The following is a 114,883-nucleotide window of genomic DNA, read 5'->3' as shown; positions in this document are numbered from 1 at the left end:
TCCATGCGGAAGTGCGTGGTAGAGGCCGGGTGAATGACAAGCGAGCGGGCGTCGCCGACGTTCGCCAGATGCGAGAACAATTGCAGCGACTCAATGAAGCGCCTGCCGGCTTCCCGATCCCCTTTGAGATTGAAGCTGAACACCGCACCCGCCCCGCGCGGCAGCAGTCGTTTCGCCAACGCGTAATCGGGATGCGACGGCAGTTCGGGGTAAGCGACACTCGCCACGGCCTCGTGACCCGCGAGGAATTCCACCACCCGGCGCGCGTTGTCCACGTGCCGCGCCATGCGAAGCGGCAGCGTTTCGATACCTTGCAGCAGTTGCCACGCAGCTTGCGGATGCAAGCACGCGCCGAAGTCGCGTAATCCTTCGCGTCGCGCACGCAGCAGGAAGGGCGCGACGGAACTCTCCTCGGCAAACACCATGCCGTGGAAGCCGTCGTACGGCTCGGTCAGCTCGGGAAATTTGTCACGCTTTTCGAAATCGAACGTGCCGCCGTCGATCAGCACGCCGCCGATGGTCGTGCCGTGCCCGCCAAGGAATTTGGTCGCGGAGTGGTAGATGAAGTCCGCGCCGTGCTCGAACGGCTGGATGAGCCACGGCGTGGTGAACGTGCTGTCGACGAGCAGGGGCACGCCCGCCTCGTGCGCAATCTGCGAGACCGTCGCGATGTCGAGCACGTCGAGTCCGGGGTTGCCCAGTGTTTCGCCGAAGAACAGCCGGGTCTCGGGTCGCACGGCGGTGCGCCAGCCGTCGATGTCGCCGGGACGCACGAAGGTCGTTTCGATGCCGAAGCGACGCAACGTGTAGTGCAGCAGATTGTGCGAGCCGCCATAGAGCGCGCTCGATGCCACGATGTGCGAACCGGCGCCCATCAGCGTTGCGATGGCCAGATGCAGCGCGGCTTGCCCGCTTGCCGTGGCAATGGCGCCGACACCGTTTTCCAATGCGGCCATCCGCTCCTCGAAGACGGCGTTGGTCGGATTGGAAATGCGCGAGTACACGTGTCCGGCGCGTTCCATGTTGAACAGGGCGGCCGCCTGATCGGCATCGGAAAAGACGAACGACGTGGTCTGATAGATCGGGGTGGCGCGCGCCCCCGTGGCGGGATCGGGGGCGGCCCCGGCGTGCAGGGCGAGCGTGTCGAAATGCGGGACTGACATGGCGGAGAGGGCCTCGCAGATGGCGTGAAGTGGGCTCGGGCGTAACCCGGCGGACGCGTGATGTTGACTTTACGTATACGGCAATCCTAGCACCACCTTCGTGCGCTCCGACAGGCTTTGAGGGCGTCATCAGGGAAATTGCGGTGTTGTCCGATGTCAGAGGTAAGGCGATGTCTGATCGTCGATGCAGAATCGGCCGAAAACCCGCGCCGTACGGCCATGTGCGTGTCTTGCGCCTTTCCTTTTCGAGCGCTTTCCGATAGCATCCATCGAACAGGTTCCAATCATTATTTGACACGGAGACAGCGGGCGTACGCGTCAGCAATCCGTCCGCAGCCGAAGTGCGGCGACGTCTGGCGGCAGCGTTCCGCCACGATTTGCCCGAGCCATACAAAGAGGAGTGTGTGCCATGCGTGTGTCTGACATCCTGAAAGTAAAGGGCAACACCCTTTTCACCGTGACCCCGGAGACGTCGCTGGGCGAAGCCGTCGATACGATGGCGGAGCATGACATCGGTTCGCTGGTCGTCATGGAGTACGGCGATCTGGTGGGCATGCTCACGTTCCGCGAAATCATCAACACGATCAGCAAGAACGGCGGCACCGTCGGCGAATCGACGATTCGCAAGATCATGGACGACCACCCGCTCACGTGCACGCCGGAGACCGACGTGAACGAAGTGCGCCGCATGATGCTCGAGCGTCACGCGCGCTATTTGCCGGTCATGGAGAGCCGCACGCTCATGGGCGTGATTTCCTTCTACGATGTGGCTCGCGCGGTCGTGGAGGAGCAATCCTTCGAGAACCGCATGCTCAAGGCGTACATTCGCGACTGGCCGGCCGAGGAAGCGGAAGACGCAAAGTGAGTGAGGCCGGTCAGCGCGGGGCTCGCGACGACGGCCACCAATCGCGACTGCTGAGAGAGCGCCGTTTCGCGCCGTTCTTCTGGACGCAGTTCCTCGGCGCGATGAACGACAACGTGTTCAAAATCGCGTTTACGTCGCTCGTCACCTATCACGCATCGCTTTTTCAGGACGTCGACGGCAAGACCGCGGCGTTCCTGATTTCGGCCATCTTCATTGCGCCGTTTCTCCTATTTTCCGCGACCAGCGGTCAGATTGCCGACAAGTGGGACAAGGCGCGTCTGATCCGGCTCGTCAAAACGCTGGAGATCGCCATCATGGTCGTGGGCGCGGCCGGATTTATCTGGACCAGCGCGCCGTTGCTCTATGTCTGCACGTTCCTGATGGGACTGCATTCCACGCTGTTCGGGCCGGTGAAGTACGCTTATCTGCCGCAGCATCTCGCCGATCACGAATTGGTGGGTGGCAACGGTCTCGTCGAGATGGGGACGTTCGTCGCCATTCTGATCGGCACGATTGTCGGTGGCGAGATGGCGGGGGCGGGCGCAGGCGCGCTGCCATGGATCGGCGGTGTGTGCATCGGGCTCGCGCTGTTGGGGCGTCTCGTGTCGACGTGGGTGCCGCAAACGCCAGCCGCGCAGCCGGACCTGCGCATCAACTGGAATCCGTTCACCGAGACGTGGAGAAATCTGCGCATCGCGCGCACCGATCGAGCGGTCTTCCAGAGCCTGCTGGGCATCTCCTGGCTCTGGTTTCTCGGGGCGACGTTTCTCGCATCGTTCTTCAATTTCGCGCGGGACGTGCTCGGCGCGAACCCGGATGTCGTCACATTGCTGCTGGCGATGTTCTCCGTTGGCATCGGCGTCGGGTCATTGCTGTGCGAGCGGCTCTCAGGCGGCAAGGTGGAAATCGGGTTGGTGCCGTTCGGCTCGATCGGCATGACCGTGTTCGCCGTCGACCTGTATTTCGCGAGCCGGGGCGGCGCTGCCGGTGCGACCTTGCAGACGCTGGGGCAATTCGTCTCGCAGCCGGCCCATTGGCGCATTCTGGCGGATCTGTTCCTGCTGGCGATGTTCGGCGGTTTTTACAGCGTGCCGTTGTACGCGCTGATTCAGAGTCGTAGCGCGCCGTCGCATCGCGCGCGCATCATCGCCGCGAACAATATTCTCAACGCGCTGTTCATGGTGGTGTCCTCGCTCATGGCGATGATGCTCACGAAAGCCGGTTTCACTATCGACCAGTTGTATCTCGTTACCGGCATTCTGAATGCGCTGGTCGCCGTTTATCTCTACACGCTGCTCCCGGAATTCCTGATCCGCTTCGTCATGTGGCTGCTGCTCCACACTGTCTACCGAATCAAAGTGAGCGGGGCCGAGCAGATTCCCGACGAGGGACCGTGCGTGCTGGTGTGCAATCACGTGAGCTTCGCCGACGCCGTCGTCATCGGTGCCTCCATCCGGCGACCGGTGCGGTTCGTGATGGACCATCGGATTTTCCGGATTCCCGTGCTGTCGTGGTTCTTCCGCACCGTGGGGGCGATTCCGATTGCCCCGGCACATGAGGACGCCGCGGGTCTGGATCGCGCGTATGGGCTGATCGCCCAAGCGCTTGATGTGGGCGAAGTCGTCTGCATCTTCCCCGAGGGCAAGCTGACGGCATCGGGAGATCTCCAGGTCTTCCGGCAAGGCGTGCAGCGCATTATCGAGCGCTCGCCGGTGCCGGTCGTGCCGATGGCGCTGCGCGGGCTTTGGGGGAGCTTCTTCTCCCGGCTCGGCGGGGTGGCGATGACGCGTCCGTTCAAGCGCGGCATCCTGAATCGGCTGGAGCTTGTGATCGGTGAGCCTGTCGCCCCGGCGCAGGCCACGCCCGAGTCGCTGCGCGACAAGGTGCTCAAGCTTCGCGGCCCCTGGCCCGTCTGAAAGGCGTCTGGCCGATGGCCGCGCCCCGCGACCCGGTTCGGATTTTTCCGATGCCGGGTCCGGAAAGCGCTCAAAATGCGGCGTTCGGGCCGATTTGCGTCACGGTGTGCCGCTCCGGGCGGCGCGGCACGGTGGGATCGCTGGCATAATAGGGCCTTCCCGTCACACCCCAACCTGATCCCCGTATGTCTGGCAATACGCTTGGAACCCTGTTTACCGTCACCACTTTCGGCGAATCGCATGGCCCGGCCATCGGCTGTGTGATCGATGGCTGCCCGCCGGGAATGGCGCTTATGGAAGCCGACATTCAGGGGGAGCTGGATCGCCGCCGTCCCGGCACGTCGCGTCACGTCACGCAGCGTAATGAACCGGACGCCGTCGAAATCCTCTCGGGCGTGTTCGAGGGCGTGACAACGGGCACTCCCATCGCCTTGCTCATCCGCAACACGGATCAGCGCAGCAAGGACTACGGCAATATCGTCCAGACGTTCCGCCCTGGGCATGCCGATTACACCTATTTGCAGAAATACGGCGTGCGCGATTATCGGGGCGGCGGTCGCTCGTCGGCGCGGCTCACGGCGCCGGTCGTGGCCGCGGGCGCAGTTGCGAAGAAGTGGCTGGCCGAACGTTACGGCGTGCAGATCCATGGCTGTATGACGCAGCTCGGCGATATCGAGATTCCGCAGACCGACTGGTCGCAAGTGTCGCAGAACCCGTTTTTTGCGGCGAACGGGGAAGTCGTTCCCCAACTTGAAGCGTATATGGACGATCTGCGCAAGGCGGGCGACTCCGTGGGCGCCAAGCTTCGCGTGGTGGCGTCCGGTGTGCCGGTTGGCCTGGGCGAGCCGTTGTTCGACCGTCTGGATGCCGACATTGCCCATGCGATGATGGGCCTGAATGCGGTTAAAGGGGTGGAGATCGGCGCAGGCTTTCGCAGCGTTACCCAAAAGGGCTCCGAGCATGGCGACGAATTGACGCCGGAGGGTTTCGTCGGCAACAACGCTGGCGGCATTCTGGGGGGCATTTCCACCGGTCAGGACATCGATGTCTCGATTGCGATCAAGCCGACGTCCAGCATTCGCACGCCGCGTCGCTCGGTGGACGTAGCCGGGCAGGCGTCGACCGTCGAGACGTTCGGTCGCCACGATCCCTGCGTCGGCATTCGTGCGACGCCGATTGCCGAGGCGCTACTGGCCCTCGTGCTGATCGATCATGCGCTGCGCCATCGGGCGCAGTGCGGTGACGTCCAGGTGGATACGCCGGTGATTCCGGCACGTGCGCCAGAGTGATCGCGTCAGGCTGACGGTTGCGTCACCCCGTCGGAGCTAATGCCGACCTTGTGCCGCCAAAGGCCAGCGAAGGTCCTGCGATGGTTCCGCCAGGCGCGTCGACGGCCGAATAAATCGGCCGCGCAAAAACAAAAACGCCAGACAGATTGAACTGACCCCCAAGGGTTGGCGCTATGTCCAACTATGGGGGGGCAGTTCAATCAATCCCTGTCTGGCGTTTCTTGCTTGCACATCATGCGTCGTCATTCGCGGCACTGGGCGATGGCTTGTTCGTCCTTTGCGGTGTACAGCGTGCCTTCCGGCCCTTTGCTCCACCAGACGAGCGTTCGTCCAACGTGCTTTTCACCGCTCGCCGCGCGTGCCGGTTTGAGGACTTCGCGCTTACCCATCCAATACAGTGTGACGTTGCCGCCGAGGTTGTCGTCGTCGTAGACAACCACCGCGACATGCGTGTTATCGCACAAGTAGCTCACCGTCTTCGCCTGCACGGCGCCACCCGCAAGCGCGAGAGGGCCTGCCAGCGTCGCGCCTGCAAGCCATACGGAAGTTCTCGACATCATGCCTCCCTGCCATTGGCGTTGGGTTGGGGTTGAATCGAAATCGCAGAAACCTCTCGGACACGTCCATTGCAGGCGAGTTGCGTGCCTTGCGTCGTTGTGTCTGCGCAAACAAAAACCGCCGGACGAGCCGGCGGCAATACAGCATTACGGCATTACATATTCGGGTAGTTCGGCCCGCCGCCGCCCTCCGGCGTGATCCACACGATATTCTGCGTCGGGTCCTTGATGTCGCACGTCTTGCAGTGCACGCAGTTCTGCGCATTGATCTGGAGTCGCTCGGAGTCGTCATCGTTCTTCACGAATTCGTAGACGCCCGCCGGGCAATACCGCTGCTCAGGGCCTGCGTACTCGCTCAGGTTGATGCCGACCGGCACGCTCGGATCCTTAAGCGTCAGGTGCGCGGGCTGGTTCTCTTCGTGATTGGTGTTCGAGATGAACACCGACGACAGTCGATCGAACGTGAGCTTGCCGTCCGGCTTCGGATAGACGATCGGCTGGCATTGCGCCGCCGGCAGCAGGCATTCGTGATCGGCCTTCTTGCGATGGATCGTCCACGGCATCTTGCCGCCGAGCAGCTTTTGCTCGATGCCGGTCATCAGCGTGGCAACGGTCAGGCCCTTCTTGAACCACTGCTTGAAGTTCCGCGCCTTGTTCAGCTCTTCGTGCAGCCACGATTGTTCGAATGCCATCGGGTAAGCGGTGAGTTCGTCGCGCTGACGATCCGCGGCGAGTGCGTCGAACGCGGCGTCGGCGGCCATCATGCCGCTCTTGATCGCCGCGTGGCTGCCCTTGATGCGGCTCACGTTGAGGAAGCCGGCTTCGCAGCCGACCAGCGCGCCACCCTTGAAGACCAGCTTCGGCAACGCGAGCAGGCCGCCGGCCGTGATGGCGCGTGCGCCATACGAGACACGCTTGCCGCCTTCGAGGAAGTGACGAATCGACGGGTGCGTCTTGTAGCGTTGGAATTCTTCGAACGGCGACAGATACGGATTGCTGTAGTCGAGGCCGACAATGAAGCCCACGGCGACCTGATGGTTCGGCAGGTGATAGAGGAACGAGCCGCCGTAGGTCTGCGAATTGAGCGGCCAGCCGGCCGTGTGGATGACCAGACCTTCCTTATGCTTGGACGGATCGATCTCCCACAATTCCTTGATGCCCAGACCGTAAGCCTGCGGATCGCGCCCGTCATCGAGGTTGAACTTGCGCATCAACTGGCGGCCGAGATTGCCGCGCGCACCTTCCGAGAAGATCGTGTACTTGGCGTGCAGCTCCATGCCGAGCTGGAAGTTCTCCGTCGGCTCGCCGTCCTTGCCGACGCCCATGTTGCCGGTCGCCACGCCCATGACCGCGCCATTCTCGTCATAGAGAATTTCGGCCGCGGGGAAGCCAGGGAAAATTTCGACGCCCAGCGCTTCGGCCTGCTGGCCGAGCCAGCGCACGACGTTGCCCAGGCTGATGACGTAGTTGCCGTGATTCTGGAAGCAGGCGGGCAGCAGCCACGACGGCGTGGAGGTCGCGCCCGTCTCGTTCAGGAACAGGAAACGATCTTCGACGACGGGGGTGTCCAGCGGTGCGCCGAGTTCCTTCCAGTTGGGGATGAGTTCGGTAAGCGCTCGCGGATCCATGACCGCGCCGGAGAGGATGTGGGCGCCGATTTCCGAGCCTTTTTCCAGCACACAAACGGAAATGTCCTTGCCTGCTTCCTGCGCGCGCTGCTTCAAACGGATAGCCGTGGACAGGCCGGCCGGACCGCCGCCAACAACGACGACGTCATATTCCATCGACTCCCTTGGGCCGTACTGCTCAAGCAGCTTGGGATCCATTGATGCTCCTGTTATAAACGTTAGAATTCGTGGGTGCGGCCATTTTCCGGGAATGGGGAACACCTCGCAACCGCATATTAATAGCACGATCGTTCGGTTTGGTAGGTAGGAAGCTCTAGCGGCAAGCCGTCTGGCGAAGCCGTTGTTCAATGCGTGTCCGGGCTTGAGGGAGAAGAAGATGGGGCGTTCGCTGAATCTGGAAGGCAAAGTTGCAATGGTCACGGGAGCGTCGAGCGGACTTGGCATGCAGTTTGCCAAGGTGCTCGCTCAGGCTGGCGCGAAGGTGGTGCTGGCCAGCCGCCGCGTGGAGCGGCTCAAGGAGTTGCGGGCAGAAATCGAGTCACAAGGGGGGGCGGCTCATGTCATCCCGCTCGATGTCACGGATTACGACAGCATTCGTGCGGGCGTGGCCCATGCCGAGACCGAGGCGGGCGCCATCGATATTCTGATCAACAACTCAGGCGTTTCGACGCAGCAGAAGCTGGTCGACGTCACCCCGCAGGAATACGACTACGTCCTCAACACCAACACGCGCGGTGCATTTTTTGTGGCGCAGGAAGTCGCCAAGCGCATGATCCGGCGCAGCAAGGGCGATCCGCAGCGTCAGCATCGGATCATCAATGTGGCGTCGGTGGCCGGGCAGCGCGCGATCTCCATGCTCGGCGTGTATTGCGTGAGCAAGGCGGCGGTGATCCACATGACGCGCGCGATGGCGCTGGAATGGGGGCGCTACAACGTCAACGTGAACGCGTTGTGCCCAGGGTATATCGACACCGAAATCAACCACGATCACTGGAAGACGGATGCCGGACGCAAGCTGATCGAGATGTTGCCGCGTCAGCGAGTGGGGGAGCCGGGCGATCTCGACGGGCTGATTCTGCTTCTGGCGTCGGACGATTCTCGTTTTATCAACGGCTCGATCATGACCATCGACGATGGGCTGGCGGTTGGCTGACGCACGTCGGGCTGGCAAGAGAGTTCCCGATTGCGCAGGCTCGCTGCAATGCGGCAATCGGGGATTGTCCGAGGCAGTCAGCTTCGTGACGACGAGCGCATAATTTCCCGGCGTTTACGGGATCGTGAAGGACGTCGTGTTGACGTCGGAGCCCGAATCATCTCGAGGACATCATGCGTAATCAAGGCTGGCGGGGGCTCGTCGGAGTCGCGCTTGCCCTCGCCGTAATCACGCTGCCCGCGCGGCCGGTGGCGGCACAACCCTACAAGGCCGAATACACGCTGTCGATCGTGCCCGATGCCGAGACCCCCTGGGGCAAAGGCACCCGACTCTGGGCGGACATGGTGCGCGAGCGCACTCGCGGGCGTATCAACATCCGGCTGCATCCCAACGCCACGCTCATGGGCGGCGACCAGACGCGCGAATTCACGGCGTTGCGCCAGGGCGTGATCGACATGGCCGTTGGTTCGACGATCAACTGGTCTTCGGCCATCCCCGAGTTCAACGTTTTTTCGCTGCCGTTCCTGCTGCATGGCTATCGCTCTGTCGACGCGCTGACGCAAGGCGATGTCGGGCGCGAGCTGTTCCGTCGTGTGGAAGAGCAGGGCGTCGTGCCGCTCGCGTGGGGGGAGAACGGGTTCCGGCAATTGAGCAATTCGCGTCGCGCGATCCGGTCGCCGGAGGACATGCGCGGGCTGCGCATTCGCGTGGTCGGTTCGTTGCTGTTCAATGACATCTTCACGGCGTTGGGGGCAGTGCCGACACAGATGACGTGGGGCGAGGCTATTCGCGCCCTGCGCGCCCGCAAGATCGACGGTCAGGAAAATCCGATCACGATTTTCAACAACGCGCGGCTCGATACGGTGGGGCAGCGGTATATCACGCTGTGGGATTACGTGGCCGACCCGATCCTGTTCGTCGTCAATCGGCAGGTCTGGGACAGTTGGTCGCCACACGACCGTGACATCGTTCGCGATGCGGCTATGGAGGCGGCGCGCTTTGAAGTGACGTTGGCGCGCGAGGATCTGTTGAGCGCCGGGCGGGGAACGTGGGAAGAGCTGGATGCACGCGGGGTGAAGGTCACTCGACTCACGCCCGAGCAGCGCCAGCGCTTTATCGACGCAACGCGCCCCGTCTATATGAAATGGAAGACGCTCGTCGGGCGAGATCTGGTCGAGAAGGCCGAAGCGGCCGTCAAGGACGATACGGCGTCCGCCAGATCGGTGGCCATCGGCACTCGCAAGTGATGCGGTGACATTGGCGGTGCCGGTTCGGAATTGTCCGAGGCGGCGCTCTCACGTCATTCCGAAAAGCCGCCTGATCGAAGCAAATCACTGCGGTGTAACGGGCATCGAACGCCCCGAAGCGCTACACTTTATTCCCATGACGCCCTGTCATTTCACGGCAGGGCGTTGATTTTCATCATGGGGAAATCGCAGTGTCGTCAGAGTACAAAGAAGTCTTTCGCATGAGCATGCCCATTCGCTGGGGCGATATGGATGCCTTCGGGCATGTCAACAACACCGTGTACTTCCGTTACATGGAGCAGGTGCGTATTTCGTGGCTGGAGTCGCTGGACATTGCGTCCGAAGAGCGTGCGACGGGAGAGGGGCCGGTCATTGTCAACGCGAACATGACGTTCCTGCGTCAACTGCGCTATCCGGGCGATATCGAATGCCGCATGTTCGTCGGTGCGCCGGGGCGAAGCAGCGTCGATACGCGCTTCGAGTTGCGCCGCGCCGACACGCCTGAAGTGCTCGTGGCCGAGGGCGGCGCGAAGATCGTCTGGGTGAACTACGAGGCGGAGAAGTCCGTGCCACTGCCGGACGCGGTGCGCACGTTGGTGGCCTGAGGCGAATGTCCCGGCGGTGAGCGTGGTGTCGGGTGTGCCTGCGCACCAGGCTGACCGCCTGCGCGGCGGGGGGGGCGGCGGCTCAGTTGCCGAGCAGACGCTGGACGAGTTCGGTGGCCGTGCCTGCGCCGTACTTCTGCATTAGGCGCGCGCGATAGATATCCACGGTGCGCGGGCTGATGTCGAGAAATTTGCCGATCTGTTTGCTCGTCTTGCCTTGCACCAGTTGTGCGGCGATCTCGCGCTCGCGGGCCGTAAGTGCAACGGCGACGCGGCGTGTGGCAGACATGTCTTCGAATGTCCAGAGACCGGCGGCGTGTGGATTCTGCACGTCGAGCGAGCGGCCCGTGACGTGGCACCAGAACAATTCTCCGTTGGCGCGTCGCATGATGCGCTCGTCGGAATAAACGCCCTGGCTACTCATGATGGGCGGAATGCGCTCACCGATGCGCTCGAATTCCTTCGGTGACGGATACAGCACCTGGAACGATTGGCCGATGAGCGTTTCGTGCTCGTAGCCGAAGATTTTGCCGAGCTGGCGGTTGCAGTCCTCGATGATGCGCTGGCGTGAGATGACCAGACCGACTGGTGCGATGTGAAAAGCTGTCTGGTAGTCGAACGTCGGCATTGGCGCGGTGCAGATCCGGTCGGGTCACGTGCTGGTGTGCCGCGTGCAGCGGCCCGGCGCGCGGGAAGATATGTAATTTCACGTATTGTGCCCCATTTGCGTGCCACCGTAAGCTCTATGATTGCAAGAGGTGCGTGGGCTGCGGAGTATCGTGGGCCGACGTAAGCCTCGCAACGTGCGAGAGCGCGGCATAATTTCAATTCTCAACCGAGGGAAAGGGACAAACGATGAACAAGGTATTCGCCAGCGCCAAGGAGGCGCTTGCCGGTGTCGTCGCAGACGGGCAAACGCTCGCCGTCGGTGGCTTCGGCCTGTGTGGCATTCCTGAGGCCCTGATCGCCGCGCTGCGCGACTCGGGTGTCAAGGGGCTCACCTGTATCAGCAACAATGCCGGCGTGGACGGCTTCGGTCTCGGTCTGTTGCTTGAGACGCGCCAGATCAAGAAAATGATTTCGTCGTACGTGGGTGAGAACAAGGAGTTCGAGCGTCAGTACCTGGCGGGCGAGCTCGAGCTCGAATTCACGCCGCAGGGCACGCTGGCCGAGAAGCTGCGTGCCGGTGGCGCAGGGATTCCGGCGTTCTTCACGAAGACGGGCGTGGGCACCGTTGTCGCCGAAGGCAAGGAGACGCGCGAATTCGACGGCGAGACGTACGTCATGGAGCGTTCGCTGCGCGCGGATGTTGCGCTGGTGAAGGCCGCCAAGGCCGATCGTGCCGGCAACCTCGTGTTCAATCGCACCGCCCGCAACTTCAACCCGATGGCCGCCATGGCCGGCAAGATCACCATCGTCGAAGTCGAAGAACTGGTTGAAACTGGTTCCATCGATCCGGATGACGTACATCTGCCGGGGATCTTCGTTCAGCGTATCGTGCTGAACGCGCATCCGGAAAAACGCATCGAACAGCGCACGGTACGTGCCAAGTAAGCGCCGAGATCAAGGAGATAACCATGGCATGGAATCGTGACGAAATGGCTGCGCGCGCGGCGCGCGAGCTCGAAGACGGCTTCTACGTGAACCTCGGCATCGGTTTGCCCACGCTCGTGGCGAACCATGTGCCGGACGGTATGGAAGTGTGGCTGCAATCGGAAAACGGCCTGCTGGGCATCGGCCCGTTCCCGACGGAAGACGAAGTGGACGCCGACATGATCAACGCGGGCAAGCAGACGGTAACAACGCTGCCCGGCTCGTCGATTTTCTCGTCGGCCGATTCGTTCGCAATGATTCGCGGCGGTCACATCAATCTGGCAATTCTCGGTGCGATGCAGGTCAGCGAAAAAGGCGATCTCGCGAACTGGATGATTCCGGGCAAGATGATCAAGGGCATGGGCGGTGCGATGGATCTCGTCGCGGGTGTCGGGCGCGTGGTGGTGCTCATGGAGCACGTTGCCAAGGGCGACGCGCACAAGATCCTCGAAGCCTGCGATCTGCCGCTGACTGGCGTTGGCGTAGTCAACCGCATCATTACCGACCTCGGTGTGATCGATGTGACGCCGGATGGTCTGAAGGTCGTCGAGCTGGCAACCGGTGTGACGAAGGAAGAAATCTCCAAGAAGACCGGAGCCACGCTCGATACGAGCGCTGTCTGAGGCGTTAGCGAGGTGTCTGGGTGTGCCTGTGCCCGTGCCGATTTGTCGGGCGGGGCAGGACAGCCCGGCTTGCTGAGGGTTGCCTGGGCCGTTGAACCCGACAACCGCTGAAAGAGGGAAGTTGGAACATGAAAGGCAACACGGGCGGGGAAATCCCCGCCCGTCTTGTTTTGGTGACGCCCGCGTGTGCGAATGCGCGCGCCCTTGCGAGTCTTTGTACGTCTTGGCGAGTCGTCGCAGACGTGGGGCGCGTGCGGTCTGGAGGTGTTGCTTTACTGCGCGACCCAGCCGCCATCCATATTCCAGGCGGCACCGCGCACTTGCGCGGCGGCGTCGCTGCACAGGAAAACAGCAAGTGCGCCGAGCTGTTCAGGCGTGACGAATTCCCCCGACGGCTGCTTTTCGCCGAGCAGTGAGCGCTTCGCTTCATCGCCGGAGAGCCGGTCGCGCGCGGCGCGATCGTCGACCTGCTTCTGGACGAGCGGCGTGAGCACGAAGCCGGGGCAAATGGCATTGGCCGTCACCCCGGTCTGCGCATTTTCCAGCGCGGTGACTTTCGTCAGGCCGACAATGCCGTGCTTGGCTGCGACATATGCCGACTTGCCCGTCGAGCCGACAAGCCCGTGGACCGACGCGATGTTGATGATGCGTCCCCAGTTGCGCGCACGCATGCCGGGCAAGGCAAGTCGCGTGGTGTGAAAGGCCGACGTCAGGTTGATTGCGATGATCGCGTCCCATTTATCCGTCGGAAAATCCTGAATCTCGGCCACGTGCTGAATGCCCGCGTTGTTGACCAGAATGTCGACGCCACCGAACTCGGATTCGGCATATTGCATCATCGCCTCGATCTCGCTGGCGCGGCTCATGTCGGCGCCGTGATAGCCCACTTGCGTGGCCGTGTGGCCGGCCTGTGACGCTGCGTGGGCAATCGCCTTGCGTGCCGTCTCAGCGTCGCCGAAGCCGTTCGTGATGAGGGTGGCGCCTTGGGCCGCGAGCGCTTGTGCCATGCCCAGACCAATGCCGCTGGTCGAGCCGGTCACGAGGGCGATTTTTCCTTTCAGCATGCGTCGTCTCCGTGCAGGAGGAGGTGGGGGAGGAATCCGATATCGATGAGCGCAGCCGTAAACTGCGGTCGGATGCGGCCCATGAGTCGCCTCATTCTAGCTTACGGTTCGCGGCAAGCGCGGTAGAATTCGGGTCTGGAAACCCATCCGACGAGTTTGCCATGCCGAGCCACGCACCGCGTCTGTCGACCGTTCAGTGTCTGAGTCCCGCCGGGTTGCATCAAATGGCCTATGCGGAGTGGGGCGACCCGGAAAATCCTCGTGTACTGGTGTGCGCTCACGGCCTTACTCGGTGCGGACGCGATTTTGACGCGCTGGCGAATGCGATGGCAAACGACTACCGTGTCGTGTGTCCGGATGTCGTCGGGCGCGGGCAGTCGTCCTGGTTGAGCCATCCCGGGGGGTATGTCGTGCCGCAGTATGTCGCCGACATGGTGACGCTGATTGCGCGGCTCGGTGTTGCGTCGGTGGATTGGCTCGGTACATCGATGGGCGGGCTGATCGGCATGGGACTGGCGGGGTTGCCGGACACGCCGATACGTAACTTGTTGCTCAACGATATCGGGCCGCATATCGAGGCGCCGGCGCTGGAGCGCATCGGTCAATTTGTCGGTATTCCGAAGCGGTTCGCCTCGATCAGCGAGGGGGCCGATTACATCTGGTCGATCTCGACCGGATTCGGGCCGCACACGCGAGAGGAGTGGATTGCCTTGAGCGAGCCGCTACTCAAGGCTGACGGCGGGGGTTATGTGCTGCGTTACGATCCGTCCATCGGGGCAGCGTTTTCGACCGCGCCGCCCGAGGCCATCGTGGCGGGAGAGGCCATGCTCTGGGCGGCGCTTGCCGCGTTTGCAGGGCGCACCCTGATCGTGCGTGGCGAGCAGTCGGATCTGCTCTCGCGCACGACAGTCGAACAAATGCTGGCGCACGCGCAACACGCGCGCGCCGTCGAAATACCCGGCGTGGGACACGCGCCGACGTTTGTGCATGCGGATCAGATCGAGATCGCACGCCGATTTTTTGAAGGATACGCTGACTGACACACGCCTTTTGGGCACCGTGCAGCAGATCCGAAGTCAGAAGAACACGAGGAGTCTTACATCATGGCAGTACAACGTTTCTACGTAGAAAAGCGCTGGTCGGACATGGCCGTGCACAATGGCACCGTCTATCTGGCCGGTCAGACGCCGGACGACCGCTCGCAGGACATGGCCGGTCAGACGCGTCAGGTGCTCGCGCACATCGACCGTCTGCTCGGGGAAGCGAACAGCGACAAGTCGCTGATTCTGTCCTGCCAGATCTTCATCTCGGACATGAAGTATTTTGGTGAAATGAACCAGGTGTGGGATGAGTGGGTGCCGGCCGGTAATGCGCCCCCGCGTGCCACGGTGCAGGCGTTGCTCGCCGACCCTGCCATGCTCGTTGAAATCGTGGTCGTGGCGGCTCAGCGCGAAAGCTGAGTGCCGGACCCGCAACATCCGGGGCGCCGGTCGCCCCGTGTTCCGACATGAACCAACATCAAGCACCGACATCCGCCGAAACGAGTTCGACACCGGGTGTGGGTGAAGCACAATTGCCCGCCACGCTCGACGACGCGCTTGCGTTCGCCGCGGCGCTGTGCGGCGAGCACGTGCTCTCGTCCGGCGAACCGATCATGGCGCACGCGCGCGGCATGATCGCGATTCTCGATACGCTACGCGTGGACGAGGCGACACATCAGGCGGCGGCGCTCTTTTCGGCTGTCGAATTCCTTCCGGATCCGCAAACCACGTTGACTCAGAAGTTCGGTGCCGAAGTCGCCGCGCTAGTGATCGACGTGCGCAAGCTGCAGCGGCTCTCGGGGGCGGGCGCGCGCGCGGCGCAGGCGATGCCGTCCGACGGACGCGATCGTGACGCTTCGGCGGAGCGCAAGTCGCAGGTCGAAGGGCTGCGCAAGATGCTGCTGGCGTTCGCACAGGACATTCGTGTCGTGATGATCCGGCTGGCGTCGCGTCTGCAATCGCTGCGGTGGTACGCGGCCGAGAAGAAGGCGCCCCCGGAGGACATGCCGCACGAAGTGCTCGAGATCTACGCACCGCTGGCGAACCGTCTGGGCATCTGGCAACTGAAGTGGGAGCTTGAAGACCTCGCGTTCCGCTTTCTGGAGCCCGTCACGTACAAGCAGATCGCCAAGCTGCTCGAAGAGAAGCGGGTCGAGCGTCAGACGTTCATCGAAGGGGCGATCCAGCGCCTTCAGGACGAATTGGCGCGCGCGGGTGTGAAGGCCGAGGTGTCTGGGCGGCCGAAGCATATCTACAGCATCTGGAAGAAGATGCGCGGCAAGGCGGTCGATTTTGCCGAGCTGTACGACGTGCGGGCGTTTCGCGTCATCGTCGACGACATCAAGGATTGCTACACGGTGCTGGGCATCGTCCATAACCTGTGGCAGCCGATTCCGAAAGAGTTCGACGATTACATCTCGCGGCCGAAACCCAACGGCTATAAATCGCTGCATACGGTGGTGATCGGCGACGACGGACGCGCGTTCGAAGTGCAGATACGTACCAATGAAATGCACCACTTCGCTGAATACGGCATCGCGGCACATTGGCGTTACAAAGAGGCTGGCCAGCGTGGCTATGGTGGTGCGTTTTCCGCGAATGAGGCTTACGACGAGAAGATTGCGTGGCTGCGTCAGTTGCTGGCGTGGAAGGACGACATCGCCGATACGGTCGGCACCGAAGGCGCGGCGCAACCGTGGGAGCAGCTCAAGCGTGCGACCATCGACGACCATATCTACGTGCTCACGCCGCAAGCCAGGGTGATTGCGTTGCCGCAAGGCGCGACGCCGGTTGACTTTGCGTATCACTTGCACTCCGAGCTGGGGCATCGCTGCCGCGGTGCGCGAGTGGACGGCGCGATGGTGCCGCTCAATACGCCGCTGCAGAACGGGCAGACGGTCGAGATCGTCACGGTCAAGCAGGGTGGGCCGTCGCGAGACTGGCTCAACGCGCAGTTGGGGTATTTGCAGAGCCATCGGGCGCGTCAGAAGGTGCGTCAGTGGTTCAACGCCATCGATCTCGAAGAGACGATTGCCCACGGCCGTACGCTCATCGACAAGACCTTGCAGCGCGAAGGCAAGACGTCGGTCAATCTCGAGGAGTTGGCCTCGCGTCTCGGTTTCCGCACGCCGGACGATCTTTATGCGTCCATCGCCAAGGATGAGTTCAGTCTGCGGCATGTCGAGCAGGCGCTCTCCGGCAATTTGCCGGGACCGGAGCCGCGTGACGAGGACACGCTCGTTGCCAAGAAGAGCCTCGATACAAGTGTCACGCAGGGCGCGAAAAGCGGCGTGTTGGTGGTAGGGGTGGGCGCGTTGCTCACGCAATTGGCCAAGTGCTGCCGGCCCGCGCCGCCGGACCCGATTGTGGGGTTCGTCACGCGCGGCAAGGGCGTGTCGATTCATCGTCAGGATTGCAGCAGTTTCCAGGCGATGAAGACGCGTGCGCCGGAGCGGGTGATTCAGACGGCGTGGTCGTCCGATGTGCTCGAAGGGCGGGGCGTGGCCGCGTACCCGGTGGACATCCAGATCGAGGCGACGGACCGTCAGGGGTTGCTACGCGATATTTCCGAAGTGTTTTCGCGGGAGAAGCTCAACGTGACGGGCGTCAGCACCCAGTCGCGCGGGGCGCAGGCGTTCATGCAGTTCACCGTGGAAGTGCGCGATGGCGGGCAGTTGCAACGAGCCTTGGCGCAACTCACCGGCGTGAGTGGTGTGATGTCGTCGCGGCGACGGTAAGGGTTTCGGGGCGTGGCAGGCGGCGGGTCGCTATTGGCCTCGCCTGCGACTGCTCCGGTTGCATCAGAGAGGCGAAGATGAAAGGATTTCTATGCGCCGCAAAGACGCGTGAACGCCTTGATTGGCGCGGCTTTTCGTCGGCAGGCACAATAATCGCTTGGCGATGCGCGGAAACCTTGCTAGAATCTCGTTCTCTTGCAGTAGGCTCGTAGCTCAGCTGGTTAGAGCACCACCTTGACATGGTGGGGGTCGTTGGTTCGAGTCCAATCGAGCCTACCAACGAAATTTTATGCATTACAGTCCGCGAAGCCCCGCAGACACAGGCGCTGGAAAAACACTCATGTTGAAGACCGCCCGAACTTTCACAGTGGTGAAGGTGCGACGTTAAGTCGAGGGTGTTTTTCGTCTGGATGCAAGGAATGAAGAGACGGCCTCGACGATAGTCGAGGCCGTTTTTTTTTCGTGGTTTTGCCGCGTGGCGTGGGCCGCGCGTGACGTTTTTGCGCATGGGAGTGCGACATGATTTCGGTACGTTTGCCTGACGGTTCGCAACGCCAGTACGAAGCCCCCCTTACGGTGGCGCAAGTTGCCGGCTCGATCGGTACGGGGCTGGCCAAGGCTGCCTTGGCGGGCCGCGTTGACGGCAAGCTGGTCGACACGTCTTATCTGATCGATCGCGACGTGAGCCTCGCCATCGTGACGGACAAGGACGCCGACGGTCTGGATGTCATTCGTCACTCGACGGCCCACTTGCTGGCTTACGCCGTCAAGGAGTTGTTCCCCGAGGCGCAGGTCACCATCGGTCCGGTCATCGAAAACGGCTTCTACTACGATTTCTCGTTCCATCGCGCATTCACGCCGGACGATCTCGAAGCCATCGAGAAGAAGATGCACGAGCTGGCGAAGAAGGATGAGCCGGTAACGCGCGAAGTGATGTCGCGCGACGACGCCGTGCGTCTGTTCATGTCGATGGGTGAGAAGTACAAGGCCGAGATCATCGAATCGATCCCGGCGACGGACGAAATTGGCCTGTATCGCGAGGGCAAGTTCGTCGACCTTTGCCGTGGTCCGCACGTGCCGTCGACGGGCAAGCTCAAGGTTTTCAAGCTGATGAAGGTCGCCGGTGCCTATTGGCGTGGCGATGCGAAGAACGAACAACTGCAGCGTATTTACGGCACGGCCTGGACGAAGAAGGAAGACCAGGACGCGTACCTGCATATGCTCGAAGAGGCGGAAAAGCGCGATCACCGCAAGCTCGGCCGTGCGCTTGACTTCTTCCATATGCAGGAAGAGGCACCGGGCCTCGTCTTCTGGCACCCGAAGGGTTGGACGCTCTGGCAGCAGGTTGAGCAGTACATGCGCCGCGTCTACCGCAATAACGGCTATCAGGAAGTCAAGGGGCCGCAGATTCTCGACCGCTCGCTCTGGGAAAAGTCGGGGCACTGGGAGAACTACAAGGACAACATGTTCACGACGGAATCGGAGAACCGCGCTTACGCGCTCAAGCCGATGAACTGTCCGGGGCACGTTCTGATTTTCAACTCGACGCTGCACAGCTATCGCGACCTGCCGCTGCGTTACGGCGAATTCGGTCAGTGCCATCGCAACGAGCCGTCGGGCGGTCTGCATGGTCTGATGCGCGTGCGCGGCTTCACGCAGGATGACGGTCACATCTTCTGTACGGAAGATCAGATTCTCGACGAGTGCGTGAATTACACGGCGCTGCTGCATGCCGTGTACAAGGACTTCGGTTTCAAGGACATGATTTATAAGGTCGCGACGCGTCCTGAGCATCGTGTCGGTACCGACGAAAATTGGGATAAAGCCGAATTCGCGCTGATGGAATCGCTGCGTCGTTCCGGCTGCAAATTCGAAATCGCCCAGGGTGATGGGGCGTTCTACGGTCCGAAGATCGAATACACGCTCAAGGATGCGCTTGGCCGTCAGTGGCAGTGCGGTACGATGCAGGTCGATTTTTCGATGCCCGAGCGCCTGGATGCCGTGTATGTGGCGGAGGACAACAGCCGCAAGCGTCCGGTGATGCTCCATCGCGCCATTCTGGGTTCGCTCGAGCGTTTCCTCGGGATTCTGATCGAGCACCATGCTGGTGCATTGCCGGTCTGGCTCGCGCCGGAGCAGGTGATCGTGATGAATATCTCGGAAAAAACGGCCGATTACGCCCAGGAAGTGACGAAAAAGTTGAAAGAACAAGGGCTTAGGGCTCGTAGCGATTTGCGCAACGAGAAAATTAGCTATAAAATACGCGAGCACTCTCTGCAGAAAGTTCCTTATTTCGTTGTCGTAGGGGACAAAGAGCAGGAGGCGAATATGGTAGCCGTGCGTGCCCGTGGCGGCGTGGATCTGGGTGTGATGCCCCTTGACGCGCTCATCGAACGTCTTGCGCAGGAATGCGCATCGTTCCAATAACGCCTGTTGGACAGCGCGGCTAAATTTTTGACTTTTTTCGAGGATAAGCAACATCGCTACCGATAAGTCGCATCGCATTAACGGCGAAATTACAGCGCCCGAAGTGCGTCTAAATGGCGTCGACAATGAGCCGCTCGGCATTGTGAAACTGGCAGAGGCTTTCCGTCTGTCCGAAGAGGCTGATGTCGATCTGGTGGAAATTGCACCGACGGCGAATCCGCCGGTTTGCCGTCTGATGGATTACGGCAAATTCAAGTACTCGGAACAGAAGAAAGCGCACGAGAACAAGCTGAAGCAGAAGGTTGTTCAGATCAAGGAAGTCAAATTCCGACCTGGCACCGACGATGGTGACTACAACGTCAAGTTGCGCAATCTGAAGCGGTTCCTCGAAGACGGTGACAAGACCAAGATCACGCTGCGTTTTCGCGGTCGTGAGATGGCCCACCAGGAAATCGGCGCTCGTATGCTGGAACGTCTGAAGTCGGATCTCGACGAGGTCGGCCAGCCGGAACAGATGCCGAAGATGGAAGGCCGTCAGATGATCATGGTCATCGCGCCGAAAAAGAAGTAATGCCGTGGCGGTGTCGAACGACACCGCCGGGCCGTAAGGAATTGCCGTCGTAGCCCGTGAGGGATGCGATAGCGATACAGGGTGCAGTCAGGCCCTGAACACAAGTGGTCTCGGGTTCTACAAGGGGCGCGATTTTGGCGTCACACCTGTGATCATGTTAAAAACCCCGGAGTTTTTCATGCCTAAGATGAAAACCAAGAGCGGTGCCAAGAAGCGCTTTCGCGTGCGTCCTGGCGGTACCGTCAAGCGTGGTCAGGCCTTCAAGCGTCACATTTTGACGAAGAAGTCCACCAAGAATAAGCGTCACCTGCGCGGTGCCGTCGGCGTTCATGAGTCTGATCTGAACTCCGTACGCGCAATGCTGCCCTTCGCTTAAACCCCGACTTAGATAGGAGAGAAATATGCCTCGAGTCAAACGTGGGGTCACCGCACGGGCCCGCCATAAGAAAGTCATCGCAGCAGCCAAGGGTTTCCGCGGCCGCCGCAATAACGTCTTCCGCATCGCCAAGCAAGCGGTCATGCGCGCTGGGCAGTACGCCTACCGCGATCGCCGTAACAAGAAGCGCGTGTTCCGCGCCTTGTGGATTGCGCGTATCAATGCAGGTGTGCGTCAGCACGGTATGACCTACAGCGTGTTCATCGCTGGTCTGAAGAAGGCCTCGATCGAACTCGACCGCAAGGTGCTGTCCGACATGGCCATCAACGACAAGCCGGCATTTGCCGCGATTGTCGCTCAGGTGAAAGCCACCGTCGCAGCCTAAGCTGTAGTTAGCGTATAGCGCGTTTTACCGCGTGCCATTCGCCAGGAGGGGGCTCTCATCGGAGCCCCCTTTTGTTTTTCGCTTGTCTTTTCGCTCGCTTTTTTGCTTGAACATGCGGCCATTCCGACCGCCTAACTTGAGTCTGTAGCATATGGATCTGGAACTTATCGTCAGCGATGCGCAGCGTGCGTTCGCCGCCGCTCCCGACGCTGCCGCGCTGGAAAACGAGAAAGCCCGCTTTCTCGGCAAGACCGGCCAACTGACCGAGTTGCTCAAGGGCCTCGGCAAGCTCGATCCTGAAGCGCGCAAGAGCGAAGGCGCACGGATCAATGCGGCCAAGCAACAGATCGAAGGCGCCCTGCAGGCGCGCCGTCAGGCCATGGCCGACGCGCTGCTCGACGCGCGCCTGTCTGCCGAGGCCATTGACGTCACGCTGCCCGGCCGAGGCCTGGGCGCTGGCAGCCTGCATCCCGTGCTCACCACCTGGGAGCGCGTAGAACAAATTTTCCGTTCCATTGGTTTTGATGTGGCCGACGGCCCGGAAATCGAAACCGATTGGTTCAACTTCACAGCACTGAACAGCCCGGAAAACCATCCGGCGCGCTCGATGCAGGACACCTTCTACGTCGAAGGCAATGACGACGCCGGCAAGCCCTTGCTGCTGCGCACGCACACGAGCCCGATGCAGGTGCGCTATGCACGCATGAATAAGCCGCCGATCAAGGTGATCGCGCCCGGGCGCACGTATCGTGTCGACTCCGATGCCACGCACTCGCCGATGTTCCATCAGGTCGAAGGTCTGTGGATTGCCGAAGACATCAGCTTCGCCGACCTGAAGGGTGTGTACACCGACTTCCTGCGCAAATTCTTTGAACGCGACGACATTCAGGTGCGTTTCCGCCCGTCGTACTTCCCGTTCACGGAGCCGTCCGCCGAAATCGACATGCAGTTCGAGACGGGCAAGAACGCCGGCAAATGGCTGGAAATCTCGGGTTCGGGTCAGGTGCATCCGACGGTGATTCGCAATATGGGTCTCGACCCCGAGCGTTACATCGGCTTTGCCTTCGGCTCGGGACTGGAGCGTCTGACGATGCTGCGCTACGGCGTGCAGGATCTGCGACTGTTCTACGAGAACGACCTGCGCTTCCTGCGCCAATTCATGTAATCGATGCCGATGGCCCTCGGCTGGCGCGCGAAGCCGCTGCCGCCGGGGTCTCGGAAGTGAAGACTTAACTGCGAGCGAACTGATCCATGCAATTCTCTGAATCGTGGCTGCGTACCCTGGTCGACCCGGATTTGTCGACGGACGCGTTGGCGCATGCCCTGACGATGTCCGGGCTCGAAGTCGAGGAAACCGATCCGGTCGCCCCGCCGTTTGCCGGCGTGGTCGTGGCCAAGGTGCTCGAAGTCGCCCGTCATCCGGACGCTGACCGTCTGAACGTCTGTCAGGTCGACGCCGGTACCGGCGAGACGCTCACCATTGTGTGCGGTGCGCCGAACGTGGCGCCGGGCATCAAGGTGCCGTGCGCAACGGTGGGTGCGGCACTGCCGCCGGCGGAAGCGGGCGGTGCGCCGTTCCAGATCAAGATCGGCAAGCTGCGTGGCGTGCAGAGTTTCGGCATGCTGTGCTCGGCGCGCGAACTGAAGCTCTCGGAAGACCATGCCGGTCTGATGATCCTGCCGGAAGATGCGCCGGTCGGCATGAACATCCGCGAGTATCTCGATCTCGACGATACGGTGTTTGTCGTCAAGCTCACCCCAAACAAGGCCGACTGCCTGTCGCTGCTCGGCGTTGCCCGCGAAGTGGCCGCCATCACCGGCGCGCCGCTCAAGGACTTGCCGGGACAGGGCACGCAGCCCGCGGCCATCGCCGACACCCTGCCGGTGCGTATCAGCTCGCCCGACGGTTGCGGACGCTTCGGCGGGCGCATCATTCGTGACGTGAACGCTGCGGCACCGTCGCCGCGCTGGATGGTGGAGCGTCTCGAGCGCGCCGGTCAACGCAGCATTTCGGCGCTGGTCGACATCACCAACTACGTGATGCTCGAACTGGGTCAACCGCTGCACGTCTACGATCTGAACCGTCTGCAAGGCGGGATCGACGTGCGTTTCGGCCGCGCAGGCGAGACGCTCAAGCTGCTCAACGAACAGACCGTGACGCTCGACGAGAGCGTGCTCGCGATCACCGACGCCAGCGGTCCGATCGGTCTGGCCGGCATCATGGGCGGTGACTCGACGAAGGCGGGTCTGGAGACGCAGAACATCTTTCTGGAAGGGGCATTCTTCTTCCCGCAAGCGATTCAGGGCCGTGCACGCAAGTACAACTTCACGAGCGATGCGTCGCACCGTTTCGAGCGAGGTGTCGATTTCGCCGGTAACGTGCGTGCCCTGGAGCGCGCGACGCAACTGGTGCTCGAGATTTGCGGTGGTCAGGCCGGTCCGCTGGAAGACCAGGTCGCGAAGCTGCCGGAACGTCAGCCGGTGAAGATGCGCGTCGCACGTGCCGTCAAGATTCTTGGCGTGCCGGTCTCCGAGCAGGAGATGAGCGACATCTTCACGCGTCTTGGCTTGCCGTTCACGTTGCGGGATGGCGTGTTCGAAGTGACGCCGCCGTCGTATCGCTTCGACCTCGAGATCGAAGAAGATCTGATTGAAGAGATCGCGCGCATTTACGGTTTCGATCGCATTCCGGCCAATCCCCCGGTCGCGGCGAGTGAGATGCGACCGACGCAGGAAGGCCGCCGTTCGCAGCATGCCGTGCGTCACGCCGTGGCTGCCCGCGACTATCACGAGACGGTGGGCTTCAGTTTTGTCGACGTGGAGTGGGAAGCCGACTTTGCGGGCAACGACAACCCGATCAAGCTGCTCAATCCGATCGCCAGCCATCTCGCGGTGATGCGCTCGACGCTCATCGGCAGCCTGATCGCGACCGCCCGCTACAACCTGAACCGCAAGGCATCGCGCGTTCGCGTGTTCGAAATCGGCCGCACCTACCATCGCGACAACACGGTGGCCTCTGGCGAGCTGAGCGTTGGCGGTTTTCGTCAGCCACTGAGCGTTGCCGCCCTGGCGTACGGTCCGGTGTTCGAAGAGCAGTGGGGTGCGCCTGCGCGTCAGGTCGACTTCTTCGACGTGAAGGGCGATCTCGAGGCGTTGCTGGCACCGCGTTCGGCGCGTTTCGTGAAGGCGGAGCACCCGGCGTTGCATCCGGGACGCAGCGCCGCGATCGAAGTCGACGGCAAGCGTGTCGGTTTCATCGGCGAGCTCCATCCGCGTTGGCAGCAGAAGTACGATCTGCCGCAGGCGCCGGTGCTGTTCGAGATCGAGGCAGAGGCGCTGTTTGGCCGTGACGTCGCGAGCTATGAGGACATTTCGAAGTTCCCGCCGGTCACGCGTGACATCGCGCTCGTCGTCGATCAGTCGCAGCCGGTGCAGGTATTGATCGACGCAATGCTCGCGGCGCGTCATGACGATCCGGCGTGCAGCGTGGTGCAGTCGGTGCGGTTGTTCGACGAGTTCCGGCCCAAGGCGGGCGCGGCTTCGGGCTCTCTGGGAGCCCAGGACAAAAGCGTGGCGTTTCGTGTTACTCTGCAAGACCCCTCGGGTACGTTGCAGGACGAGACGGTCCAGGGCGCCATTAACGCACTGGTACAACGGGTAGAAGGGTTCGGCGCACGTTTGCGCGCTTGAAATCCAGTAAAAATCCGGGTGCGAGTGGGTTATCGCACTGACATCGCCATCGCGTGGGACGTATGAACGAAATGAATCCTGGTGAATTTGAAGCCATGCTCGCGGCGCAGCGTATCGCGCTGGGTCGCAGCGAAGTGAACGAGGTCTCGACCGAGGCGCCGACGCTGACCAAAGCCGAACTGGCCGAGTTGCTCTTCGAGCACGTCGGCCTGAACAAGCGCGAAGCGAAGGATATGGTCGAAGCGTTCTTCGATTCGATCCGCGACGCGCTCGGATCGGGTGACAGCGTCAAGCTCTCCGGTTTCGGCAACTTCCAGTTGCGCGACAAACCGCAACGGCCTGGCCGGAATCCGAAGACGGGTGAGGAGATTCCGATTGCCGCGCGCCGCGTCGTGACCTTCCACGCCAGCCAGAAGCTCAAGTCGATGGTCGAGTCTGGCGTACTCAGCAAGTAAATCCCGGCCGCCGCATTCTGCGGCGGCCGCTGGTTTTTTCGTCCGCAATCTAACCGTCGTCCCATTCCGCTAACGCCGCGATGGATCACGTTGCCTTGCCGCCGATTCCCGCCAAGCGTTACTTCACCATCGGTGAGGTGAGCGAGCTATGTGGTGTCAAGCCACATGTGCTGCGCTATTGGGAGCAAGAGTTCACGCAGTTGCGCCCGGTCAAGCGGCGCGGTAACCGGCGGTACTACCAACACCACGAAGTCCTGTTGATCCGGCGTATCCGGGATTTGCTCTATGAGCAGGGCTTTACCATCAATGGCGCCCGCAATCGCCTCGAAGCCGATACGCCGCGCGGTGCCCGTAGTTCGGGCAGCGCAGCCGCTCGGGCGGGCGCGCCGGCAGCCATGAGCGACGACGACACTGCCGGTAGCACCGATAGCGGCGACACGCCGCTTGACGTGAGTGATTTGCGCCGCCGTCTCCAATCCGTCATCGAGTTGCTCAAGTCCTGAGCGGCTTTCCATCTGTCGTTACCCGCTTGGGGCCGTTCGCCGACTCCGGGATTCTCCTAATGCGGCGGGGGCCGAAACATCCGTAATCCGAGATATGGCACGCCCCCGGGGCGGGGGTGCGTTCGTCTGGCTCGATGAACTTCGTACATCCCTCGATTGAGGGAACGCCGAACGACTTTCGGGCCTCACGGGATTGCCTTACACTTGCCGGAAACAACGGCGTCCGTCAGTGACGCATCCTGGATCCTCTTGACAACCGGGCCAACACCGACCTTCCTGCGCGGGGGCGCAAAGGCTGAAAGGATCTGACCTATGGCGGAACCGAGCACGACGGGAACGCAACGCGGACGTTGGGCGACGTCCTATCGTTCAATCGTCGCGATCCTCATTTTCGGTTTCCTGATCCTGCTCTTGGTGTGGGCGGCTGTGCTCTGGCGCATCTCCATCGAGCACAAAGCCATTCTGCGCGACACGGCGGCCTCGGCGTCGACCGTTGCCAGCGCTCTCGAACAACAGACACTGCGCGCGATCCGGCAGGTCGACCAAATCACTCGCTTTGTGAAGTACGAGTACGAGCACCGTCGCGGCGATTTCGATCTGAAGCAGACGCTGACGAGCGGCATGGTCGCAGACCGCTTCATGGTGCTCGTCAGCCTGGCGGATGCCAACGGCAATGTGACTGCCGCGACGATGCCTGGTGCTGCCGGGGTGAGCATCGCCGACCGTGAGCACTTCCGCGTGCATCTCGACGACGAGAGCGACGGCTTGTTCATCAGCCACCCGGTGTTCGGCCGCGTCTCGCGCAAGTGGGTGCTTCAGTTCAGCCGGCGGTTGAACAATCCGGACGGTACTTTCGCCGGCGTGGTCGTGGTGTCGCAGGAGCCGAGTTACTTCACTGCCGATTTCTACACCAACGCCGTGCTCGGTCAGTACGGACAGATCGCCGTGATTGCCGACGACGGGGCCCTGCTCGCGCGCAGCACCGGGGCGGGCGTGGCCATTACCGGCACAGGCGAGTTGCCGCCGTTCACAGCGGCGCAACGTAACTCCGGCGTTCAGCGCGATCCGATCGACGGCGTCGAGCGCGTCGTGGCGTACCGTCATTTGCGTGACTACCCGCTGGCGGTTCAGGTGGGCTTGTCGCTGGACGAAGAGCTGTCCGAATACCGCCACGTGGAGCGCGTCTATCTGACGATGGCGACCTTCATTTCGGTGGCACTCGTCGTATTTTTCGCGCTCATTGCGTATCTGATGCAGCGCCTGATCGGCCGCGATCAGCAACTCACCCGACTGATTTCGTATGACGCGCTCACCGGCCTTCCCAATCGCTATGCCTTGATGGAGTCGTTGCGCCGGGCGCTCTCGAACCCGGATCAACTCGGCAAAGTGGCGCTGCTGCATATCGATCTCGATAACTTCAAGAGCGTGAACGATACGCTCGGCCATTCGCGAGGGGACGAAATCATCCGTCAGGTGTCGGAGCGATTTATCCCGCATATGCCGGCCGGGGCGATGCTCGCGCGGTTCGCCGGCGACGAGTTCATGGTGCTGCTCGAAGGCAGCAGTGCACCCGACGAGGCCGAGCCCCTCGGCGAAACGCTGCTCGCCACGCTCAAGGCGCCGATGGTGGCCGACGGTACCTCGTTTGCGTTGCACGCAAGTATCGGGGTGACGTTCTGGTCGAAACCGGAGGAGACCGAGGCTGATCTCATCAAGAAGGCGGATCTGGCCATGTACGCCGCGAAGGAGGCAGGCAAGAGCGTCGTTCGGGTCTACACCCAGCAAATGACGCATCAGGCGCACCAACTGGTCGTATGGGAGCGTCAGATGGAGCAGGCGCTCGCCAACGGTGAGTTCTTCCTCGCTTATCAGCCGATCATCTCGCTTGGCGCCGATTGCGTGTGCGGCATGGAGGCGCTGATTCGTTGGCGCCATCCGGAGCGGGGCGTGCTTACGGCTGGCGAGTTCATTCCGCTGGCGGAGACGACCGGCCAGATCGTGGCCATCGGCGAGTTCGCGCTGACCCAGGCATGCCGTCAATTGGTCGCGTGGCGGGGCACCCCGATGCAGGCGCTGCGACTGGCGGTCAACGTGTCGTCGGTGCAGTTCTGGCGGGGTGACATCGGGGCGCTTGTCGAGCGTCTGGTCAATGAGTACGCCATCGAGCCGCATCGTCTGGAGCTGGAAATCACGGAGTCGGTGATGGTCAAGAATCCGGCGCTCATGGAGATGAAGATCGAGCAGTTCAAGCGCGCGGGCTTGCGCATTGCGCTGGACGATTTCGGCACCGGATATTCGTCGTTGTCCTACCTGACTCGCTTTCCCGTCGACACGCTCAAAGTGGACCGCTCGTTTGTCGAGTCGATTCCCGATTCGTCGCGTTCGTGTCTGATGATTTCGAACATCGTCAATATTGCTCGCTCGCTGGGCATCGATCTGATTGTCGAAGGTGTGGAGAACGATCGGCAACTGGATTGGCTACGTCATTTCGTGCCGCTCAGTGCGCAAGGCTATTTATTTTCTCGTCCGGTGGAAATCGAACGGTTGGATTCGCTAATTGCCAAATTTGGTATTTGCCGATAAAAAAATGTGAATGAAAAAAGCGGAGTTGTTCTGATTAACAGGTTAAATAAACATTTGAAATATATCGATTGTCTGGCGATTATTCGTGAGGCTTCATCGTCGGAGTACTATAGAATTACCTGGTTCGCGCGATGCTTTGAAGGCGTGTGAGCGGATGGTTGTCAGCCCCAGCCGACAGTCGATCGAGGCAGGGGCGGCGGGCTGTCAACAGCCTGCAATTGTCTGGATGGACAATGCGGTGCGGCAAGGATCCGAAGGCGCGGGGCGCGACAAGCCAAGGATCGGAAACGAGGAAAAGAATTTGACGCGCAGACCAGAATTGGCGGGAATTCGCTGGCACAACGTATGCCGGTCGCGACCAGAACTTCTGTCCGGGGAAGAGACAGAAATGCGACTCGATTGAAGCGGGTGCTTTTGCCAACGTAATAAGTGAAAAAATAATAGAACGAGCGTTTGATTTTCGGATGAGGATAAGGCATTGGCTTTATGCCGCCTGCGTCTCGGTCGGCGTGCTGGTCGCCTGCTGGGTAGCAGCCGATCGTACCGCCACGTCGTTGGTTGGCGACAAGCTCGCGCAGAGTGTCGACGCGGGACAGACCGTGGCCGAGAGGGTTGCCGACGGCATGGTTCACGCCATCAATACGGATTTGTCGATGGTGCGGGCCATTCCTTCGACACTGGCCGAAGTGGATCTGCTGCGCGATGTCCTGCCCCCGGCGGGCAGCAGTGTCGCCGCCGGGGGGCTTGTCGAGCGAGCCAACGAATTCCTGCGCGGTGCTCAGGGCTACTTCGGTGTCGATCGGATATGGGTGATCGACGCCCGCGGCGTGTGCGTGGCGGCGAGCAATTACCGCGATGCGCCGTCGCCCCTTGGGCAGTCGCTGGCCGGCATGCCGTATGTCACGCAGGCGCTGCTGGGCGAGCGTTTCGAGAGTTATGCGGCGGGTTGGGAGCATCAGGCGCCCGGCCTTTATTTCAGCGTGCCCATGTATCGTGACGGCGCGCTGATCGGCGTGGTGATGACCAAGATCGGGCTCACGCGCTTGCGTCATTGGGTGAGCAGCGGCGAGTCGTTCGTTACCGACGGCAATGGTGTCGTCGTCATGGCGAACGATCCGCGCTTCGAAAACCGCTTCATGCTCGACGGCCGGCTCGGAACGTTGTCCGATGTCGAGCGCGTAACGCTATATCAGCGTAACGACTTTGCCCGCATGCCGATCGCGCAGTTCAAGCGTGCCCCTGGCCGCTCGAACGCCTGGGTGCCGCAGGAGCTGCTCGATCAGATGTCGGCTTTCAATGACCTGCACAAGCCGTTCGTGATCAGTTCGCGCCCGAGTTCGAGCAACGATCTGACGGTCTATGCAGTGGAGAGCGTCGATGCCTGGGAGGCGCTCACGCGCCAGCACGCCAAGGATCTGGCGCTGTGCTTCCTGCTGTATTTGGGCGGGGTCGTCATCGTGGTGCTCGCGGGCTGGACCTACTGGCGAGAGCGTGCGCAGCACCGCGAGATGCGCCAGTCGAACGAGGCATTGCGCGCCGCGAACAATCAACTGGCGTTCGAAGCCAGCTATGACGAACTGACGGGCAGCCTGACGCGCCGTTACTTCTTCCATCGCTTCGAGCAGTTGCTGGAGGCCGCACAGCGCAAGAACGAACCAATGAGCCTCATCGTGGCCGATCTCGATCACTTCAAGTCGATCAACGATACCTACGGGCACGCGATCGGCGATCAGGTGCTGTGCCGCTTTGTACTCGTGTGTTCGTCGACGTTGCGAGGCGACGATCTGATCGGCCGCATCGGTGGCGAGGAGTTTGCGATTCTGCTGCCGGGGGCGAGCGAGCGCGACGCGCTGCGGGTGGCCGACCGTATCCGCGAGCGTTGCAAGCGTGAATCGCTCGAAGGCAGCGAACCGCCGCTGCGCTTCTCCGCGAGCTTCGGCATCACGGAGTGGCAGGATTCGGATTCGCCAATGAATATGGTCGAGCGTGCCGACATGGCGTTGTACCGCGCCAAACGCGCCGGCCGTGACCGTTGCTGGGTGTTCTGACGACGGCGACGAGGCGGATTTCGTCGCCGTTACCAATGTCACGTTTAGTAACCAAAGAGCTGATACTTCCACCGCATTTCGCGGGAACCCGCATGTCTAACGAATTAAGCAGGCGCGGCAAAGGTCGATGTGACGATCGAGGTGACATTCACGACTGATCGTCGTTTCTCGTCGAGTGCATTGATTGCCGCCGCGCAGGATTCGAATCGTTCATGCGGGAGACATCATCGTGAAACGCATACTCATGCTGGCGGGCGGCGCGGCCGTCGCCATGTTGGTCGCCGGTTGCGTCGCCGTGCCCTACGGCGCGCCTGCGTACGGTGACACCTATTACGATGGATACGGCTACGCGCCCGGCTACTATGCGCCGGGTTACGCGGTGGCGCCTGCGCCGGTGGTGACGTTCGGGGTATCGGGCGGGTACTACGGCGGTGGCTATTACCGCGGATGGCATGGCCGGGGCCGTGGGTGGGGCTGGCATCACTGAAATCACTGAGGCCATGCCAGCGGGCTGAATCGCTGGCATCGGCACAACGTCAATAGCGCAACGTCTGCATCTGACGCTTGCATTCGGCACGTCCGGGCAACGCCGGGGACGTGCACACGCAGAATTTCTTCAGAATTCCGACAGCGCGAAATCTTCCTTGGAGACGTCGCATTCCGGGCAGCGCCAATCGGCGGGCACGTCGGCCCAGCGCGTACCGGGGGCGAGGCCATCGTCCGGTGCGCCTTCGGCTTCGTTGTAAATCCAGCCGCAAATCAGGCAAATCCAGTTCTTGAATTCAGTCGGGGTGTCCAGCGTGGTGGTCATAGTGTCGGGTCAACAGGGAAACTTGGGCGACCCGCATTGTAAGCCACGCGCACGACAACGTCCCGCTCAGGCGCCATCGGCGGCGCGCCGAGTTAATCCAGATCAATTCAATGGATGGGCGAGGCGTGCAGAGGAGGGCAGGGGCAGGGGATAGCGCTTGGGACGGCGCTCGGAAAGGTGCGCGCCGGTCGAGACCGGCGCGGCAGGCCTTACCAGTGAATCTGGTTAAGGAAGATCGGAGCCATCTGGGCGAGCGAATTGAGCAGCGACATGGCGGTGTCGCGGTGCGATACCTCTTTCCACAGCCGGCTGTCCTTGACGATGCGGTCGCGGTCCTCAGACGTTTTCACATCCGGCTCGCGCAGCCGCTTGATCAGATCGATGACAGACGCGCGGTCGACGGTTTCCGTGACCGAGTGTCGCGCGAGCAGTTCGTCCAGATGCACGCGTTCCGTCTCCGTCTCCGGCGCGGCGGTCTGCGTATTGTGCCGAGCTGCGTCGGACGGGGTGCTAACGGACGGCTTGTCGGATTGGGTCATACGAGACGGTCTCCCAAAAGTCACTGCAAAGCGAAATAAGCGACAGAATCCTTGCGCGACGGCCCCTTGATGAGACGCCAGGTCATGCATCGCGCGGTATCGCATGACTCCATCATAGGCCGATTCCCCGACGCTGCGAACCCTCCGATACACGTGACGACGGGCGTTCCGGCACACTTTACCGGGTCTTTTCGCCACGATATGCCGGATGTCAAAGTCATGACGAATCCGCACCGAGTTCGCACAGAAGCGGGGCAAAACGTCAAGCGTAATAAATTTTTACAAGTCTGATGCCGAAACGGGCAATCCTCTTGACAGCCTTTAATGGCGGGCGATTCGGGAGGGTGCTGCCAGGTTATCCAGTGGGTTATCCACAGAAGCTGTGGGTAACTTGAGGGGGGCGCAGCGGCGCGGTGGCGATGTCAGTCTCGTGAACCGCGCGTGAACCGTCATCGCAACAGCGGACGAAGCATGAGCAATGCGAAGAACAGCGCGACGCCGACGGGCAGCAATCCGGTGAAGAAGGCAGGCCACGGTGCGCGACCACGACGGCGGGCGCCGAACGACGAAATCAGACCGGCGCAAAGACACAGCACGCCGACACCCCACGTGGGATGCGAGTTCTTGAGCACCCAGGCGGCCGAGGCCAGCAGCCCGAGCCACGCGAGCGGCATGGCGCCCGGCGGCGGAGGTGCGGCCGGAGCGGGGGCCGGTTTGGCGTTGCGTGCTTTGTCGGTGGTTTTCTGCGGCTCGGGTGTTTGGGTGGACATTGCGTTTTCGAGGAAGCGGGATGCGGAACGAGGGGTGAGGAATGCGCGAAGCGGATGACGCGCGAAAGCCGCAGCATAACAAACGTCGTGCGCCGTCGCTCAGGACGCCGGCTTATGTCGCATTGTGTCGCATCGCATCGCATCGCATCGCATCGCGTCACGTCATGTCATGTCGCTTCAGGCCGCGCCACGTGTGCCTTGCGCTGCACCTCTGCGCATCACGACGCGTCAGGCGCGCGCATCGGGCGTCGCGACGTAGTGTGAACACTTGCCGCGGGGGCGTCGACGTACCAGACCGCGGTCGAGTCGACGTCGCGGGTCGGTGCGAAGGCGGGCGGCGAGGCGCAGCGGTTATCCAGGTCCACGTACTGCTCGCGCACCGGCTGACGGAAGGCCCGCGATGGTTTGACCGTCCATGGCGCACGGCGCGCGACGGCATCGGGAGAGGCACGCACGCCTACGCACGGTTGATGAAACGCGTCGGCAGGCACGACGGCGGGCGGCATCGATTGCGCATTGACGCCCGAAGCACCGGCAGCCGTCAGCAGACCAAGCATGACGAAAGCGAATCGAAACCTTGCGGCGTGACGGGGGTGGCGCTCACACGGTGTGACGTGTCTCGGCGGCATCATGGGCTCCGTCGGGGCAATCGTTGAGATGGGCTGCGTGCGCGCCCCCGGGCGAAGGTCAAGGGCGTCGCGCAGCGTTTCAACAAGCGTGAAGCGAGTATCGTGCCGGAATTTCTAAGTGAATGATTTTTCGGGAGTTATTGGCGTTTTCCAGCGGGTGTGCGCAATTTGTCTCGCCGCAAGTGTTGCAGTTCCGAAACGTGCGCCTGAGAATTGGCGCAGACATGCCCCAGATACGTCCGGACAAGCCTTGACCGCAATCGGCAAGCGACACCATTCTCAGACTCCCCGAATACTGTATATAATCACAGTCATTCACCCCACGGCGAGACAAGCACTTTCATGAAAGCTAACTATTCCATCGCCGACATCGAGCAGGCGATCAACTACTGGACAAGCCATCAGGCGGCCGACAGCAACCTGTCGCTGTGTGCGTCGGCGCGCGTGTTGGCGAACATTTACGGCGAGATGATCTATCGCCGCGAAACGAGCGTTGCGGCGTCGGCGCTCACCGGCGAGCAGAGTCAGGCTATCGAGACGGCCCTGCATCAGATGGAATTGGGCTTGGCGCCGTGATTCACGATTGAATAGCGTTGAAGGTGCGCCGCCGCATGGCCCACTGCTCAAGCCACCGTTCGAGGCCGCCCGCCGACAGTGCGGGGGAGAACAGATACCCTTGTGCGACGCGGTAGCCCTGTGCGACCAGCAGATCGCGCTGCGCTTCGTCTTCCACCCCTTCCGCCACCACGGTGAGATGCAGATTGCGGCCAATGCTGATGATGGCGTTGGTCAGTGCGCGCACCGTTTCGTCGCGCGCGATGTCGTGCACGAAACTGCGGTCGAGCTTGAGTTCCGAGACCGGCAGACGCCGCAGATACCCCAGACTCGAATAGCCGGTGCCGAAGTCGTCCATCGAGAGACGCACGCCCATGTTGTGAACTTCCTCGATGATGCGCAGCGTGCTCGGGTTGTGATCCATCAACACGCTTTCGGTGATCTCGATGGCCAGACACGACGGCGGCAGTTCGTGGTCGGCCAGCGCCTGGGCAATCGTGTGCGGCAGGTCGTGATCGTGAAAGTTGGTCGGCGAGAGATTGACCGACACGTTGCCGATGCCCACTCCGCGCCGGCGCCAATCGGCCAGTTGACGGCATGATTCTCGCAGCGTCCATGTCCCCAGTTCCCCGATCAGGCCGCATTCCTCCGCCAGCGCAATGAAGCGCGACGGCGGCACGTCGCCGTGTTGCGGATGCATCCAGCGCGTCAGGGCTTCTACGCCGTAGACCGAGTCGTCGAGCAGATTGATCTGGGGCTGATAGAACAGTTGGAGCTTGCCGAGCCGCAAGGCATCGCGCATGGCGGTCTCGAGCTCGAGGCGCTCCTGCGCGTGGATGTTCATGTCTTCGTTGTAGACGCGCACGCTGCCCGGGCTTGTCATCTTGGCCTGATACATCGCCATATCGGCGCGTTGCAGCAAAATGTCGAACTCCCGGCCGTGATTCGGATACAGGCCGATGCCGAAGCTGCCCGAGGGCACCAGCGTCACGCCATCGACCAGACACGGCGCCGTCAGTGCGTTGCGCATGCGTTCGATGGCGATGTCCAGGCGCAGCGGATCGCACTCGGTGAGCACGGCCACGAATTCGTCACCCGACAGGCGCGCCACGATGTCCGCGCCTCGCAGCGAACGGCGCAGGCGCTGGGCAATCGTGCGCAGCAGTACGTCGCCGGCCTGATGGCCGAGCGAATCGTTGACTTGCTTGAAGCGATCCAGATCGATGAAGATGACCGCCATGCGCGTATTCAACTCCGCCGCGCTGGCGATGGCCTGGGCGGCGAGCACGCCGAGCATGCTGCGATTGGGCAGGCCGGTGAGGCTGTCCGAGAAGGCGAGTTGACGAATGCGTGTACGCGACTCGTCGCGCTCGAACGCGAGCTTGCACAGATGTACGCACACGTCGACCAGCCGCTCGTGCAGGGCGTCCGGGCCGCGCGGCGTGCGGTAATAGAACGCGAGCACGCCGAGCACGCGCCCGTCGTTCGCGATGATCGGCATGGCCCACGACGCCGCCAGCCCATACTCGGCCGCCATCTCGCGAAAGTCGGCCCAGCGCGGGTCGCTCGCGATATCGGTCACGATCACCGGCCGCGCCTGAAACGCCGCCGTACCGCAGGTGCCGACGTTCGGGCCGATGGCCACGCCGTCGACAGTCTTGTGATACCCCGCGGGCAGGCTGGGCCCCGCCTGCGGACGAAGACGCCCCTCGGCGTCGACCCGTACGACCGAGGCCATGACCTCGGGCGCGATCTGCTCCAGTTCGCGGCACACGAGCGTGAGCACTTCCACGAGCGGCGCGTCGCGCACCATCGCGGCAAGCGCCTTGTGTTGCAGCACTTCCTGAATCTTCGATTGGGTGATGTCCGTGAACAGCACCACGGCGTTCACGAGCTTGCCGCTCGCATCCAGAATCGGGTTCGTCACCACGGACACCCACAGCGGCTGGCGCTGCGCGGTGTGCACGAGCACTTCACAATGACAACTGCGGCCGTTGCGCGCGGCGACCAGACATCCGGCGAGCGCCTGTTTGATGTCGACCGCGGCCGCGCCATCCACGAATTCACCCGCAGAGCTGCCGCCGAGCGGCACGTGCGCGGATTGACCGACGACCTCGCTCGCGGCATAGCCGAGCATACGCGTGAAGCCTGCGTTGACGTAGCACACGCTGCCCTGCGCGTCGACGATGAGCACCGCGTTATCGGTCTCGTCAACGGCGAGCGAGAGCAGATGCAGATGAGCGTCGTCCGCCGCCTGACGCGCCACGCGCGCGCTCACGTCCACGGCGAGCTTGATGACGAAGGTGAGGTTGCCGTTCGCGTCGAACACGGGGTTGTACGTGGCTTCGAGCCAGACCGTGCTGCCGTCGCGACGAAGACGCCGGACCTGCCCGGTATGCGCGCGACGGGTGTTCAGGACTTGTGCAAGTGCGTCGCCGCAGGTCGAATCGCCGGCTTCGCACAGCAGGGTGTGCGCCTTGCCGATCAGTTCGTTGCGCGTGTACCCGAGGACCCCGAGGAGCTTGTCGTTGACGTCGACAATGACACCATCGGGGGTGAGCGTGAGTATGCCCAGGGAGCGGTCGAGGGCTTCGAGGAGCGCTTCGCGCCCCGATGCCGGTGTGGCGCCTGCGGTGGACGATGAACCGGGCACGACCATCGCACGGGCCTCCTCGGGCGTCCTGTGGACATTGTCGGGGGTGACTGGGGCTGACACGCCAAAATCGCTTTCAAGTATAGCGACCTGCGGGGGCAGGCTCACATGGGGGAAACCGGGAGGATGTCACGTGGGTACGCCCTGGCGGGCCAGTGCGCGGGCACGTGACTGGCCCGATATGAGGCGAGGCGCCACCGGATTTTGCGAGACCATCCAGGACTATCCAGGACGCACCGCGGGACCATTCAAGCCGATCTGGCCGGCCACGAGCGCCGTCAGGCCGCCTTGACGCGAATGCGCACTCCGTCGACCGACACGGTCTGGCCGGCGCGAATCTTGCAGGTTTTGCGGGTCTCGATCTGGCCGTCGACGCTAACCGCGCCGTTGGCCACCAGGACTTTGCCCGCGCCCCCGGAATCGACGACGCCGGTGAGTTTGAGCAAGTCGTTAAGGGCGACGAATTCGCCCGTCAGTTCAAAAGTTACGTTTTGCATAGTGGTGCGGATACTACGTAAAAACCTGATGCGCGTCGACTGTCGGCGCGCACCGCGTGATGGGGGTTACGGCTCGATGACGTGTTCGATGCGGCGATCCGGAATCAGCCACACCGCGGCCATGAGCGCGTACAGCGCGAGCGAGACGGCGGGTACCACGAACGCCAGCCCGATAGCCACGGCATAGACCAGCACCGACAGCTTGCCCTTGTAATCGCGCCCCAGGGCCGCGGCGAGCTTCGCGTTGCCGCCCTCATGCACGGCGAGCAGCGCGCGAGCGAGGATGTAATAGGCGATTGCCGCCATGCACAACACCACGCCGTAGAGCGCCGTCGGCCAGGAGGTGAAATGATTTTCCCCGAGCCAGTGCGTGACGAACGGAATCAGCGACAGCCAGAACAGCAGGTGAAGGTTGGCCCAGAGTACGCCGCCGGAGACCCGCTGCACGACCTGAAAAAGATGGTGATGGTTATTCCAGTAAAGGCCGACGTAGACGTAACTGAGGATGTAGGTGAAGAACGTGGGGGCGACCGGCAACAGGTCGGCCAGTTCGCTGCCGTGCGGTGCTTTCATCTCCAGCACCATGATGGTGATGATGATGGCGATCACCCCATCGCTGAACGCTTCCAGTCGGCTTTTGCCCATGGTCTTCGTCGCTGAAGTCAGTGCGGGTCGTTACCTGAGTCGGCGGCCCGGGATATCACAGCACGGCTACGCGGTTGCGGCCGGCTTGCTTTGCTGCGTAAAGCGCCCGATCGGCGCGTTGCAGCAGGGGGCCGAAATCGGCGTCCTCCGGGCTCAGGCTGGCCACACCGATGCTGGCAGAAAAGCGCACCGGCCCATTCGGGCCGGGCACGCTGGCGCCGTTGATCGCGCTCAGCACACGCTCTGCGGCCTGCATGGCGCGTTGGGCGTCGGCCTCGGGCAGCAGCACGGCAAACTCTTCGCCGCCCAGACGGCCGATCACCGTACTCTTGCGCAGCGCTGCCCGTAAGACCAGCGTCAACTCGACGATGACGCGATCGCCGATCGCATGGCCCCACGTATCGTTGACGCCCTTGAAGTGGTCGATGTCGAGCATCAGCACCGACAGCCGCCGGTGTTGCGCGCGGGTGGCGGCAAACAGGCGTTCGGCCTGCATGAGAAAGGCGCGGCGGTTAAGCAGACCAGTCAGGCCGTCTCGCATCGCCATGTCGCCGAGCACCCGGTTCACGCGCCGCAGTTCGAGTTCGTCGACGACCAGCGCGGACAGATCCGCGAGCAGGGCGCGTTTCTCGTCATCGAGCTCGCGCGGACAACGGTCGATCACACACAGCGTGCCCAGCCGGTGGCCCTCCGGCGTGCGCAGCGGCGCGCCCGCGTAGAAGCGGATGTTCGGCTCGCCGGTGACCATCGGGTTGTCGGCGAAGCGCCGGTCGGCGCGGGCGTCGGGCACAACGAGCACGTCGTCGCCGAGGATCGCGTGCGCGCAGAAGGCCATCGAGCGCGGGGTCTGCGCCACATCGATGCCGCGACGTGCCTTGAACCACTGGCGCGATTCGTCGAGCAGGGAGACAAGCGAGATCGGTGCGCCGAGCACGTGAGACGCCAGCCGCGCAATGCGGTCGAACGCTGGCTCGGGCGGGGTGTCGAGAATCTCGTAACGACGCAGCGCGGCGAGCCGCTCCGCTTCGTCCAGACGCACGCCGTACGCCTGAGCGAGGGGTGGGGGCGGCGAGTGGGGCGCGCGCGCGCAAGCGTCGTGTGAATCCCGTGAGTCGTGTGAGTCGCGTGGATCGCGCGAATGGTCGCCGATTGCAGTCATGTCTCGACGGGCGGGCAAGGCCCAGCGGGTGGACGACAGCAGTGCCGGTGACGGAGGTTCTGGCCGCGGGTTCGGCAACTGCACGAAATGTTCGAAATGTTCGAAAGACTCGTGATGCTCGAAGTGCCGCGCGGTCGCGGCTGGCTTCGCAGATGGGTCGGGGGCTGCGGACGATCTCGAGCGCAACCACGTCGACTCACGGTCAAATACGTCGGTAACGCTGTCGATTCTGCCGCGCCCGGCGCCACTTGGCAAATGCGATGGCGCGGCGCTATTGGCGCCGCTCGTGCGCCAGAGCGCGCGAACGGCCTGTGCGTCGTCGTCGGTGTTGTCTGTCGTGCGGGGCGTAGGCAGCGTGTGGCTCATAGGCTGACGTCGGAAGGCGTGCCGGGGGCTGTGTCGGGTTCGACTTCGAACGCTTCGCCGGTCTCGAAGAAATGGCCCCCGGCAATGTAATGAAGGCTGCGCAATGCGTCGGGTGTGTCCGGTGCGAAGTGCCAGTGCCCGTCGCGAAACACGCGCGGATCGGCCCAGGCCGCAACGACCTCGCCGAGGAACAGATCGTAACGATCCTGATTGTGCGGTTCCGGAATCACGCGGCATTCCAGCCACGCGACGCAACCCTCGATCAGCGGTGCTGCAATGTGCGAACCGGCGAAGGCGCGCACGCCCGAACTCTCGGCAAACTTGTCGGTGTCGCGGCCGGAGACCGAGCCGACGACGAGCGTCTCGCGGGCGATGGCGCGCGCGGGCACGTTCAGCGAAAACTCGCCCGAGCCTTCGACCAGTTCGCGCGTGAGCGTATTGCGATCGATGACGATGGCGACTTTCGGCGGCGAAAAATCGAGCGGCATGGACCAGGCGGCGGCCATAACGTTGCGGCGTCCGGCGTGAGCGCTGCCCACGAGAACGGTCGGGCCGTGGTTAAGCAGACGGTAGGCTTTCGGGAGTTCGACAGGCTGGCGTTCGGTCATGGCGGGCATCGTGTAGATCAGGCTGCCCATGATAGCGCGGAGGGTGCAATGCCAAAGGGGCTCATGACGAAGCGTGTTAGGCGAACGGGTATCGGAAACTGTCACCGGAAAAAGGCGGCCCGCAGGGTCGACTGCGGGCCGTACAAACGACACGGTGCGGGGAGCACGTGCCGGATCAGATGCGAACCCAGTATTTCATGCCAGCGTCCCAGTCGAGTCCCAGTGTCGACACCCCGACAGCGGGCCGTAACGGCGGGCTGTGTGCCGTTTCAGATGGGGGAGGAGGGTGGCCATCGAAGGCGCAGTACTCACGGCAATGGGGCGCAGAGGGATGGCTTGGGGGACGGGGTCATGATTCCAGCCCGGTTCTGATAATGCCTGCGGGAGAATCATCGAGATTGGCCGGCGTCAACACAAATTCTCCAATAAGTGTTTCATGTTTGTTCGCAAACAGGATCGGTTGCGCACGCACCGCCAGATGATTCGGTTCGCCGTCAAATCTCATTCTTTTGAGCGATGAGGAATATTTTTCTTCTCCTTCACGGCTGAGCGTGTAATCGGCAAATGCCACAACATCATCTGCGCCCTCTCCGCTCTTCCATCCGTAGCTCAAAACAACGAGTACTACCGAGTGATCGTTATAAGGTTCTGGCAGTTCGGGGCGTTGCTCCACAATGGTCGCCCTCGTCCAGAATTGAAACCAAAAAAAATAGTCGATATGCGGTTTAAGTCCGATCGCCTTGATATCCAGTTCTTGAACGATCAAATCGTCATGCGTTCCGCTGTTGTAATCGTGCAGAAGTCTCACGACATTCTTATTCCCAAACGACACGATCGACGGAGGGGGGAAGCCTGGTCTCGATGTCCAGGGTGCCAGCTCGCCACTGGAAAAATTCCCATTTACAATTAGATTCGCCATTGTTCTTCTCCTTGGAATGAACACTGCAATCCTGGTGTGACGCCATTCTGAAATCGGCGGAGCACCGATTCAGTATATGAATTCATGTGTGCGACTTCATTGGGAATCGTTGGATTCATCGGTTGCGGATGTGGTACTGCTTATTTTTTGCTGCTTATTTTTTTACGACTTCCCGAATACATGAATCTGCCTCTCCTCAATGCTCAATGTCACCGGGCAGTGAGGCCGTTGCGACAGCGTTGGGTGTTTCATTAGCCACAGCGGGGTGCGCTGATCGCTCGTAATCGACATACCGGAGACGACATCATGGCGACCGACCGTCGCATTACTTTTTTTCACGCGCCCAACACGCGCTCCTTTGGCGTGCTCGTCCTGCTCGAGGAGTTGCAGGCCGATTACGATCTTCATCTGCTGCGTTTTGCCACCGGCGAGCAGCGCGGCTCCGACTATCTGGACGTCAATCCAATGGGCAAGGTGCCGGCCATCCGGCACGGCGACAGTGTGATTACCGAGCAGGCGGCGGTGTACATGTATCTGGCCGAGCTGTATCCGGAAAAGCATCTTGCGCCGCCGCAGGGCGATGCCCGTCGTGGCGCGTACCTGCGATGGATGGTGTTCTACGGCTCGTGTGTCGAGCCGGCGGTGACGGACAAGTCGCTCGGACGCGAAGGCGCGGAGCGTTCGCGCTCACCGTACGGTGATTACGAGTCGGTGGTCTGGACGATCGATCGTCATTGGGCGCAGAACCCGGGGCCGTGGTGGCTGGGCGCGTCGTTTACGGCGGCCGATGTGCTGTGGGGCAACGCGATGTACTACCTCACGCACTTCAAACTGATTCCCCAGACGCCGGCGATTGCGGCGTATGTCGCACGCTTTCGCGAACGCGACGCCGTTGTGCGCGCTCAGGAACAGGATGCCGAATTCGCCCGGCGCCTGGCCGTCTGAGCCCCCGGCGGCGAGACGTTCGAGGGCAGTCCGAATCCGAACGGAAGCCCATGACCTCATAATCATTACCCGGCCTTACGAATCGCTCCCATGACGCCGTTGGCGCATTACCATGCGGCAACATCAAAATGGGAGACAGTATGCGCAGGCTGATCGTGGCTGCCTTGTTGGTCGAAGCGTTGGGATTGCAAGGCTGCGCAAGTTCGGCGCAAACGTTTCTGCTGGGCACCGCCGTGGGCGCCGCCGCGGTGATCGGCGCGGCAGGGTGCTCGCTCGCCTGCCGCTGAATCCCTACACACGCCGTCGCTGCGCACCTTCGCCGCGCGCCGTACGGGCGGCGCTATCGACGCCCTCGATCGACGATCGATCAAGCCTCGACCACGTCGACGACCGGCTCGCACTCGATGGGGAAATTGACCGAGTTGGCGATGTAGCACTTCTCATGCGCTGCGTGATGCAACGCCTGCGCCAGGGTGACGAGGTCGGCATTGCCGCCCGAGCGAATCGTGACCTGCGGGCGCAGCACGATCCGGGTGAAGCGGCCCTCGCCGGCCGTGTCGATCATCGTGCCCACGGCGTCGTCGCGGTACTGTTCCACCACCACACCCGCTTCGGCGCACAGATGCAGATACCACAGCTTGTGGCAGGCACTGGCCGACGCCACCAGCAGGTCTTCCGGATTCCAGCGTGCCGCATCGCCTCGAAAGGCGGGATCGGCCGATCCGGGAATCGTCGGCTTGCCCTCGACGCGAATCTCGTGATTGCGTCCGTACTCCCGATAGCCCGACGTGCCGCTGCCCTGATTGCCGATCCATTCCACGCTGACGTGGTACTCGTGTTCGCCTGATGCCATAACTTGTCTCCGCTGAGGACGGCCGGTAAAGGTGAGGGGGTGCGTTTGCGATTCTCGCAGGTGTGCGCGCCGCAGGCTGACCACTTTCGGCCAACAATCGGTCCGATTCTGTCTCGCTCCCCGTCAGGCGAGCGGCTCGGTCGTGAGCGCGCGAGTGAGGCCATGCATCGGGCGGCGCATGGCGACGTCGAACGGATTGGTTTGCGGGCCGATCAACTCGGCCTGACGCCGCAGCAACTCCACCACCATCGGCAGACGATCCTGCGACAGCCGCGCGGCCAGCGTTCCCACGCTCAGGGCGGCCACCGCGTGCCCGGTCCGGTCGAACACCGGCACGGCGACCCCGGCCATTCCGTCGAGCACGCCGCTGTTGCTGCCGGCATACCCCAACTGACGCACCCGTTCGATCTCGGTGCGCAGATAGACCTCGTCGAGCACGCCGTAACCCCGCAGACGCGGCACGTTAAAGCGAATGATCTCTTCGCGCTCGGCTTCCGGCAGGAACGCCAGAATCGCCAGACTCCCCTGACCGACGCCCAGCGCCACGCGTCCGCCGATATCGCCCGTGAACGACCGGATCGGAAACGGCCCCTCGCACATATCGAGACAGACGGCGTCGAAGCTGCTGCGCACGAGCAGGAAGATGGTGTCGCCGAGGCTCGCGCAAAGGCGCAGCAGGGACGGGCGGCACAGCGTGCGCATGCCGCTCGGGTTGCCCGCCTGCGCGGCCATCGCGAAGAAATCGATACTCAGCCGGTACAGCTTGGACGTCTCGTCCTGTTCCACGACCTGTTCGGCGATGAGCGCATGCAAAATCCGGTGCACCGTCGCCTGACTCAGACCGACGGCCTTGGCAATGTGGGTGACGCGCTCGCCTTCGGGCCTGGCAGCCCCGAGGGCGCGAATGACGGCAAAGGTGCGTTGCAGAATGCCCGCGCCAGCGGATTCCGTGGGCGAGGCAGTCGGCGCGGGAAGCGAATCGGAGGTGTTCATCGGGGTCTCGAGTATTCCGTCAAACGAAATACTAGCGTAAGCCGATATGGCTTGAAAACTGGCGTCATCCCTCAAAACCCCCAAAAACAACCAATATTCTTCGTGAGTTAGGGATTATCCCGAGACGCTGACACGAAACGAAAGTGAGCGCGCATTCGCAAAATATTCCGCCAATAGAAATAATCTTAAAATTTATCTCATTTCGTGGAATCGTTATCTTGCGACATGTAATTTGGCTCGCTACTGTTCGATGCAATTGCATTTCAGGTGGCGCGCACGTGCCCGAAGGTAGTGACCATGTCTTTTCTGACTTTGACGGATGTTTCCAAGACGTTTGGCGAGTTGAACGCCGTCTCGAACGTCAATCTCTCGGTGGAGAAGGGCGAGTTCGTCTCGCTGCTCGGCCCCTCGGGCTGCGGCAAGACCACCACGCTGCAGATGATCGCGGGCTTTGTCGAAGCCACGACCGGGCGCATTACGCTCGACGGGCGCGACATCACGCATATGCGTCCGAACAAGCGCGGTCTGGGCATCGTGTTTCAGAGCTACGCGCTGTTCCCGCACATGACGGTGGCGGACAACGTCGGCTTCGGGCTGGAGATGCGCGGTATCGACAAGTCGGAGCGCAAGGAGCGTGTTCGCGAGGCGCTCGCACTTGTGCGACTCGATGCCCTGGGCCATCGCTTCCCGCGCGAACTCTCGGGCGGCCAGCGTCAGCGGGTGGCCATTGCCCGCGCGGTCGTGATTGCGCCGCCGGTGCTGCTGCTCGACGAGCCGATGTCCAACCTCGATGCCAAGCTGCGTGAAGACATGCAGTTCGAGCTGCGCTCGATCCAGCGCAAGATCGGCACGACCACGATCATGGTCACGCACGATCAGTCCGAAGCGCTGTCGATCAGCGACCGCGTCGTCGTCATGGAGGCCGGGCGCATCACGCAGGTCGACACGCCGTACCGCGCTTACGAGCGTCCCGAGACGCCGTTCGTCTCGCAGTTCATCGGCAAGGCCAACATGCTCGCCGGCCGCGTGGCGGCGCGCGACGACGAACATCTGCACATCGAGCTGGGCGCGCAACTCATGCAGCGCGCCTCGCTGGCCGATCTCTCGCCGCGCGACCGCAGCATGGCTGTGGGCGACGCCATCACCATGTGCCTGCGTCCTGAGAAGGTGCGTCTGTGCACGCCGTCGGCGGGCCGTCTGTCGGCCACGGTGACGAGCCGCTTCTTCCTCGGCAGCCAGTGGCTGTACCGCGTGGACAGCGCGCTGGGCGAAGTGCTCGTGTGCTGCCAGAACGAAGGCGGCGAGCCGCTGGGCGAAGGCGCGCCGGTCGGCCTCGACTGGCAATCGGAAGCCGTGCGCTTCGTCTCTGCGGGAGCGTGTGCGAATGGCTGAGACGTTGCAAGTCCCGCGTACTGACGCCGCCCCCGCCGCGCGCGCCCCCTGGCAGGCGTATCTGCCGATGTGGGTGATGAGTGCTCCGGCCATGCTGCTGTTCGTGGCGCTGGTGCTCATTCCGCTGCTCATGACGGTGGCGCTCACGTTCTATCAATTCGATCCTGCGAGCGGCCCGATTGCGGCGTTCCAGTTCGAGAACTACAAGGAAGTGCTGTTCGACTCGTACTTCCACACGATCTTCCTGCGCACGTTCGGCATCTCGCTGACCGTCACCGTGGTGTGCGCCGTGGTAGGTACGTTCGAAGCCTACGTGCTCTCGCGCATGGGCGACCCGTGGCGCTCGCTGTTTCTGCTGGTGATTCTCTCGCCGCTGCTCGTGTCTATCGTGGTGCGCGCCTTCGGCTGGAGCATGCTGCTGAGCTCCGGCGGTCTCATCAACCAGATGTTCGGCCTGTTCGGCATGGGGCCGTACAAGATGGAGTACACCAACTTCGCCGTCGTTGTCGCGCTCGTGCACGTGATGCTGCCGTTCATGGTGATTCCCGTGTGGACTTCGCTGCAACGCCTCGATCCGCAGACGGAAAACGCCGCGCTTTCGCTCATGGCGTCGCCGGCAACCACGCTGCGCCGCATTGTGCTGCCGCAACTGGTGCCGGGCATTCTGTCGGGCAGCCTGATGGTGTTCGGCCTGTCGGCGAGCGCCTTCGCGATCCCGAGCCTGCTGGGCGGACGCCGCCTCAAAGTGGCCGCCACCGCTGTGTACGACCAGTTCCTCAGCTCGCTGAACTGGCCGCTGGGCGCGACCATCGCCGTGCTGCTGCTCGTTGCGAACCTGATCGTGATGCTGACGTACTACCGCCTGCTCGAGCGCCGTTATTCGCGCAGCATGGGTTAAGGCCGGCAAGGCCCCCGCAGAACAGAACTTCCTCGCCATCATGCGTAAAAACAGTCCCCTGGCGCTTGCGTTCCATACGCTCGTCATCCTCTTCGTCCTGGCCCCGATGATTATCGTGGTGCTGGTCGCATTCACGCCGGAACAAACGCTGTCGTTGCCCACGAACGGGCTTTCGCTGCGCTGGTTCCGCGCGATTCTCGACTACCCCGACTTCATCGCGTCGTTCTTCACCAGTCTGAAGCTGGCGTTCCTGTCGGCCACGCTCTCGCTCGTGATTGCCTTGCCGGCTGCGCTGGCCATCGGCCGCTCGCGCTTTCCGGGACGCAATTTCCTCAACGGCCTGCTGCTCTCGCCGCTGGTGATCCCGGGTCTGGTGCTCGGCATTGCGTTGCTGCGCTTTTTCGCGATGCTCGGTGTGACCGGCTCGTTCGGTGCGCTCATCTTCGCGCACATGATCATCGTGACGCCGTTCATCATGCGCCTCGTGCTGGCGTCGATCAGCGGGCTCGACCGCAGTGTCGAGAACGCTGCGGCCTCGCTCGGCGCGGGCTCGTGGACGACCTTCCGCCGCGTGACCATGCCGATGATCCTGCCGGGCATTACCGGCGGCTGGCTGCTGGCGTTCATCAACAGCTTCGACGAACTGACGATGTCGGTCTTTCTCACGGCGCCGCAAACGGTCACGCTGCCGGTGCGCATGTACATGTACGCCACCGAGTCGATCGATCCGATGATGGCGTCCGTCTCGGCGCTCGTGATCGCCGTGACGCTCGGCGCGATGCTGCTGCTCGATCGCATCTACGGCCTGAACCGCATTCTGATCGGCCAGCACTGAACGCGCGCGCCAAGACGACTCCTATGTCCAGCTCTTCCCATTCTTCTCAAGCGTCCCGAACGTCCGGCGAGACACGCGCACCGGGGCCATCGACGTGCCATCCGCAACTGGCGCGTCTGGCCGAGACCTCGCGCTCGCCGCTCACGTTCTACATCGACGGCGAACCGGTGCAGGCGCTCGAGGGCGACACGCTGCTCACGGCGATCCTTACGCATCAGCGCCACGTGCGCATCAGCGAATTCAGCGGCACGCCGCGCGCCGGCTTCTGCCTGATCGGGGCGTGTCAGGACTGCTGGGTGCGTTGCGAGACGACGCCCGCCGGTGGTGGCGACGCGCAAGCGACGCAGCTCACGCGTCTGCGTGCCTGCTCGACGCCGGTGCAGGCCGGAATGCGCATCGTGACGCGCGCGGCCAACGCCAGCGAAGCACACGGAGGCTCGCATGTCTGAGCGCGCCGAGATCGTCATCGTTGGTGCGGGGCCGGCGGGCATTCGCGCCGCACAGACGCTGGTCGCGGCAGGCCTGCGTCCGGTCGTGCTCGACGAGAACATGCGCTGGGGCGGTCAGATCTACCGTCAGCCGCCGGCCGGTGCCGGCTTCACGCGCACCAAGCAGACGCTGTACGGCTTTGAAGCCGCGAAGGCCGATGCCATCCACCACACGATGGCCGCGCTGCTGCCCAAGCTCGACTATCGTCCCGAGACACTCGTGTGGGCGTGCGATCCGAAGCAGTTGCACACGATGCACGACGGCCGCGAAACGCCGGTGCCGTTCAGTCATCTGATCATTGCCAGCGGCGCAACCGATCGCGTGCTGCCGATGCCGGGCTGGACCTTGCCGGGCGTGTACACGCTGGGCGGCGCACAGGTCGCGCTCAAGGCGCAGGGCTGCGCCATTGGCGAGCGTGTCGTGTTCGCGGGCACCGGGCCGTTGCTGTATCTCGTGGCGTACCAATACGCGAAAGCCGGGGCGAATGTCGTCGCCGTGCTCGACACCAGCGCGTTCGCCGCGCAGGCCAAGGCTGCGCCGCGTCTGTTGCATCAGCTGTCCACGTTTGCCAAGGGCGTCTATTACGTGGGATGGCTGCGCGCGCGCGGCGTGCGTATCGAACACGGGGTAACGCTCGACGCTATCGAAGGCACGGCCGGTGTGCGCGCCATTCGCTGGCGGCAAGGGGCGCGTGAACATACGCTCGAATGCAGCGCCGTGGGGCTCGGCTTCGGTTTGCGTCCGGAGACGCAACTCGCCGATCTCGCCGGATGCCGCTTCGTCTTCGACGAACTCAACCGTTGCTGGCTGCCCGAGCGCGACGCCGCTGGCCGCAGCTCGCAGCGCGGGATCTATCTGGCGGGCGACGGCGCTGGCATTGCCGGCGCAGACGCCGCCGAGCTCGCCGGCCGCCGCGCGGCGCTGGCCTTGCTCGAAGACCTCGGCGTCGCGGCCCCTGCCATGCCGGACGTCCCCAATGCTCCGAACGCCGCGACCATCGAGCGCAAGCTCGCGAGCATCCGGCGCTTTCGCGAGGGCATCGAACAAGCGTTTGCGTTACCTGAAGCGCCTGCCGCGCAATGGCCGGACGACATGCTCGTGTGCCGTTGCGAGGAGATCGACGCCCGCACGTTGCGCGAATGCGTTCGCGAGGACGGCGTGACCGAAATCAACCGCCTCAAGGCGCTCACGCGCGTGGGCATGGGGCGCTGTCAGGGCCGCATGTGCGGCGAGGCGGCGTGCCATGTGCTGGCCGAGGCGAGCGGGCAGACGTTTGCGCAAGTGGGGCGTTTGCGTGCGCAGGCGCCGATCAAACCGATTCCGATTGCACCGATGCTATTCGACGAAAACGTCGCCGCCATTCCCGAGGAGGCGCGCGATGAGTGAGACCTTGCATTACGACGTCGTCGTCGCGGGCGGCGGGCTGGTCGGCGCATCGGCCGCGCGTGCGCTGGCCGAGCGCGGCTTGCGCGTGGCGCTGTTCGAGCGACGCTATTGCGGCGCACAAGCGAGCGGCGTGAACTACGGCGGCGTGCGCTGTCAGGGCCGTCAGGAAGTGCAACTGCCGCTCGCCATGCGCGCGCGCCGGATCTGGGATCGTCTGCCCGAATTGATCGGCATCGACGGCGAATTCGTGCGCTCCGGGCATATGCGTCTGGCGCGCCGCGAGAGCGATCTGGCACCGCTCGACGCCTGGGCCGCCATGGCCAGTCAATATGGTCTGACGAGCACGGTGTATCGCGGCGCAGAGTTCCGTCAGCGCTTTCCGTGGCTGGGCGACGGGGCGGTCGGCGGCTCGCTGTGCATGAGCGACGGCCACGCGAACCCGCGTCTCGTCTCGCCTGCCTTCGCGCGTGCGGCGAGGGCGCTCGGCGCGGACGTGCGCGAGCGCACGCCGATTAGCTCGATGGCGCACGACGGCGTGCGCTTTCAACTGACGGCGACGCCGGAAGGGGGCGACACGTTGCACGTGAGTTGCGACTGGTTGCTCAACACGTCCGGCGCGTGGGCGAATCAAATCGCCGGGACGTTTGGCGAGCGTGTGCCCATGCATGCCATCTACCCGAACATGTGGGTGACGGAGCCGCTGCCGAAGTTCATCGGCCATAGCCTTGGCGTGTACGGCGGCGGGGTGTATGCGCGTCAGGTCGAGCGCGGCAACTGCGTGATCGGCGGCGGACGCGGCACTGGCGACGGCGAGTACGCGCAGGCGTCTGCCGACACCACGCGCGCCGTCATGCGCGAAGCTTGCGCGTTGCTGCCGGCGTTGCGCAACGCGTTGCTCATTCGCACGTGGAGCGGCGTGGAGGGCGAGACACCCGACGACAACCCGATCATCGGCATGAGCCGTACGACGCCGCGTCTGGTGCATGCCTTCGGTTTCTGTGGCGGCGGTTTCTTGCTCGCGCCTGGCGTGGGCGAGGTGCTTGCCGATCTGGTGACGATGGGCGAGACGGCAACGCCGATCGACGCCTTCGCCATCGACCGGTTCGCGCAGGCGAGCGTCGCCGCCTGATGAACCATTTGCATCCCGTACGTTCTGAGTCCGTCCCAAAACTACATTCCTAACACCCTGGAAACGCAAGGAGAACCACGATGAAGCTATCCCGTAAGGTCGTCATGTGCGCTGCGGCGCTGGCATTGGGCGCGAGCAGCGCGGCCTGGTCGCAGTCCAAAACGCTCTACATCGGCATGAACGGCGGCCCGATGGAAAAGGCTTACACGAGCCAGGTCTTCCCGGAGTTCGAGAAGGCCAACAACGTGAAGGTCGTGGTGGTGCCGGGTACGTCCTCGGACGTGTTGGCCAAGCTGCTTGCCAACCGTAACAGCCCGCAAATGCATGTTGTGTTCCTGGACGACGGCGTGATGGCTCGCGCTATCAGCATGGGTGTGTGCCAGAAGCTCGACGATTCGCCGGTGCTCAAGGAACTGATGCCGTCGGCTCGCGTGAAGGACGACATGGGCGCAGGCGTGCAGCTCGGCATGACCGGCATCGGTTACAACACCAAGCTCTTCAAGGACAAGGGCTGGGCCGCGCCGACGTCGTGGACCGATTTCGCCGATCCGAAGTTCAAGGGCAAGGTCGTGTTCCAGTCGGCCTCGAGCAGCACGTTCGGCCTGCACGGCTTCCTTGCGCTGAACCGCATCTGGGGCGGCAGCGAGACGAATGTCGAGCCGGGCTTCACCAAGTGGGCCTCGACCGTGGGGCCGAACGTCGTGGAATACATCCCGAACTCGGCCAAGCTCTCGGAAATGATCCAGACCGGTGAAGCGGCCATCTTCCCGCTGACCCCGACGGCCGTGAGCGACCTCCAGGACAAGGGCATTCAGGTCGGCTATGTCGCCCCCAAGGAAGGCGCGGTGCAGTTGCTCGTCGACCTGTGTGTGGTGAAGAACAGCCCGGATAACGCGATGGCGCAGAAGCTCGCGCAGTTCCTGCTGTCGGCCAAGGGGCAGTCGCTGGCGGCCGCCGCCGGTGCCTATATCCCGACCAACCCGCAAGCAACCGTGCCGGCCTCGATGCAAAAACGTCTGGGCAAGCTCGAGGATCTGACCAAGAACATCAAGACGGTGGATTGGGACGCCATCAACCAGCGCCGTGCGCAGTGGGATCAGCGCTGGAACCGTCAGATCGAGCAGTAATTCCGGCGTCTGGGCGCGTCGGCGTATGAGAGGCATGCGCGGGACGTCGCACGCGGGACGCACGGCGCACTACGCATGGTGTAGTTAGCCGTACGCAGGAAAATGAACAACGCCGGGCCCCTCAGGGGGGGCCGGCGTTGTCGTTTGTGCGCTCAGCGATGGCTGTGGGTGTCGAGATGAGCGATGCGCTGGGGCCGCTCGGGCACTAAGGGCGTTACATCACGTCCGCCTGGGCGACGAGCCCGTTGAAGGCGCCCACGAGTTGCGCGTGATCGGCAGGCAGCATGAAGGCGTGCAGCGCGTGAGCGGGCTCGTCGAGTACCAGATAGCCCAGACTCCACGTGGAGAAAGCGCCGGGATTGTGCGGGATGCCGTCGAGCAGCACCTGAATGCCGGAGTGGTGGCGTGACGCTTCGATGCGCTGGCGGGCGTCCGCGAGCGGCTCGGCGGGGCCTTCGATGTACTGATAGAAGGTTGCGCCGTCGTAGAGCAGCACCCCCGTGATGCCATGGGTGTCGTTGAAGCCGCGCGAATGAATGATGATCCGCGAGAGATCCACCGGATCGAGATCGGGCAGGGCTCGGCTGATGTATGCGTAGCACTCGATCATTTTTGTCGTCGTCCCCCAACTCAGGTTGCGCGTCGGCGCGATATCGGTGTCGACGCTGAGATGATCTGGCGTCAACGCACATTAGAATACTGCAAGTCTTCTCCCCCGTCGGTATGTCGGTATCCCTGTCAGGCCATTTGCTATGACCCCACACTCGGGTGTACCTGGTTTGCGGAAATGGGCCGAAAAGCGGCTGCGTTCCCTGCTCGACAAGTTCGACAACCGTGCGTCGATGATCGGCATAGTCGGCACCGCCATTGCGCTGGCGATCCTGATCGGGGTGGCGCTGCTGCTGCAGGCCGACCGGCAGATCCGCTATACGCATGCGCTGGAGCGGGCGCAGAGTGTGGCGTCGGTGGTGGCCGCGAGCCTCGGCGCCAACATCGCCGTCTACGACACGCTGCTCATGCAGATGGTGCGCGAGGCCGAAAATCCTGCCACGGCGATTTTCCCCGAGGACGTTCGCGCCCGGGTGCGCTTCGGGCAGGCGCTCAGCCGGGGGTTTCTCGATGACGCGTACGTCGTCGACAAGGCCGGACGCATTGTCGCGCTTCTCGACGCCATGCCGGGCGCGCCCGTGAACGTGGCCGACCGCGACTACTTCCGAACGCATGAGGCGAACCCGTCGCTGGGCCTGTATATTTCGCAACCCTACGCGTCGCGAACGCACGGCGGCATGTTGTCGGTGGCGCTCACGCGCCGCATAGCGGCGCCGGATCATTCGTTTGCCGGCGTGGCGGTGCTCGCGTTGCGGCTCGAGCATCTGAGCACGCTGGTCAACGACGTCGATTCGGCGGACTTGCGAACCATCGACATCGTGGAGGAGAAAGGGACGGTGATGGCCTGCGATCCGTGTATCGGCTCGCGGCCCGGGCAACTCGTCTCGCTGCCCGGCGGCGCTGCCTCCGACGGCAATCTGACGGCGGCGCTGTCGTTTCCCGAGGGCGCGCGCGCAACGAGCTACCGCTCGGTGCGGGTGCCGGGGGCGTCGATGTTCGTCGTGGTGACCCCGTCGACGCAGGCGCTCGCGCGCGAGTGGCGTCTTCATGCGGCGCTATTCGGCACGATGGCGGCGGTGTGCGCCGCGACGTTGATGGCCGGTTCATGGCTGCTCGTGGCGGCGATGCGGGCCCGGGCAGGCGCCGCGGCGCGGCTGCTACGCCTGTCGGCCACCGACGGCCTCACGGGGCTCGCCAATCGCTCGGCGCTCGACGACAAGCTCGCGAGCGAATGGCGGCGCGCGAAACGCTCGAATCGTCCGCTGTCGATCCTGTTGACGGACATCGACCATTTCCGGCATTTCAACGACGAATACGGCCACGCAACCGGTGACGACGTGCTGCGCGCCGTGGCGAAGAACATCGGCGGGCAGGTGCGGCGAGACCGCGACATGGTGGCGCGTTACGGCGGGGAAGCGTTCGCCGTGGTGCTGCCCGATACCGACGCGCAGGCGGCCGCCGCCAGGGCCGAGCAGGTTCGGCGCAACATCGAGCGTCTGCACATCGACCATGCGGGCAGTGCGGCGGGACTGGTGACGGTGAGCGTCGGCGTGGCGACCGGTGTGGCCAGCGAGTGCGACAGTGTGCTGGACCTTCTGAAGGCGGCCGATGCGCAGCGCTTCGTCGCCAAGCAGGACGGCGGGAATCGCATCAGCGCGATCGTGCTGTCTACGGCGCATTTGAGCGCGGCGTCGGACGCATCGGACGCCGCTTCGTAGCAGGATTGGGAATGGGGCGTGGGAGGCGAGGGGCGCAAGCGCTACGGCGCGAGCAGGGCGGCCAGCCGCAGCAGTTCGCCCTGACGGTGGCAGCCGGTCTTGCGCAGGATCGCCGACAACTGGGTGCGCAGCGTGCTGGTGCTCAGACTGAGCACCTCGCTGCACTCGCCGATGGTCAGCCCCGCCACCAGATGATGAAAGAGCCGGGCTTCGGCCTGCGTCAACGCGAAATGCTGACGTAGCGCGGTTTCGCCCGGGACGTTGAAAATGCTGCGCCGCTCGATGCGCACGCCGACCGCCGCACGCAGCCCGTGATTCATGTGTGTACCCAGCGCGCGCAACGTCAGCCGGAAGGCATGCCCCCACGAATCCGGAACGACCAGCGACATCGCGTCACCGCCGCGGCTCACCTGTCCCAATGCCTTCTGCAAACGGGTTTGCCATTCCGGCTGCCGGTGAATCAGGTGGCGCTGTCTGAGCGTCAATTGGCTGTCATGGCTCGCGAGCAGCGTGTCGAGCCCGTTGGCGAATTCGAGCACCCAGCCGTCCGGCGATGCGATAAGGAAGCCCTCGCGCGACGGGTCGAGCATCTGGCTCAGCGCATTGAGACTCGCGCGAGTGGCGGCGCGTCGCGCGGCAAAGGCCGCGGCGAGCTGGCGCTCGTATTCGGCGACGCGCGCCGCATGCGCGAAGTTGGGCTCGACGATGTGCATGCGCTGGATGCTCAGCGCGGTGAGGGCGTCGTTGTCATTGCTGATCACCACGCCAACCAACTGCTGGAGCTGGTAAGGACGCATGAATTCGTTCCAGAACACCCGGTCGTTCGGCGATTCGTGCTTGAGCGCAACGGACGAGTCGTACCACGTGCCGGCGGGGGCGTCCCAGAAGCGGCGGGTGGAGTCGTCGTACTGGTAGAAGTACCGTGCGTACTCGTCGATCAGGCGGGCTTCATGCCCGGATTGTTCGACGAAGCGGACTGAACGGCTTTGTTTGTCGTGGCACAGAAATGTCGCGGCGTCCGCCCCAAGGAATTCACGCGCGGTCTGCACGACATCGAGCCAGTCTGCGTGTCCCTCGCCCACCGCCTGGACCGCATCCGATGCTCGCCGGTAACTGACATCGTCCGACATGGGATTCCCCCCGTTTATTGCCTCGATATTGCTTCGATATCGCCTTGATTTTTATGGCGCCGATGCGCATTTTGGGCGAAGTGTAGCAGAACGGACTGTCAAATCCGATAGGGGTGTCAACTGTGATTTATGCAGGCGACAGCGCGTGGCAACGCTGAGACAATGCCGTCATGCCGCAAGCGCTGCGAACGGCAGCGAGCCCGTGCAAGACGCCGCGATTCATCGGCATGCGAAGTGGATCGCACGGCGCCGACGCGATTTTCAATAAACTTCAAGACACGATCAAACACGTCAACCGGGGGCAACCATGAACCGCACCAAATGCTTTGCCGCTTGCCTGTGCCTGGCCGGCACCTTGACGTTCGGCAGCCACGCCAACGCCCAGTCATACCTCCACGATAAGGACCTCGGCAGCATCCGTCAGTCGAATCAGGCCACGTCGCTCAGCCCCGCCCAGGCGGCCGTTGGCGGCAAGGCGGCTGTCGTGACCGATGCGCAAAGCGCGAGCGAGCGCATTAATCGCACCGCTAAGGAGCGCAACGGCGCGTCCACGGGGCCGAGCGCACAGGAAGTGGCAGCGCAGCGCCGAGCGCTCGATACGCGCGATCTGGAGCATCCGCGTCAGACCCATTCGTTCGACAGCATTGCCCGCCCGTCGCGGCCGGAGTAATGAACGCCGCGCCGCGCTGGCTTTAATCCGCCATCGCCGGAATGGCGCCTTCCTGAAAGAGGACGCGCGGTGCATCCATCGTGCCGTCCTCTTCGTCGACAAGCACTTCGTAGGCCGCAATGCCCGCGAAACCGGACGCCATCGACTGCGCGATGCGCACGGCGCCGAATTCCGTGCTCGCCTGACGCAGCTCGCCGGGTTGTAACACGCCGTCCTTGTTCTTGCGATAAGGCACGACGATGAACTTGATGGATTTGGCGTCGCTCATGGGCTCACTCACGTTGAAGTTGGATGATCGGGAATGTAGCATGAGTACTGTATAAAAATACAGTGTCCCGGATGGATTTTTTAGCCAAACAACATCGCGTAATGCCTACATAACTTCTAAATGGTCGTATATTCCTGCGCCGCTTGATAGCCTGCCGGTCGAATCGCGAATTGCGACCCACCAACTCGCGACCAAAACTTCAAGCATTGAGAGCATCGAATGAATGCAGGCAATCTGATTTCGGCGAACCGGCTCAAAGACGGTCTGGTCGTCTGGCTGGATGAACAACACAACTGGGTGGACGATCTGACGCAGGCGCACGTGTTCGATGCCGAAGGTCTCGACCAGGCGCAAGCCGCTGCAAAGGCCTCCGCTGCGGCCAATCTGATCGTCGATCCCGTGCCGCGTCCGGCGCAGGTGAGCGACGCAGGTCCGGTGCCGGTGGATTTCCGCGAGCAACTGCGCGCGCGCGGCCCGTCGGTGCGCGAAGACCTCGGCAAACAGGCTTCGGACAACACCGTGCAAGCTGCGCTCGCACATGCGCCGGCACTGACCGTTGCCCCGGAGCACGCGGGCATTTATCGCTACGATCCGTCCGAGCGCGAATACCTCAAGGATCGCGCCAAAGACTTCGGTCAGCAGGTGGCGCGTCGCTTGAGCGGCGAGCTTAGCGAAGACGACTTCAAGGTCTACCGCCTGATGAACGGCCTGTACCTGCAACTGCACGGCTACATGCTGCGTGTTGCGATTCCGTACGGCACGCTGAGCGCTGTGCAGTTGCGCCAGCTCGCGTTCGTGGCGAATCGCTACGACAAGGGCTACGGTCACTTCACCACGCGTCAGAACCTGCAATTCAACTGGCCAACGCTGACCGACTCGCCGGACATTCTGTCGGCGCTGGCCGACGTCGATCTGCACGCCATTCAGACGAGCGGCAACTGCATTCGCAACGTGACGACCGACCAGTTCGCCGGTGCCGCGAAGGACGAAATCGTCGATCCGCGCGTATACGCCGAGATTCTGCGTCAGTGGTCGACCGACCATCCCGAATTCACGTATCTGCCGCGCAAATTCAAGATCGCGATCACCGGCGGCCAGACGGACCGTGCCGCTGTGCGTTTTCACGATATCGGCATTCTGGCCCGCACGAACGCGCAGGGCGAAGTCGGTTTCCAGATTTACGCAGGCGGCGGCCTGGGACGCACGCCGATCGTTGCCACGCTCGTGCGCGAGTGGCTGCCCGAAGCCGATCTGTTGCGTTTCGTCGAAGCGATTCTGCGCGTGTACAACGCGCTGGGCCGTCGCGACAACATCTACAAGGCGCGCATCAAGATCCTCATCAAGGAAATGAAGCCGGCGACGTTCATCGAGATGATCGAGGAAGAGTTCGCCCGCATCGCACAGACGCACCGTCCGCTGGCCGACGACGTCGTCGCCGCGATTGGCGAGCGTTTCATCGTTCCCGAATTCGAGACGCTGCCCGCCGAGTCGAATGTGTTTGCGCAGGCGTACGAGAGCGATATCGAATTCAAGCACTGGGTCGATACCTGCACGCATGAGCACAAGGTGCCGGGCTACATCAGCGCGGTCGTCTCGCTCAAGCCGTCGGGGGGTATTCCGGGCGACGCCAGCGCGCAGGAGATGCTGGTGCTGGCCGATCTGGCCGAGCAGTATTCGTTCAGCGAACTGCGCGTGACGCACGAGCAGAATCTGGTGCTCCCGCATGTGAAGCGCGACGAACTGCACGCGCTGTGGAAGCAACTGAAGGCCGCCGGTCTGGCGACGCCGAACATCGGTCTGATTTCGGACGCCATTGCCTGCCCGGGCCTGGACTACTGCGCGCTTGCCAATGCGCGCTCGGTGCCGGTAGCGCAGCGTATTGCCTTGCGCTTCACGCAAGAGCAGCAGCGTGATATCGGGCCGGTGACGCTTAACGTGTCGGGCTGCATCAACGCGTGCGCGCACCACCACGTGGCCCACATCGGCATTCTCGGTGTGGACAAGGCGGGCAAGGAAAACTATCAGATCACGCTGGGCGGCTCGGCCGACGACAACGCGGCCGTCGGCAAGATTCTCGGCCCGGGCGTTTCGTACGAAGCGGTGCCGCAAGTGATCGAAAACATTCTCGAACGCTATCTCACGTTGCGTCACGAGGGTGAGCGCTTTATCGACACGCTCGGCCGTGTCGGTGCAGAGGAATTCAAGGGAGCTTTGCATGTTGATTGATCGTAACGGACTGCCTGCCGAGGACGTCTGGACTTATCTCGGCGCAGACGCACCGATTCCGTCGGACGCGCAGGGCAGCGAAACCGTCTTGCCGCTCGACGCATGGCTCGCCGCGAACGAGCAGGGCGTGGCGCCCGCTGGCGTACGTGTGCAGGGGCATGACGATCCGCAGCGCATCGCGGCGCTTTTGCCGCAGCTCGAACTCGTGGTGATCGAGTTCCCGAAGACGCGCGACGGACGCGGTTTCACGCTGGCCAAGGTCTTGCGCGACAAGTGGCATTTCGAAGGCGGGATTCGTGCCGCAGGTCCGCTGCTGCCCGATCAGCTCGCGATGTTGTGGGCTTGCGGCTTCGACAGCCTGCTTTCGCCCTCGGACGTGCCCACGCCACGCTGGCGCGAAGCGGCACTCGCCGCGCAGGTGCGGGCCGGGCGTCCGCGTACGCTGCTTGCCCGCCTGACGGCCTGACGCGCCTGAACGTCTGACGTTTTAAAGTCTCAAGTCGTCTCAAGTCTCAATCAATACCCCCGCGGCCGGCGTTCTGCCGGTCGCGGCGCGCGCCGCCGCTATCCCGTGCCATCCCCCGCCAATCGGCGACTCTCTGTCGCCAGATCGCAACGCCTGTCCCGCAATTCCCCGTCTTCCTTCCCCACAGATCCTCCGATTCCGGCGGATGTAAATGGCATTTCCCGGCATTTGACGTGGTGTTCACGTTGATGATGCGTTGAAGCGCAATAACAGGGCGCCTGACGGATACTGCCGCGACGGCGAAGCGCTCGGCAATGTGTAGGAATCGTTCGATGGCTTGCGTCGTGATGAAGGGATGGCCGAGCCGTGCGCGCCGCATCGGCAGACAAAGAAAGGCGCGTTTTAAACAGTAAAAATCATGACCGCAAGAAGACGTCTGCCGTCGCGCCCGGCCCTGTGGGGAGGCCGCCTGGTGGCATTGGCGTTGGCCGCATTTGGCGCCATCGCCCATGCTCGGGACTTTCAAGTGCACGACAGCACCGGTGCCGCGCTGGGTGACGCCGTCGTCTATCTCACGCCGGAAGACGCCGGCGCGCCCGTCACGCGTGCGGCGCCTGCCTCCATCGTGCAGAACCACAAGATGTTCATGCCACTGGTCACGGTCGTGCAGAAGGGCGCGGCCGTCGACTTCCCGAATCGCGACGACATCGCACACGACGTCTACTCCCTCTCCGAGGCCAAGCGCTTCGAGTTGAAACTCTATCGCGGGCGGTCCAGGCAGGTGGTGTTCGACAAGCCGGGCGTGGTGACCATCGGTTGCAACATCCACGACATGATGATTGCGTACGTGGTGGTCGTGGATACGCCGTACTTCGCGAAGACCGGTGCCAACGGGCATGGGGAGCTGCCGCGACTGCCGGCTGGCCGGTATCGCATTGCCGTGTGGCATCCGCGTTTGGGCAACGCGCCGGCGGTGGTCGTCGGCACCTTCCGCTCGCCGGGCGAGGCCTCGGCATCCACGGCTCCATCGGCACCATCGACCCAGCCACTCCTTCTCACGTTGCCGTTGCATGGGGGGTGAGGCGTGACGTTTTTCCCCGTCTTTCCGAATCTCCGTGGCAAATGGGCGAGCCTCGGGTGGTATCGCCTGCGCACGAAGATCACGCTGGTGTTCGTCGCGCTGATTCTGGTGGTGCTTGCCGTCATGCAGGTGACGGCGAGCCGCGCGCTCAACGACGCCTCATCGGCGCAGGTGGACGAGCAGCTCACCGTCGGCCAACGGGTGTTTTGCCGCGCGCTCCAGACCAAGGCAGACGAGCTCACACAGGTCGCGCAGGTCGTCACGGCAGACTTCGGGTTTCGCGAGGCGGTGGCCTTGCACGATCCCGTGACGATGCACTCCGCGCTGGAGAATGTGCGCGAGCGCGTGCATGCCGATGTCGCGTTGCTCGTCGATCTGAACGGTGCGGTGCTTGCGGATTCGCGCACGTCGGGCATTGCGGATATTCCCGGCATCTCGCACGCCTGGGACGTGCGCGGCGACGGGCGCGACCCGATGCTGCCGGGCACCGCACGCGGCCAGTTGCGATCCGCCTCGGGGACTTCCGTCTCCGTGATCGGCATGCTCGGCACACGTGCTTACGAGTGGGTGAGCGTGCCGGTCAGGGCGCCGCTGGTCATCGGCTGGGTGACGATGGGCTTTTCGCTCGACGACGCCTTCGCGCGGGACATGCACGAGCTCTCCGGTCTTCAAGTCTCGCTGGTGCACCGGGACGAGTCGTCCAAACAGGGGCGATGGGAGGTGGTGGCGAGTTCGTTGCCGGCGGCCGAGCGCGCCGAATTGCAGCACGCGCTGGCGAACGATGGCGTTCGGGTGACGGGCGGCTCGGCGACGTCGCATCTCGGCGGGTATGCGCTCAAGGTCGTCAACCTCTCGGGCACGCACGGTCCCGTCGTCGCGGTGCTGCAACGCTCGTTGACCGAGGCGGCAGGGCCGTTTCGTCAGTTGCGCTCGACGCTGCTTTGGCTGACGTTGGGCGGCATCGTGATTTCGGTGCTGGGCGCGGCGCTGATTGCGCGAAGCGTGACGCGTCCGCTGGCGGCGTTCGTCGATCTCGCGCGACGCATCGGGAAAGGCGACTACGCGGCGGCCATCGACGTGCGGCGTCGCGACGAAACCGGCGATCTGGCGCGGGCGTTCGCATTGATGCGCAACGCGATTGCCGAGCGTGAAGAGCGCATCACCGAACTGGCTTACGTCGATACGTTGACGAAGCTGCCGAATCGCGCGGCGTTCAGCGACCGGATGCAGTCTGCCATTACCGATGCCTACCGCGGTGGCGCGCCGTTCGCCGTCATTCTGATGGACATGGATCGCTTCAAGGAGGTGAACGACACGCTGGGGCACCACGTGGGCGATCACCTGCTGTGGGAGGCGGGGCACCGTCTGAGCACGGGGTTGAAGGATTCGGGGTATATGGTGGCGCGTCTGGGCGGCGACGAGTTTGCGATTCTCGTGCGCGGGGGCGATCAGGCGACGGCGCAGCAATGGGCGACGCGGCTGGCGAGTGCGCTCGATGAGCCGATCGTTGTGGATGGTCAGACCGTAGACGTCGGCGCGAGCTTCGGCATTGCCGTCTACCCGGATCACGGCTCGGATATGCATACGTTGTTGCGGCGTGCCGATCTGGCGATGTACGTCGCGAAGCGCTCGAATCTGGGCGTCGCGGTCTATGAGCCGGATACCGAGAGCCGGGACCGCGATCGTTTGTCGCTGATGAGCGACTTGCGGCACGCCATCGAACACGGCGGCCTGTATCTCTGCTACCAGCCGCAAGTGGATTTGTCGGACGGTCGCGCGGTTCGTGTGGAGGCGTTGGTGCGATGGCGGCATCCGAAGCGCGGCGTCGTGCCGCCGGCGGAGTTCATTCCGTTTGCGGAGCGCACCGGGTTCATCCGCGTAATTTCGCGCTGGGTGGCGGCCCAGGCGATTGCGACGTGTGCCGCGTGGCAGGCGCGCGGGGTGACGCTGGGCATGGCGATCAACCTGTCGGCGCGCGATCTGGTGGATGTGGACTTGCCGGACTATCTGAAGCGGGTGATGACCGAGCACGCGCTGGCGCCGCACTGGTTGTGCGTGGAGATTACCGAGAGCGCGCTGATGGACGATCCCGAGCAGGCGCTGATCACGATGGAGCGTCTGCACCGCATGGGGGTGCATATCGCGATCGACGACTTCGGCACGGGATATTCGTCGTTGTCCTATCTGAAGCGCATGCCGGTCGGGGAGATCAAGATCGACCGGTCGTTCGTGAAGGGCATGGCGCATGAGCAGAACGACACGCTGATCGTGCGCTCGACCATCGCGCTGGGCCACAGCATGGGGATTCGCATCGTCGCGGAAGGCATCGAAGACGCCGTGACGCTGGAGAAACTGCGGGCGCTGGGATGCGATTTCGCGCAGGGGTACTTTCTGAGCAAGCCGCTGCCGGAGACAGAGTTGATGGCGTGGGCGCAAACGTGGCAAGCCGAGCGCGGGGATGCCTGTGTGCGCGTGCGAAATCCGGCTGGCGCGGGTGGCTGACAGCGTGGGCGTGAATACCTCTCGCAAGACGCGTGACTGACGCCATCGTGTAGAGGCAACGCTGGGCGCACGCGAGGCAGCGTTCGCAATGCCACCTGCCACGATCCGGAGACTTGACCCGCCTGTAATAATTGGAAATATTTCACGTGCTTGTGGTAAAAGGCAAAGAGTGATTTTGTTTCCAACGTTTGAGGGTAACAAGTGCGAGAGTGGGTTAATCGATTTCCTGGCTTAAAGAATAAGCTTAGTAGTATTAAGAAAAAGTGGTTTCGAGGGGAGCATGGAGAGGGGGGCGTCGAGCGCCTTGCCGCGCATCAGTTCTCCGACGTATCCGGCGATTTGCGCGACGCCTGGAAGCATGACGACATCCCGAAACGTCAGCGCAAGATTGTCGATGCCGAGTTGTCTCGCTTCAAACGCGGCAAGCCGGTCAAAGTATTTGATGTAATGGTGAGCGCTTTGCAAGGGTTGCCGTTGAGCGGATCCGATTTCTCGATTCTCGATATCGGATGTGCCAGTGGCTTTTACTCCGAAGTGTTCGCCATTGCGCAGCCCAAGGCGCGCTATGTCGGCTGCGATTATTCCGAGGCGCTGATCGAGTCGGCCCGGGACACCTATCGGGATGTGCAGTTCGATGTCGAGGACGCGACTCAACTGTCGTACCCGGACGGCGCGTTCGATGTGGCGCTTTCCGGTTGTTGCCTGCTGCATATACCGGAATACGAAGTGGCCATCAGGGAGTCGGTTCGTGTGGCGTCGAAGTACGTGATATTTCACCGTACACAAGTTGTCGTCGGCGCATCGGACAACCACTATTTCAAGAAGACTGCGTATGGCGTCGATATGGTGGAAATCCATTTCGGCGAGGTCAGATTTCTCGAGGCGCTGCGCGAATCCGGTCTCAGTGTGATCTCGACCCAGACGCTGCATCAACTGAAGAGCGGGGCAGAGGACATCGCGGTGCGCACTTATGTTTGCCGGAAGGTCATGGACCATCCGGCACGCAAAGGCGCACGTAAAGCGCCGGAGCCGGAATTGGTGGAATAAAAAAACCCGCACAGCCAACACTGTGCGGGTTTTTCACGAGCGCTTTGCGTCGGTGTCTGTCAGGACATCGATTACTTCGCGATGTCAAAGCGGCACTGCGTGGGGTCGGCTGCCGAGCAGCGCGGCAGCACGTTGCCGCCGGGTTGCGTCTCGGGCGCCCACTGGTCGCTGGCTCGAAGGGACTTGGCCCGGGTCACTACCATACGCAAGCCGCCGCCAAACTTGGGATCTGCCCGGTACTCGCATGCCACCATGCCTTGCTTGGCGAGAAGGTAGGCGACGTCGAATTTCAGATCCTTGATCATGTCGCTCGTCGCTCTCGGGTGCTCCCCCTTCCATTGGATGCCATCGACTTTGGCGGTATAGGCGAATCCGTCGCCACTGGGCGTTTGGGTGATGCTCGATACTGCGGGACACGACGTGGTGGCTGCCAAGGCAACCGAGCTGCTTGCGAGAAACAAAGAGAATGCGCCCAACACCGATCTTGTTCGATACATGGTTATCTCCGAAATGAGAGGCATTTCTTATGACGATCACCCGTTCTGAGTGACCTGACGCATACTAGCGGGCCTACGCAAGGCTGTAGTTGGGCAATCCCCCAAAAGAAGGCCTGGCGTGGGCTGGTCTCGCGCCTACGGCGTCGGTGTTGCACCGTATGAAAGTCGATAGCGCTGCTGATGATTCGGGCACGTTCAGGCCACACCCGAAAGCTCATTTCCCGAGGGCATGCGTTGCGCTTTGATACGGGTCAGGGCCGCCATGGCGATGACGGAGGGGCATTACGCTTTGGGCGTCTGCCCGTTGAGGATGGGTGTCGAGTCGAATGCATGTTGCGCCGGTTGTCCGACGCAACGCGTGGTGAGTCGTTACCGGTTTTGCCGGTTGGGGGGCTGGCGATGTTTGGCAGTGCGCTGACTGATGATGGCCTTGACGTACCAGACGAGCACGCATGCCCCGCCCGAGAGAATCATCGAGATGGTCAGGCGTTCGAGTATCGAGTCTTGCGGCTCGATCCACGTTACCCAAATGAAGGCCAAGGCAAATGCTGCGACGGCCGAGCCGCCAATGATCGCTCGATGCAGGCGCGACGCATGGGGCGTGGTGTTTGCCTCCACGGCATGCTTATGGGCATCGGCGGGCGGTCGAGAATGTGCCGGGGCGACACCCGACAATTCGGGAGGATGGGTGACGGCCTGTTCTTGCGCCGATGCGGGCGGTGTCGCTTCTGGGCGCTGTCGTGCTGGGTTATTGGTCAAAGCAGTGCAGAGCATGGTGATACGGGGTCTGACTTTTGCACGAGTCGCTTGAGCAAACCGTGCGGCCTGGCGAAGTCATGGCGTTGCGAGATGTTACGAATGCCGAAGCATACCTGATATTCAACGACACCACTGGCCACGAAAACGGCCTGGTAATGCGTTGAAAGCGGCGGCAAATGCACTTGGCAGCATCAAAACGAAAAAACCCGCACAGCCAATGACTGTGCGGGTTCTATTCTATTCTGGTCGGGGCGAGAGGATTTGAACCTCCGACCACCTGCACCCCATGCAGGTACGCTACCAGGCTGCGCTACGCCCCGTGAGAAATGCGTCGTCTAGATGCATCGCTCGAAAGAACGCGATTATAGCAGAGCTTTTCGCGGAAAAGGAAGGGGGCGTGCGCGCAAGACGCGTCTTTTTTTGTTCTTCTCACGGCGGCCGCACCAAGCCCATGATTCGTTTCCCCTTTTTCGCGTATTGCATGGTTTGACGGCGTTCGGTCGCGTTTCGTGCGCCACGCCATCGCTGTTACGCCTCGTGATTTACCCCCATGATGGTTATCCCGAATGTCGTATTCGGGGGGGCTCACGATAATGGAATTCTGCCTATATCCATTGCCCATCCGGGCTCGGAGACAAGCGATGCCGCACACCCAGGGATTCGGCGATGCGCGCGATCTTCTGCTCGCGCAACGCGCCCACTACGACGTGGCGTACCGTGATTTCCGCTGGCCAGTCCTCTCCCGGTTCAACTGGGCGCTGGACTTCTTCGATCCGCAAGCCCAAGGCAACGACAACCCCGCCCTCTGGGTCGTCGAGGAAGACGGGCGCGAAGCGCGCCTGTCATTTGCCGAAATGTCGGCACGCTCCAATCGCGTTGCCAATTTCCTGCGCGAGCAGGGCGTGTCGCGCGGCGATCGCGTCCTGCTCATGCTGCCCAATCAGGTCGAGCTCTGGGATCTGATGCTCGCCTGCATGAAGCTTGGCGCCGTGATGATTCCCGCGACAACCCTGCTCGCCGCCGGCGATCTCGCCGACCGGCTCGAACGCGGCCGGGTGCGTCACGTCGTCACGACCTCGCGCGATGCCGTCAAATTCGACACCCTCCCCGGCGACTACCGGCGCATCGCCGTCGGCGACAACCCGCCCGACGGATGGACGCCGCTCGCACCCGCCTACGACGCCCCCGACCTATTCACACCGGACGGCGCCACGCTCGCGACGGATCCGCTGCTGCTGTACTTCACCTCGGGCACGACGTCGCGTCCGAAGCTCGTGCTGCATACGCACCAGAGCTATCCCGTCGGCCATCTCGCCACCATGTACTGGCTTGGTCTCCAGCCCGGCGATATCCACTGGAACATCAGTTCACCGGGATGGGCGAAGCACGCATGGAGCTGCTTCTTCGCGCCGTGGAATGCCGGGGCCACCATCTTCATCTACAACTTTTCGCGCTTCGACGCCCGCGCGGCATTGGAGACGGCTGCGCGCTGTGCCGTGACCACGTTGTGCGCGCCGCCGACGGTCTGGCGCATGATGATTCAGGAAGACCTCGCCCGCTACCCGGTGAAATTCCGCGAGCTGATCGGGGCAGGCGAGCCGCTCAATCCCGAAGTGATCGATCAGGTCAAGCGTGCCTGGAACATCACGATTCGCGACGGCTACGGCCAGACCGAAACCTGCTGCCAGATCGGCAATTCGCCGGGGCAGGCCGTCAAGGCGGGGGCGATGGGGCGGCCTATGCCGGGGTATCGCGTCGTGCTGCTCGATCACGACGGCGTCGAAGCCGACGAGGGGGAGGTCGCACTCGTGCTCTCGCCGCGTCCGACCGGCCTGATGCAAGGATATGAAGACGACAGCGAAAAAACCGCCGACGCCATGCGCGATGGTTACTATCACACCGGTGATGTCGCCATGCGCGACGACCGCGGTTACTTCACTTATGTCGGCCGCGCGGACGATGTCTTCAAGGCGTCCGACTATCGCATCAGCCCGTTCGAGCTGGAGAGTGAGCTTATCAAGCACCCCGCCGTGGCGGAGGCCGGTGTCGTTGCGAGTCCCGATCCGGTGCGGCTTGCCGTGCCGAAGGCGTTCATCACGCTGCGTTCGGGCTTTTTGGCCGACGACAAGCTCGCGCTCGACATTCTGCGTTTCTGCCGCGATCACCTTGCACCGTACAAACGCATTCGACGCATCGAATTCTGCGATTTGCCGAAGACCATTTCCGGCAAGATCCGGCGCGTCGAGCTGCGTCGCACGGAAGAGGGGCGCAGTCTGGAGTCTCGCCGCGAGATGGAGTTCTGGGACGTCGACTTCGCCGACCTTAAATGAAGCGAAGTGAAGCGAGATGAGCGCGCGTGAGTGGCTGCGATTCAGCGCATGTGCTGAATCACCAGCTCGGCACCCAGCATGGCGAGGCCGACGAAGAAGCACCGGCGAAACACGGGTGCGCTCACGCGGCTTCGCACCCACTGTCCGAAGAACATACCGCCCAGCGCCGGGGCCAGCGCCAGCAGCGAAACGCCGATCGCATGGCCGTGGAAAATGCCATCACGTGCCAATCCGGCAGCCAGCGCAATCGTCGATACGGTAAAGGACAGGCCGAGCGCTTGCACGAGATCGTCCTTGTCGAGATCGAGCGCCTGAAGGAAGGGCACTGCGGGAATCACGAAGACGCCTGTCGCGGCCGTCACCAATCCGGTAATCACGCCGATCACGCCACCGAGCGCCCCCACGAACGCGCTGGGCCAGCTTTTCGGCACATGCAGACGCACCGCCGCGAGCCCAAGCACCGCGTAGGCGAGCAGCGCGATGCCCAACGCCATGCCCCCGAAATTGCCACCATTGGCCAGCCATCCGCCGCCAGCCCAAGTGCCCGCGCAAATGCCGATCAGCATCGGCCACAGACGTTTGGCCAACGCGGCAAAACGCGGCCCTGCCAGCAACTGCCAGACATTGGTCACGAGCGACGGCACGATGAGCAGCGCCGCAGCCTCGGCCGTCGGCATGGCCAGTCCCAGCAGACCGACGGCGACCGTCGGCAAGCCCAGTCCGATCACACCCTTGACGAAACCGGCGAGCAGGAAGGTCACGAGCCCCAGGGCGAGCAGGGGGAGGAGGTCGGTGAGGTATTGAGTATTCATCATGACGCCAGTATCGACGCGAGGTGCCGGCTCGCCAATGCGGCATTCGCGCAGGCGGACTCAGGCGCACACTGAGGCACATCGACAGACATCGAGCGGCATGGCGGCACCTCGCGGCACATCATGGCCCCCTTGAGAAGGGCCCCGTGCAATCGTCCCCGATGATCGCCATTCATCGCGCATTCACTCCCGTTCATCGCTTAATTCGCACGCAGCACAAACTGCGCAGCACCTGAAATACCCTCCGCGAGTCGCGGCCGACGCGCTTTGGCGTTTTCAGTTATGCTCAGGCCAAATTCGCGCCGTGCGAGAGCACCGCGCCTGATTAGAGGGATGGAAGTTGGAAAACCAGAATCGTCAAAACGAACACACCGCACACGCAGGTCATGACGCTCAAGCGCTGCTCGACCGGCGTCTGGCGCTCATCATGCAACCCGCGCACCGAGCGCTGCTCGGCGAAGGCTTGTCCGGCATCGAGCGCGAAACGTTGCGCGTCGAAAGCAACGGCGCCCTCGCGCTGACGCCGCATCCGCATGCCCTCGGCTCGGCCCTGACCAACGACGAAATCACGACCGATTACTCCGAATCGCTGCTCGAATTCATCACGCCGCCGCAGCGCGACGCTGCCGACGTCATCGCCCGTCTCGACGAAATCCATCAGTTCGCCTATCGCAAGCTCGGCGCGGAACTGCTGTGGAGCGATTCGATGCCGCCCGCGCTGCCGCCGGAAGACGTGATTCCGATTGCCGACTACGGCACGTCGCACATCGGCATGCTCAAGCATGTCTATCGCCGGGGTCTTGCGCTGCGCTACGGCAAGCCGATGCAGTGCATTGCCGGCATTCACTACAACTTCTCGCTGGCCGAGCCCGTATGGGAACTGCTGCGTGAAGCCGAAGGTTCGAAGGATTCCGCTCGCGACTATCAGTCGGCCCGCTATGTCGCGCTGATTCGCAATTTCCGTCGCTATAGCTGGCTGCTGATGTATCTGTTCGGCGCGTCGCCGGTGCTGCACGCCGAGTTCCTGCGCGGACGCAATCACGGACTCGACGCCTTCGACGAAGGCACGCTCGGCCTGCCGTACGCGACCAGCCTGCGCATGAGCGACCTCGGCTATCAGAACAGTGCGCAGTCGGAAGTCTCGCCCTGCTACGACTGCCTGCCGAGCTACATCGACGCGCTCACGCAAGCCGTCAGCCAGCCGCATCCGGCCTACGAAGCGCTGGGCACGAAGCGCGACGGCGAGTGGATTCAACTCTCGACCAACCTGTTGCAAATCGAGAACGAGTTCTACGCGACGATTCGCCCGAAGCGCGTAACGTACAGTGGCGAGCGTCCCGTGCAGGCGCTTGCGCGCCGTGGCGTGCAATACGTCGAAGTGCGTTGCATCGACATCGACCCGTTCGAGCCGGTGGGGATCGATGTCGACACGGCACGCTTCATCGATGCGTTCCTGCTGTTCTGCGCGCTGGAAGACAGCCCGTCGTGCTCGAATGCCGAGAACGCCGAGAATCGCGACAACTTCGCTCACGTGGTGAAGGAAGGCCGCAAGCCGGGGCTGGTGCTGCATCGCGGTGGCGAGGCGATCACGCTGTTCGACTGGGCCGAAGCGCTGCTCGATCGCATTGACCGCACGGCCGCGGCGTTCGACGCACAACGGGGTGGCGCCCACTACGCGCATTCGATGGCACGCCAACGCGCCAAGGTGCAAGACGTGACGCTGACGCCGTCGGCACGTGTGATGGCCGAGCTCGAACCGTTGCGTGGCACGAAGGGCGGGGCGTTTCAGGCGTTCTCGCTGGCGCAGAGCAAACGGCATGCGCAGACGCTGCGCGACATGCCGCTCGATGCGAGCGTCATCGAACACTTCGAGACGCTGGCTCGCAAGTCGCTCGACACCCAAGCCGAACTCGAACGCACGCAAGTTGGCGACTTCGATGCGTTCGTCGCCGCCTATCGCGCTGGGACACTCGGCACGGTGAGCGTCTGACGCGTCGCGAATCGCACCTCGTGCCATGACTCGTGCCATGAAAAAAAGCGCCTCACGAGGCGCTTTTTTCTTGGGCGGTGCACGGGGTGACGCGGGCATCGTCAGCCCAATACGCCCAGTTGCCACGTGAAGAAGACCGCCAGCCCGGCGCCGATGGTGAGCAACTGGTGCCGCGTCGCCGCGCACACGGCAATCGCGACAAGTGCCGCCACGAGTTGCGGGTTACGCCATGTGAATTCGAGCCCGTTGCCATGCGGGGCGAGTGTCATCGGCACGATGATCGCGGTGAGTACCGTCACCGGCACGAACGACAGCGCCTCGCGCAGCCACTCGGGAAACCGCACACGATCGCCGAGCACGAAGATGCTGGCTTTCACCGCGAACGTCACCGTCGCCATGCCGAGAATCGCCAGGACGTAGTTCATCGCGCACCTCCCGCCGACGTTTTCTGCGAGCGCATGCCGGGACGGTCGTTCGCCATGATGGCATCCGCATCTGCCTCTGCATGCTTATCGGCATTGGTATCGGCATTGGCACGGTCACCCGTGGCATTGTCGCGCGCCGCCCCGGAGGCCGGACGCGCCCCGTCGCGACGCCTCGCATGCAGCGCCAGCATGCCCGCGGCGATGCCCAGTGCCACGGCCACGAGCAGCCCGAGCTTGTACGGCAACCCCTGACACAGATAGGCGGTAGTGCCGGCGACCACCGTCGCCACGGCCCACGGCATGCGGGCCATCTGCGGCACAATGATCGCAATGAACGTCGCGACCATCGCGAAGTCCAGTCCGAGCGTTTGCAGACGGGGAAACGCCGCGCCGAACAGCAGGCCCGCGAGCGTCCACAGTTGCCAGTTCACGTACATCGACAGCCCTGAGCCGAGGAAGTACCAGTGGCCCATCGGGTCGTCCGGGTGACGATGGAAGTGACTGCTCGTCACGGCAAAGGTCTCGTCCGTGAGCAGGAAACCCAGCAGCGCGCGCCAGCGCAGGTTCAGATGCTTGACGTGCGGTAGCAGGTTTGCGGCGTACAGCATGTGACGCAGGTTGACGATCAATGTCGTGGCCCACAGCACGGCGTAGCCCACGCCGGTCGCGAAGAGTCCGGCGGCGATGAATTGGCTGGACCCGGCAAACACGCTCAGCGACATCAGTTGGCCGTGCCATGGCGCCATCGGCGTGGTCGCAACCAACGCGCCGAAGATCAGCCCGAACGGCGCAGCACCGACGATCATCGGCACCGTGTCGCGGGCACCGGCAGCGAAACTTGCCGTGCGGGACAGAACCGGCATGGAAAGACGTTCCTGAAGGTGAAGGAAGGGAGAGCCTGAGTGCCGAGCATAGCGCTTTCGCCGGGGCGGGGGCTTGTACGTTCTTGCGCTCGGCGTCGCGCCGTCTGCCCGGTGCGGAAACAAAAACGGCCACGTGTCAGGTGGCCGTTCGGGGTGTTGTCGGCGTCTGCCAAGGTCCACCAGCGAGCGCTGGCCGACATCGTGCCAACGATCACGGGTGTTTGAACATGTCGAGAATGCGAGCTTTTTCGCTGGCGTCGGTGCCACCCGGCGAGGGCGGCTGGCCGGCGGCTGGCGGCGGGGCAGCGGGGGACGGCGAGTTGTTGCCCAGGAACGGCAGCGAGAAACCGCCGCTATTGTCGTCGATACCAATGCTCGCCACAAACCCGTTGCCCGGCAGTTTGTCGCTCTCGTACAACTCGCCATTCACGACGCTCACGCCGTCAGGCATCGCCATCTGCTGCTGCGGCACGCCGTTGAGCGCCACGCCCATGTACTTGGTCCACACCGGCAATGCCAATTGCGCGCCGAACTCCCGGCTGCCCAGCGTTTTCGGCTGATCGAAGCCGAGCCATGCCACGGCGACGAGCGAGTGCTGATAGCCGGCGAACCAGCCGTCGAGGGCGTCGTTGGTCGTACCGGTCTTGCCCGCGATGTCGGTGCGCTTGAGCACGTTGGTGCCCGACCCGGTGCCGCGTTGCGCCACCGTTTGCAGCAGGCTGTTCATGATGTACGCGTTCGGCGCGGAAATCGCACGTGCGGCGTTCACGCCCGCGACCACCGGCGTCGCCTTGTTCAGCACATTGCCACGCGCATCGCGAATCTCGCTGATGAGATACGGCGCGACGCGATAACCGCCGTTCGCAAAGACGGCATAGGCGCCGGCCAATTGCAGTGGCGTCGTCTGTCCGGCACCCAGCGCCATCGGCAGGTAGGGCGGCAGCTTGTCGGCGTCGAAGCCAAAGCGCGTTGCGTAATCCTGTGTGTATTGCGTCCCCGCAAATTGCAGCAGACGAATCGCGACTAGGTTCTTCGAGCGTTGCAGGCCTTCGCGCACGGTCATCGGACCACTGAAGGCGTCGTCGTCGTGCGGATCCCACGCCTGACCGCCGGTTTGCGCGGGGGGCAGGTTGAGCGGGCCGTCCATCACCAGGGTGGCGGGGCTCACGCCTTTCTCGATCGCCGCCGAGTACACCACCGGTTTGAAGGTCGAACCCGGCTGACGCCAGGCCTGCGTCGCGCGGTTGAACTTGCTCTGGTTGAAGTCGAAGCCGCCGACCAGGGCGCGGATGGCGCCGTCGTCCGGCGAGAGCGAGACGAGCGAGCCTTGCACTTCCGGCAACTGCGAGATGCGCCACTTGCCGCGTACGTCCTTAATTACGCGAATGATCGAGCCTGCCCGAATGCGCAGCTTTTCGCTCGCCTTGGGCGAGAGCGCCGGGGCGGCAAAGCCGATGCCGTCGCCATTGATGACGGCGGCGTCTCCGGACAGCGGAATCGCGGTCACTTGCGACGAACTGGCGGCCACGACCACGGCGGCAACGAGATCGCCGTTATCTGGATGTTCGAGCAGGGTGTCTTCGATCAGTTGCTGACGATCCGGCATGGCCGCGGGCAACTCCACGTAACCCTCCGGGCCACGATAGTTGTGGCGGCGCTCGTAATCGAGCACCCCCATGCGAACCGCTTCGTACGCCGCCTGCTGCTTCTTCGAGTCGATCGTCGTGATGACGTTCAGGCCGCGCGTGTAGGCGTCGTCCTTGTATTCGTCGTACACGGCCTGACGCACCATTTCGGCGACGTACTCGGCATGCACGTTGTACTCGTTGCCCGACGTGCGCGTGCGAATCGGCTCATGCAGGGCGTCTTCGTACTGGTTGCGTGAGATGTAGCCCAGATCGAGCATGCGCTTGAGGATGTATTCCTGACGGATCTTCGCGCGCTTGGGATTGACGATCGGATTGTAGGCCGACGGTGCCTTGGGCAGCCCGGCAAGCATTGCGGCCTCGCCGAGCGTGATGTCCTTGAGATCCTTGCCGAAGTAGATGCGGGCGGCGCTGGCGAAGCCGTACGCGCGTTGCCCCAGATAAATCTGGTTCATGTACAACTCGAGAATCTTGTCCTTGGACAGCGCAGACTCGATCTTGTACGCGAGCAGCATTTCGTAAATCTTGCGGGTGGCGGTCTTCTCCCGCGAGAGGAAGAAGTTACGCGCGACCTGCATGGTGATCGTACTGGCGCCCTGCGCCGCGCCGCCGTGCAGCACGTCCGAGACCCCGGCACGCAGAATGCCGATGAAGTCGACCCCGCCGTGATCGTAGAAGCGGTAGTCCTCGATCGCGAGAACTGCCTTTTTCATGACGTCCGGAATCTGGTCGATGGTCACCAGACTGCGGCGCTCTTCGCCGAATTCGCCGATCAGCACGTTATCGGACGTGTACACCCGCAGCGGCACTTTGGGCCGGTAATCGGTGATGACGTCCAGCGGCGGCAGGTTCGGGCGCATGACGATCAGCGCGTAGCCGACGAGCAGGGCCACGACGACGGCCAACCCTGCCAACGCGGCAAAGATCACGGCGAGCGTGCCGAAGCCGCCTTGGCGACTGTGAGGACCGGAACGGGCTGGAGCACAAGGCGAGGCGGCGCGCGCTGACGGCGCCTGGGGCGTGATGACGGGGGAGTTACGGTGCGCGCGATGCGACGGCGCACGAGGCGGCAAACAATGCTTCAAGGACATACCCAACGAAGAATGCAGGATGGGAACAGGCCGGCCGGCCTAGCGCTGCGTGGATCCCCGCCGCGCGGCGAAATCGGAGCAGTATGCCACGCCCGGCGTATCCCCCTCCAAAAAAATGGGAGGTACGTCCGGGAGGCAAACGGCGAGGAGTTGGAGCGACAAGCGCGTCCGGCGTTCGCCAAAAGTTTAACGACGCGCTTCGGTGGCCATGCGCAGCGCCAATGCGCCGAGCACCCCGCCCATGAGCCAGCGCTGAATGCGCAGCCATGCCGGGCGTTGGCCGAGAAACCGGGAGATGGTACCTGCCGACAGGACGACAGACGCATTCACCACCAAGCTGGCGGTGATCTGCGTGGTGCCCAGTACCAGCGACTGGGTTAGCACGCTGCCGTGTTCCGGGTGAACGAACTGAGGCAGCAGCGCCAGATAGATCATGGCAATTTTCGGATTGAGCGCAGAGGTAAGCAGGCCCATCAGGAACAGACGATGGTTACTGTCTTTCTCCAGTGGACGCACCTCGAACGGCGAACGCCCCCCCGGCTTGAGCGCCTGCCATGCAAGCCAGAGCAGGTAAATCGCACCGCCGAAGCGCAGCACATCGTACGCATAGGGCACCGCGAAGAGCAGGGCGGTGAGGCCGAAGGCCGCGCACACCATATAAAAAACGAGACCAAGTGCCACGCCGCCGAGCGAGACCAAGCCAGCGGCCGGCCCCTGGCACAGCGAGCGAGAGACCAAGTACATCATGTTGGGTCCCGGCGTCAGGGACATACCGATGGCGACCAGGGCGAAGGCCAGCCAGGTGGAGAGCGTAGGCATTGTGGGGGCGCGTCTGAAAACGTCTCGAAAGGGCAAGCTGCAAGATACCACGCACATGACGTACACGCCGCTGGAATGAAACCGAGCGGTCACACGGTGCGAATTCAGCCCAGCCGTTTGAGAAAAACCGTCATCTCCTTCTCGGCCTGCCGGTCGCCATGCGCCTGCGCCGAGGCGATGCCGCGTGTCCACGCGTCGCGCGCGCCATCCACGTCGCCTGCGCCCTGACGCGCCTTGCCCAGCAGCTTCCACGCTGCCGTGTAAGCGGGGTCGAAGGCCACGCAATGGGTCAGATGGTCGGCGGCCACTGCAAAGTTCTGCGCATCCAGATAAGCCTTGCCGAGGCCAAAGCGCAGCAAGGCATTGTCCTTGCCTGCGGCCAACAGTTTTTCGAGTCCTTCGATCATGATTTGAATATATCGTCTAAATATATAAAAAACGTAATAAGATCACGCCGGTACCCCGGTCACACGTGGCATTGCGTCGTTTCTCCGTGTCTTTCGTTGCCTTTTCACGCTTCGCACGTGCGGTGCCGTTCGTTTCGATCTGCGAGACGCTGGGCACGTGCCGGATCGGGCGCGGGGCAGTTGATTTGCATCAATCGGACGCGCTCCCGAGTCCTGGCGCGTGGGCACGTAAACCCGCAGGATGCTCAAGTCTGGCGTGCGATACGCCGATGTGACAAGTATCACTGGCCCGAAAGAGGCCGGACAAGGGGTGAGATACCCACCACGAAGACGGAGACGACAGCATGTTTCGGAGCTTTTCGATCAAGGCGCGCCTGGGCATGACGATGGCGCTGTTGGCTGTTTTATTGATTCTGTTGGGCGCGCTGGGCATGGCCGGTATGACGCGAACCGGCGATGCGCTTCGCGAGACTTACGCCAATCACCTGGCCGCCACGGTGGCGCTGGGTAAAGACAACGCCACGCTCGCACGCACCCGTGCGATTCTCGACCGCGTGGTGTTGCATCCCGAATCGCCCGATGCCGACAAGGTGGCCGCTCGCGCGCGAAGCATGATCAAAGACGCCAACGCCGCATGGGCGACGTATCAGGCACTGCCGCACGGGGCCGAGGAGCAGCGGCTGGCGGATAACGTTGCGGCCAGCCGTGCGACGTTCTTCGACAAGGGCATGGATCCGATGCTCGCCGCCATCGACGCCCGCGATCGCACAGCGATGGACGAGCTCACGATGAACGTGCTGCCCAAGCACTACGCCACGCTCACCACCGCGAGCGACGCGCTGGCGACCTACAAGATGAAGCTCGGGCACGACACGTACGAAGCGTCGATGACGGAACTCATGGCGTTTCGCTGGCTGAGCATCGGGGCGACGGCGCTGGGCGTGCTCCTGGCCATCGCCTGCTATTTCTCGTTGCGCGGCGCGATCATGCGCCCGCTCGGCGAAGCGCTCGCGCACTTCGAACATATCTCGGCGGGCCAGCTCGACAATCCGGTGCATGTGCGCGGCAAGGACGAAATGTCGATGCTCATGCGCGGGCTCGAGGCCATGCAGTCGCGTCTGGCGGACACGATTCGGGGGGTGCGCCGCAGTTGCGATGCCATGGCGACGGCCACCGCCGAAATCTCGGCAGGCAATACCGATCTGTCGGCGCGCACGGAGCAGCAGGCGGCGTCGCTCGAGGAGACGGCCTCGTCGATGGAAGAGTTGACGGCCACCGTCAAGCAGAATGCCGATAACGCGCGTCAAGCGAGCCAGTTGGCCGTCAATGCCTCGGATATTGCGGCGCGGGGCGGTCAGGTCGTGGCGCGTGTGGTCGACACGATGCAGGGCATCTCGGCGAGTTCGTCGCAGGTCGTGGACATCATTGCCGTGATCGACGGCATTGCGTTCCAGACAAACATTCTCGCGCTCAACGCGGCGGTCGAAGCCGCGCGTGCGGGTGAGCAGGGACGGGGCTTTGCGGTGGTGGCGGGCGAAGTGCGCACGCTTGCGCAACGCAGTGCCACGGCGGCGCGCGAGATCAAGGCGCTCATCGAGGCGTCTGCGCAGAAGGTCTCCGACGGGTCGTCGCTGGTGAGCGAAGCCGGGCGCACGATGGACGATATTCTGCAAGCCGTGCAGCGCGTGACCGACATCATGGGCGAGATCTCTGCGGCCTCCGACGAGCAGAGCGGCGGTATCGAGCAGGTGAATCAGGCCGTCACGCAAATGGATACCGTCACGCAGCAGAACGCGGCGCTCGTGGAGCAGGCGGCGGCAGCGGCGGCGTCGCTGGAGGATCAGACGAATGCGCTTCGCGAGGAGATGGCGCGCTTCCGGCTGGGCGACGAAGGGCAGGCACCGGGCGGCGCGAGACGTCCGGCCCTGCATGCGGTCGGCGGCGCGACGCTGTCGTTGGCCGCATGAGAGGTGCAGGCCGGTAAGTCGGTGAAGGGCGCTAACGGCGCATTGGTGGGCCGTGTTCATGGCGGCGGCGGGCCGAACCGGGTAACATTGCCCATCTTTTGCTCAGTTGAGGGTGTCGAAGTATGAAGCGAGTGGCGCTGATGGCGACGGTGGCAGTGCTTGCCGGCTTGGTGGCGGGATGTGGCCCGATCAACCGCATGAGCCGGCCCGATCCGGCTTCGGGACGACTGATCGATCAGGGAACCAGTGCCGATCGTTTCATGGTGCTCAATTGCATTTACAACGGCTGGCGCGAACTGGCGCCGAACGTCGATTCGACGTCGTATGCCCGTCAGGGCGCGGACCGCGTGCGTGTGTATCGCTCGCAGGATAAGGATGGCAACGCCGTCTACAACCCGTACGTCGACATCATGCAAGGCGGGTTCGGTGCGCGTGTGCAGTACGTTGAAATCCCCGGCAGCAACCTGCCGCGCGACTACGAAAATATCGTCAAACGCTGCATGGTGCCGTATTCGGGCAGCAACGACTAAAGCGTGAGCGAGTCGTAAATATCAAGCCCCGGTGTGTTCGCACCGGGGCTTTTCTGCTTTTGGCGGCCAGCGAAGCGGCGTACGGCGCACGTTTGTCGGCTACAGTTGGAACCCGATTCGCCGGGCGTCCGCAACGGTCCTGAAATTGCACGATACCCAGATCCGATCCATGCTCGAATATCTGAGCATGGGCGTTCCGTCCGTATCGGCTTCGAAGACCGCCGCGAATCGATAATTGCCGCCGTTACCGCCCATGCTGGAGCGTGTCCAGTCCACTGTGCAGGACGTCGCTCCTTCAATCCGTGTGGTCGTATCCCCACCTCCGCCGCCGAGGCCGCCCAGCATGGTTTGTGCTGTGACGGGGCCGGGCAATGCCGTGGGCATCGCGAGACGTTCGAGCCGCCGGTTGACCTCGCCGGGATTCGAGATGACAGCGGCGGGACGAATTTCGATGCTGGAATAATAGGGAGTCTCGGAGGTCTGTTTCATGACCATATGCCTGCCGTTGTTGCCGTTTGCCAGACATACCACGCGACGCCGGGTGGGGCCGGAGACGGTATAGGTGCCGCTCTTGTAATCGATGGTTACACCGTCGACGACCGGCTTTCCTTGTGAGTCGAGCGTGCAGAAGACAACGCCCCCTGCCCCGGTGAGCACATACTTCGTCGAGCCCCTGGTCAATATCCTGATCCAGGCGTAGGTCATCAGGTCGAATTCCGTGATCGTCCATCGCGCGTCCCGGTAGACGGTGTCGGTAATCTCTTTGATGATCTCCTTGGGCACCTCGTCCTTGTTCCGCGGCGCCGAGAGCTTCCACACCCATTTATTATTGACTTCCTGACACGACATCACTCTGCCGGCGGAGTCCCGCGAGATTCCCCACACATTGCATGTCGTTCCCGGCGTGACGGCGTCTTTGAGTTCGACAATGCCCGACCCGGATTTGAGCGAATTCGCCTGCACCGAATCTCCCGTGACGATGGTCGCGGATTGCTTCGACGCGCGTTTGGTCTCGCTCCCGACCATCAGCGTGCCGTCGATGGTGGCGTTCTTGCTGATGGCGACGCTCTCCGACGCCTTCAGCGCGCCGACGTCTGCGCTTTGCACGTCGAGCGAGTTCATGGAGAGCTTGCCCGATCCTTCGATGTTGCCAGCGCCGACGATGTTGCTTTTCTTCTTGGTGCTCGCCAGATTCAGGTCGTGCCCGAGCGTCAGGCCGCCATGGATCGTGCCCTCGCCGGCGACAATAATGCTCTGCGTGTCGAATTTCCCTACGCCGACGATGTCGTTTCTTTTCTCCCCGCCGGGGCCGGTGCTTTTCATGTCCAGCTTGCCGGTCATGGGTAACGAACCGTCGCGCCGCACGTCGATGTCGATGGCGTCGGTCAGTGCGCCGCCGCGCACCGCAATAAGCCCGGGCAGGCCTGCGGGATTGCCCACGGCGATCGTCGTATCGGGGCCATCGATGAAGCGAAAGTGTGCCGGGTCGTCTTTCGTGGAAATGCCGCCCAAAGCCCCGATCTTGCGCGCCGCAATTGCCGCGAGACTGAAATCCGGCGCCGACGAATAGCTTCGTTTCATCGGTTCCGTGAGGTACGTGAGGGAGTCGAGGCGGCAGGTCTCCGGTAATTGCGGGACATCGCAGGTGCGAGAGATCTGGATCGCATATTTTCCGAGGCCGGGCGGCGGCGTGCGACTCACGCCGGGCAGTTTGAGCGCCCGGATGACATTCTCGGCCGAGAGGTTATCCAGATAAGCCACCTTGCCGTCAAATGAGCTGTCTTTCTTCCTGAAAGTAATCCCCTGGACGGTGAAGCTCGGGCGCTTGTTGGGATCGGCGAGCACCTCCGAAATTTCACGGTGATACTTCACGGCGAACGTATCGACCGCGTTGCCGACAACCTTGAGCGCTTCGCCGACGCGCTCCGCCCGTTCGGTGCGCATCTGCCTCGCATAATTGATGCCCCAGAATGTGACCACGGTGCCGACGATCGCTACCGCGATGGCCGCGGAAACCAGAAAGATGCCGGACTGCTTCTTTCGCATTGACGTACCTCACTGAAAACGGCCGGCAATCGATTCACGTCTATCGTCAATCGATGCAGCGGCGCTGAAGCCCGGGATTCTCAGTGAGGTAACTTCATTCGGCTTTGCTATTTGTCCCGCACTATTCGATAGCGCGCGGAAAAAAGAAGCGAAATCACAAAAACGAAAACGACGTGTGGTTTCTCGTGTTCGGTGTTTCGACCGTGTTCTTCGGGGTCTGTGTGCGAATCGTAGAGAGGGGGCGCGGGGGCCGTCTGCAGACGCAGGCTCGCATGCACGCAACTTGCTTACGCATGGAAGTCCTCGCGGGCTTCGATCACTTCCTTGACCACGCCCTGACGAACGAGGAAGTCGCCGAATTTTTCACCCGGCTCGCGCGCCCTGGCGTACTGCTGGAAGAGCGGCGTGAGCGCAGCAACGATCTGGTCTTCGCTGACCGACTCCTTGTACAACTTATTCAGACGCTCCCCATGAAAGCCCGCGCCGAGGTACAGGTTGTACTTCCCCGCCGATTTGCCCACCAGACCGATTTCCGCGATGTAAGGCCGGGCGCAACCGTTCGGGCAGCCGGTCATGCGAATGGTGATCGGCTCGCCTGCGAGTCCCGCGTCTTCCAGCACTGTCTCCAGTCGCGTGACGAGGCCGGGCAGCGCGCGCTCGCTCTCGGCCAGCGCCAGACCGCATGTCGGGAAACCCACGCACGCCATCGAGTTGACGCGCAGCGCGCTCTGATGCTTGCCGTCGAGCAAGCCGAACGATGCCACCAGTGTTTCGATCTGCGGCTTCTTCGCCTCGCTCACGCGACCGACGATCAGGTTCTGATTGCCGGTGATGCGAAAGTCGCCGTCGTGGATTTTGGCGATCTCGCGCAGGCCCGTCATCAGACGGTAATCGTCCCAATCCTTTACCCGTCCGTTCTGGATGAATAGGGTGAGATGCCAGAGGTCGTCCGCGCCCCTGAGCCAGCCGTACTGATCGCCGTTGGTCGTGAAGCGGAACGCGCGCGCGGGGGCCAGATCCCAGCCCAGATAGCTATTGAGTGCTTCCTTGAACCACGCCACACCGCGGTCGTCGATGGTGTATTTCAGACGAGCATGCTTGCGGTTCGTCCGGTCGCCGAAGTCGCGCTGTACGAGCAGCACCTTCTCCGAGACGTCGACAATGCGATCTGCGGGGATGTAACCGATGACCGCGCCCGTGCGCGGATACGTCGCGGCGTCGCCATGCGTCATGCCCATGCCGCCGCCGACCGACACGTTGAAACCTTCGAGCTTGCCGTCGTTGCCCACGATGGCGATGAAGCCCAGATCGTTGGCGTAGAGATCGACGTCGTTGTTCGGCGGGATGGCGATGGCGATCTTGAATTTGCGCGGCAGGTAGTGCTTGCCGTAGATCGGCTCGTGGTCTTCCTTGTCAGCGCCCAGACGCTTCTCGCCCAGCCAGATCTCGCGATAAGCGCTCGTCTGCGGCAACAGGTGTCGATCGATCTTCAGGCACCAGTCGAGCGCTTCGGCGTGCGCGGGCGAGAGGTGAGGGTTGTTCGACACCAGCGTGTTGCGGTTGACGTCGCCGCACGCGGCAATGCTCGTCATCGCCACTTCGTCGATGCCCCGGATGAGCGGGCGCAACTGATGTTTGAGGACGTTGTGATACTGCACCGTCTGGCGCGTCGTCAGGCGAATCGTGTTGCCGCCGTATTTTTGCGCGAGCTCGTCGAGCTTGAGCCATTGCCCCGGCGTGCAGACGCCGCCCGGCATACGCAGACGGATCATGAACTGATACGCCGGTTCCAGTTTTTGCTTCTGACGTTCGCTGCGCAGATCGCGGTCGTCCTGCATGTAGGCGCCATGGAACTTGAGCAGTTGCGCGTCTTTCTCGAAGATCGCGCCCGTGAGCGGATCGGCCAGCCCCTCGGCAATCGTGCCGCGCAGATAGTGGCTGACGTCCTTGAGCTTCTCGACCTCGGAACGCGGGGCCGATGGGGCTGACGGTGCGGAGTGAGCTTGCGTGGATTTCGTCATGTGGCGGCTGTCTCGGTGCGCGCGGGCGGGGGCGGTAGTGGCTGATCCGGCCGCGCGAGAGTTGTCTGGAGGAACCGGCTGACACGGAATGGCGCTCAGTAAACGTCGCGCTGATAACGCTTTTCACGTTGCAGCGTCTTCACGTATTCGGCTGCGGCGTCCGGTGCGAGGCCGCCGTGCGTCGCGATGACATCGGTCAGTGCGGTGTTCACGTCGCGCGCCATCCGGTCGGCGTTGCCGCATACATAGAGATGCGCGCCTTCCTGTAACCAGGCATACAGGTCCTTGCCTCGTTCGCGCATACGGTCCTGGACGTACACTTTGTCGTCGGTGTCGCGCGAGAACGCGAGGTCGATCTTCGTGAGTGCACCGTCTTTTACGTAGCGTTGCCACTCGCGCTGGTACAGGAAATCGGTGCGGAAGTTGCGCTCGCCGAAGAAGAGCCAGTTTTTGCCGGGGGCGTCGAGCGCCTGACGCTCTTCCACAAATGCGCGGAACGGCGCGATGCCGGTGCCCGGACCGATCATGATGACCGGCGCGTTGGTGTCCGGCGGCAGCTTGAAGTGGCGATTCGCCTCGATGTAGATCGGCACCGTCTCGCCTTGGCGGGCGATGTCGGCCAGATAGGTCGACGCCACGCCGCGACGCGCACGTCCGTGGCTGTCGTAGCGAACCGCCCCCACGGTGATGTGCACGGCGTCGGGGTTCGCAGCGAGACTCGACGCAATCGAGTACAGGCGCGGTTGCAGCGCGCGCAGCGTGCCGACGAACTCGGCCGCCTTCACTTTGCGTGCGGGGAACTGGCGCACGACGTCGAGTACGTCGCGCCCGTAGAGATAGTCGCGCAGTGCTGTCTCGTTGCCTGCGCCGAGCAGCGCCCGGAGTTCGGTCGATTCGGCGAGTGCGGCGTACTTTTCCAGGAACGCGCGTGAGAGTGTGGTGATGTCGTAGGCGCGCAGGAAGGCGTCGCGCAGGGACAGCGTGCTGTCTTGCGTGGTCGTCGTGGCCTGCGGGTCGAGCGCGAGCGTATCGATGAGGGCGTCGACGAGCCGGTCGTCGTTTGTGGCCACAATGCCCAGCGCGTCGCCGGGCTCGTACGTCAGCCCAGCGCCTTCGAGCGACAGTTCTACGTGATGGACTTCTTTTGAGGAGCCGCGCCCGGACAAGGTGATGTTCTCGAGCACCGTGGCGTTGAATGGGTGCTTGCGGGTGTACGGGCTCTGCGTTGCTGCGGGGGCGACACTGCCTGCCAGCGCGGCGAGCATGAAATTGTCGGTGGCGGTGGCACCGGATGTGGCCGTCGGCGCGGCAACTGCCGCTACACGTTGCAGGGCCTCGATGGCGTCGTCGATCCAGCGCTCGGCCGGGGCGTCGTAGTCGATGTCGCTATCCACCCGCGTCACGAGACGCTCGGCGCCCAATGCCGCCAAACGGGCATCGAAGTCTTTGCCGGCCTGGCAGAACTTCTCGTAGCTCGAATCGCCCAGCCCGAGCACGGCAAATCGCGTGCCGTCGAGCTTCGGGGCCTTCTCGCCGTGGAGGAAATCGTAGAAATCGCGGGCGTCGTCCGGCGGCTCGCCTTCGCCTTGCGTCGACACGGTAACGAGCAGCAGCTTGTCGTGCTTCAGACGCGAGGCCTTGTAGTCCCCCATCGCAAACAGATCGACCTTGAAGCCTGCCGCCACGGCGCGCGCCTTGGCCTGCTCGGCGACGTCTTGCGCGTGGCCAGTCTGCGAACCGTAGAGGATCGTCAGCGAAGCGGCGGCGCTGGTCGCTGCCGTGACCGGTGCCTGGGCGTTGGCGTGACGTACCGAATGATTGATCCCGGCCAGAAAACCCCGCACCCAGGCGAGTTGCTCGGTGGAGAGGCCGTCGACCAGTTGGCTGAGCAACTGGGCTTGCTGGGAGGTAAGCGGCGTGGTGTCTTGCATGTCCGTCCGGCTCCAGAGGCCGGCCAGCGAGGACGCTGCGGCGGGGCGGGCCCGTCAAGCGTCCCCCCAGAGGGACCGGCAAGGGGATATTCACACCATATCGTCCGGACTTTAGAAATTAAAATAATAAAATTTTATTCTTATATATCGATTTTCCATATGAACATAAGGCGCCAACCCAAAGGCATGCGCCCGGCGCGTGGGGGACGTATGCGCGATGACGGCATGTTCGTGGTGGGTTCGGGGGCAGGTGATGCGAAATCGGGGTCGGATGTGCGCACGATCGCGGCGGCGCGAATGACCGTTCGACGCGACGAGAAGAGGGCGGCGGGACGTATGCGGCGGGCACCCCGCAAGTCCCCGTGTGACGGCTTTCCGGGGCGGTGACTGCCGGGAAAACGTGCTATGCTCCTCGCCGTGATTGATCAGGTCCTTCCAAGCACCACTTGATTCTCGCAATCCGCTAATCGGTCAGGCCGTGTCGCGGAAGGTTTCGTAACCCGCTATTTCTCGAGACACTCGTAGAAAAGGTGAGCGCAAAATGAGTTTGATGGAACAATTCCAAGCGAACTCGTACCTCTTCGGCGGCAATGCCCCCTACGTCGAAGAACTGTACGAATCGTATCTAGATAATCCGGCTTCCGTGCCGGACAATTGGCGCCAGTATTTCGACGCGCTGCAAAACGTTCCCGCTGTTGATGGTTCCAACGCCAACGACGTGGCTCACGCCCCGATCGTGGAGTCGTTCGCCCAGCGCGCCAAGGCCAATGCCTTCGTGTCGCATGCCGGTGCTTCCGACCTGGCCGTTGCCCGCAAGCAGGTGCACGTGCAGTCGCTGGTCGCCGCCTACCGCTTCCTCGGCGCACGCTGGGCCAATCTGGACCCGCTCAAGCGTCAGGAACGTCCGGCGATTCCGGAACTGGAACCCGCTTTCTACGACCTGACCGAAGCCGACATGGACAGCGTGTACTCGGCAGAGAACACGTACTTCGGTTTTGAACAGGCCAGCCTGCGCGACCTGCTCAAGGCGCTGCGCGACACGTACTGCGGCTCGATCGGCGCCGAGTACATGTACATCAGCGATCCGGTGCAAAAGCGCTGGTGGCAAGAGCGTCTGGAGAAGGTGCGTGCGACGCCCAACTTCACCGCTGAAAAGAAGAAGCACATTCTCGAACGCCTGACGGCCGCTGAAGGCCTCGAGCGTTATCTGCATACCAAGTTCGTCGGCCAGAAGCGCTTCTCGCTCGAAGGCGGCGAATCGTTCATCGTGGCGATGGACGAGCTCGTCCACCACGCCGGTGGCAAGGGCGTGCAGGAAATCGTGATCGGCATGGCCCACCGTGGCCGTCTGAACGTGCTGGTCAACACCCTCGGCAAGATGCCGTCGGACCTGTTCGCCGAATTCGAAGGCAAGCACGTCGACGACCTGCCGGCAGGTGACGTGAAGTACCACAAGGGTTTCTCGAGCGACGTCTCGACGACGGGCGGCCCGGTCCACCTGTCGCTGGCGTTCAACCCGTCGCACCTTGAAATCGTGAACCCGGTGGTCGAAGGCTCGGCCAAGGCCCGTATGGACCGTCGCGGCGAAGCCGACGCGGCCAGCGTGCTGGCGGTGCAAGTTCACGGCGACGCCGCCTTCGCGGGTCAGGGCGTCGTGATGGAAACGCTGAACCTCGCGCAAACGCGTGGTTACGGCACGCACGGCACGGTGCACATCGTCATCAACAACCAGATCGGCTTTACCACGTCGGACCCGCGTGACGCGCGCTCGACGACGTACTGCTCGGACGTGGTCAAGATGATCGAAGCGCCGGTGCTGCACGTGAATGGCGACGATCCGGAAGCGGTCGTGCTGGCCATGCAACTGGCCCTCGAATTCCGTCAGGAATTCAAGAAGGATGCTGTCGTGGACATCGTTTGCTTCCGCAAACTCGGCCACAACGAGCAGGACACCCCGGCTGTCACGCAGCCGCTGATGTACAAGAAGATTGCCCAACACCCGGGCACGCGCGCGCTGTACGTCGAGAAGCTGGTCACGCAAGGCGTGATCACGGCCGAGGAAGGCGACGGATTCATCAAGGCCTACCGTTCGGCCATGGACGACGGTCACCACACCATCGATCCGGTGCTCTCGAACTACAAGAGCAAGTACGCGGTCGACTGGGTGCCGTTCCTGAACAAGAAGTGGACGGATGCCGGCGACACCGCCGTGCCTATCGCTGAACTCAAGCGTCTGGCCGAGCGCATCACCACGATCCCGCAGAACTTCAAGGTTCACCCGCTCGTCGAGAAGGTCATCAACGACCGTCGCAAGATGGGTGCGGGCGAGCAGCCGCTCGACTGGGGTATGGGTGAGCACCTGGCGTTTGCATCGCTGGTCTCGTCGGGCTTCGCTGTTCGCCTGACCGGTCAGGACTCGGGCCGCGGTACGTTCACGCACCGCCACGCCGTGCTGCACGACCAGAACCGTGAGCGCTGGAACGACGGTACGTTCACGCCGCTGCAACACGTGGCAGACGGTCAGGCCACCTTCACGGTGATCGACTCGGTGCTGTCCGAAGAGGCCGTGCTGGGCTTCGAATACGGTTACTCGACTGCCGAGCCGAACACGATGGTGTTGTGGGAAGGCCAGTTCGGCGACTTCGCCAACGGTGCACAGGTCGTGGTCGACCAGTTCATCTCGAGCGGTGAAGTGAAGTGGGGCCGCGTCTCGGGCCTGACGATGTTGCTGCCGCACGGCTACGAAGGCCAAGGTCCGGAGCACTCGTCGGCACGTATCGAACGCTACCTGCAACTGTGCGCCGACCAGAACATGCAAGTGGTTCAGCCGACCACGCCGGCACAGATCTTCCACGTGCTGCGTCGTCAGATGGTTCGCCAGCTGCGCAAGCCGCTGATCGTGTTCACGCCGAAGTCGCTGCTGCGTCACAAGGAAGCCGTGAGCGATCTGTCGGAACTCGCCAAGGGCGCTTTCCAGACGATCATCGGCGAAACCGATGCTTCGATCGACGCGAAGAAGGTCAAGCGCGTGATCGCCTGCTCGGGCCGCCTGTACTACGACCTGATCGCCCGCCGTCGCGAAGAGAAGTCGACCGACGTCGCGATCATCCGCGTGGAACAGCTCTATCCGTTCCCGCACAAGGCGTTCGAGAGCGAGCTGAAGAAGTACGAAAACCTCACCGAAGTGGTGTGGGCCCAGGACGAGCCGCAAAACCAGGGTCCGTGGTTCTACATCGAACACCACCTGATCGACGGCATGAGCGCCGGTCAGAAGCTGGCCTACGCGGGCCGCGCAGCTTCGGCTTCGCCTGCCGTGGGCTACTACGCCAAGCACTACGAACAGCTCAAGTCGCTGCTCGATACGGCTTTCGGTCGCCTCAAGGGCGCGACCGTGGTGCAGTAACCGGTTAGGTCTTACAGCGGTCGTCCTCCCCCAGGGACGGCCGCTGCCGTATTTCCGAATTGAACGTTTATCGAATCCAGGATCCAGAAATGGCCATTGTTGAAGTCAAAGTCCCCCAGTTTTCCGAGTCGGTTTCCGAAGGCACGCTGCTCGACTGGAAGAAGAAAGTCGGCGAAGCCATCGCCCAAGATGAAACCGTGATCGAAGTCGAGACCGACAAGGTCGTGCTCGAAGTGCCGGCCCCCGCCGCCGGCGTTCTCGTCGAAGTGAGCGCCGCCGCTGGCGACACCGTGACGTCGGAACAGATCATCGCCAAGATTGATACCGAAGCCAAGGCAGGCGCTGCTGCGCCGGTCGCCGCCAAGCCGGCAGAAGCCGCTGCGCCGGCTGCCGCTGCTGCCCCGGCCGCGGCCCCCGCCGCCGGTGGTGCTTCGGGTGCTATCGCCAGCCCGGCCGCTGCCAAGGTGCTGGCCGAGAAGAACCTGTCGGCAACCGACGTTGCCGGCTCGGGCCGCGATGGCCGCGTGACCAAGGGCGACGCCCTGGCCGCTGGCGCCAAGCCCGCCGTTGCCGCTTCGTCGATCCCGGCACCGGCACAACGTGCCGCACTGCCGTCGGTGTCCGCTTCGGTGGGTCGCGACACGTCGCTCGAAGGCCGTCCGGAACAGCGCGTGCCGATGTCGCGCCTGCGCGCCCGTATCGCCGAGCGCCTGCTGCAATCGCAACAGACCAACGCCATTCTGACCACGTTCAACGAGGTCAACATGAAGCCGGTGATGGATCTGCGCAACAAGTACAAGGACAAGTTCGAGAAGGAACACGGCGTGAAGCTGGGTTTCATGTCGTTCTTCGTCAAGGCCGCTGTCCACGCGCTCAAGAAGTACCCGGCCGTGAACGCCTCGATCGACGGTAACGACATCGTCTACCACGGCTACTTCGACATCGGTATCGCTGTCGGCTCGCCGCGTGGTCTGGTGGTGCCGATCCTGCGCAATGCCGACCAGATGAGCCTGGCTGACATCGAGAAGAAGATCGCCGAGTACGGCAAGAAGGCCGCCGACGGCAAGCTGTCGATCGAAGAAATGACCGGCGGTACGTTCTCGATCTCGAACGGCGGTGTGTTCGGCTCGATGCTGTCGACCCCGATCATCAACCCGCCGCAGTCGGCCATTCTGGGCGTGCACGCCACGAAGGACCGCGCCGTCGTGGAAAACGGCGAGATCGTCATCCGTCCGATGAACTACCTCGCCATGAGCTACGACCACCGCATCATCGACGGTCGCGAAGCTGTGCTGAGCCTCGTCGCCATGAAGGAAGCGCTGGAAGATCCGGCCCGCCTGCTGCTCGACCTGTAAGCGTTAGCGCGCACTGCGCGGTGTTGCCGGCCAAGCGCGATAGGCGTTATGGGGCCGGCGCACCGCGCCACTTCCTGCCGTCAACCTTCACTGAGTCTCAAAATGGCAAACAAAGAATTTGATGTAGTCGTTATCGGCGCCGGCCCCGGCGGTTATGTCGCCGCGATTCGCGCCGCTCAACTCGGCTTCTCCGTCGCTTGCGTGGAGAAGTGGGTCAACCCGGCCGACAAGATGGTCCTCGGTGGCACTTGCCTGAACGTTGGTTGCATTCCGTCGAAGGCACTGCTCGCCTCGTCGGAAGAATTTGAAAAGGTCGGTCATCACCTGGCCGATCACGGTATCAGCACGTCGGACGTCAAGATCGACATCGCACAGATGCTCAAGCGCAAGCAAGGCATTGTCGACAAGATGACGGGCGGTATCGAGTTCCTGTTCAAGAAGAACAAGATCACGTGGCTCAAGGGCCACGGTGAGCTCAAGGCCAAGAACGATGGCGGCTACCAGATCGACGTGAGCCCGGTGAAAGACGGCGAGAAAGCGTCGGTCACGGCCAGGAACGTCATCATCGCCACGGGCTCGAAGGCTCGCCATCTGCCGGGCATGCCGGTCGACAACAAGCTCATCTCGGATAACGAAGGTGCGCTCTCGTTCGACACCGTGCCGAAGAAGTTGGGTGTGATCGGCGCTGGCGTGATCGGTCTGGAACTGGGTTCGGTGTGGCGCCGTCTGGGTGCCGAAGTCACCGTGCTCGAAGCCATGCCGGAATTCCTGGCTGCCGCCGATGCCGGCGTGGCCAAGGAAGCCGCCAAGCAGTTCAAGAAGCAGGGTCTGGACATCAACGTCGGCGTGAAGGTCGGCGAAGTGAAGACCGGTAAGGACAACGTCACGATCAACTACACGGACAAGGACGGCAAGGAGCATACGCTCGACGTCGATCGCCTGATCGTGTCGGTCGGTCGCGTGCCGAACACCGACGGTCTGGGTCTGGGCAATATCGGTCTGGCGACCGACGAGCGCGGCTTCATTCCGGTGGACGACCACTGCCGTACCAAGCTGCCGAACGTGTTCGCGATCGGTGACGTGGTGCGTGGCCCGATGCTCGCGCACAAGGCCGAAGACGAAGGCGTGCTGGTTGCCGAAGTCATCGCCGGTCAGAAGCCGCACATCGACTACAACTGCATTCCGTGGGTGATCTACACCTCACCGGAAATCGCATGGGTCGGCAAGACCGAGCAGCAACTCAAGGCCGAAGGCCGCGAGTTCAAGCCGGGTCAGTTCCCGTTCGCGGCCAATGGCCGTGCGCTGGGCATGGGCTCGTCGGACGGTTTCGTGAAGGTGCTGGCCGATGCCAAGACCGACGAGATCCTCGGCGTGCACGTGATCGGCCTGAACGCTTCGGACCTGATCGCCGAAGCCGTGGTGGCGATGGAGTTCAAGGCGGCGTCGGAAGACATCGGCCGCATTTGCCATCCGCACCCGTCGCTGTCGGAAGTGATGCGTGAAGCCGCCCTCGATGTCGAGAAGCGCGCACTGAACAAGTAAGCCGTTTTACGCTTACCTGCATGAACAAAGGCGAGGCAACTCGCCTTTGTTTTTTCCCGATTTCCTTTGCCCCCCGGCGCGGGTCCCTCGCCGCACTGCATGAACGTTCGCGAATACTACCGACAAGAATTGGCCGCGCGCGGCTACAAGTCCGATGAGGCGCAGGAGCGCGCCGTCGAGCGTCTGCAGAAATGCTACGACGAATGGGCCGCTTACAAGGCCAAGCGCTCGAATACGCTCAAGAAGTGGCTCGTGCATCCCGATCTGCCCAAGGGCGTGTATCTCTGGGGCGGGGTGGGGCGTGGCAAGAGTTTCCTGATGGACAGCTTCTACTCGGTGGTGCCGTTGCAGCGCAAGACGCGTCTGCACTTCCACGAGTTCATGCGCGAAGTTCATCACCAGTTGCAGGCGCTCAAGGGGCTGCCCGATCCGCTGGATGAACTCGCCAGGCGTATTGCCAGGCGTTATCGCCTGATCTGCTTCGACGAGTTTCACGTCTCCGACGTGGCCGACGCCATGATCCTGCACCGTCTACTCTCCGAGTTGTTCAAGAACGGCGTGCAGTTCGTGATGACGTCGAACTACCGCCCCGACACGCTGTATCCGGACGGCCTGCACCGCGATCGCGTGCTGCCCGCCATCCGTTTGCTCGAAGAGAAGCTCGACGTGCTCAACGTCGACGCAGGTATCGATTACCGCCGTCGCACGATGGCGCAGGTGCAGGTCTACCACTACCCCCTCGGCAACGAGGCGAACCGCGCGTTGCGTGCGGCGTTCAGCGAGATTGCCGGTGTGCCTGACGAGAGTCCGCTGCTGCATATCGAGCAGCGCGAGCTCAAGGCACTGCGTCGCGCGGGAGGTGTGGTGTGGTTCGACTTCCATACGCTGTGCGGCGGTCCGCGCTCGCAGAACGACTATCTCGAACTGGCCAACCGGTTCCACACCGTCGTGCTGTCGGATGTACCGAAGATGACGCCGCGTATGGCTTCGGAGGCGCGTCGATTCACGTGGCTCGTCGACGTCTTCTACGATCATAAGGTCAAGCTGCTGATGTCGGCCGAAGTGCCGGCCGACCAGTTGTACACGGAAGGCACGCTCGCCAACGAGTTCACGCGAACGGTGTCGCGTCTGGTGGAAATGCAATCGATGGAATACCTTGAAGCGCCGCGTCGTGTTGTGGATACGTCGCTGACTTGATGGGCTGAGCTGATGGCGTGAGTGCGTGGCGTGAGTGCGCTCGTCCGGTCGCACGAATCCGGCGCCGGCGCACTCGGGTAGTCAGCGCCCTCGATCTCCGCGGCCGCGCTGGCGCGGGTCGGGCGATGGCGGGGGCGGTGACGCTTGTCGCTGTTCGCGGATATGGTTGTAGATGTCGCCGCGCAGGTCACCCTGCGGCCGCACTTCCTGCTGCGGACGAGGCGGAGCCGGCCGAGCGCCGGCACGGTTGTCGCTGCGTCCGGGCGGACGTTCGGGCGCTTGCGTGAACCAGCCCGGGAAGAATCGACTGCCCGTGGATTGGGCCGCTGCGCCCAATGACGCGCCGGCCAGTATGGCGAAACACAGCATCCGGACAAGTCGGGTGTGACGCATGGTGCCACCTCCTTGTCGGTTGAACTGCCTTGAATGGCCGCATGTAGCGTGCGGACCGTTCCCGCCGAATGGGCGGGCATGCCTGCGCGCGACGATGATTGTGGCTACGCTTCGAGAGTAAGAGGGTGGCGGCCGGTGTGCTGTAATGATTTGTAAAGCAATGTAAGCCGGTGGGGGCATGTCGTAATACGTCGCCTACCATGCGCTGTTCGATTCTCGGAGTCTCGCAATGCGTAAGTTTTCCCTGATTGCCCTGGTGGGCGCGGCGCTGGTCGTGGTACTGGGTCTGCTTTTCGGCACGCCGTATTACACCTTGTGGCGTGCGCGCGACGCCGCCAACGCCCGTGATGCCACCACGCTTTCGTCATACGTCGACTATCCGGCCGTACGCGAAAGCCTGAAGACGAATCTGCACGACGAACTCTCGCGTCAGATGGACAAGCAGCGCAACAACGCTTTTGGCGCGCTCGCGCTGGCCCTCGGCGGCTGGGTGTCGGATCGCGTGGTCGAAGCACTCCTCACGCCGGAAGCCGTGGCTGCCATGCTGCGCGGCGACAGCACGGGGTTGCCACCGGCACCGGGCGCACCCGCACCGCGCGATGTGACGCCGCCACCGCAAACGGACAGCAGCGCATCGCAGACGGCCCCGGCAGCGCCCGCCGATAATACGGCGTCGGGGGCCTCGGATGCGTCGGGGTCACCGGATGGCAAACGGCCGCGAACGACGACGCAAACCGAGTTTCAGGACTTCAATCACTTCCTCGTTCACGTCTCGCGTAGCGACCGGCCGGCGCGTGTGGTGACGTTCACGCTCACGCGTCGAAATCTGGTGCAATGGCGTTTGACCGCCATCGCCTTGCCGCCGTTGTAAGCGATTGCCGGTCCGCATTCCGCATTCCGCATTCCGTTAACGCCCCCGGTTCGGCGACACATCATTCTGTTTGGGTTGTGAAGGCAATCTTGAAATCGATTCTGAGCGCGGCGTCATGGCGACGCCTGTGTGTAGCAGTCATCCTGACGGGCAACGCGCTTGTTGCGATGGCGTCCGGCGACGCGTCGACACCCGTTGGGGTATGGCGCATCGTCGACGAGACGGGCGATCCGAAGGCGCTCATCACCATCACACAGAGAGACGGCGAAGTCGTCGGGGCACTGACCAAGAGCCTTGGCAGACCCGACGCGCTTGAGCGTCGCTGCATGGAATGCACCGATTCGCGTAAAGGGAAGAAACTTCAAGGCCTGCAAATCATTCGCGGTCTGCGCAAGGACGCGGAGAGCGACGAATATGTCGGTGGGAAAATTCTTGATCCCGAGAGCGGTAGCGAATACGGCGTCAAGATGCGCGTTGTCGATGGCGGAAGAAAGCTCGAAGTTCGAGGGTATTTCGGCATCTCCTTGCTGGGTCGCACGCAGACCTGGATTCGCGAGCAATAGCGTCAGGGACTGTCGGGGGAGTGTCGGGGGGAGTCGGGTGACGTCATCCACCCGGTTGTCTGCCCCGCGGATGGGTCGATGTGGAATCGCGCAAAGCGACGCTTTTCGGCTAGAGGACTTCCTCAGCACGGCGTTACGCCTTTGGCGTAATCTTCAAAACGGCTCACGCGCGAAGTGACGCATGCATCGCGGTTACGGTGAGTCCTACGACAATCAATTCCGTATCCGGGAGGATGACAATCATGATGCAAATTTCGAACGCGACGTCGTGGCGACGTCTGGGTGCGCATGCCCTCGTTGCCGTGGCACTGCTGGGTGGCGTGGCGAAGTCCGCGATGGCCGACGACCTGTCGCCGGTCGGCGTGTGGAAGACCATCGACGACAATACGGGCAAGCCGAAGGCGCTCGTCACGATCTCGGAGAAGGACGGCGAGTACGTCGGTGTGATCACCAAGGGCCTCGGCGCCAACGACGATCCTGAGCGTGTCTGCGACAAATGTACGGACGGCCGCAAGGGTCAGAAGATGCTCGGTATGCAGATTATCCGTGGCATCAAGAAGGACGGCGATGAGTACGCTGGCGGCTACATCCTCGATCCGGAAAACGGTAAGGACTACAAGTGCAAGATGACGGTCGTCGACGGCGGCAAAAAGCTCGACGTTCGCGGCTTCATCGGCATCTCGCTGATCGGTCGCACGCAGACCTGGATTCGCGAGCAGTAACCCTTCTGCACGGACTCACACGAAAGACTCGGGCGAACCGTCGCCCGGGTCTTTTTTGCTTTTTGAGTGGACAGGTTCGGCTCGGTGTGGGGGCACCTGCGACGCGGTGATGCGGTGATGCGGCGATGAACTGATGCGCCGACATACTGACAGGCCAGTACCCCGAGCCCTGTGCCATCCGCAGATACGAAGATTTTCGGAGACGAAAACGGCAACGCCCGGGCAGTGTCGCTTCACTGTCCGGGCGTTGTCGTCTTGCGCCGTCATCAGGGCTGTACTCCGACGACGGTCCCCCTCGCGATCTTTCGGTGTAGATGATGCGGAGCTTGGTGGCGTCATGTCGCCATGCGGCCAAACCGTCATGACGCAACCGCTTCTGCGCCTCCTGCACCTCTCAATGCAATGCCTCTTAAAGCTGCCTGAGTCTCTTTACTTACCCAAGCCGCCGAGCAGTCCTGTCACCGGCGTCAGCAAGCCGCCCGCGCCCCCAGCGCTGCCCGGGCCGGTGCTGCCGATTCCGGCAACGCCACTGCCAAGCGACTTCGCAGCGAGACCGAGAGCGGAGACGACACCGCCCGTGCTCGCGAGCGTGGTGCCGACGGGATTGGCGCCGGAGGTGCCGAGTTGACCGAGACCGTCGCCCACGCCTTTGCCCGGATCGGAGACCGCGGTACCCGTCTGGGAGAGCGCACCGCCGAGGCCTTACATGACTTGCGGCGATACGCCGGGAACCGTCGTGCCCGACACCTGATTGCCGACAGCATTTACCACCGAACCCACCGAGCTGACGACACCGTTGCTGCTCGTGGCGGGGTTCGTCGGATTCTTCGGGGTACTCGGATTGCCAGGATTATTCGGATTCGTCGGCGTATTCGCAGTGGCGCCGCTGCCGCCGCCCGAACTGGAACATCCAGTGACACCGACCACCCCCGTCACCAGCGCGGCGAGCAATGTGGGACGCAACATCTTCGACATGATGTATCTCCTCGATGGGGCAGTCACTGCATTCGCTTGCGTGCAGATGTGCGACGGGCTCAGGTCTTGGGCGAAGCGTTTCGTCCGTGCGAGACCAGACCGGCGATGTCCTGATCTGCCTCGAAGCGCAGACGAAAGGTTTCGCTCTTGAGCGTGCGAATACTCTGCACCAGAAAGTCGTGAATGGCGGCGAGTTCGCTGTGGTCGTACGCCGCGCTCACGGCCGTGAGTTCTCGCGAGATCGACGACAGGAATTGTTCGATCTGCGCGCAACGCGCTTCGATCGGGTGAATCATCACCATGCGGCGATCGTGCGGGTTCTTCTCGCGCTCCACGAAGCCCGCGCGCTCCAGCCGGTCGATGACGGTGGTAATGCCGCCCGAGCTCACACCCATGAGTTCGGCGAGCTGTCCCGCGGTGATCGATTCGAGTTCGAGAATCAGATCGAGCGCGTTCAGATCGGTAACGTTCAGACCGAGCTGTTCGGCCAGCGCGGCATGATAGAGCGCGGTGTACACGGCGAGCCGACGTCCGAGCGAGCGGACGATGCCGGCGACGAGATCGTTACGGTTCGTGTGTCGGTCGCTCATGGTGCCGTGCGTTGCGTTGAACGGGGAGGCTGTCGAGGTCGTGGCCGTCGCGGATGTCGCGCCCGAGGCGGCAACGGTATCGGGGCCGTACGCGTGATGACTGTCGCTGGCGGTGAACCCGTTGCCGGATTCGCGCATTGCCAGAGGTTCGGAGACTTGCGGGGCGGATTCGCCATGACCGCGCATCAGAACGCCGGTGTCGGAAATGAAGCGGGACATGGCATCTCCTTATCGATGGTTTGCGCGGCACGCGCCGGGTGCGACATGCCGCATGCCGCGTGAGTGACGAATTACTTGCCGACGCTGGCGACACTGCCCAGCAGGTTGGTCACCGGTGCGACCAGCACCAGCAGACCGCCCGTGCCGCCGGTGCTGCCGCCTGCGCTGCTCGTCACGCCCGAGAGCAGGCTCGTGACGGGAGCGAGCGGGCTGCCGCTGCTGCCGCCGGACGCTGCGCCGCCCAGGCCACCCACGCCACCGAGCAGGCCGGTGACCGGCGCGAGCGGGCCACCGCCGGAGCCGCCCAGACCGCCGAGCAGGCCAGTGACCGAGCCGAGCGGATTGCCGCTGCCGCCTGCCGTCGTCGTGCCGAGGTTGCCCAGCAGAGAGCCGAACGGGTTCGACGAGCCGGTCGACGTGGAACCGTTGACGAAGCCGCCGAGGGTCGAGACGGTGTTGCCGGTCGCGGTCACGGTATTGCCCAGCGCGACGACAACGCCGTTGTTCGACGTGCCGCCGATCTTCGCGCCGAGCGAGCCGACCGTGCCGCCGAGCGTGGTGAGCAGGTTCGACACCGGGCCGCCGAGGCCCGTGGTGTTGCCCACCGTACGCGTGGTGTCGGAGACGACGTTGGTGATCGGGTTGATGGCGGCGGACAGCGTCTTGGTGACCTGGGTGACGGGGCCGCCCGTGAAGGCCTGCCCGGCGATGGCACCGCCTGCGATGCCGGCCTGCCCGACCGTGCCGACCAGATTGCCGACGGCGCTCGTGATCGTGTCCACCGGCGTGCCGGCGAGCGGGCCGCTCTTGCCGACCCCGGCGATGCCGCTACCCAGCGACACACCCGCCTTGCCCAGGTCGGTCAGGGCAGGGCCGGTACTGGCGAGCGTGGTGCCTACGGTGTCTGCCGACGAACCGGTCTGACCGAGCCCGGCGCTCACGCCGTTGCCGAGATCGCTGACGGCGTTGCCGGTGCTCGCGAGTGCGCCACCGAAGCCTTGCGACGCTTGCGAGGAGACGAGCGGCAACTGCGTGCTGGCCACCTGATTGCCGACGGCGGTGACGAGGTTGCCGGCAGAGCTTACAACACCACCTGCGCCCGATGCGGTCGTGCCGACGGCGTTCGGCGTGCCCGTTGTGCCGGCCGAGGCGCCGCTGCCGCCGCCGCCGCTGGAGCAGCCCGCGAGGGCGATAGCTGCGATGGCGGCCGAAGCCAGGAGGGTGCGTTGAAGTGCGTTGTTCATGATGTCTATCTCCCTTGATCGTTCTGTATGTTGGCTGGCGGTGAACCGCTCAGTGACGCCGTTTGATGTCGTCGGATGCTGCTAAATGTCACTATGTGCCGCTGGGTACCGTCTGATATCGATCGATACCGCTAGTCCCGTTTCGTACCGCGGATACCGCTATTTCCATTTGAGAAACCGGGGCCGCTCGCTGTAATGCCGTTGCCCTCGTGCGGCGTTCAGGGGGCGCCGCACGAGGGCCCGCCCGGTGCGATGCGTGGGCATCAGGGCGAGAGCCGGATCGCGGCGGTCACAGGCGGGCGGAGGAATCGCGCGGGTCATGATCGATCGGCCTATGGGTGATGTGCGTCGTGTGCGTGATGTGGGCGACGAAGTCGTCGACTCGTCGGACCGGATTACTTCTTGCCGCCGCCGAGCAGGCCACCGAGCAGGCCGGTCACCGGGGCGAGCGGGCCGCCACTGTTGCTGCCGCTACCCGAGCCAGTGGCACCGCCGACGGCCCCCGTCACCGAGCCGAGCAGGGTGGTCACCGGGGCGAGTACGCCACCCGAGGCCGAGCCGCCTGCCCCTGCCCCCGCCGACGCACCGCCCGAACCTGCCGAAGCACCGGCGCCTGCCGAGAGGGCGCCGCCGACGCCACCCGTCAGGCCCGACACCAGGTTCGTGACCGGAGCGAGCGGGTTCCTGCCCGAGGCACCGCCGGTGGCGCCGCCGAGGGCACCCGTCAGGCCCGACACCAGGTTCGTGACCGGGGCGAGCGGCCCCGAGCCCGTGCCGCCGCCAAGACCGCCGGACAAACTGCCGAGGGCCGAGGTGAGCGGTGCGAGCGGGTTGCTGCTGGTCGGGGTGCCGTGAACGACACCGCCCAGGCTGGCGACCGTGTTGCCGACACCGGCGACGATGCCGCCGACGTCTGCTGCGATCGGGTTGTTGATTTGCCCGCCGATCTTCGTGCCGACACCGGCCAGACCGCCGCCGACTTGCGCCAGCAGACCGGCAACCGGGGCACCGAGGCCCGTGGCGTTGCCCACGGTTTGCGTGGTGTTGGTCACGACAGACGTGATCGGCGTGATGGCCGACGAGATGCCGGTCGTCAGCTGCTGCACCGGGGCGCTCGTGATGGTCTGTGTCAGACCGTTGCCGAGTGCCACGCCGGCGCTGCCGACCGAGGTCACCACACCGCCGAGCAGCGTCGTCACACCGCCAACCGGGGCGATGTTGCCCAGCGGGCCGGTCTGGCCGAGGCCTGCCACGGCGCTACCGAGTTGCTGACCGGCCTGACCGAGGTTCGTGACGGCCCCGCCCACACTCGCGAGCGTCGGGTTGAGCGGATCGGCGACGGAGCCGAGCTTGCCCAGACCGTTCGTGACACCGTTGCCGAGCGTTTGCACGGCATTGCCGGTGGAGACCACGGCGCCCGACAGGCCGCTTTGCGTTTGTGAGGAGAGCAACGGCACTTGCGTGCTGCCGAGCGTCGTTCCGAGATCGCTGACCGTCTTGCCGACTTGCGTTACCACACCCGTGCTGGCCGTGCCTGCCACGGTGCCGATGGGGTTGGTTGCGGCGCCCGTGCCACCGTTGCCGTTCCCATTGCCGTTTCCATTTCCATTCCCGTTGCCATTGCCGTTACCCCCATTACCACCGTTGCCCGAGCCGTCGGGCACAGTGCCTGCACCCGAGCCGCCGCCGCTGCCCGTGCCGGCCGAGGTGCCGCTGCCGCCACCGTCGCCGAGCGAGCCGCTGGTGCCGCCCGAACCCGAGCTGGCGCAGCCAGTCATCGTGACGACGGCGAGAAGTACGGCGGAAGCGAGAAGGTTGCGATGGATGTTATTCATGATGGTGTCCTTTGGTCTTTGTCGTAATCAGGCGAGCACGTTTTGCGCTGCCAGTCGGGTGTTCATGCGTTGTGCGATGAGTGCGAACAGAAGCGCGTTGACGACTGCGCTATCGGGGCCCGTCATCGCTTGGGCCGAATGCGTATTGCCGTTGCTGCGAGTGCTTGCTACGTCGGCCGGTGTGGCGGTGGCGCGTACGCCACCGCCTTCTTCACCGCCCCTCCCTGGGCTTGCGCCTCTACGATCGGTGTCGGCCACAGCGTTTTGCTGCTTCGCCGTGATGCGTTGACGCTCTGCCGAGATGGCCGCTGCGCCGTACATCGTTTGTTTGGTATTGCCAACGATCATGGTGTCCCTCGTGATCTTTAGCGTTGCGATGCAGGGATATCAGCAAGAGGTGTGCCAATCTCGAATTCAGGGTTTGAATAGTGGTTCTAGTTTTTCCGGCAATCGGCTGAAAAGCCTGTATTTATTTGCGTTTCGGAAAACAAGAATCTTTTGGATCGAGAGATCTCTCTCGGGAAGATGGGTGAGAAGTCAGGGTTAACGCCATTGAAAAATGGCGAATGGCGAGGGAAATGCCGTTCCCGTTACGGGTAACGTTACGTAACGATTCGGGTGTGACGGGGAGGGAAATGGGAACGGAACGGGAACAGGCAGGGAACAGAAATGGAGCAAGCCAGAGACAAGCGTCGAGTCATAAACGCGGGTAAGTGCGGCGCAATATGACGATGTGCGAGCGGTTCGGGTAATACCGGATCGAGATCGATGCTGCGTACGCCGTACTTTTATGTAAAGGCACGCAACGTATTACGAAAATCGTGATCGAAGGGATAACGAAATGGGAAGGGTGTGCGACGCGCCGCCGCTAACCAACAATTTGTAATGGACAGGCGGGCACTTTTCGTTGCGCTCCCCGAAGCGGGCGTGCCACAGTTGAGTTGGTGCCGTGCTGCGCAGGACTTGGCGGCGATGCGTGTTGCAATGGGCAGAGCCGTGCGGTGTTGACCAGAATGAAACGCATGCCGCATGCCGTCGCATAAAAGGATGAATAGTTATTTAAATGCAAACGAAGGGATGGCTCGGCGGCATTGCTAATGCTTGTGGTGCCGCACCAATCATGGTTTTCCCTTGCGCGTGTTGTAATGCCCGGTTTTTTAGTATTGTGTTAATCACCCGGAGTCATTTTTTTTGCAACCCCCCGGGCGATTGGAGGCACGGCTCTAGTTTTTGTGAATTACTTTAAATTAGCATCGAAAAAAGATTACGCCGAAGCAAAGGGTGCTTCTAGAACCCAGGAAATATTGGCGTACAACGTAAAAGAGGTTCGAAAGCCTTTCTGCGCAACGAACCCGAGGCCGAAGTCAAGAGTTGATAAGCGACACAACAGGACCGAGTCATCCGGCCCCCGGGCTAACGACGTCTTGTCGTGTGCCAACGGGCGCGCGGCGCCTTTATTGAGGGAGGGTGAAATGAAACTCAGTAATCGTTTTCGACTGTTTGCGCGCGACGAGCGCGGTGTAACGGCATTGGAGTACGGCATCCTCGCCGCAATCGTGGCGGTGGTGATCGGCGGTACCGTTTTCACCAGCCTGGGCACGACGTTTACCCAGGTGTTCTCCAAGATCTCATCGGCAGTCACGGCAGCAGGCGCGTGACGAACGCGCGGCCCAGGCCGCGCATCGCCGTTCAACGGTTCGGCGCCACCTTTGAGCGCCCAAAGATAAATTCCGACATACGTTTCGTGCGATCCGCGCGAGGCACAGTGCTGGCAGTAAGGGAAGGGCCGCGTTCGTTTCGCGCGGCCTTTTGGGGAAAGTGGGATGTTGTATTCGCGAGGGTGCGGATCATGCGAGCAACATGTGCAGTAGTGGCCTGTCGACAGCGCAGACTGTCGCGGCAAAAGGGCGTGACCGGGCTGGAGTACGGCATTCTCGCGGCCATCGTGGCGGTAGTGATCGGCGCAGCGGTATTCACGAATCTGAGCGAGATCCTGTCGAGCGCTTTCAGATCGGTGACATCGGCAGCGACCTCGGCCGCTACCCATTGAGGCGGTGTTGCTGACGAGAGCGTTGCAGGGGTGGCGAGATGGCTTCAGGCCGACATGGATGCGAGACACGCCGTGCTGACATTGCTGTGGCTGTTATGTGTGCCGATCGTGCTGACTGACCTGCTCGCGCGGCGCATCCCGAATGTCTGGCTGCTGTGCGTAGGCGCGCTGACGCTGGTCTGGATTGCCTGGCAGGCGTGGCACGGTGGGCCTCGGGTGTTGTGGGTTCACGGGCTCGGGGCGCTGCTCGGATTGATCGTATTGCTACCGTTCTGGTGGCGTGGCGTGATGGCTGCGGGCGACGTCAAGCTGTTTGCGGTGATCGGGTTGGTGGCGGGATATCCGGTGTTGCTGCCGGTCTGGTGTCTGGCGAGTGTGGCCGCAGGCGTGCACGCGCTGGTGCTGCTGAGCGCGCGGAGGAAGTGGCTCGTACGATGGCGCGAGCGGTGGGCGGCCTCGCACGCATGGCAACGAATTTTGCAGTGGCGAGCGGGACGCGTCGGGCTGCCCTATGGGGCGTATCTGGCAGCGGCGGCGCTTGTCGTGAGGTAGACGCAGCTTGGGCAAGATGGCGTGAGGGCGCCGCCCGAGTGCAACGCAGGCTACAGAGGTGACGCGTGCTGCCACAGGCAGCGCCGTAATAACGGGAGGCGCGGGCGACGCCGCGCAAATGATCAGGTTCATGCGTCGCCAAACACGGCCGAAGAGCGCCGTGCGCGACGGGGAGTGTCGTCATGGAGCAGTCTGGGGCACGAATGAGGTCAGGGTTGCCGCACCTGAGTTCGATGCGTTCGATGCGTTCGATGGATTCGCGCGGCGTCGCCGCGCTCGAATTCATGCTCATCCTCATGATCCTGCTGCCCGCCTTCTATGTTGCCGTCGCCTTCTCCCTGAACATTCTTGCCCGGCAGATGCTGACGCAGGCCGCCTCCGAGGCTGGCCGTGCGATGCTGCGCGCCGGCACGATGGCGCAGCGTCAGGGCTATGCCACCACGGCGATCAACACCACGCTGACCTGGCCGTCGGCATCGGCGGTGACCGCCACGTTTCCGGCCGATGCGACTTATCCGTGTCCGGCGTCGGGTACGGGCGCGGTCTCGCAGTGCATCGTTCATGTGACGCTGACACTGAATCAGCCGATGACCGTCAACTGGCCCGGGCTGGGTGCGCTCGTACCGCAGACTGTGGTCGGTACGGCCGCGGTCACGCTGGATACCTCGACGATCGGCGGCAGTTGAATGACGTGCGCGCGGGGGCACGGCGCGCCGAAAGTCCGGCCCCGCAGGCAAGGGGTGAAGCGTTGCGATGGTGTAGTGAAGTCGCGTCAGGTTGTCATGCCGCCGGTCAGCCGGCGTCCCGCAAGTTGTGACTGAACGGCCGACAGGCCCCAAGCCATGAACAAAGCCACCAAGATTCTCGCTGCTGTGCTGGTCGTTGCCGGATTGGTGCTGGCATTCGTTGCGCTGCGTCTGGGGACGGCGAATGCGCCGGCGCCTGCCACAACGCCGTCGACCGTCACCCAGACGCTCACGCAGCGCTTCCCGGCCGTGGTGGCGGCCAAGGCGCTCGCCCCCGGCAAGCCGATCGGTATCGACGACGTCAAGATCACGCAGTTCGACAGCCAGACCGTAGGCGGCTTCACTGTCCCGGCCGATGTGGTGGGCCGCGTACCGCTCGTGGCGCTCGCCGCCGGTGTGCCGGTGACGCAGAACACGCTGGCGCGCGGCCTCGCCATGCAACTCGCCCCCGGCGAGCGCGCCGTCGCCATTCCCGTGACCGAAACGGTGGGCGTGAGCAATCGCATTCGTCCCGGCGATTTCGTGGATGTTTTCTTCACGATGAAGACGAATCAACCGGCCGGCGCGACCGTGGGGCTGGTCGACGATACGCAGGCGCGTTTGCTGACCTCGCGCGTGCGTGTGCTCAGCTACGGCAACGCCTCGCTCGACGACGTGACACCCCCGCCGCCCACACCGAGCATGGCTTCGAGCGTGGCGGCCGCCACCGCCACCGCGAGCGCACCGCCGCCGCAACCCGTCAATGCACAACCTGCACAACCGCCGGTGCTCGCCACGTCCGCTGTCGTGGCGGTGCCGCTGGAGGACGTCAACCGCGTGGTGCTCGGTACACAGCAGGGCAAGATCACGTTGGCACTGCGCAATCCGGCCGACGACGCCCGGCCCGACACATCGCTGTTCCCTGCGCCGCCGCCTGTGCTCGTGAGCAAGGCCGGGCTGACGGGCGAGAACAAGGCGGCGCTCGACACGCCGGAGAACCGGGCCTACGCCGGGATCGCCACGACCGGGCTTGCGGGCGAGCCGACGCACCGGCCCGCCGCGCCCGCGCCGCGTGCGCCTGGCGGGCCCGGAAGTGGAAACGGGGGAGGCGGTAGCACGATCGAAGTCGTGCGCGGCTCAGAGCGTTCCACCGCCGCTTATTAAGCATTCAGCATGACAAAGCCAGCAGGGCGGAAACGATGGAAACGACAGCGCGCGAGAGGGACGCAGCAAGCCGCACGAATCGAAGCGTAGATGCAGTGACGTTTGGCCGGAAACGGCGCGTCACTTAACCGACACAGTGACCGATACAGCCACGCCATGATCAGAAGCCAGGTTCGCAGTGCCAGACGGGAAAGCCGACGTGTCACGGGAGCGCTGCTGTGCCTTGCCGCGTTGCTCGCATGCAGCGCGACGGTCGCGGTACGGCTGGCCGACGCGGCCGACGCCGTCGATGCTGCCGGAGGTGCAGGCGGCGCCGGATCGCGTTCGCTGACGCTTGGCGTACACGAGCAGCGCGAATTGCAGGTGACGGGCACGCTGGAGCGTGTGGCGGTGGCGGACCCGGCGATTGCGGACATCGTCGTGCTCAAGGGCTCGGGCGGACGCCGCGGCTCGGTGCTGGTCGTGGGCAAGAAGGCGGGAACGACGCAGGTGTCGACATGGCCGCGAGGCGGCGAGCCGACGCGTTGGGACGTCCATGTGACGGGCGATTTGCAAAGCGCGCTGGGCGACACCGGCACGGCCAGTGTCGACGCGCGGGGCAACGCCGCGATCATCAAGGGACATACGAATACCGTCATCGAGCATAGCGGTCTGCAGGCGGCGGCGGTCGACGCAACGGGCAAGGGCGGCGTGGTCGTCGACCGCTCGACGGTGGGCGACACCGGCGTGGTTCAGGTCGACGTGAAGATCGTCGAAGTCAACCGCACCGTCCTCAATCAGTTGGGGGCGCAATTCACCGCGTTCAAGCAGTCGAGTTCGGGCGGCTTCGGTTTCAACTCGCAACTGGCGTCGGCATTCGGTGGCGGCGGCGCAACGAGCAACGTGCCGAATTTCGGTTCGTTCGTCGGCCTGATTACCCGGGGCGCATTCAGCCTGGGCGCGGAGATCGACCTGATTCAATCGAACGGCCTTGGCCGAGTGCTCGCCGCACCGACATTGGTGGCGCTGTCCGGCCAGAGTGCGAGCTTCCTCGCGGGTGGCGAGTTGCCGGTGCCGCAGGCGGGCGGGTTGGGTACGACCACTGTCGTCTACAAGTCGTTCGGCGTGGGGTTGACGGTCACGCCGACGATTCTGTCGCCGAATCGGATTGCCCTGAAGGTCGCGCCTGAGGCGTCGGACCTCGACTATACGAATGCCGTGGTGATCGCCTCGACGCAGATTCCTGCGATCACGACACGCCGTGCCGATACGACGGTCGAGCTCGGCGACGGCGAGAGCTTCATCATCGGCGGCCTGATTTCACGCACGACGACCGCCGCCGTCGACAAGGTGCCGCTGCTCGGCGATCTGCCGCTCATCGGCGCGTTTTTCCGCAATCTGCAGTACAAAAGTGCCGAAAAGGAACTGATCATCATCGTCACGCCGCATCTGGTCAAACCGGTGGCAAGAGACGTGAGCCTGCCGTTGCCGGGCGATACCCGGGAAAAGCGGCCGGGGCCGGTGTGGGGGGCGTATCTGATGGGTGTGGCAAGCGACAGCGAACTGCCGGGCTTCTCGAAGTAATGCCCGTGCGCGATCGATAACGGCCGAGCAGGACCGGGTGGGCATTGGCGGGGGCCGGGATTGGGTAGTGAGGAGTGCACAAATGAACGCACCGACGCGAATACTGGACACCATGACTGAGTTGCATCGCTTTCTCTTTTGCAGCGCGCACGCCGGCCACGGTCAGTGGCTTTCGGCCGCTTTGCGCGAAGAGGGCGTGGTGCTGCAGGAGGCCGGACGTCCGGCGAAATTGCAGCAGCGCATTGGCGATCTCGATCCGCAAGTCGTGCTGCTCGACTTTTCCGGTGAGCCCACGGGGCATGCCGAGGAGCCGCCCGACGGTGGCATCGCCCAAGCGGTGGAGCTCGCGCAAATGCTCAAGCGCGTTGCGCCCAAACTGCCGCTCGTGGCGGTGGGCTCGATGGTGCGCGCCGACGGCATGAAGGCCGCCCTGCGCGCGGGCGTGCACGACTTCATCGACATGCATTCGACGCACGAGGAAGCCCTCGACGTGGTTCGCCGCGTCATCCATCACACACCGACTGCGAGCGTCTCGACACCGCAGCGACACGGACGCTTCGTGGTGCTGCTCGGCGCGCGCATCGGCGTGGGATGCAGCACGCTCGCCGCGCATTTGTCGCAACTCGGGCAGGAAATGTCCGTGGGCGGCAATCCGGAGCGCGCCGAGAAGGCGGCCAAAGCGACGAAACCCGGCGCGAACAAGGACGACAAGTTCGACGGCACGTTGCTCGGCCACGTCGCACTGCTCGATCTCGGGCTGCCCTCCGGCGACGGCTTGCTGTACCTGAACACGCAAAGCCAGTTCAGCTTTGCCGAGGCGGTGCAGAACCTGCGGCGGTTTGACGAAACCCTCGTGCACACCGCCGTCTCGCATGCGCCGAGCGGGCTGGCCGTGCTGCCGTTGCCGCTCGATCTGGGCGACATGCGCAGCGTGGCGGCGGCCGACGCGCTGGCGCTCACTGACCGTCTGCGTGCGTTCTTCGATCTGATCGTGGCCGATCTCGGCGGCTTCTCGAACCCGGCGTTCGTCGCGAGTCTCGTGCGGGCGGCCGACGAAGTCTGGCTCGTGGTCGATCAGAGCGTGGGCGCCATCGTCTCGCTCGCCTCGATGTTGCGGGATCTGGAGGAGAAGAGCGTGGAGCGCAGTCATCTGCATCTGGTGCTCAACCGCTACGATCCGCGCTACGGCATGGCGGCCGACCAGATCGCCAAGCGTTTCGACGTGCCGCTGCTCGCCACGTTGCCCGACCGTCCGCTCGCGATGCTCTCTGCGACCAATCAGGGCAAGCTGATTCTCGACACTGCGCGCAGCGATCCGTATGTGCGCGCGCTGCAACCGCTGGTGGAGCGCTTGCTCAGCGCGCAGCACGCGGGCGCCGCAGCCCATCGCCAGTCGTCGAGCTGGCTCGGCCGATTCATGGGAAAGCACTGATATGACCGACTCCATCGAATTTGCCGACGACAAGCGCGCGTTTGCCAATTCGCAGCAGTTTCAGGACATCAAGACCGCTGCGCATGAACATCTGCTCGCGCGCATCGAGGAACTCGGCGCGGAATTCGGGCGCTGGAGCCGCAGCGCGATTCAGCAGTTCGTCGATCTCGAAATGGACGGCTTCGTGCGTCTGCGCCGCATTCCGATCAACGAATCGGAGCTGCGCCAGATTTCCGACGCGCTCACCAAGGAGCTCGCCGGTTTCGGTCCCATCGAGGATCTGCTCGCCGACGCGACGGTGGAAGACATTCTGATCAACGGCTACAACGACGTGTATGTCTCGCGCCGCGGGGTGCTGGCGCGCGAAGCGCTGCGCTTCTCTGACAATCAGCATCTGCTGCGCATCGTGCGCCGCATTCTCGCGCCGATCGGCCGGCGTCTGGACGAATCGAATCCGATGGTTGACGCGCGTCTGCCCGATGGCGGCCGTCTGAACGTCGTCATCGAGCCGCTGGCTGTGGACGGCCCGGTCGTCTCGATTCGCAAATTCCGCAAGGACCCGCTCAAACCGTCCGACCTGCTCGCGCTCGGCAGCTTCAACGAAGAGATCTACGACCTGCTGGAAGCGGCAGTGCGCTCGCGCTGCAATATTCTCGTGTCCGGCGGCACCAGCTCGGGCAAGACGTCGCTGCTCAATGCGCTGGCGAGTTTCATTCCGGCGACCGAGCGCGTGGTGACGGTGGAGGACACGGCCGAACTCTCGCTCAATCACCCGCACGTGGTGCGGCTCGAATCGCGTCAGGGCGGTTTCGACGGCTCGGGCGAGGTGACGATTCGCGATCTGATTCGCAACAGTCTGCGTATGCGTCCCGACCGGATCATCGTGGGCGAAGTGCGCGGCTCGGAAGTGCTGGAAATGATGCAGGCGATGAACACGGGGCACGAAGGCTCGATGGCGACGATTCACGCCAACTCGCCGCGCGAATGTCTCTATCGTCTGGAGATGCTCGCCGGCTTTGCCGGATTCCAGGGCAGCGAGAGCAGCCTGCGCCGTCAGATCACGAGCGCGCTCGATTTCATCGTGCAGATCGGGCGTTTGTCGAGCGGGCGGCGACGCATTCTCTCGATCACCGAAGTCACCGGCGTGTCCGATACGGTGATTTCGACGCAGGAACTGTTTCGTCACGAGTCGATCGTCGGTCCGGACGGCGAGGAGAAGGACAAGTGGGTTTCGCTGGGCATTCAACCGCATTCGCCCAAGCTGCAACGCTACAGGGAGCAGTCGCGCAATGCTGCGGCGGCGTCCCAGACGCCGCCGGGTAACGTGCCGCCTGACTCGGGCGGCGGGGGCGGCTTCTTCGGACGACGCCGATGAATGCCTTTGTGCTGTGGGCCGCCTGCATCGCCCTGCTGCTGATGGCGGCGGGGCTGGAGTTGTGGCGTCGCACGCACCAGCGCGTGCGAGCGCAGGCAACCAGCGAGTTCCTCGAGCGGCAACTCGCGCAGAACGCGCCCCGGCATGCGGGCAACGAGACGGGCGAGTTGCGTGCGCCGCGTCGCAAGTCGCTGCCGTGGGAGTTTTTCTTCGAGCGCGCTGGCGTGCAGACCGACACGGCGTTTTACGCGATGCTCGTTGTACCGGGTTTGCTGCTGGCCGTTGGTTTCTGGGTCTGGCAAGGACCGCTCTCGGCCATCGTCATTCTGATTGTCTACGCGGTGGGGACGGTGCTGCGCTATTGGTTCAAGGCGGCGCGGCGTCATCGGAACATCGTGCGTCAGTTGCCGGTGTTTCTCGACGGCATGGTCCGCATGCTGACGGTCGGCAACAGCTTGCCTGCCGCGTTTCAGACGGCCGCAGGCAATGCCGATCTGCCGCTGCGCGAGTTGTTGGAGCGCGCGGTGCGGCAAGTGCAGGCGGGCGTGGAGCTCGACGTCGCGCTCAAGCAGATCGCACGCGTGTATCAGGTCGACGAGATCTATCTGTTCGCCTCCGTGGTCGATCTCTCGACACGCTTCGGCGGGCGCGCCGATCAGATTCTCTCGCGCATGGCGGGCTTCATGCGCGATCGCGAGCAGGCGCAGGCGGAGCTGTATGCGTTGTCGTCCGAGACGCGTTTGTCGGCCTGGGTGCTCGCGGCGCTGCCGATCATTGTGAGCGCCGTGCTGATGTTGCTCAATCCGAAGTTCTTCGAACCGATGTTTCAGGAGGCGTCCGGCCAGAAGTTGCTGGCGATCGGGCTGGGGCTGGAAGTCTTCGGCGGTTTCGTGCTGTACCGGCTGGCCAAGTCGCTTTGAGCGCCCAGCGCAAAGCGCGACGGATCTCGTGACATGAACCTATCGTCTTTCTCGACCGACTCGCACCTGTGGATGATGCTTGGCCTGCTGATGGTCGCGGCCGGGCTGTTGCTGGCCGCGTCGGCCATCTTGCTGCGCGCGTTGCGTCAGGGGCGCAGCGGCCGAATGATCGATCAGGTGCTGGCGAGCCGTCAGCAGCAGGCGCTCGCGGCGTTGCGTGCGGCGAGCGCGCCGGGCGGATTGCGCGCCAGGCACGGCGACGAGTCGACGGCGTCGGGCGAGAGTGGACAACGCGGCTGGCGCACGCTGTTCGACCGCGCGGCGGCGCTCGGCAAGCAATGGTCGGAGACGCGTCTCGGTCAGCATCTGATCGCCGGGGAGGATCGCCTGCTGCTCGCGCAATGCGGCTACGACAGCGTGCGCGCCAAATCGCTTTTCCTGTTCGCGCGCGTCGCGCTTGCGGTGGTGCTGCCGTTGATCGTCTGGGTGTGGTTCCCCGGGGGCGGCGGCATCGGCACGATCTTGCGTCTGGTCGGGGCGGCCGGAGCGGGCCTGCTTGCGCCGAAGTTCTATGTGCAACGCAAGGCGGGTCAGCGCCGTCGCGAGCTGGTCGACGAGCTGCCGTTGCTCATCGATTTGCTGCGTCTGTTGCAGGGGGTGGGTCTGTCGATGGACCAGAGCCTGTATGTGGTGGTGTCCGATTTTCGCGAAGTGCTGCCGATCCTGTCCAAAGAGTTCGAGAACGCCAACCGTCAGCACGCCTCGGGGCGTGGACGCGAGGCGTCGATGGGGCGGCTGCGCGAGGTGTACGACAACGACGATCTGCGCGCGCTGGTGCGGCTCATCGTCCAGGTCGAGCAGCACGGCGGTGCGGTGCAGGAGCCGTTGCAGCAGTTCAGCGATCGCTTGCGCGAGCAGCGCCGTCAGACCTTGAAAGAGCGCATCGGCAAGCTCACGGTGAAGATGACGCTGGCCATGATGCTCACGTTATTGCCGGCGCTGATGCTCGTGGTCGCGGGCCCGGCGCTGCTGTCGCTGGCCAAATCCATGGAGGCCATGAATTGACCATGCCAATCCAGAGACGTCGCCTGCCGGGCGGACAAACCCGCGATGCAGATCGGACCAATCGCAGGCTCGCCGGGACGCTCGCGGCCGCGCTGTGCGCAGCAACGCTTGCCGGATGCGGTGGGCCGACGCTGGGCGGCTATGGTGCGCCGTCCGCTGCCGCGCTCATGCAGGCCCAGCAGAATGACGAAGCGCTAGCGAAGGCCGCGAAGCCCGACACGCGCGAGATGTATCTGTCGATGATTCGTCAGATGCAGGAGCAGGGCGCGTACTTCGCGTCGCTCGCGCACATCGATCAGTTCGTCATGCAGTACGGTGCCGCCCCCGACATCGACCTGCTGCGTGCCGACGCCTTGCGCGAGACGGGGCAACCGGACGCGGCCGATCAGGCCTATCGCACGCTGCTGGGCGGCAGCGAAGCGGCCGCGGCATGGCACGGCGTGGGGCTGGTGGCGGCACAGCGCAAGGACTACGCACAGGCGGCGCAGGCCCTGCGCGAAGCCGTATCGCGCGCGCCGACGCAGGCGTTCTATCTGAGCGATCTCGGTTTCGCGCTGCTGCGCAACGGCGATACGGGCGCGGCGCGAGTGCCGCTCGCGCAGGCGGCGGAGTTGCGCCCCGATAGCCGCAAGGTGCTCGGCAATCTGGCGGTGTATCTCGTGGTGACGGGCGAGCGCTCGCGCGCCGACGACATGATGACGAGCGCGAAGATGCCACAGGCCACGCGCGACGCCATCGACAAGCTGGCCGCCGATATCCGTGCGCAGGCGAAGGCACGCAAGCAGGCGGCGGATGCTGCCGCGGCGCGCGCGGCGGCGCAGGTGGCACCTCCGGCGTCGGCGTCGGACGCCAAGCTCGCGCGCGCAGGCGATGCTGCGCGCAGCGACATGCCGACGTCGTTGCTCGATCGCTTCGCCCATTCGCAGTAACGCGTTGGCACCCGTCGCGAGGGGCGGCGCAGAACGAGACGTTGCGAGTCACGCAAATCAGGGAGACGTGATGATGGCAGTCCAGAAACTTCAGGGAAAACCGGGCGCCCGGTGGTGGCACGCTGCACCGCTCGGACTCGCCATGCTCACGCTCTGGGCCGGGCTTGCCGTGGCGCAAGGCAACACGCCGGTGACCGGATCGATGGGCGAGGCGGATGCGCGCGCCCTGGCTGCACCGTCTGCCGCAACGTTGACTGCACCAACCCCGGTGCAGGTGGCGCAGCAGAGCGTCGGCACGTCGAACGAGGAACAGACGCCCGTCGCGCAGACGGCAGCGGCCTCGGCGCCTGCGCCGGAAGCCCGCATGCCGACCAACGTCGTTCGCCGCACCACCGCGCCGCGCGTGGGTGAGCCCGCTGCGGACGGCATGCTTGGCGATGAGACGGAGGCGCTGCTCGCGGTGCAGAGCAACAACCTCGCGGCGGGCCGGGGATTGCCGATGCTTGGGGCCACGGCGTCTCGCGCCTACAAACGCTATCTCGATAGCTTCTCGTACCCCATCCCGCAGTTCTATTCGAATCTGGTGCAAAGCGACAGCAGCAGCGGCAGCAACGGTGGCGGCGGTGCCGCGCCATCAACCGGGACTGGCGCGAGCCAGTAATGCGCCATGACTGCGCGTGCGCGTGTGCGCTCCACGAATTCGGCGAAGCGAGCCTGTCGGGCTGATGAGGCGAATGCCGCGAATGGTTCGAATCGCTCGAATCGCTCGTCCTGGCCTGGCCGGCGGCAGCGCGGGTCGGTGCCGATTCTCGCCTTCATCTTCCTGATCGTCGTGCTGATTCTGGCGTTCGCCATCGACGCGGGGTTTGCGTTCATGAAGCGACGCGACCTGCAACGCACCGCCGACATGGCCGCGCTCGCGGGTGCGCAGACGCTGCCCGGCTGCGCCAACGCGACGTCGTACGACACGGTCGCGCGGGCGAACGTCACGGCAAACCTCGGCAGCAACGTGACCGGCCTTACCATCTCGACGGCATGCGGCATCTGGACCTCGCCTGCGGCCACCGCGACCACGCCCGGCACGTTCGTGGCGGCGACGGCGGCGAATGCCGCCAGCGGTAACGCCGTGTCGGTGACGCTCACGCTCGGTGTGCCGTCGTTCTTCCAGCTCGCGGGCACGCGCACGATTGCGGCGAGCGCCGTTGCGCGCAAGGCGCCGGCGGTGGTGACGTTTACGGTCGATTCCGGACTGCTGGCGCTCAATGCCAACAACTCTGTCCTCGCGCCGTTGCTGCAAGCGGTCGGGGTTTCGCCGACGGTGTATATCGGCGCCGCGCAGCAACTGGTCGGTGTCAACATCACGCCCAAGGGGCTGCTGCAAGCGCTGGGCGTGCCGGTCACAGGCGATATCACCGTGGGGTCGCTCACGGGCGTGGCTGCCGTGAAGAACCTCACGCTCGGGACGTTGCTCAGTGCGACGAATACCGCACTCGCCACGCAGAACGGCGCGCTTTCCGCGTCTGTTTCGGCGATGAACAACCTCGTTAACGTGCTCGCAGGCAGTTCGGCGCTGAGTCTGCCGGTGAACCTGTTCGGCACGGCCACGACGCCGGGCGTCTTCGCGAACATCGACGCGGCGGGCGTGAGCGACGCGAACGCGCTGAGCGCCAATGTCGGCGTGTCCGACCTGATTAGCGCGGCCATCGTTGGCGGGAACGGCACGAACGCCGTGGCGATTCCATCGCTCTCGATTCTCGGCGGGACGGTGTCGGTCGTAGCGCGCGTGATCTCGCCGCCGCAGATCGGGATCGGGGGCGTTGGTGCGACGGCGACTACGGCGCAGGTGCGTCTGTTCCTGACGGTCAATTCGACGCAAGGCTCGCTCGGCGGGCTGCTCAGCGGCCTGGGCACCACGTTGAATCTGCCGCTGGTGCTCGAAGTGGCGCAGTCGACGGCCACAGTCACGGCGTTGCAGTGCGGCGCTACGCCTTCGGCGACGTTGCAGGTCAACTCGGGACTGGTGAATGTGTGCGTGGGCGGCACCGCCACCGGGGTGAACGTCCAGACCAACCCCGCGAGTTGCACCACGCTCATGACGCAACGCACGAACATCGCGACGTTGCTCGGGCTGATCAACGTTGGCGGCAACGTCAATCTCTCGCTCGTGACCAATTCACCTGCGCCGATGACGTTCTCGGGACCGTTCCCTCAGAGGATCGGGCCGGTGGGGTCGAGTGTGAACCTGAGCCAGATCGTCAGCGCACTGCTCACCGGCCTGTCGCTCGACGTGAGCGCGAGCGGCACGTCGACGTCAGGGACGATCGGCACCGGGCTGGTGGGCAGCGTGCCGTCGGCGCTCGCGGGGTCTTCCATTTCTACGGTCAACTCGTTCCTCAGCTCGGCCGCCGCAGGGCTGAAAACGACGACCAACGCGCTGGGCACCACGCTCGGCGGCGTGCTCACGCTCAACCTGCCGCAGGTGGCCGGCGGTGTGGGCGGGCTGGTGACGGGGCTGGTGAATACGCTCGGCGGCATTGTGAACGGGCTGCTCGGCGGGGTCTCGGATCTGCTTTGCAATCTGTCGGGCAACGCCAACCAATGCCGTATCAATGCCGTGTCGGGGTCGATCGGTACGTCCGATATCTCGCCGGTGCTCGGCAGCGTTCTCTACACGCTGCTCAACCCGCTGCTCACGCCACTGAGCAACCTGCTCAACACGCTGCTGTCGTCGCTGGGCATCACGCTGGGCATGACGACGGTGACGGTGGACAGCATCAACTGCCAGAACGGGATGGTGCAGTTGGTGTATTAGCGCCGCGAAATGGCGAGGGCGAGGGCAATGGGGGCAATAGGGGGCAATGGGGGCGAGGGCAAGCAGACAGCGAACAAGGAACAACCAACATCCAACAACGAACGGACGGCGAAGCCCGCAACGGAGTCGGGCCGGCGCACTGAACTTCACCAGGACGAACGCCGGGCGCGTTCGCCAACGAGCGGACAAGCATGAAAAGCAAGCCAGTACGTGAAGATCTCGACGTGTACGTATGGGAAGGTAAGTCGGATATTGCCGACCGGGTCTCGCATTGCCTCGCGAGCTTCGACATGGAAGTCATTCGCGCCGATGGCACCGACTTGTCGCGCGAGCGGACCAAGGCGCGTCCGTCCATTGCCGTCGTGAGTGTGTCGGTCATCGAGGGCGCCGCGACCAATGCCAACGAATGGCAACTCGGCCACGGCATGCCGGTGATCTGGGTGGCGACGACGCCGCGCGAGAACGACGGGCGTGTGTTCCCGCCGGAGTACAGCAACATTCTCACGCTCGACTTCTCCGGCGCGGAACTGCGCACGCTTATCTTCAAGCTCTCGGGGGCGATTGCCGAGGCGGACCGGGCGCCCATGCCGTCCGATCCGCTGGTCGCGCAGTCGAGCGCCATGCTGGGGCTGTTGTCCGAAGTGGACGCCTTTGCCGATTGCGATTCGAATGTGCTCATCCATGGCGAGACCGGCGTGGGCAAGGAGCGGATCGCGCGACTGCTGCACGACAAGCAGAGTCACTACGGACAGGGGCCGTTCGTTGCGGTGAACTGCGGTGCGATTCCGGACGGCCTGTTCGAGTCGCACTTCTTCGGGCATGCCAAAGGGGCGTTCACCGGCGCGCTCTATTCCCACAAGGGATATTTCGAGCAGGCCAACGACGGCACGCTTTTTCTCGACGAAATCGGCGATCTGCCGTTGTATCAGCAGGTCAAGCTGCTGCGGGTGCTGGAGGATAGCGCGGTGACGCGTCTGGGCTCGGCGCAGCCGGTGAAGCTCGACTTCCGGCTGGTGGCGGCGACCAACAAGAACCTGAAGTCGATGGTTCGCGACGAACTGTTCCGCGCCGACCTGTTTTACCGGCTCGCCGTGATCGAGCTGCACATCCCCAGCCTGGAGGAGCGCGGGCCGGTCGATAAGCTGGCCGTTTTCACCGCTTACCTCGGCAAGGTCGTCGGCGACGGCGAGATCGGCGCACAAGTGCCGCCATGGCTGCGCGAACTGGTCGAAGGTGGGACATTCCCCGGCAATGTCCGGGAGATGCGAAATATTGCCGAGCGCGTCGGCATCATCTACCGGCAACTCGGGGGCTGGGACGAGAAGCGCATCCGGCCGATCTTCGACGCGCTGTCGATGGGCGCGGCGTCACGCCCGGACGAAGCGTCGCGCGGCGCCGCGCTCACCGACCGTGCGCGCTGGGACACCGCCGAGCGCTCGCGTATCGTCGCAGCGCTCGACGCCAATGGCTGGCGGCGTCAGGACACCGCAAACGCGCTGGGTATCAGCCGGAAGGTGCTGTGGGAAAAAATGCGCAAATATCAAATCCTCGGCAACGACTCGGAACTGGCCAGCGAATTCGAAGGCTGAGCGCAAGGCGCGGTGGGTGAGTCATCTCATTGCCCGCGCTTTGCGTGGGTGATGCCTCAATATGACATTCCGTGACGGGATTTGTCTGACAAGCAAATTCCGTTTTGAGGAAGTCGCGACGCCCCCTAGTTGCGCGGTATCAACAGATGAAATGGCGCGGGCACAATAACGCATTCCCTGCTTGGAAGAGCGCGGCGCAATGGATAGAATTGTCGGCTATTGCGAGCATGCGGTTATCATTCCACAAATACGCAGGTGTCAGATCCTCGGGACGGAGTCCGGGGTGGCGAATGAATGCGACGAATAAGGGTCGTGAAACGATCCGCTCGATAACAGGAAAATAGATCAGATGAAAATCAGTGATTGCCGGGGGCGGTTGTGGTTGGGCTTGGGGGTCGTATGCCTGGCCGCCTGGGGAACGTCGGCGACGGCTGCCGACGCGGTCCGCGACGTAACCGGCGCAACGCCCGTGCAACTCGCCGCGCCGGCAGTGCCTGCGCAATCGGCCACCGCGCCGGTTGCCGCATCGGGCACCATCCAGGAACTGCGCGATCGCATTCAGAACAAGGAAGTCACCGAACTGCGTACGACGTACAACGGTCGCTACGGCGCGAGCTTGCTGTTCTATCCGCAAACGATGGGCTACTACGTTGCGCTGTTCCACGAAGGCCAGTTCTGGCGCGTGGTCAAGCTGAGCAACGAGAAGAAGGCTGAAGCGTTGTATGGCGACTTCGTGCGTCAGACGCAAGTGCTCGCCGATGCGGAAATCAGCCGCATCAAACTCGAAGCCCAGAAGGCCATGATCGAGCGCCAGTTGGCCGACAGCGAAGCCCGCCTGAGCGCGGTGCAGAACGACCTTGCGATTCAGCGTCAGCAGGAGCAGGCGCTGGCCCAGAACCAGCAAGCCGTGCGTGAGCAGGCTGCTGCACTGGAAACCGAACGTAGCGCTGCCCGTATTCGCCTGACCGACCTGCAAGGCCAGATCCGCTCGCTGGAAGCCCAGCAGAACAGCGCCGATTCGGAGCTCGTGCGTTCGGTCAAGACGCCGGCCAAGAAGACGCGCCGTCATTAAGCGACGTCGATGGCACGTCGGCCACTCGCGGGTCGACGTCTCAAGATGCGAGAAAGCCGCCTTCGGGCGGCTAATGAGATGGTCACCCCCACCCTACACGCGGGTAACGCGGTAGGGTGTTTTCATTTTGGAGGCCATCATGCAGAACGTGACGTTGA

Annotated in this window: 99 protein-coding genes, 2 tRNA genes and 3 pseudogenes (1 of these 104 cut by a window edge); 66 read left to right on the top strand and 38 right to left on the bottom strand. The window is 63.3% G+C overall.

Annotated elements, in window-relative coordinates; genetic code table 11:
* Positions 1 to 1,163, bottom strand: partial view of an O-acetylhomoserine aminocarboxypropyltransferase gene (locus tag ACIPHM_RS13025; RefSeq protein WP_400328430.1) — the 5' portion only. 145 nt of this gene lie to the left of the window's left edge; the window shows 1,163 of its 1,308 coding nt (coding positions 1-1,163); the start codon lies at positions 1,161 to 1,163; its stop codon lies off the left edge, out of view.
* 409 nt (positions 1,164 to 1,572) lie between these two features.
* On the opposite strand from ACIPHM_RS13025, the gene ACIPHM_RS13020 reads away from it, so the two are divergent.
* The 3 genes from ACIPHM_RS13020 (at position 1,573) to aroC (ending at position 5,233) form a co-directional block, all read left to right on the top strand.
* On the top strand, positions 1,573 to 2,028 hold the full coding sequence (locus ACIPHM_RS13020; RefSeq protein ID WP_400328428.1) for a CBS domain-containing protein: 456 nt from the start codon (positions 1,573 to 1,575) through the stop codon (positions 2,026 to 2,028).
* Positions 2,025 to 3,944 (top strand): MFS transporter, encoded by a 1,920-nt coding sequence (locus ACIPHM_RS13015; protein ID WP_400328426.1) that lies wholly within the window; start codon positions 2,025 to 2,027, stop codon positions 3,942 to 3,944. The genes ACIPHM_RS13020 and ACIPHM_RS13015 overlap by 4 nt, the downstream gene beginning before the upstream one ends.
* Before the next feature lie 185 nt (positions 3,945 to 4,129).
* Positions 4,130 to 5,233 (top strand): chorismate synthase, encoded by a 1,104-nt coding sequence (gene aroC / locus ACIPHM_RS13010; protein ID WP_400328424.1) that lies wholly within the window; start codon positions 4,130 to 4,132, stop codon positions 5,231 to 5,233.
* A gap of 242 nt (positions 5,234 to 5,475) precedes the next feature.
* Here aroC and ACIPHM_RS13005 read toward each other — a convergent pair whose 3' ends face one another.
* Together ACIPHM_RS13005 and ACIPHM_RS13000 are read right to left on the bottom strand one after the other, a co-directional pair.
* Positions 5,476 to 5,793: an MliC family protein gene (locus tag ACIPHM_RS13005; RefSeq protein WP_400328422.1), complete on the bottom strand. Its 318-nt coding sequence runs from the start codon at positions 5,791 to 5,793 to the stop codon at positions 5,476 to 5,478.
* 152 nt (positions 5,794 to 5,945) lie between these two features.
* Complete coding sequence (locus tag ACIPHM_RS13000; protein WP_400328420.1) at positions 5,946 to 7,616, bottom strand: electron transfer flavoprotein-ubiquinone oxidoreductase; 1,671 nt, start codon at positions 7,614 to 7,616, stop codon at positions 5,946 to 5,948.
* A 178-nt stretch (positions 7,617 to 7,794) separates the two neighbouring features.
* On the opposite strand from ACIPHM_RS13000, the gene ACIPHM_RS12995 reads away from it, so the two are divergent.
* From ACIPHM_RS12995 to ACIPHM_RS12985, 3 genes are all read left to right on the top strand, one after another.
* Positions 7,795 to 8,571 carry an SDR family oxidoreductase gene (locus ACIPHM_RS12995; RefSeq protein WP_400328418.1) on the top strand — a complete coding sequence of 259 codons (777 nt, stop codon included), beginning with the start codon at positions 7,795 to 7,797 and terminating at the stop codon, positions 8,569 to 8,571.
* Positions 8,572 to 8,744: 173 nt separating this feature from the next.
* Positions 8,745 to 9,818 (top strand): DctP family TRAP transporter solute-binding subunit, encoded by a 1,074-nt coding sequence (locus ACIPHM_RS12990; protein ID WP_400328417.1) that lies wholly within the window; start codon positions 8,745 to 8,747, stop codon positions 9,816 to 9,818.
* Between the two features lie 185 nt (positions 9,819 to 10,003).
* Positions 10,004 to 10,423 (top strand): acyl-CoA thioesterase, encoded by a 420-nt coding sequence (locus ACIPHM_RS12985; protein WP_400329073.1) that lies wholly within the window; start codon positions 10,004 to 10,006, stop codon positions 10,421 to 10,423.
* An 82-nt stretch (positions 10,424 to 10,505) separates the two neighbouring features.
* Here ACIPHM_RS12985 and ACIPHM_RS12980 read toward each other — a convergent pair whose 3' ends face one another.
* Positions 10,506 to 11,051: a LuxR C-terminal-related transcriptional regulator gene (locus ACIPHM_RS12980; protein ID WP_400328415.1), complete on the bottom strand. Its 546-nt coding sequence runs from the start codon at positions 11,049 to 11,051 to the stop codon at positions 10,506 to 10,508.
* 227 nt (positions 11,052 to 11,278) lie between these two features.
* Between ACIPHM_RS12980 and ACIPHM_RS12975 the strand changes: the two genes are divergently transcribed.
* Positions 11,279 to 11,977, top strand: a complete 699-nt coding sequence (locus ACIPHM_RS12975; protein ID WP_199070823.1) for a CoA transferase subunit A — start codon at positions 11,279 to 11,281, stop codon at positions 11,975 to 11,977.
* Positions 11,978 to 12,000: 23 nt separating this feature from the next.
* Entirely contained in the window at positions 12,001 to 12,639 is a 639-nt protein-coding gene (locus tag ACIPHM_RS12970) for a CoA transferase subunit B (RefSeq protein ID WP_400328414.1), read from the top strand.
* Positions 12,640 to 12,911: 272 nt separating this feature from the next.
* Here the strand turns inward: ACIPHM_RS12970 and ACIPHM_RS12965 are convergent, their stop codons facing one another.
* Entirely contained in the window at positions 12,912 to 13,703 is a 792-nt protein-coding gene (locus ACIPHM_RS12965; RefSeq protein ID WP_400328413.1) for a 3-hydroxybutyrate dehydrogenase, read from the bottom strand.
* Between the two features lie 161 nt (positions 13,704 to 13,864).
* Here ACIPHM_RS12965 and ACIPHM_RS12960 point away from each other — a divergent pair, with 161 nt between their 5' ends.
* From ACIPHM_RS12960 to ACIPHM_RS12890, 15 genes are all read left to right on the top strand, one after another.
* Positions 13,865 to 14,743, top strand: a complete 879-nt coding sequence (locus ACIPHM_RS12960; RefSeq protein ID WP_400328411.1) for an alpha/beta fold hydrolase — start codon at positions 13,865 to 13,867, stop codon at positions 14,741 to 14,743.
* Positions 14,744 to 14,806: 63 nt separating this feature from the next.
* The gene (locus ACIPHM_RS12955; protein ID WP_039397700.1) at positions 14,807 to 15,163 is read left to right on the top strand and encodes a RidA family protein; all 357 of its coding nucleotides are present in this window, start codon (positions 14,807 to 14,809) and stop codon (positions 15,161 to 15,163) included.
* 47 nt (positions 15,164 to 15,210) lie between these two features.
* Positions 15,211 to 17,481: a RelA/SpoT family protein gene (locus ACIPHM_RS12950; protein WP_400328410.1), complete on the top strand. Its 2,271-nt coding sequence runs from the start codon at positions 15,211 to 15,213 to the stop codon at positions 17,479 to 17,481.
* Between the two features lie 202 nt (positions 17,482 to 17,683).
* Positions 17,684 to 17,760, top strand: a tRNA-Val gene (locus ACIPHM_RS12945).
* 240 nt (positions 17,761 to 18,000) lie between these two features.
* Positions 18,001 to 19,908 carry a threonine--tRNA ligase gene (thrS, locus tag ACIPHM_RS12940; protein ID WP_400328409.1) on the top strand — a complete coding sequence of 636 codons (1,908 nt, stop codon included), beginning with the start codon at positions 18,001 to 18,003 and terminating at the stop codon, positions 19,906 to 19,908.
* Between the two features lie 52 nt (positions 19,909 to 19,960).
* Positions 19,961 to 20,479: a translation initiation factor IF-3 gene (gene infC, locus ACIPHM_RS12935; RefSeq protein WP_400329071.1), complete on the top strand. Its 519-nt coding sequence runs from the start codon at positions 19,961 to 19,963 to the stop codon at positions 20,477 to 20,479.
* Between the two features lie 178 nt (positions 20,480 to 20,657).
* Positions 20,658 to 20,855 carry a 50S ribosomal protein L35 gene (gene rpmI / locus ACIPHM_RS12930; RefSeq protein ID WP_400328407.1) on the top strand — a complete coding sequence of 66 codons (198 nt, stop codon included), beginning with the start codon at positions 20,658 to 20,660 and terminating at the stop codon, positions 20,853 to 20,855.
* Between the two features lie 25 nt (positions 20,856 to 20,880).
* Positions 20,881 to 21,240 carry a 50S ribosomal protein L20 gene (rplT, locus tag ACIPHM_RS12925; RefSeq protein WP_400328406.1) on the top strand — a complete coding sequence of 120 codons (360 nt, stop codon included), beginning with the start codon at positions 20,881 to 20,883 and terminating at the stop codon, positions 21,238 to 21,240.
* A gap of 151 nt (positions 21,241 to 21,391) precedes the next feature.
* The gene (gene pheS / locus ACIPHM_RS12920; RefSeq protein ID WP_400328404.1) at positions 21,392 to 22,405 is read left to right on the top strand and encodes a phenylalanine--tRNA ligase subunit alpha; all 1,014 of its coding nucleotides are present in this window, start codon (positions 21,392 to 21,394) and stop codon (positions 22,403 to 22,405) included.
* Positions 22,406 to 22,491: 86 nt separating this feature from the next.
* Complete coding sequence (gene pheT, locus ACIPHM_RS12915) at positions 22,492 to 24,930, top strand: phenylalanine--tRNA ligase subunit beta (RefSeq protein WP_400328403.1); 2,439 nt, start codon at positions 22,492 to 22,494, stop codon at positions 24,928 to 24,930.
* A gap of 62 nt (positions 24,931 to 24,992) precedes the next feature.
* On the top strand, positions 24,993 to 25,385 hold the full coding sequence (locus tag ACIPHM_RS12910) for an integration host factor subunit alpha (RefSeq protein WP_400328401.1): 393 nt from the start codon (positions 24,993 to 24,995) through the stop codon (positions 25,383 to 25,385).
* An 80-nt stretch (positions 25,386 to 25,465) separates the two neighbouring features.
* Entirely contained in the window at positions 25,466 to 25,888 is a 423-nt protein-coding gene (locus ACIPHM_RS12905; protein WP_400328399.1) for a MerR family transcriptional regulator, read from the top strand.
* Between the two features lie 312 nt (positions 25,889 to 26,200).
* Positions 26,201 to 28,471, top strand: a complete 2,271-nt coding sequence (locus tag ACIPHM_RS12900) for a putative bifunctional diguanylate cyclase/phosphodiesterase (RefSeq protein WP_400328398.1) — start codon at positions 26,201 to 26,203, stop codon at positions 28,469 to 28,471.
* Positions 28,472 to 28,935: 464 nt separating this feature from the next.
* Complete coding sequence (locus tag ACIPHM_RS12895; RefSeq protein ID WP_400328396.1) at positions 28,936 to 30,519, top strand: diguanylate cyclase; 1,584 nt, start codon at positions 28,936 to 28,938, stop codon at positions 30,517 to 30,519.
* 229 nt (positions 30,520 to 30,748) lie between these two features.
* The gene (locus ACIPHM_RS12890) at positions 30,749 to 31,006 is read left to right on the top strand and encodes a hypothetical protein (RefSeq protein WP_400328395.1); all 258 of its coding nucleotides are present in this window, start codon (positions 30,749 to 30,751) and stop codon (positions 31,004 to 31,006) included.
* A gap of 129 nt (positions 31,007 to 31,135) precedes the next feature.
* On the opposite strand, the pseudogene ACIPHM_RS12885 reads toward ACIPHM_RS12890, so the two are convergent.
* The 4 genes and pseudogenes from ACIPHM_RS12885 to ACIPHM_RS12870 form a co-directional block, all read right to left on the bottom strand.
* A pseudogene (locus tag ACIPHM_RS12885) lies at positions 31,136 to 31,306 on the bottom strand (rubredoxin); the annotation flags it as partial.
* 233 nt (positions 31,307 to 31,539) lie between these two features.
* Entirely contained in the window at positions 31,540 to 31,869 is a 330-nt protein-coding gene (locus ACIPHM_RS12880; RefSeq protein WP_400328393.1) for a hypothetical protein, read from the bottom strand.
* Between the two features lie 449 nt (positions 31,870 to 32,318).
* A complete protein-coding gene (locus ACIPHM_RS12875; protein ID WP_400328391.1) occupies positions 32,319 to 32,639 on the bottom strand; it encodes a hypothetical protein in 321 nt (106 codons plus the stop codon).
* Between the two features lie 218 nt (positions 32,640 to 32,857).
* On the bottom strand, positions 32,858 to 33,196 hold the full coding sequence (locus ACIPHM_RS12870) for a hypothetical protein (RefSeq protein WP_400328389.1): 339 nt from the start codon (positions 33,194 to 33,196) through the stop codon (positions 32,858 to 32,860).
* A gap of 414 nt (positions 33,197 to 33,610) precedes the next feature.
* On the opposite strand from ACIPHM_RS12870, the gene ACIPHM_RS12865 reads away from it, so the two are divergent.
* Positions 33,611 to 33,844 (top strand): DUF3717 domain-containing protein, encoded by a 234-nt coding sequence (locus tag ACIPHM_RS12865; RefSeq protein ID WP_400328387.1) that lies wholly within the window; start codon positions 33,611 to 33,613, stop codon positions 33,842 to 33,844.
* A gap of 1 nt (position 33,845) precedes the next feature.
* On the opposite strand, the gene ACIPHM_RS12860 is transcribed toward ACIPHM_RS12865, so the two are convergent.
* The 6 genes from ACIPHM_RS12860 to ACIPHM_RS12835 form a co-directional block, all read right to left on the bottom strand.
* On the bottom strand, positions 33,846 to 36,482 hold the full coding sequence (locus tag ACIPHM_RS12860; protein ID WP_400328386.1) for an EAL domain-containing protein: 2,637 nt from the start codon (positions 36,480 to 36,482) through the stop codon (positions 33,846 to 33,848).
* Positions 36,483 to 36,754: 272 nt separating this feature from the next.
* Positions 36,755 to 36,973, bottom strand: coding sequence for an RNA-binding S4 domain-containing protein (locus ACIPHM_RS12855; RefSeq protein WP_400328384.1), 219 nt, complete (start codon positions 36,971 to 36,973; stop codon positions 36,755 to 36,757).
* 66 nt (positions 36,974 to 37,039) lie between these two features.
* Positions 37,040 to 37,618, bottom strand: coding sequence for a TMEM175 family protein (locus ACIPHM_RS12850; RefSeq protein WP_400328383.1), 579 nt, complete (start codon positions 37,616 to 37,618; stop codon positions 37,040 to 37,042).
* A 55-nt stretch (positions 37,619 to 37,673) separates the two neighbouring features.
* Positions 37,674 to 38,657: a GGDEF domain-containing protein gene (locus ACIPHM_RS12845; protein WP_400328381.1), complete on the bottom strand. Its 984-nt coding sequence runs from the start codon at positions 38,655 to 38,657 to the stop codon at positions 37,674 to 37,676.
* A gap of 482 nt (positions 38,658 to 39,139) precedes the next feature.
* Complete coding sequence (locus tag ACIPHM_RS12840; protein WP_400329069.1) at positions 39,140 to 39,751, bottom strand: flavin reductase family protein; 612 nt, start codon at positions 39,749 to 39,751, stop codon at positions 39,140 to 39,142.
* A gap of 349 nt (positions 39,752 to 40,100) precedes the next feature.
* A complete protein-coding gene (locus ACIPHM_RS12835) occupies positions 40,101 to 40,670 on the bottom strand; it encodes a hypothetical protein (protein WP_400328379.1) in 570 nt (189 codons plus the stop codon).
* Between the two features lie 306 nt (positions 40,671 to 40,976).
* On the opposite strand from ACIPHM_RS12835, the gene ACIPHM_RS12830 reads away from it, so the two are divergent.
* Positions 40,977 to 41,615, top strand: coding sequence for a glutathione S-transferase family protein (locus tag ACIPHM_RS12830; protein ID WP_400328377.1), 639 nt, complete (start codon positions 40,977 to 40,979; stop codon positions 41,613 to 41,615).
* Positions 41,616 to 41,755: 140 nt separating this feature from the next.
* Entirely contained in the window at positions 41,756 to 41,902 is a 147-nt protein-coding gene (locus ACIPHM_RS12825) for a hypothetical protein (protein ID WP_400328376.1), read from the top strand.
* A gap of 80 nt (positions 41,903 to 41,982) precedes the next feature.
* Here ACIPHM_RS12825 and ACIPHM_RS12820 read toward each other — a convergent pair whose 3' ends face one another.
* The gene (locus ACIPHM_RS12820) at positions 41,983 to 42,468 is read right to left on the bottom strand and encodes an OsmC family protein (protein WP_400328374.1); all 486 of its coding nucleotides are present in this window, start codon (positions 42,466 to 42,468) and stop codon (positions 41,983 to 41,985) included.
* 123 nt (positions 42,469 to 42,591) lie between these two features.
* Positions 42,592 to 43,461, bottom strand: a complete 870-nt coding sequence (locus tag ACIPHM_RS12815; RefSeq protein WP_400328373.1) for an IclR family transcriptional regulator — start codon at positions 43,459 to 43,461, stop codon at positions 42,592 to 42,594.
* A 297-nt stretch (positions 43,462 to 43,758) separates the two neighbouring features.
* Here ACIPHM_RS12815 and ACIPHM_RS12810 point away from each other — a divergent pair, with 297 nt between their 5' ends.
* The 7 genes from ACIPHM_RS12810 to ACIPHM_RS12780 all read left to right on the top strand — a co-directional run bounded on the left by ACIPHM_RS12810 (position 43,759) and on the right by ACIPHM_RS12780 (position 50,717).
* Positions 43,759 to 44,853 carry an ABC transporter ATP-binding protein gene (locus ACIPHM_RS12810; protein WP_400328371.1) on the top strand — a complete coding sequence of 365 codons (1,095 nt, stop codon included), beginning with the start codon at positions 43,759 to 43,761 and terminating at the stop codon, positions 44,851 to 44,853.
* Positions 44,846 to 45,751, top strand: a complete 906-nt coding sequence (locus tag ACIPHM_RS12805; RefSeq protein ID WP_400328369.1) for an ABC transporter permease — start codon at positions 44,846 to 44,848, stop codon at positions 45,749 to 45,751. Before ACIPHM_RS12810 ends, ACIPHM_RS12805 begins: the two co-directional genes overlap by 8 nt.
* 40 nt (positions 45,752 to 45,791) lie before the next feature.
* Entirely contained in the window at positions 45,792 to 46,586 is a 795-nt protein-coding gene (locus ACIPHM_RS12800) for an ABC transporter permease (RefSeq protein ID WP_400328368.1), read from the top strand.
* A gap of 23 nt (positions 46,587 to 46,609) precedes the next feature.
* The gene (locus ACIPHM_RS12795) at positions 46,610 to 47,035 is read left to right on the top strand and encodes a (2Fe-2S)-binding protein (protein ID WP_400328366.1); all 426 of its coding nucleotides are present in this window, start codon (positions 46,610 to 46,612) and stop codon (positions 47,033 to 47,035) included.
* A complete protein-coding gene (locus tag ACIPHM_RS12790; protein ID WP_400328364.1) occupies positions 47,028 to 48,461 on the top strand; it encodes an FAD-dependent oxidoreductase in 1,434 nt (477 codons plus the stop codon). The genes ACIPHM_RS12795 and ACIPHM_RS12790 overlap by 8 nt, the downstream gene beginning before the upstream one ends.
* Complete coding sequence (locus ACIPHM_RS12785) at positions 48,454 to 49,590, top strand: NAD(P)/FAD-dependent oxidoreductase (RefSeq protein ID WP_400328362.1); 1,137 nt, start codon at positions 48,454 to 48,456, stop codon at positions 49,588 to 49,590. The genes ACIPHM_RS12790 and ACIPHM_RS12785 overlap by 8 nt, the downstream gene beginning before the upstream one ends.
* A gap of 80 nt (positions 49,591 to 49,670) precedes the next feature.
* Complete coding sequence (locus tag ACIPHM_RS12780; RefSeq protein ID WP_400328360.1) at positions 49,671 to 50,717, top strand: ABC transporter substrate-binding protein; 1,047 nt, start codon at positions 49,671 to 49,673, stop codon at positions 50,715 to 50,717.
* A gap of 214 nt (positions 50,718 to 50,931) precedes the next feature.
* Here the strand turns inward: ACIPHM_RS12780 and ACIPHM_RS12775 are convergent, their stop codons facing one another.
* Positions 50,932 to 51,327 (bottom strand): BLUF domain-containing protein, encoded by a 396-nt coding sequence (locus tag ACIPHM_RS12775; protein ID WP_400328358.1) that lies wholly within the window; start codon positions 51,325 to 51,327, stop codon positions 50,932 to 50,934.
* A 169-nt stretch (positions 51,328 to 51,496) separates the two neighbouring features.
* On the opposite strand from ACIPHM_RS12775, the gene ACIPHM_RS12770 reads away from it, so the two are divergent.
* Complete coding sequence (locus ACIPHM_RS12770) at positions 51,497 to 53,044, top strand: diguanylate cyclase (RefSeq protein WP_400328356.1); 1,548 nt, start codon at positions 51,497 to 51,499, stop codon at positions 53,042 to 53,044.
* Between the two features lie 41 nt (positions 53,045 to 53,085).
* On the opposite strand, the gene ACIPHM_RS12765 is transcribed toward ACIPHM_RS12770, so the two are convergent.
* Positions 53,086 to 54,174 (bottom strand): helix-turn-helix transcriptional regulator, encoded by a 1,089-nt coding sequence (locus ACIPHM_RS12765; protein WP_400328354.1) that lies wholly within the window; start codon positions 54,172 to 54,174, stop codon positions 53,086 to 53,088.
* A gap of 307 nt (positions 54,175 to 54,481) precedes the next feature.
* Between ACIPHM_RS12765 and ACIPHM_RS12760 the strand changes: the two genes are divergently transcribed.
* The gene (locus tag ACIPHM_RS12760) at positions 54,482 to 54,844 is read left to right on the top strand and encodes a hypothetical protein (protein ID WP_400328352.1); all 363 of its coding nucleotides are present in this window, start codon (positions 54,482 to 54,484) and stop codon (positions 54,842 to 54,844) included.
* Between the two features lie 22 nt (positions 54,845 to 54,866).
* On the opposite strand, the gene ACIPHM_RS12755 is transcribed toward ACIPHM_RS12760, so the two are convergent.
* Complete coding sequence (locus tag ACIPHM_RS12755; RefSeq protein WP_039402924.1) at positions 54,867 to 55,112, bottom strand: hypothetical protein; 246 nt, start codon at positions 55,110 to 55,112, stop codon at positions 54,867 to 54,869.
* Positions 55,113 to 55,331: 219 nt separating this feature from the next.
* Between ACIPHM_RS12755 and ACIPHM_RS12750 the strand changes: the two genes are divergently transcribed.
* The 5 genes from ACIPHM_RS12750 to ACIPHM_RS12730 all read left to right on the top strand — a co-directional run bounded on the left by ACIPHM_RS12750 (position 55,332) and on the right by ACIPHM_RS12730 (position 62,434).
* Entirely contained in the window at positions 55,332 to 57,338 is a 2,007-nt protein-coding gene (locus ACIPHM_RS12750; protein ID WP_400328350.1) for a DUF2849 domain-containing protein, read from the top strand.
* Positions 57,328 to 57,804, top strand: coding sequence for a DUF934 domain-containing protein (locus ACIPHM_RS12745; protein WP_400328348.1), 477 nt, complete (start codon positions 57,328 to 57,330; stop codon positions 57,802 to 57,804). Before ACIPHM_RS12750 ends, ACIPHM_RS12745 begins: the two co-directional genes overlap by 11 nt.
* Positions 57,805 to 58,222: 418 nt before the next feature.
* Positions 58,223 to 58,885 carry a methylamine utilization protein gene (locus ACIPHM_RS12740; protein ID WP_400328346.1) on the top strand — a complete coding sequence of 221 codons (663 nt, stop codon included), beginning with the start codon at positions 58,223 to 58,225 and terminating at the stop codon, positions 58,883 to 58,885.
* Positions 58,886 to 58,888: 3 nt separating this feature from the next.
* Positions 58,889 to 61,387 (top strand): putative bifunctional diguanylate cyclase/phosphodiesterase, encoded by a 2,499-nt coding sequence (locus tag ACIPHM_RS12735; protein WP_400328344.1) that lies wholly within the window; start codon positions 58,889 to 58,891, stop codon positions 61,385 to 61,387.
* A 201-nt stretch (positions 61,388 to 61,588) separates the two neighbouring features.
* Positions 61,589 to 62,434 (top strand): class I SAM-dependent methyltransferase, encoded by an 846-nt coding sequence (locus ACIPHM_RS12730; RefSeq protein ID WP_400328342.1) that lies wholly within the window; start codon positions 61,589 to 61,591, stop codon positions 62,432 to 62,434.
* Between the two features lie 71 nt (positions 62,435 to 62,505).
* Here the strand turns inward: ACIPHM_RS12730 and ACIPHM_RS12725 are convergent, their stop codons facing one another.
* The 3 genes from ACIPHM_RS12725 to ACIPHM_RS12715 form a co-directional block, all read right to left on the bottom strand.
* On the bottom strand, positions 62,506 to 62,931 hold the full coding sequence (locus ACIPHM_RS12725; protein WP_400328340.1) for a hypothetical protein: 426 nt from the start codon (positions 62,929 to 62,931) through the stop codon (positions 62,506 to 62,508).
* 369 nt (positions 62,932 to 63,300) lie between these two features.
* Positions 63,301 to 63,705: a hypothetical protein gene (locus ACIPHM_RS12720; RefSeq protein ID WP_400328339.1), complete on the bottom strand. Its 405-nt coding sequence runs from the start codon at positions 63,703 to 63,705 to the stop codon at positions 63,301 to 63,303.
* A gap of 228 nt (positions 63,706 to 63,933) precedes the next feature.
* A tRNA-Pro gene (locus ACIPHM_RS12715) sits at positions 63,934 to 64,010 on the bottom strand.
* Positions 64,011 to 64,331: 321 nt separating this feature from the next.
* Between ACIPHM_RS12715 and ACIPHM_RS12710 the strand changes: the two genes are divergently transcribed.
* Positions 64,332 to 66,020: an AMP-binding protein gene (locus tag ACIPHM_RS12710; protein ID WP_400328337.1), complete on the top strand. Its 1,689-nt coding sequence runs from the start codon at positions 64,332 to 64,334 to the stop codon at positions 66,018 to 66,020.
* A gap of 41 nt (positions 66,021 to 66,061) precedes the next feature.
* On the opposite strand, the gene ACIPHM_RS12705 is transcribed toward ACIPHM_RS12710, so the two are convergent.
* Complete coding sequence (locus tag ACIPHM_RS12705) at positions 66,062 to 66,835, bottom strand: sulfite exporter TauE/SafE family protein (RefSeq protein WP_400328336.1); 774 nt, start codon at positions 66,833 to 66,835, stop codon at positions 66,062 to 66,064.
* A 337-nt stretch (positions 66,836 to 67,172) separates the two neighbouring features.
* Here ACIPHM_RS12705 and gshA point away from each other — a divergent pair, with 337 nt between their 5' ends.
* On the top strand, positions 67,173 to 68,822 hold the full coding sequence (gene gshA / locus ACIPHM_RS12700) for a glutamate--cysteine ligase (RefSeq protein ID WP_400328334.1): 1,650 nt from the start codon (positions 67,173 to 67,175) through the stop codon (positions 68,820 to 68,822).
* A 101-nt stretch (positions 68,823 to 68,923) separates the two neighbouring features.
* On the opposite strand, the gene ACIPHM_RS12695 is transcribed toward gshA, so the two are convergent.
* From ACIPHM_RS12695 to ACIPHM_RS12675, 5 genes and pseudogenes are all read right to left on the bottom strand, one after another.
* The gene (locus tag ACIPHM_RS12695) at positions 68,924 to 69,247 is read right to left on the bottom strand and encodes an AzlD domain-containing protein (protein ID WP_400328332.1); all 324 of its coding nucleotides are present in this window, start codon (positions 69,245 to 69,247) and stop codon (positions 68,924 to 68,926) included.
* Positions 69,248 to 69,399: 152 nt separating this feature from the next.
* A pseudogene (locus tag ACIPHM_RS12690) lies at positions 69,400 to 70,110 on the bottom strand (AzlC family ABC transporter permease); the annotation flags it as partial.
* 211 nt (positions 70,111 to 70,321) lie between these two features.
* A complete protein-coding gene (locus ACIPHM_RS12685; RefSeq protein ID WP_400328331.1) occupies positions 70,322 to 72,847 on the bottom strand; it encodes a penicillin-binding protein 1A in 2,526 nt (841 codons plus the stop codon).
* A gap of 186 nt (positions 72,848 to 73,033) precedes the next feature.
* Positions 73,034 to 73,666: a LysE family translocator gene (locus ACIPHM_RS12680; RefSeq protein ID WP_400328330.1), complete on the bottom strand. Its 633-nt coding sequence runs from the start codon at positions 73,664 to 73,666 to the stop codon at positions 73,034 to 73,036.
* 104 nt (positions 73,667 to 73,770) lie between these two features.
* Positions 73,771 to 74,073 carry a hypothetical protein gene (locus tag ACIPHM_RS12675; RefSeq protein WP_400328329.1) on the bottom strand — a complete coding sequence of 101 codons (303 nt, stop codon included), beginning with the start codon at positions 74,071 to 74,073 and terminating at the stop codon, positions 73,771 to 73,773.
* Positions 74,074 to 74,417: 344 nt separating this feature from the next.
* On the opposite strand from ACIPHM_RS12675, the gene ACIPHM_RS12670 reads away from it, so the two are divergent.
* Together ACIPHM_RS12670 and ACIPHM_RS12665 are read left to right on the top strand one after the other, a co-directional pair.
* Positions 74,418 to 76,040 (top strand): methyl-accepting chemotaxis protein, encoded by a 1,623-nt coding sequence (locus tag ACIPHM_RS12670; RefSeq protein WP_400328327.1) that lies wholly within the window; start codon positions 74,418 to 74,420, stop codon positions 76,038 to 76,040.
* 122 nt (positions 76,041 to 76,162) lie between these two features.
* Positions 76,163 to 76,570: a hypothetical protein gene (locus tag ACIPHM_RS12665; protein ID WP_400328326.1), complete on the top strand. Its 408-nt coding sequence runs from the start codon at positions 76,163 to 76,165 to the stop codon at positions 76,568 to 76,570.
* Between the two features lie 99 nt (positions 76,571 to 76,669).
* On the opposite strand, the gene ACIPHM_RS12660 is transcribed toward ACIPHM_RS12665, so the two are convergent.
* From ACIPHM_RS12660 to ACIPHM_RS12650, 3 genes are all read right to left on the bottom strand, one after another.
* Positions 76,670 to 78,616, bottom strand: coding sequence for a hypothetical protein (locus ACIPHM_RS12660; protein WP_400328324.1), 1,947 nt, complete (start codon positions 78,614 to 78,616; stop codon positions 76,670 to 76,672).
* Between the two features lie 287 nt (positions 78,617 to 78,903).
* Positions 78,904 to 80,637 (bottom strand): NADPH-dependent assimilatory sulfite reductase hemoprotein subunit, encoded by a 1,734-nt coding sequence (locus tag ACIPHM_RS12655; RefSeq protein ID WP_400328323.1) that lies wholly within the window; start codon positions 80,635 to 80,637, stop codon positions 78,904 to 78,906.
* 95 nt (positions 80,638 to 80,732) lie between these two features.
* Positions 80,733 to 82,568, bottom strand: coding sequence for an assimilatory sulfite reductase (NADPH) flavoprotein subunit (locus tag ACIPHM_RS12650; RefSeq protein ID WP_400328321.1), 1,836 nt, complete (start codon positions 82,566 to 82,568; stop codon positions 80,733 to 80,735).
* A 541-nt stretch (positions 82,569 to 83,109) separates the two neighbouring features.
* Here ACIPHM_RS12650 and ACIPHM_RS12645 point away from each other — a divergent pair.
* From ACIPHM_RS12645 to ACIPHM_RS12615, 7 genes are all read left to right on the top strand, one after another.
* Positions 83,110 to 85,971, top strand: coding sequence for a 2-oxoglutarate dehydrogenase E1 component (locus ACIPHM_RS12645; RefSeq protein WP_400328319.1), 2,862 nt, complete (start codon positions 83,110 to 83,112; stop codon positions 85,969 to 85,971).
* An 89-nt stretch (positions 85,972 to 86,060) separates the two neighbouring features.
* Positions 86,061 to 87,326 (top strand): 2-oxoglutarate dehydrogenase complex dihydrolipoyllysine-residue succinyltransferase, encoded by a 1,266-nt coding sequence (gene odhB, locus ACIPHM_RS12640; protein ID WP_400328317.1) that lies wholly within the window; start codon positions 86,061 to 86,063, stop codon positions 87,324 to 87,326.
* A 102-nt stretch (positions 87,327 to 87,428) separates the two neighbouring features.
* Positions 87,429 to 88,868, top strand: coding sequence for a dihydrolipoyl dehydrogenase (lpdA, locus tag ACIPHM_RS12635; protein WP_400328315.1), 1,440 nt, complete (start codon positions 87,429 to 87,431; stop codon positions 88,866 to 88,868).
* Between the two features lie 99 nt (positions 88,869 to 88,967).
* The gene (gene zapE, locus ACIPHM_RS12630; protein WP_400328313.1) at positions 88,968 to 90,065 is read left to right on the top strand and encodes a cell division protein ZapE; all 1,098 of its coding nucleotides are present in this window, start codon (positions 88,968 to 88,970) and stop codon (positions 90,063 to 90,065) included.
* 622 nt (positions 90,066 to 90,687) lie between these two features.
* Entirely contained in the window at positions 90,688 to 91,329 is a 642-nt protein-coding gene (locus ACIPHM_RS12625) for a DUF2939 domain-containing protein (protein WP_400328312.1), read from the top strand.
* Positions 91,293 to 91,892, top strand: coding sequence for a DUF2147 domain-containing protein (locus ACIPHM_RS12620; protein ID WP_400328308.1), 600 nt, complete (start codon positions 91,293 to 91,295; stop codon positions 91,890 to 91,892). The genes ACIPHM_RS12625 and ACIPHM_RS12620 overlap by 37 nt, the downstream gene beginning before the upstream one ends.
* A gap of 242 nt (positions 91,893 to 92,134) precedes the next feature.
* Positions 92,135 to 92,614 (top strand): DUF2147 domain-containing protein, encoded by a 480-nt coding sequence (locus ACIPHM_RS12615; RefSeq protein WP_400328305.1) that lies wholly within the window; start codon positions 92,135 to 92,137, stop codon positions 92,612 to 92,614.
* A 429-nt stretch (positions 92,615 to 93,043) separates the two neighbouring features.
* On the opposite strand, the pseudogene ACIPHM_RS12610 reads toward ACIPHM_RS12615, so the two are convergent.
* From ACIPHM_RS12610 to ACIPHM_RS12585, 6 genes and pseudogenes are all read right to left on the bottom strand, one after another.
* Positions 93,044 to 93,304 (bottom strand): annotated as a pseudogene (locus tag ACIPHM_RS12610) (collagen-like triple helix repeat-containing protein); the annotation flags it as partial.
* A 12-nt stretch (positions 93,305 to 93,316) separates the two neighbouring features.
* On the bottom strand, positions 93,317 to 93,589 hold the full coding sequence (locus ACIPHM_RS12605; RefSeq protein WP_400328304.1) for a hypothetical protein: 273 nt from the start codon (positions 93,587 to 93,589) through the stop codon (positions 93,317 to 93,319).
* A 59-nt stretch (positions 93,590 to 93,648) separates the two neighbouring features.
* Positions 93,649 to 94,398, bottom strand: coding sequence for a MarR family winged helix-turn-helix transcriptional regulator (locus ACIPHM_RS12600; protein ID WP_400328302.1), 750 nt, complete (start codon positions 94,396 to 94,398; stop codon positions 93,649 to 93,651).
* Positions 94,399 to 94,469: 71 nt separating this feature from the next.
* Positions 94,470 to 95,642: a collagen-like triple helix repeat-containing protein gene (locus ACIPHM_RS12595; RefSeq protein ID WP_400328301.1), complete on the bottom strand. Its 1,173-nt coding sequence runs from the start codon at positions 95,640 to 95,642 to the stop codon at positions 94,470 to 94,472.
* 395 nt (positions 95,643 to 96,037) lie between these two features.
* Positions 96,038 to 97,477, bottom strand: a complete 1,440-nt coding sequence (locus ACIPHM_RS12590; RefSeq protein WP_400328299.1) for a collagen-like triple helix repeat-containing protein — start codon at positions 97,475 to 97,477, stop codon at positions 96,038 to 96,040.
* A 27-nt stretch (positions 97,478 to 97,504) separates the two neighbouring features.
* Positions 97,505 to 97,825: a hypothetical protein gene (locus ACIPHM_RS12585; RefSeq protein WP_400328297.1), complete on the bottom strand. Its 321-nt coding sequence runs from the start codon at positions 97,823 to 97,825 to the stop codon at positions 97,505 to 97,507.
* 1,124 nt (positions 97,826 to 98,949) lie between these two features.
* Between ACIPHM_RS12585 and ACIPHM_RS12580 the strand changes: the two genes are divergently transcribed.
* From ACIPHM_RS12580 to ACIPHM_RS12510, 15 genes are all read left to right on the top strand, one after another.
* On the top strand, positions 98,950 to 99,135 hold the full coding sequence (locus ACIPHM_RS12580; RefSeq protein WP_400328296.1) for a Flp family type IVb pilin: 186 nt from the start codon (positions 98,950 to 98,952) through the stop codon (positions 99,133 to 99,135).
* Positions 99,136 to 99,386: 251 nt separating this feature from the next.
* Positions 99,387 to 99,527, top strand: a complete 141-nt coding sequence (locus tag ACIPHM_RS12575; RefSeq protein ID WP_400328294.1) for a Flp family type IVb pilin — start codon at positions 99,387 to 99,389, stop codon at positions 99,525 to 99,527.
* 72 nt (positions 99,528 to 99,599) lie between these two features.
* Positions 99,600 to 100,079: a prepilin peptidase gene (locus ACIPHM_RS12570; protein WP_400328292.1), complete on the top strand. Its 480-nt coding sequence runs from the start codon at positions 99,600 to 99,602 to the stop codon at positions 100,077 to 100,079.
* Between the two features lie 242 nt (positions 100,080 to 100,321).
* Entirely contained in the window at positions 100,322 to 100,765 is a 444-nt protein-coding gene (locus tag ACIPHM_RS12565; protein ID WP_400328290.1) for a TadE/TadG family type IV pilus assembly protein, read from the top strand.
* A gap of 156 nt (positions 100,766 to 100,921) precedes the next feature.
* Positions 100,922 to 101,968, top strand: a complete 1,047-nt coding sequence (gene cpaB, locus ACIPHM_RS12560; protein ID WP_400328288.1) for a Flp pilus assembly protein CpaB — start codon at positions 100,922 to 100,924, stop codon at positions 101,966 to 101,968.
* Positions 101,969 to 102,124: 156 nt separating this feature from the next.
* Positions 102,125 to 103,531: a type II and III secretion system protein family protein gene (locus ACIPHM_RS12555; RefSeq protein ID WP_400328286.1), complete on the top strand. Its 1,407-nt coding sequence runs from the start codon at positions 102,125 to 102,127 to the stop codon at positions 103,529 to 103,531.
* An 82-nt stretch (positions 103,532 to 103,613) separates the two neighbouring features.
* Positions 103,614 to 104,963 (top strand): CpaE family protein, encoded by a 1,350-nt coding sequence (locus ACIPHM_RS12550; protein WP_400328285.1) that lies wholly within the window; start codon positions 103,614 to 103,616, stop codon positions 104,961 to 104,963.
* Between the two features lies 1 nt (position 104,964).
* Positions 104,965 to 106,338: a CpaF family protein gene (locus ACIPHM_RS12545; RefSeq protein WP_400328283.1), complete on the top strand. Its 1,374-nt coding sequence runs from the start codon at positions 104,965 to 104,967 to the stop codon at positions 106,336 to 106,338.
* Positions 106,335 to 107,258: a type II secretion system F family protein gene (locus tag ACIPHM_RS12540; protein WP_400328281.1), complete on the top strand. Its 924-nt coding sequence runs from the start codon at positions 106,335 to 106,337 to the stop codon at positions 107,256 to 107,258. The genes ACIPHM_RS12545 and ACIPHM_RS12540 overlap by 4 nt, the downstream gene beginning before the upstream one ends.
* 33 nt (positions 107,259 to 107,291) lie before the next feature.
* Positions 107,292 to 108,323: a type II secretion system F family protein gene (locus tag ACIPHM_RS12535; RefSeq protein WP_400328279.1), complete on the top strand. Its 1,032-nt coding sequence runs from the start codon at positions 107,292 to 107,294 to the stop codon at positions 108,321 to 108,323.
* 2 nt (positions 108,324 to 108,325) lie between these two features.
* On the top strand, positions 108,326 to 109,252 hold the full coding sequence (locus ACIPHM_RS12530) for a pilus assembly protein (protein ID WP_400328277.1): 927 nt from the start codon (positions 108,326 to 108,328) through the stop codon (positions 109,250 to 109,252).
* Between the two features lie 70 nt (positions 109,253 to 109,322).
* Complete coding sequence (locus tag ACIPHM_RS12525; RefSeq protein ID WP_400328276.1) at positions 109,323 to 109,913, top strand: DUF3613 domain-containing protein; 591 nt, start codon at positions 109,323 to 109,325, stop codon at positions 109,911 to 109,913.
* 138 nt (positions 109,914 to 110,051) lie between these two features.
* Positions 110,052 to 112,064: a pilus assembly protein TadG-related protein gene (locus ACIPHM_RS12520; protein WP_400328274.1), complete on the top strand. Its 2,013-nt coding sequence runs from the start codon at positions 110,052 to 110,054 to the stop codon at positions 112,062 to 112,064.
* Between the two features lie 191 nt (positions 112,065 to 112,255).
* Positions 112,256 to 113,653, top strand: a complete 1,398-nt coding sequence (locus ACIPHM_RS12515; protein ID WP_400328272.1) for a sigma 54-interacting transcriptional regulator — start codon at positions 112,256 to 112,258, stop codon at positions 113,651 to 113,653.
* 349 nt (positions 113,654 to 114,002) lie between these two features.
* Positions 114,003 to 114,725, top strand: coding sequence for a DUF2968 domain-containing protein (locus ACIPHM_RS12510; protein WP_400328270.1), 723 nt, complete (start codon positions 114,003 to 114,005; stop codon positions 114,723 to 114,725).
* Positions 114,726 to 114,883: the final 158 nt, after the last annotated feature.

The sequence above is a fragment of the Pandoraea sp. NPDC087047 genome, assembly GCF_044745225.1.
Lineage (GTDB): Bacteria > Pseudomonadota > Gammaproteobacteria > Burkholderiales > Burkholderiaceae > Pandoraea.
This window is presented reverse-complemented; position numbering and strand designations above follow the sequence as displayed.

Bases quoted from the DNA above. Each gene is read 5' to 3' on its own strand.
- ACIPHM_RS13020 (WP_400328428.1), top strand. From the start codon at position 1,573: ATGCGTGTGTCTGACATCCTGAAAGTAAAGGGCAACACCCTTTTCACC.
- aroC (WP_400328424.1), top strand. From the start codon at position 4,130: ATGTCTGGCAATACGCTTGGAACCCTGTTTACCGTCACCACTTTCGGC.
- ACIPHM_RS13005 (WP_400328422.1), bottom strand. From the start codon at position 5,793: ATGATGTCGAGAACTTCCGTATGGCTTGCAGGCGCGACGCTGGCAGGC.
- ACIPHM_RS13000 (WP_400328420.1), bottom strand. From the start codon at position 7,616: ATGGATCCCAAGCTGCTTGAGCAGTACGGCCCAAGGGAGTCGATGGAA.
- ACIPHM_RS12995 (WP_400328418.1), top strand. From the start codon at position 7,795: ATGGGGCGTTCGCTGAATCTGGAAGGCAAAGTTGCAATGGTCACGGGA.
- ACIPHM_RS12990 (WP_400328417.1), top strand. From the start codon at position 8,745: ATGCGTAATCAAGGCTGGCGGGGGCTCGTCGGAGTCGCGCTTGCCCTC.
- ACIPHM_RS12980 (WP_400328415.1), bottom strand. From the start codon at position 11,051: ATGCCGACGTTCGACTACCAGACAGCTTTTCACATCGCACCAGTCGGT.
- ACIPHM_RS12975 (WP_199070823.1), top strand. From the start codon at position 11,279: ATGAACAAGGTATTCGCCAGCGCCAAGGAGGCGCTTGCCGGTGTCGTC.
- ACIPHM_RS12970 (WP_400328414.1), top strand. From the start codon at position 12,001: ATGGCATGGAATCGTGACGAAATGGCTGCGCGCGCGGCGCGCGAGCTC.
- ACIPHM_RS12965 (WP_400328413.1), bottom strand. From the start codon at position 13,703: ATGCTGAAAGGAAAAATCGCCCTCGTGACCGGCTCGACCAGCGGCATT.
- ACIPHM_RS12960 (WP_400328411.1), top strand. From the start codon at position 13,865: ATGCCGAGCCACGCACCGCGTCTGTCGACCGTTCAGTGTCTGAGTCCC.
- ACIPHM_RS12955 (WP_039397700.1), top strand. From the start codon at position 14,807: ATGGCAGTACAACGTTTCTACGTAGAAAAGCGCTGGTCGGACATGGCC.
- ACIPHM_RS12950 (WP_400328410.1), top strand. From the start codon at position 15,211: ATGAACCAACATCAAGCACCGACATCCGCCGAAACGAGTTCGACACCG.
- thrS (WP_400328409.1), top strand. From the start codon at position 18,001: ATGATTTCGGTACGTTTGCCTGACGGTTCGCAACGCCAGTACGAAGCC.
- rpmI (WP_400328407.1), top strand. From the start codon at position 20,658: ATGCCTAAGATGAAAACCAAGAGCGGTGCCAAGAAGCGCTTTCGCGTG.
- rplT (WP_400328406.1), top strand. From the start codon at position 20,881: ATGCCTCGAGTCAAACGTGGGGTCACCGCACGGGCCCGCCATAAGAAA.
- pheS (WP_400328404.1), top strand. From the start codon at position 21,392: ATGGATCTGGAACTTATCGTCAGCGATGCGCAGCGTGCGTTCGCCGCC.
- pheT (WP_400328403.1), top strand. From the start codon at position 22,492: ATGCAATTCTCTGAATCGTGGCTGCGTACCCTGGTCGACCCGGATTTG.
- ACIPHM_RS12910 (WP_400328401.1), top strand. From the start codon at position 24,993: ATGAACGAAATGAATCCTGGTGAATTTGAAGCCATGCTCGCGGCGCAG.
- ACIPHM_RS12905 (WP_400328399.1), top strand. From the start codon at position 25,466: ATGGATCACGTTGCCTTGCCGCCGATTCCCGCCAAGCGTTACTTCACC.
- ACIPHM_RS12900 (WP_400328398.1), top strand. From the start codon at position 26,201: ATGGCGGAACCGAGCACGACGGGAACGCAACGCGGACGTTGGGCGACG.
- ACIPHM_RS12895 (WP_400328396.1), top strand. From the start codon at position 28,936: ATGAGGATAAGGCATTGGCTTTATGCCGCCTGCGTCTCGGTCGGCGTG.
- ACIPHM_RS12880 (WP_400328393.1), bottom strand. From the start codon at position 31,869: ATGACCCAATCCGACAAGCCGTCCGTTAGCACCCCGTCCGACGCAGCT.
- ACIPHM_RS12875 (WP_400328391.1), bottom strand. From the start codon at position 32,639: ATGTCCACCCAAACACCCGAGCCGCAGAAAACCACCGACAAAGCACGC.
- ACIPHM_RS12870 (WP_400328389.1), bottom strand. From the start codon at position 33,196: ATGCTTGGTCTGCTGACGGCTGCCGGTGCTTCGGGCGTCAATGCGCAA.
- ACIPHM_RS12865 (WP_400328387.1), top strand. From the start codon at position 33,611: ATGAAAGCTAACTATTCCATCGCCGACATCGAGCAGGCGATCAACTAC.
- ACIPHM_RS12860 (WP_400328386.1), bottom strand. From the start codon at position 36,482: ATGGTCGTGCCCGGTTCATCGTCCACCGCAGGCGCCACACCGGCATCG.
- ACIPHM_RS12855 (WP_400328384.1), bottom strand. From the start codon at position 36,973: ATGCAAAACGTAACTTTTGAACTGACGGGCGAATTCGTCGCCCTTAAC.
- ACIPHM_RS12850 (WP_400328383.1), bottom strand. From the start codon at position 37,618: ATGGGCAAAAGCCGACTGGAAGCGTTCAGCGATGGGGTGATCGCCATC.
- ACIPHM_RS12840 (WP_400329069.1), bottom strand. From the start codon at position 39,751: ATGACCGAACGCCAGCCTGTCGAACTCCCGAAAGCCTACCGTCTGCTT.
- ACIPHM_RS12835 (WP_400328379.1), bottom strand. From the start codon at position 40,670: ATGGCGAATCTAATTGTAAATGGGAATTTTTCCAGTGGCGAGCTGGCA.
- ACIPHM_RS12830 (WP_400328377.1), top strand. From the start codon at position 40,977: ATGGCGACCGACCGTCGCATTACTTTTTTTCACGCGCCCAACACGCGC.
- ACIPHM_RS12825 (WP_400328376.1), top strand. From the start codon at position 41,756: ATGCGCAGGCTGATCGTGGCTGCCTTGTTGGTCGAAGCGTTGGGATTG.
- ACIPHM_RS12820 (WP_400328374.1), bottom strand. From the start codon at position 42,468: ATGGCATCAGGCGAACACGAGTACCACGTCAGCGTGGAATGGATCGGC.
- ACIPHM_RS12815 (WP_400328373.1), bottom strand. From the start codon at position 43,461: ATGAACACCTCCGATTCGCTTCCCGCGCCGACTGCCTCGCCCACGGAA.
- ACIPHM_RS12810 (WP_400328371.1), top strand. From the start codon at position 43,759: ATGTCTTTTCTGACTTTGACGGATGTTTCCAAGACGTTTGGCGAGTTG.
- ACIPHM_RS12805 (WP_400328369.1), top strand. From the start codon at position 44,846: ATGGCTGAGACGTTGCAAGTCCCGCGTACTGACGCCGCCCCCGCCGCG.
- ACIPHM_RS12800 (WP_400328368.1), top strand. From the start codon at position 45,792: ATGCGTAAAAACAGTCCCCTGGCGCTTGCGTTCCATACGCTCGTCATC.
- ACIPHM_RS12795 (WP_400328366.1), top strand. From the start codon at position 46,610: ATGTCCAGCTCTTCCCATTCTTCTCAAGCGTCCCGAACGTCCGGCGAG.
- ACIPHM_RS12790 (WP_400328364.1), top strand. From the start codon at position 47,028: ATGTCTGAGCGCGCCGAGATCGTCATCGTTGGTGCGGGGCCGGCGGGC.
- ACIPHM_RS12785 (WP_400328362.1), top strand. From the start codon at position 48,454: ATGAGTGAGACCTTGCATTACGACGTCGTCGTCGCGGGCGGCGGGCTG.
- ACIPHM_RS12780 (WP_400328360.1), top strand. From the start codon at position 49,671: ATGAAGCTATCCCGTAAGGTCGTCATGTGCGCTGCGGCGCTGGCATTG.
- ACIPHM_RS12775 (WP_400328358.1), bottom strand. From the start codon at position 51,327: ATGATCGAGTGCTACGCATACATCAGCCGAGCCCTGCCCGATCTCGAT.
- ACIPHM_RS12765 (WP_400328354.1), bottom strand. From the start codon at position 54,174: ATGTCGGACGATGTCAGTTACCGGCGAGCATCGGATGCGGTCCAGGCG.
- ACIPHM_RS12760 (WP_400328352.1), top strand. From the start codon at position 54,482: ATGAACCGCACCAAATGCTTTGCCGCTTGCCTGTGCCTGGCCGGCACC.
- ACIPHM_RS12755 (WP_039402924.1), bottom strand. From the start codon at position 55,112: ATGAGCGACGCCAAATCCATCAAGTTCATCGTCGTGCCTTATCGCAAG.
- ACIPHM_RS12750 (WP_400328350.1), top strand. From the start codon at position 55,332: ATGAATGCAGGCAATCTGATTTCGGCGAACCGGCTCAAAGACGGTCTG.
- ACIPHM_RS12745 (WP_400328348.1), top strand. From the start codon at position 57,328: ATGTTGATTGATCGTAACGGACTGCCTGCCGAGGACGTCTGGACTTAT.
- ACIPHM_RS12740 (WP_400328346.1), top strand. From the start codon at position 58,223: ATGACCGCAAGAAGACGTCTGCCGTCGCGCCCGGCCCTGTGGGGAGGC.
- ACIPHM_RS12725 (WP_400328340.1), bottom strand. From the start codon at position 62,931: ATGTATCGAACAAGATCGGTGTTGGGCGCATTCTCTTTGTTTCTCGCA.
- ACIPHM_RS12720 (WP_400328339.1), bottom strand. From the start codon at position 63,705: ATGCTCTGCACTGCTTTGACCAATAACCCAGCACGACAGCGCCCAGAA.
- ACIPHM_RS12710 (WP_400328337.1), top strand. From the start codon at position 64,332: ATGCCGCACACCCAGGGATTCGGCGATGCGCGCGATCTTCTGCTCGCG.
- ACIPHM_RS12705 (WP_400328336.1), bottom strand. From the start codon at position 66,835: ATGATGAATACTCAATACCTCACCGACCTCCTCCCCCTGCTCGCCCTG.
- ACIPHM_RS12695 (WP_400328332.1), bottom strand. From the start codon at position 69,247: ATGAACTACGTCCTGGCGATTCTCGGCATGGCGACGGTGACGTTCGCG.
- ACIPHM_RS12685 (WP_400328331.1), bottom strand. From the start codon at position 72,847: ATGTCCTTGAAGCATTGTTTGCCGCCTCGTGCGCCGTCGCATCGCGCG.
- ACIPHM_RS12680 (WP_400328330.1), bottom strand. From the start codon at position 73,666: ATGCCTACGCTCTCCACCTGGCTGGCCTTCGCCCTGGTCGCCATCGGT.
- ACIPHM_RS12675 (WP_400328329.1), bottom strand. From the start codon at position 74,073: ATGATCGAAGGACTCGAAAAACTGTTGGCCGCAGGCAAGGACAATGCC.
- ACIPHM_RS12670 (WP_400328327.1), top strand. From the start codon at position 74,418: ATGTTTCGGAGCTTTTCGATCAAGGCGCGCCTGGGCATGACGATGGCG.
- ACIPHM_RS12665 (WP_400328326.1), top strand. From the start codon at position 76,163: ATGAAGCGAGTGGCGCTGATGGCGACGGTGGCAGTGCTTGCCGGCTTG.
- ACIPHM_RS12660 (WP_400328324.1), bottom strand. From the start codon at position 78,616: ATGCGAAAGAAGCAGTCCGGCATCTTTCTGGTTTCCGCGGCCATCGCG.
- ACIPHM_RS12655 (WP_400328323.1), bottom strand. From the start codon at position 80,637: ATGACGAAATCCACGCAAGCTCACTCCGCACCGTCAGCCCCATCGGCC.
- ACIPHM_RS12650 (WP_400328321.1), bottom strand. From the start codon at position 82,568: ATGCAAGACACCACGCCGCTTACCTCCCAGCAAGCCCAGTTGCTCAGC.
- ACIPHM_RS12645 (WP_400328319.1), top strand. From the start codon at position 83,110: ATGAGTTTGATGGAACAATTCCAAGCGAACTCGTACCTCTTCGGCGGC.
- odhB (WP_400328317.1), top strand. From the start codon at position 86,061: ATGGCCATTGTTGAAGTCAAAGTCCCCCAGTTTTCCGAGTCGGTTTCC.
- lpdA (WP_400328315.1), top strand. From the start codon at position 87,429: ATGGCAAACAAAGAATTTGATGTAGTCGTTATCGGCGCCGGCCCCGGC.
- zapE (WP_400328313.1), top strand. From the start codon at position 88,968: ATGAACGTTCGCGAATACTACCGACAAGAATTGGCCGCGCGCGGCTAC.
- ACIPHM_RS12625 (WP_400328312.1), top strand. From the start codon at position 90,688: ATGCGTAAGTTTTCCCTGATTGCCCTGGTGGGCGCGGCGCTGGTCGTG.
- ACIPHM_RS12620 (WP_400328308.1), top strand. From the start codon at position 91,293: ATGGCGTTTGACCGCCATCGCCTTGCCGCCGTTGTAAGCGATTGCCGG.
- ACIPHM_RS12615 (WP_400328305.1), top strand. From the start codon at position 92,135: ATGATGCAAATTTCGAACGCGACGTCGTGGCGACGTCTGGGTGCGCAT.
- ACIPHM_RS12605 (WP_400328304.1), bottom strand. From the start codon at position 93,589: ATGTCGAAGATGTTGCGTCCCACATTGCTCGCCGCGCTGGTGACGGGG.
- ACIPHM_RS12600 (WP_400328302.1), bottom strand. From the start codon at position 94,398: ATGTCCCGCTTCATTTCCGACACCGGCGTTCTGATGCGCGGTCATGGC.
- ACIPHM_RS12595 (WP_400328301.1), bottom strand. From the start codon at position 95,642: ATGAACAACGCACTTCAACGCACCCTCCTGGCTTCGGCCGCCATCGCA.
- ACIPHM_RS12590 (WP_400328299.1), bottom strand. From the start codon at position 97,477: ATGAATAACATCCATCGCAACCTTCTCGCTTCCGCCGTACTTCTCGCC.
- ACIPHM_RS12585 (WP_400328297.1), bottom strand. From the start codon at position 97,825: ATGATCGTTGGCAATACCAAACAAACGATGTACGGCGCAGCGGCCATC.
- ACIPHM_RS12580 (WP_400328296.1), top strand. From the start codon at position 98,950: ATGAAACTCAGTAATCGTTTTCGACTGTTTGCGCGCGACGAGCGCGGT.
- ACIPHM_RS12565 (WP_400328290.1), top strand. From the start codon at position 100,322: ATGCGTTCGATGGATTCGCGCGGCGTCGCCGCGCTCGAATTCATGCTC.
- cpaB (WP_400328288.1), top strand. From the start codon at position 100,922: ATGAACAAAGCCACCAAGATTCTCGCTGCTGTGCTGGTCGTTGCCGGA.
- ACIPHM_RS12555 (WP_400328286.1), top strand. From the start codon at position 102,125: ATGATCAGAAGCCAGGTTCGCAGTGCCAGACGGGAAAGCCGACGTGTC.
- ACIPHM_RS12550 (WP_400328285.1), top strand. From the start codon at position 103,614: ATGAACGCACCGACGCGAATACTGGACACCATGACTGAGTTGCATCGC.
- ACIPHM_RS12545 (WP_400328283.1), top strand. From the start codon at position 104,965: ATGACCGACTCCATCGAATTTGCCGACGACAAGCGCGCGTTTGCCAAT.
- ACIPHM_RS12540 (WP_400328281.1), top strand. From the start codon at position 106,335: ATGAATGCCTTTGTGCTGTGGGCCGCCTGCATCGCCCTGCTGCTGATG.
- ACIPHM_RS12535 (WP_400328279.1), top strand. From the start codon at position 107,292: ATGAACCTATCGTCTTTCTCGACCGACTCGCACCTGTGGATGATGCTT.
- ACIPHM_RS12530 (WP_400328277.1), top strand. From the start codon at position 108,326: ATGCCAATCCAGAGACGTCGCCTGCCGGGCGGACAAACCCGCGATGCA.
- ACIPHM_RS12525 (WP_400328276.1), top strand. From the start codon at position 109,323: ATGATGGCAGTCCAGAAACTTCAGGGAAAACCGGGCGCCCGGTGGTGG.
- ACIPHM_RS12515 (WP_400328272.1), top strand. From the start codon at position 112,256: ATGAAAAGCAAGCCAGTACGTGAAGATCTCGACGTGTACGTATGGGAA.
- ACIPHM_RS12510 (WP_400328270.1), top strand. From the start codon at position 114,003: ATGAAAATCAGTGATTGCCGGGGGCGGTTGTGGTTGGGCTTGGGGGTC.